Source organism: Modestobacter sp. SYSU DS0657, from assembly GCF_054050925.1.
On the sequence record NZ_JBJHAG010000005.1, the window covers coordinates 56,444 to 170,050 of the forward strand.

The following is a 113,607-nucleotide window of genomic DNA, read 5'->3' on the forward strand; positions in this document are numbered from 1 at the left end:
ATCGCCGAGACCAAGGCCCAGTACGGCGCCGGTGAGCTCTGGTTCTCCGGCTACTCGTCGGGTGCACAGGCCGCGACCCGGTTCGTCTTCCCGGCCCACCCGGGGCTGTGGTCCGGTGGCGGCGGGGTCATCGCGATCGGTGGCGGCGGCGCCCCGGCCGGGCGGGTGACCATCCCCGCGGACGTGAAGGGCAAGGTCGTCCTGCGCTGGGACACCGGCGCTCAGGACACCGGCGCGGGCGGCGGGTTCAACGCGCTCTCCGGGCCCTACGGAGCCCAGGCCGGCCAGCAGTGGTACTCGGCCCAGGGTCTCAACACCCGGCTGGTCGCCCCCGCCGGCGTCGGGCACAACAGGTCCGGGCAGTTCGGCACCATCGTGGCCGGCTTCCTCGACGAGGGCTGAGCCGGCAGCACGCCGGACGACGCAGGCCGCCGCGAGGAGCTCACGCTCCTCGCGGCGGCCTGCGCGCGTGGTGGGTGGGCTCAGCCGGTCCGGGACACCTGGCCGAGGCGCATCACCCGGTCGACGAGGTCCTGGGTCAGGTCGGCCCGGAGGTCGGCCGGCACCGGCAGGCCGCAGTCGGTGAACCAGTCCGGGGTCGCCTCGGGGTGGGGCCCGACGACGCCGACCGCGCCGGCGCCGAAGGGCGCGACCACGGCGGCGGGCAGCCCGTTCTCGTAGGTGGCCAGCACCTCGGCCTCTCCCCGGGCCGGGTCGAGGTCGAACCAGGCGCCGTCCTGGAAGAAGACCTCCCGGCGGCGGCCGTTCCAGATGACGGTGGTGACCGCGTCGTCGGTGTGCGTCGGCCACGCCCCCGGGGAGGAGATGTACTGGTCGGCGTCCCCGGGCAGCAGCCCGAAACCGGGTGTCTCCCCGGCCAGGTACCCACCCAGGCAGAAGCCCAGGTAGCGACCGCCGCCCGCGACGTAGTCGCGGACCGCCGGCGCCTGCTTGCGGAGCTTGCGCCAGGCCTTCTCCAGCTCGCCGCCGCCGGGCTGGGCGTAGAGCACGGCGGCGGCGAGCACCCCCGGCTCCAGGGCGAGACGCTCCTTGGGCCCGACGAAGCGGACGTCGAGGTCCCACCGGCTACGGGCCAGCGCGCCGGCCACCGCCTCCGGGCAGCCGGAGGTGGTGGCCGGCCCCCGGTAGACCAGCGCCAGCGGCCGGTCCTGTCCGCGACCGAACACGGTCAGCCGCCGGTCGTGGCGCCGCGCGATGCGGCCGAGCCCAGCGTCTTCCGGCGCACGGCGTCGGTCGCCCGCCAGACGAGGTCCTCGAGCGGCCCGCGCAGGTGGCTCCTGCGCCAGACCACGGCGAAGGCCACGAGCAGGAGGACCTGGATGACCAGGTTGCCCAGGCCGCGGGGGAACGGGGCCGCGACCAGCAGCAGGTGCAGGCTGTAGAGGGTCAGCGTCATGCTGCCGGCGGCGGCCAGCGGGCGCAGCAGCGGCTGCAGGCCCCGTCCGAGCAGCAGGCAGGCGCCCAGCACGGCCAGCGCCACCCCGATGGTGAAGAGCAGGTCCAGCGGGCTGCCGCTGTGCGGAGCCATCGCCGCCAGCCACCACGGGCTGTTGGTCGGCGTCGTCCCCGAGGGGCCCCAGATCAGCACGTCCTGGTAGTCCTCGAAGTGCATGGTCGCCAGGGCGTCCGCGCGGAGCGCGCGCCCCAGGCCGCCGACGGTGAGCAGCAGCATGGACAGCAGGCTGGACGCCAGGGCGAGCGCCAGGCCGAGCAGGGTGATCTGGCCGATGACCCGCCGCGAGGAGAGCACCGCTCGGCCCACCGCCATGCCCGCCAGCAGGTAGGCGAGCCAGACCAGGGCGGGGAACACCCCGGTGAGGGTCAACCGGGACAGCAGCCCCAGCGGGTCGGTGACCAGGTCGGTCAGCGTCGGGTTGACCTCGGTCACGGGTGCCATCCCGCTGCGGAGGGCATGGCTGGCCAGCGGCATCAAGACGGCCACCACCGCGGCCGCCACGACCAGGCCGCGGGTCGAGAGCTTGAGGAACGGGATGGCGAGGGCGAACAGCACGCCGTAGTAGGCGAGGATCACCGCGGCGTCGTCCGTGCCGACGACGTACCCGAACGCCAGGCCGATCGCCGCGATGATCACCGCTCTGGTCAGCAAGGACAGCACGCCGGCCCGCCAGGCCAGGCCGCGGAGGGTGCGGCGACCACCGGTGGAGAAGGCGATGCCGACACCGGCGAGCAAGGCGAACAGCGCCGAGGCCTTGCCGTTGGCCAGTGCCCACGCCAGCGACACGTCCCCGTCGTCGGTGGCCGGGTCGATCAGGTGCACCGACATCATGCCGATGAGGGCGACGCCTCGGGCGGCGTCGATGCCGACCAGGCGCGCCCGCGGGCGCCGCGGCGGCGCGGCGGTCTCCGTGCTGGGACTGCCCTCGGCCGGGGTGCCGGCGACGTCGCCGGCCGGCGCGGGTGCGCAGCTGTGCGGGAGCGCCGGTGCGGCCGGGGTCTCCGGTGGCAGGGGGGCCACGATGTTCTGGTGCTCGCTGGTCCGGGACACGCTCATGCCTCCCGGCTGGTCGACGCGGTGCTGAGCTGCCGGCTCTCCGTGGCGGGGTTGTCCACCGCGGCGGCGTCGGTGGACGGGGCGTCCCGCACCGGCAGCGTGCTGGCCGGCGCCCGGCCGACCTTCTGCGCCGGGATCCCGCTCCACGCGGTGCCGGGGGGCAGCACCTCGCCCTTCATGACCAGGGACAGGTCGGCGATCGTCGCGTCCGCCTCGACGACCGAGCCGTACAGCACCACGGACTTGTCCCCGACGCTGGCCCGGTCCCGGACGATGACGTGGTCCATCTTCATCACCCGGTCCTCGAACAGGTGGGTCTGCAGGGAGGCGTTCGTGCCCACGGAGACGTCGTCGCCCAGGGTCACCAGGTCGAACTCGGTGAGGTAGGTGGTGTCGATCAGCGTCCGGCGGCCGACCTTGGCTCCGTAGAGACGCAGCAACGGGCCCAGCAGAGGGGTGCCGGTGAGCCAGGTGAGCAGCGCCGGCACCGCGGCCGCCTCGTAGATCCCGGTGACGAACTCGGTGCGGCGCACGAAGCCGCTCCACAGCGGGCGGACCCGCGGCTTGTACCGGCCGACGACGACCCACTTGAGCAGGGCCACCGCCACCACGACCGCGAGGCTGGACAGCAGCGCGATCAGCGGCGCCCCGACCACGGTGACGAGCAGGCCCTGGTTCGCCGAGAGCACCGAGACGCCGTACAGGGTGCCGAACATCGCCAGCGCCAGGATCGAGCTGGGGAGCACGATCCGCAGGGACTCGATGGCGTAGCGAGCCCGCACGCGGCGGCGGCTGGGCGCGAACGTCTCCTCCTCGGTGTACTCCTCGTACAGCTCCCGACGCGGCAGGTTGATCGGCGGGGAGCCGAGCCACGAGGAGTCCGCCGGCACGCCCCCGGTCGGCGGCACGCTCCGCACGCCGATCAGCGAACCCTCGCCCAGGTGCGACCCCGAGGGGATGAACGCGGCGTTGCCCACGAAGGCGCGGGAGCCGACCTCGGTGGCCTGGAAGGCGACGTGCCCGTTGGCGTAGGTCGCGCTGCCCACGCTGGCCATGTCCGCGACGAAGCTGCCCTCGCCCAGGGTCAGGAGGTCGGGGTCGATGTTGGCGATGGTGGAGACCTCGGCGCCGCGGCCCACCTTGGTGCCCAGGGCCCGCAGCCAGATCGAGGTGTAGAGCGTCGCGTACATGCTGTTGTTCAGCATCAGGCTCATCTCGAGGAGCTTGTCGCCCAGCCACTTCTCCAGGCCCAGCTTGGAGCGCAGGTGGTGCACGCCCGGCGGGGTCTCGGTCAGGGCGAGTCGGCGGCACCCGAGGATCAGCGCGCAGGAGGCCGCCACGAAGACCGGGCCGGACAGCGCGGTGGCGAGGATGGCCGCGCCCAGCCCGAAGGTCAGCAGCACCCACCACACCAGGGCCACCACGGGGAGCAGCACGAAGAAGGGCAGCAGCTCCAGGAGCGTGATGCCGGCGACGAACCCGGTCCGCAGCTGGCGGGACCAGGCGCGCGGCGCAGCGGTGCAGCTGGTCATCACCTCGATCACCGGGTCGGGCGCCTCGGTCGAGGCCTGCGCCGGCGAGCCGGCCCAGGTCGCACCGGCGGGGACGACCTGCCCGGCGGGCAGCAGCGACTGCTCGCGCAGGACGCCGCCGTCCTCCACCGCGGAGCCCGCCTCCAGGAGGGACTGCGAGCCGAGCGTGGCGTGCGCACCGACGGAGACGACTCCGAGGGAGAGGACGCCGTCGGCGACCCGGTGTCCGTGCAGCTGGGTGCCGTAGCCGATGGTCGCGCCGGGGCCCACGTCCAGCATCGCCGGGAGGCTGATCTCCGACGTCCCGATGTGGCAGTCGTCGTCGATCCGCGCCCCGGCCAGGCGCAGGTAGGTGGCCGCCCACGGGGACCCGCTCAGGACGGTCAGCGGGGAGATCACCATCAGCTTCTGGATCGTCCAGACCCGCAGATGGGTCCAGCTCCACAGCGGGTGGTCACCGGGCTGCAGCCCACGGGACAGCAGCCGGGAGCCGACGACCGGGAGCACCCAGCGGACGACGAGGAAGAACGTCGGCAGGGCCAGCGCCAGCTGGACGACCAGGGTGGCCGACGGCTCGCCGCCGTTCAGCTCGTAGACCACGGCGGCGGGGAGGAGGAACAGCAGCACGATGCCGAAGAGGGTGGTCAGCTGCGCCGAGCCGAACGCGGTGATCCGGCGGTGGGAGGACTGCGTCGGGCGGCGCAGGTGCGGCTCGGCGACGGCGGCTCCGGACCGGGCGTCCTCCTCGAGGTGCGCGGCGAGGGACCGGACCGTCGGGTGCCGGTAGAGCTCCAGGATCGAGAGGCCGGCGCCCAGGTCGCTCGAGCGCATCGTCGAGACGATCCGCGCGGCGAGCAGCGAGTGGCCACCGAGGGCGTCGAAGAAGTCGGCCTCGACCGACACCGACCCGGACGGCAGCCCGAAGGCCTCCTCCCAGATCCCGGCCACCCAGGCCTCCACGGGGGAGTCCGGGGCCACGTGGGTGCCGGTGTCCCGCATCAGGCGCGGGCCCTGCGGCTCGGGCAGCGCCTTCCGGTCGGCCTTGCCGCTCGGCAGCATGGGGATCGTGGAGACGATGTCGAGGAAGGCCGGGACCATGTAGGGCGGCAGCTGCTGGAGGACCAGGTCGTGCAGCTCGGTGACGAGGCCCTCGGTGTCGTCCGCCGAGCGGGGGATCACGTAGGCGGCGAGCTCTCCGCCGCTCTCCGGGGCCGGCAGCAGCGTGACGACGGCCGCGGTGACCCGGTCGTGCTGCAGGAGCATCCCCTCGATCTCCTGGAGGTCGACGCGGTGCCCGCGGACCTTCACCTCGCTGTCGGCGCGGCCGAGGTACTCCAGCTCCCCGTCGGGGAGGAAACGCCCCAGGTCACCGGTGCGGTAGAGCCGCTCGCCGGGGAAGCCGTGCGGGTCGGGGAGGAAGCGGTCGGCCGTCAGGTCGGGGCGGTTGACGTACCCGAGGGCCACCCCGGGGCCGCCGACGCAGATCTCGCCGACCTCCCCGTTGGCCACCGGCCGGCGCTCGTCGTCCAGCAGGGTGACGCGGTAGGTCGGCAGGGGCCGCCCGATGGTCACCGGCTTGCCGGGGTACAGCTCGGCCATCGTGCAGGTGACCGTCGTCTCGGTCGGGCCGTAGGTGTTGAGGATGCGGCGGCCGGGGCCCCAGCGGTCGACGAGTTCCCGCGGGCAGGCCTCGCCGCCGACGTTCACCGTGCGGATGAGCGGGAGGGTGCGGTCCAGGGTCGCCAGCACGGTGGGGACGCAGTAGATCATCGTGATCTCGTGCTCGGCCAGGAAGTCGGCCAGTCCGCTGCCCACCCGGCGCCCGTCCGTGGGTCCGGCGACGAGGGTCGCCCCCACCGCCCAGGTCGGCCAGATCTCCTCGATGGAGAAGTCGAAGGCGATCGTCATGCCCTGGTAGACCCGGTCGGTCGGCTCCACGCCGTAGAGGTCCGGGACGATGCCGATGAAGTTGCAGATGCTCGACTGGGCGATCTCCACGCCCTTGGGCCGGCCGCTCGAGCCGGACGTGTAGATGATGTAGCAGACGGGGTCGCCGCCGGTGTCGAGCTCGGGCCGCCAGCTCGGCGCGCTCGCGAGGTCGCCCCCCAGTTCGTCCAGGTGCAGGGCCGGGCAGGGCAGCCCGGCGCAGGTCGCGGCGAAGGAGCTGGTGGTGACCACCAGGCCGAGCTCGGAGTCCTCGGCGATGTACTGGACCCGGTCCGCCGGGGCAGCCGGGTCGATCGGGACGAACGTCGCCTCGGTCTTCGTCACCGCGAGCAGGGTGACGTAGGTGTTGACCGAGCGGTCCAGCAGGATGCCGACGCGGACGCCGGCCCGGACGCCGAGGCTCAGCAGGTGGTTCGCCAGCCGGTTGGCCCGCTGGTCGAGGTCCGCATAGCTCAGCCGCTCACCCTCGCACTCCAGCGCGGTCGCCGAGGGGCGGTGGTCGCAGGTCCGCTCGAAGTACTGGGACAGCCGGGTCGTGTCCGGGGACTGCCGCCGGGGGGCCGTTCCCGCGACGTTGTCGGTGAAGCGGAAGCGCGAAGGTGCGGGATCGAGAGCTGGATCTCTCGGGATGGTGAAACCGGGGATGAAGTCCGGGCTGTCGCTGTCCGTCGTCATCGACTCGCTCTCACAGTTGACATGATTGAACCTTCGTCGACGCTAGGGAGTAACACAGTTGCCGACCAGAACTATGCGACGAAATCCGCGAACTCGGCGCGACCATGACTATTTGTGAGAGGTTGAATTCGGAGTGTCAGGCGATGTGGACCGAGAACTCCGTTGTGCGCGTCAATGTGTCATTGAACAATCGCGCAGGGTGAACAGCCGGCGATGGCGCTCACCGGCGCGACGCGGCGCGCACGGGCGACCGGTGACGAGGTCGGTGGACGGGGAGGCGTGGACGTGATGCTGCGACGTGCCCGCCGGCTGCTGGCCCGGCGACCGCTGGTCGTGGTGGCCAGCCCGGCCGAGGTGCTCGCCGGAGCCGACCTCCGGCTGCTCGACGACGCCGAGCGGGCGCGCAGCGGGGCGCTCCGGGACCCGGCGGACCGGGACGCCTACGTCGCCGCGCACCTGCTGGTGCGTCGTTGCGCAGCCGCGCTGACCGGACGGCCGGTGGCCGACCTGGCCGTGCGCCAGTGGTGCTCCGACTGCGGGACGCCGGGGCACGGCCGCCCCTCCCTCGTGGGCCTGCCCGACGTGCAGGTCAGCTGGGCCCACACCCGCGGTGCCGTGGTGGCGGCTGCTGCATGGCACCCGGTCGGGGTGGACGTCGAGGCACTGCCGCCGGGCGGTGCCGCGGCCGGACCGTTCCCCGGGCTCGCTGCGGCCGAACAGCGGCAGGTGCGTTCGGCGGCCGACCCGGCGCTGCTCGCCCTCCGGTTCTGGGTGCGCAAGGAGTGCCTGGTGAAGACCGGGCTGGCGTCGCTGACCGGGATGCACCGGCTCGACCTGTCCCGGGTGGCGGAGCGTCGGGAGCAGACCGGCTGGTCGGTCGTCCGCTACCGCGGCCTCCGCCTCGTCGACTGGTGCGATCCGGCGCGGGGTGCGGTGGTCTCGGTCGCGGGTGCGGGCACGCCGGACGTCCGGTCGTTCTCCGACATGGCCCCCGTGCACCTGCGATGCTGGACGGGCAGGGGCCGCGTCTCGGAGAACGCCGCCGCGTCATTGCTTTGAGTCATCGGACGCTGACAGAAATTGGTCAACATTCCGAGTGGCGGGGAAGGTGGTGACTTTTTCCTGCCATGCACCGAGTTGCCGTTCATGATCGCGAAGGGGCCTCGGCCGCGTCCGGCGCCGGCCTCGAGGACCGCGGGGAGACGATATCGGCCGCGGGCACCCGGTCACCGATCCAGAGGAAGTGTGTGTGCGCACCCGAATCGCGTTGTTGACCGTTCTGATCACCGCTTCGCTGCCCGCCGCCGTCGCGTCGGCAGAGCAGCCGGTCGAGGTCGACGCCCCGGTCACGGACGAAGCCGGCGTGCTCGGGGACGGCGCTGCCGCGGTGGAGGACGCACTGGCGGCGCTGCGTTCGGAGACGGGGATGGTGCTGTCCGCCGTCTTCGTGCCCACCTTCGACGGCGAGGACGACGACGCCGACTGGGCGGCGCTGACCGCAGCGGAGTCGGAGCTCGGTGACGAGGAGCTGCTGCTGGCCATCGCGACGGACGAGGCCGAGTACGAGTGGTGGATCGGGGACGAGTCGCCGGTGCAGCGCGGCGCGGTCGAGACCCTGATGAGCGAGGAGGTCGAGCCGGCCGTCGTGGACGGGGACTGGTCCGGCGCGGTGGTGGCCCTGGCCGACGGGCTGCAGTCGACCGACGTCGTCGACCCGGCCATGCCGTCGTGGTCGGGGGAGCGGACGGCGGTGGTCGTGGTCGCCCTGGGTGCCGTGCTGACCGCGCTCTACCTCGTCTCCCGGCGGAGCGACCCGGTCGGACGGGAGCCTGCCCCGGCGGAGCCCGACAGCCCGGTGCGGCTGAGCTGACCCCGGGGGTCCACGACGTGCCCCTGCACCAGCGGGCCCGGTGAGCCGGCTGTACCCGCCGATCGAGCCGTACGCGACCGGGATGCTCGACGTGGGCGACGGCCACTCGCTGTACTGGGAGGTCTGCGGCAACCCCGACGGCAAGCCCGCGGTCGTGCTGCACGGCGGCCCCGGTCAGGGCTGCACCCCGGGGATGCGGCGCCAGTTCGACCCGCGGCGCTACCGGGTGGTCCTGGTCGACCAGCGCAACGCCGGACGGAGCACCCCGTGGGCCGGGGAGCCCGAGGTCGACCTGTCGGCCAACACCACCCCGCACCTGGTCGCGGACCTGGAGCGGCTCCGGGAGCACCTGGGCATCGACCGCTGGCTGGTCAGCGGCGGCTCGTGGGGCGTCACCCTTGCGTTCGCCTACGCCGAGTCGTTCCCCGAGCGGGTCACCGAGCTGGTGCTGGCCGCGATCACCAACGGCGACCGGCGGGAGACCGACTGGATCACCCGGGACATGGGGCGGGTCTTCCCGCGGGAGTGGGAGCGGTTCCGGGACGGGGTGCCCGCCGCCGAGCGCGACGGCGACCTGGCCGCGGCCTACGGCCGGCTGCTGCACGACCCGGATCCGGCCGTGCGGGCGCGGGCCGCACTGGAGTGGTGCACCTGGGAGGACGTCCACGTGTCGCTCGCCCCGGACGCCGAGCCGTCGCTGTCGGTGGCCGAACCCGGTTTCCAGCTCGCCTTCGCCCGGCTGGTGACCCACTACTGGGGGAACGGCTGCTTCCTCGACGACGGCCAGTTGCTGCGCGACGCCGGGCGGCTGGCCGGTATCCCGGGCGTGCTGGTGCACGGCCGGTTCGACGTGAGCGGACCGCTGGACACCGCCTGGCGCATGCACTCCGCGTGGCCGGACAGCGAGCTGGTCGTCCTCGGCGACGCCGGACACGGGGGCGCCACCGTGCAGGAGGCCATGACCGCGGCGCTGGACCGGTTCGCCGACCGCCGCTGACCGCCCCGCCCTCAGGTCCCGGGGCCCTCGGACGGGTCGCGGGTGGCCCAGTCGTCGTAGACGACGTCGGAGCCGGGCAGCTCGGCGCGCAGCGCGGCGGCGAGCTCCTCGCCGCGTGCGGCGAACTCGGACCGGTGGCCGGGGTGGTCCCAGCCGTCCTCGTGGTGGAAGTGGGCGTCGAAGAACGCCGCCCACTCGCGGAGCCGGACCTGCAGCGCCGGGGAGAGGCCCAGCCGGTACCCGGGGGTCATGCCGGGGGTCCACAGCGGCCACTCGGCGGAGTAGTCGGGGAAGAGGCGGACCTGCGGGCCGCGCCCGCCCGCGCTCGACGGCGCGGTCACCGGGCCGGCGCCCGGTGCATCACCCAGGTGTGCGGTGCGCCGCCGGGTGGGTCGACCTCGCCGACGACGGCGAACCCCAGCCGCTCGTAGAGCCGGACGTTGCCCGCCGCCGAGGTCTCCAGCAGGGCGCTCGCCCCCGCTGCGTCGACCGCCTCGAGCCCGGCCTGCAGCAGGGCCGTGGCCAGGCCGCGCCCGCGGGCCGCGGGCCGGGTGCCGACGCAGGCCAGGAACCAGTGCTCGCCCGGTGGGTGCAGGGCGGTGCTGGCCTCCTCCGAGGCGGCGAGCACCGGGCCGCGGTCCCCGAGCAGCGCCCCCACCTGGTCGGCGACCAGCTGTGCCGTCGCCGCCGACGGGGCGGCGTCGGGCCGCACCCAGCACGCCGCGGCGAGCACCTGCCCGTCGTCCTCGGCCAGCCAGGTGCCGTGCGTCTCGACCCCGAGCAGCCCGGCTTCCAGCCGGTACAACCCGGTCAGCCGGTCGCGCAGCCCGTCGTCCCCGAGGGCCCAGCGCACCCAGGGGTAGTCGGTGAAGGCGTCGGCGAGGGCCTCGCCGATGGCGTGCGCGTCGGTCGCCCGCGCCGGGCGGACGGTGCTCAGCTGACGTACCGCCGGGCGGTCGATCTCCGCTGCGCGTCCTCGAGCGCGGCGAACCGCGCCTCGGCGTGCGGCGGCAGCACCCGCCGCTCGCGCACCAGCCACGGCAGCCCGCCGATCGCGGCGAGGAGCCCGCGGGCGGTCACCCGGTCCTTCGGCACGGTGCGCAGCAGGTGCAGCGTGCGGCGCAGCGCCGGCTTCAGCGGCCGGCGCAGCCACGTCGTCCAGAGGGTGTTGCGGATGCCGTCGGCCCGCCGCTTGTGCGGGTCGCGCGCGGTGCTGGCCTGGTGGTGGATGGTCAGCTCGGGCAGGTAGCAGAGCTCCCAGCCGCGGGCGGCGAGGTCGCCGGCCATCAGCTCCTCCTCACCACCCAGCCACAGCCGCTCGTTGAACCCGCCGACCTCGTCGAAGGCCTCGCGGCGGACCACGCTGGCGCCGGCGAGGAAGCTGCCCAGCGCAGGGCCGGGCAGCCAGTCGGCGCCGACGACGGGGGAGTCGCGCAGCTCGGCCACGATCGGGTCCTCGGTGCTGCCCGGCTCGACGAGGATCCGGGCGGTGACCACGGCCAGCCGGGGGTGGGCGTCGAAGGCGTCGGCGGCGGCCCGCAGCGAGCCCGGGTCCCACCAGGTGTCGTCGTCGCAGAAGGCGACGTAGGGGGTGTCGAGCCGGGCCACCCCCACGTTGCGGCCCACCGCGCCCAGGTTCTGCGGGCTGGCGATCAGCTCGGCCCAGGGGTGCTCCCGGCGGACCGCGTCGGCGGTGCCGTCGGACGACCCGTTGTCGACGACCACCACGTGCGGCTGCTCGGGCAGCGCGCGCAGCCGGGTCAACGCGAGCAGCAGCTCGTCGCGGCGGTTGTGCGTGATGACGACCACGGCCACCCGCGGGTCGACGTCGGTGCCGGTGGTGGCCGGTTCGGCCAGTTCGCTCGTCATGAGTGCTGCAGCTCCCGGACTCCGGACATCACGGTGGTGGGCAGGACGCGGCGCCGGCGCAGGGCGGCGGGCACCCGGGGGAGGGCACCGGCCAGACCCCGCAGGCCCGGCCGCCCGGCGCGCAGCGCGCGCAGCAGCTGACCGGCCAGGTCGCGCAGCGGGTAGCGCATCAGCGCCGTGAGCACCCGGCTGCGCCACAGGCCGGCCTGCCGGTCGGCCGCGGGCTCGCGGCGCGGTGACGGGTGGTGGTGCACGGTGACCCCGTCGACGTAGGCCAGGCCCCAGCCGGCCGCGGCCAGGTCCAGCGCGAGGCGTTCCTCCTCGCCGGGGAAGCGGACCACCGGGTCGAACCCGCCGGCCGTGGTGAACGCCTCGGTGCGGACCAGGGCCGCGCAGGCCACGAAGCCGAGCAGCGACGGGCCGGGCAGGTCCGGGTCGGTGCCCAGCGGGCTGGCCGCCATCACCTCGCAGACCGGGTCGAGGCGTTCCTCCGGTCCGACGAGGATCCGGGCGGCCAGCAAGCCGAGCCGGGGGTGGGCGCGCATGATCGCCACCGCGCGCGCCAGGTCGCCCGGCGCCCACCAGGAGTCGTCGTCGGTGAAGGCCACGAACGGGGTGCCGGCGCGCTCGACGCCGACGGTGCGGGCCAGGGCGCCGGCGTTGTCGGGCAGCGGCACGACCGTGACCTCGGGGTGGGCGGCCCGGACGGCTGCCACGGTGCCGTCGGTGGAGGCGTTGTCGACCAGGACGACCGGGGCCTCGTGCCGGGGCAGGCTGGCGAGCAGGTCGTCGCGCCGGTTGCGGCTGGCCACCACACAGGTCACCGCGGGTCGCGCGGGGTCGAGCTCGGTGATCACGTGCGCACCGTGCCCGGCGTCGGGGCCGGTCAACCCCGCCCCTCGATCACATCGGCCACCGGGCCGCAGAGGTGCGCGGGGTCGGCGAACAGGCCGCTGGCCGGGCCGGTGCCGGCGATCGCGTCGGCGGCCAGCACCACCGCTGCGGCGGTCCAGGTGGTGCGCTCGACCGGCCACCGCGCGTCGTCCGGGTAGACGAAGCCGGTCCAGTACGAGCCGTCGTCGGCCCGCAGGTGCTGCATCGCGGCCAGCTGCTCTGCGGCGTCGTCCGGTCGACCGCACGCGGCCAGCGCGAGGGCCAGCTCGCAGGTCTCGGCCCCGGTGACCCAGGGCCGGTCCGCGACGCACCGCACCCCGAGGCCGGGCACCACGAAGGTGTCCCACCCGGCGGCCAGGCGCTCGTGCGCGGCGCGGCCGGTGACCGCGCCGGCGAGCACCGGGTAGTACCAGTCCATCGACCACCGGGAGCGGTCGGCGAACACCTCGGGGCGGGCGCGGAGCGCCGCGCCCAGGCCGGTCGCGGCGAGGTCCCAGTCCGGCTGGGGCTGCCCGACCAGGTCGGCCAGCGCGATCCCGCAGCGCAGCGACTGGAAGAGGCTGGCGTTGCCGGTGAGCAGCGCCGTGTCGTCGGGTGTCCCGTCGGGTCGCAGGGCCCAGCCGATCGCCCCGGTGGGCATCTGCATCGCCGTCACCAGGTCCAGTGCCCGCCGGACGGCCGGCCACAGCCGGTCGACGAGGCCGTCGTCGCCGCAGCTCAGCCAGGAGTGCCAGACGCCGACGGCCAGGTAGCCGGCGTGGTTGCTCTCGGTCCCGGGGGCGACGACGACGCCGTCCCGGTACTCCGCGGCCCACGACCCGTCGGGCCGCTGCCGGGCGGCCAGCCACGCGTAGGCGGCTGCGGCACGCGTGTGTTCCCCGCCGACGTCCAGGGCCATCGCCGCCTCGACGGCGTCCCAGGCGTCCAGCTGCCCGCCGCGGAACCAGGGCAGCGCACCGTCACCCGACTGCTCGGCGGCGATCGCGGCGACCGTCGCCCGCAGCTGGTCGGCGCGCAGCACACCGGGCACCTCGGGGAGGTGGTCAGTCATCGGTGCCCCTCGCCGCCGGCTTCTCGGCGTAGACCACCAGGCTCTTGCCGAGGACCGGGTCCAGCAGCCGCTCGGCGGTGCGCGTCACCCACGGGCGGCGCACCAGGTCCCAGACCAGCAGCCGGTGGTAGGCCCGCGTGGCCCAGGTGTCCCGGTCGACGCCGACGGCGCACTTGAGCCACCAGTAGGGCGCGTGCAGGGCGTGCGCGTGGTGGGTGCGGGTCGGGCGCAGCCCGGCTGCGGCCAGCCGCTCCCAGAGCTGGTCGCCGCGGTAGATGCGGATGTGCCCGCCCTCGTTGGCGTGGTAGTCGTCCGACAGCGCCCAGCAGACCCGTTCCGGACCGTAGCGGGGCACGGTGACCGCCACCCGGCCGCCCGGCTTGAGCACCCGGGCGATCTCGGCGATGGCGGTCCGGTCGTCGGGGATGTGCTCGAGCACCTCCGAGGCGATGACCCGGTCGACGCTGGCGTCGGGGACCGGCAGGGCGCGGAGGTCGCCGCGCGCGACCTCGGCCGCGGCGCCGGCCGGGGCCTCACCGGCCGCCGCGATCGCCTGCAGCCAGGTGCGGGTGGTGGTGACCTCGGCGGCGCCCCAGTCGACGGCCAGCACCGAGGCGCCCCGGCGGTAGGCCTCGAAGGCGTGCCGGCCCTCGCCGCACCCCAGGTCGAGCACCCGCATGCCGGGGGTGACGCCGAGCAGGTCGTAGTCGACGGTCAGCACGCGGGAGCGCTCCCTGCCCGGGGCCCGTCCGGCGCGCGCCGGACGAGCACCTCCTCGTACCAGGCCGCGGTGCGCTCGGCGGTGCGGCGCCAGGTGTAGTTGGCCAGCACGCGGGCGCGGCCGGCCCGGCCCAGCTGGTCCTGCAGCGAGGGGTGGTCCAGCACGAGCTGCAGCGCGGCGGCGAGCCGGTCGACGTCGCCGGCGGGCACCTGCACGCCGGCGTGCGAACCGACCACCTCCGGCAGCGCCCCGGCGTCGGTGGTCACCAGCGGGGTCGCGCAGGCCATCGCCTCGACCGCGGGCAGCGAGAAGCCCTCGTACAGCGACGGCACGGCGACCACCGTGGCGGTCTGCAGCAGCCGCACCAGTTCCACCTGCGGAACCGGCCCGGTGACGCGCACCGCCTCCTGCAGCCCGAGCCGCGCCAGGGCGGCGGCCGCCGGGCCACCCGGGCGGACGCTGCCCACCACGACCAGGCGCACCTCCCGCTCGGTGCGCAGCTTGGCAACCGCCTCCAGCAGCGGCACCAGCCCCTTCAGCGGCACGTCGGCGCTCGCGGTGACCAGCACGGTGGCCGGGTCGCGCGGGGCGGTGCCGGGGTGGAACACCTCCGGGTCGATGCCGACCGGGATGACCTCGACGGCGCGGGCGGGCACCCCCATGTGCCGTTCGATGTCGGCCCGGCTGTTCTCCGAGACGGTGGTGATCCCGTCCAGCCGTCGGGCCACCCGCGCCTGCATGCCGGTGAAGGCGTACCAGCGGCGCAGGGTCAGCTGCCGGCGCAGCCCGGGGGCGGCGGCCAGTTCCAGGTCCCGGTCGATCGCGACCGGGTGGTGCACCGTGGCGACGGTCGGGAGCCCGATGCGGCGCAGGCCGAGCAGCCCCCACCCCAGCGACTGGTTGTCGTGCACCAGGTCGAACTCGCCGGCGCGCCGGCGGAGCAGGCGCGCTGCCCGCAGGCTGAAGGTGAGCGGTTCGGGAAAGCCGGCGGTGCACATCGTCGCCCACTCCAGGACGTCGACCAGGTCGCGGAACTCGCCGGGCCGGGGCGTGCGGAAGGGGTCGGGCTCGCGGTAGAGGTCGAGGCTCGGCACCTCGGTCAGCGGCACGCCGTCGGCCAGCTCCGGGTACGGCTGGCCGCTGAGCACCTCGACCCGGTGGCCGAGCTCGCGCAGCTCGTGCGACAGGGCCCGGACGTAGACGCCCTGCCCGCCGCCGTGCGGCTTGCTCCGGTAGGACAGCAGTGCGACGCGCAACGACCGTCCCATGCCCGGACTCTAACCAGCGGCGCAGGTCCGCCCCGCGCACGGCCGGGAGGGTGCGGAACGCCCGGTCGCCCGCCGGTCGGCGGCCTGGCAGGGTGCGGGCATGCTGCGTCACGTCGTGCTCTTCACCTGGACCCCGGAGACCTCCCCGGAGGTGCGTGCCGCCGCCGTGGCCGCGCTGCGCCGGCTGCCGGCGGAGGTCGGGGGCATGACCTCCTTCGCGGTGGGGCCCGATGCCCATCTGGTCGACGGCAACGCCGACGTGGCGCTGGTGGCGGACTTCCCCGACGTGCAGGCCTTCCGCGCCTACGCCGACGACCCGCGGCACCTGGCCGTGCTGACCGAGCACGTGCGCCCGCACCTGGCGAGCAGGACGGCGGTCCAGTACGAGGTCTGAGCGCGAGGAGCGCCCCGGGGCGGCACCGCGGCGCGGGCGCGGGGCCACCGCGGGGGCGGTGTCGGGCACGGGCAGGGACAGGGGCACGGGCAGGGACAGGGGCACGGACACGGGCAGCAGCCTGGCCGGTCGGGGAGGTCCTCGGCCGGTCGTCGTCCACAGCTGACGGCGCCGTCCACAACCTGGCCCGGACCGGTGATCGACGGCCGCCGCACGGCGAGCCTCGTCGCCATGACCGCATCCGAACGCCCTGCGCCGGTCCGCCTCAGCGGCCCCGGCGACGTCGCCGCCGCCCTCCCGCACCTGGTCGGCTTCCACCCGGTCGAGTCGCTGGTCGTCCTGAGCCTGCGGGACCGGGGGACGGTGGTGGGCCTCACCGCGCGGGTGGACCTGCCGTCCCCGGCAGACCGCGACCAGGTGGTGCGCGGACTGGTCGGCAGGGTGCTCACCGACGAACCGTCGGCGGTCGTCGTCGTGGTGGTGACCGACCAGGACGACGACCCAGACCCCCAGCTGCCGCAGCGGGAGCTGCTGCACCGGACCGTGCTGGAGTTCGACGCGGCCGGGGTGGCCATCCGGGACGCGCTGCTCGTGCGCGGCGGCCGTTGGTGGTCCTACGACTGCGCCGACCCGTGCTGCGCCCCGGGCGCCGGGAGCCCGGTCCCAACGGCCACCAGTCAGCTGGCCCTCGCGGCGACGCTCGAGGGCCAGGTGGTGGAGGCCGACCGGGCGGCCCTGGTCCGGCGGGTCGCCCCGGTCGGCTTCCTGGCGGCCGAGGGGATGGCCCGCGCCTGCGACGAGGTCGGCCAGGTCATGGCCCGGCGGCTGCTGGGCACCGCCTGGGAGGAGGTGACCGAGGAGTCCTGGGAGCTGCTGCGGGCCGCCGTCGACCGCTGCGGACCGGGCTCGACCGCCGCGCTGACCGACGCCGAGGCCGCCCGGCTGGCCTGGGGGCTGCGCGACGTCGACGTCCGGGATCGGGCGATGGGGCTGTGCGCCGGGCCGTCGGCGGCGGGTGCCGAGCAGGTGTTCACCGAGCTGACCCGGCGGGCGCCGGCCCCGCTGGACGCGGCGCCGGCCACCCTGCTCGCGGTCACCGCGTGGGCCCGGGGCAGCGGGGCGCTGGCCAACGTGTCCCTGGACCGGGCGCTGGCCAGCGAACCGGGCTACACCCTCGCGGTCCTGCTGCGGCGGGCGCTGGACGCGTGCCTGCCGCCGGCGGCGATCCGCGAGCTGGTCCGCGAGGCCGCCGACCCGCCCGTCGTGCCCCGGCTCCGACCGACGGCGCCGGACTGGTGGCCCTGGTGAGAGGTCACAGCAGGGCGGGCCGCTCCCACTCCTGGCCCAGCACGTGCTCGGCCAGGAACGCGAGCACCGTCTCGTACCAGACCGTCGCGTTGCCGGGGGTGAGCACCCAGTGGTTCTCGTCGGGGAAGTAGAGGAACTTCGACGGCACCCCGCGCTTCTGCAGGTCGTACCAGAGTCGCAGCCCCTCGCCGATCGGCACCCGGTAGTCCTTGTCGCCGTGGATGACCAGCATCGGCGTGCGGATCGCGTCGGCGTAGCGGTGCGGCGAGTTCTGCTCGTACCGCCGGGGCTCGGTCAGCGGGTCACCGAACTCCCGCTCCCAGTAGTAGGCCGAGTCCGTCGTCCCGGCGAACTGGTCCAAGTGCCACAGGCTCGCATGGGTCACGATCGCGGCGAACCGGTCGGTCTGGGTGGCGATCCAGTTGGCCATGTAGCCACCGAAGGAGCCGCCCATCGCCGCGGTGCGGGTCGCGTCGATCTCCGGCAGCGCCTCGGCGGCGTCCACCGCGGCCATCAGGTCGGTGTACGGGGCGCCGCCCCACTCGCCCCAGCCCCGGCGGACGAAGTCCTGCCCGAAGCCCTGCGACAGCGCCGGGTTGGGCAGCAGGACGGCGTAGCCGCGGGCGGCCAGCAGCCACGGTGTCCACCGCCAGGACCAGCCGTTCCAGCTCATCAGCGGGCCGCCGTGCACCCACAGCACCAGCGGTGCCGGCTGCCGGGCGCTCGCGCCGTCGGGCAGCACCAGCCAGGACTGCACCCGGGTGCCGTCGGCAGCGGTGGCGTCGAGCTCGCGGAGCGTGCCGGGGAGGAAGTCGACGGTGCCCGGGTTGGGCAGCGGGGTGGGCTGCTGGCCGGTCGCGACCGGGTCCAGCCGCACCGGCACCGGTGGGGAGTCGTAGGCCGAGCGCAGGGCGTACAGCGCGCTGCCGTCGCGGGCCACCTGCAGGTCGCTGTAGGCGCCGTCGCCGGTCAGCCGCACCGGGGCGTCGCCGTCCAGCGCGACCCGGAAGACCGCGTGCCGCCCGTCCTCGTCGGCGAGGAAGTACACCGCGGTGCCGTCGGCGGCGAACTGCGGCGCGCTGGGCCAGCGGTCGAAGCCGGCGGTGAGGTCGCGGGAGTCGGCGGTGACCGGGTCGACCAGCAGCAGCGTGTAGTCCGGCGGCTCGCTGAACGTGGAGGCCGACTCCCGCACGCACACCAGCCGGGTGGAGTCCGGGGAGAAGCGGGGGGAGTGGACGTCGGCCCGCGGCTCGTCGACCAGCACCCGGGTCTGCCCGGTGGCCACCTCGGTGAGCACCAGCCGGGAGCGGCGGCCGGCCGGCCCGTCGGGCACGTCCTCGCCGCGGGCGACGAACCGGCCGTCAGGGGAGACGGCGACGTCGTCGCCCGCGCCCAGCGGAGCGCCCGCCTCGGGGGTCAGGTCCCGCCACTCCGCGGGCTCGGGACGGGCGCCGGCAGCCGGGTCGGCGGGCAGCCGCCCGAGCCAGTACAGGTGCGGGACGGCGGGGCCGAGGTCGTGGTCCCAGAAGCGCACCGGGTAGCTCTCGTGCAGCACCGCGGTCACGCCGGCGTCCGCGCGCTCCTTCCGCCGCTGCTCGTCGTCGGCGGCGTCCGCCGCGTCCGGCGTGGTCGAGGCGAGGACCGCCACCTCGCCGGTGTCGGCGGCGACCAGCACGCCGCTGATGCCGGCGGCACGCTGCAGGACCAGCCGCGCCTCACCGCCGTCGGCCGGCAGGCACCACAGCGACGGCTTCGGCTCACCGGCGTCCTTGTCGGCGTCGGGGTCGGGGCGGGCGGAGGTGAACAGCAGGTCGCCCGCGGGGGTGAACACCGGCGCGGACTCAGCGACCGGCCCCCGGGTCAGGCGCCGCGCGGAGCGGCGCCCGGCCGGGTCGACCTCCCACAGGGCCGACTGCCAGGCGGTGCCCGCCGGGTTCAGCGTCGCGACCGCCGTGACCAGCCGGGTGCCGTCGGGGGAGAGGGCCAGGCCGCCGAGGCGTGGCAGCGCCATGAAGTCGGCGAGCCGGTGGAACGGGGTGGCCTGCGGCTGTTCGCCGGAGGGAGCTGCGGAGTCGCTCACCGGTGCCTTCTCTCTGTGCGTCCGGGCGGGTCACCGCCGAGCCTAGTGAGGAGATCGTGAGCCCGGCGAAGGAGTTGTCGGCCCGGCGGCCGGGCGCCGGAACGACGCGAGCCGCGGCCCCGGTGGGGGTCGCGGCTCGCGGGAGCTGCCGGTCGTGCCGTCAGCCGACGCCGGCGGTCGCCTCGGCGGCCTCGACCGGGGTGAGGTCGTCGTCGACGGCGCTGACGAAGACGTGCTGGGCGACCCCGGGCTGCAGCGGCACCCCGTCGACGAGGACGGCGCCGTTGGACAGCGACGCGGTCACCGTCGAACCGGGGCGGACGCCCTGGTCGGCCAGCGACCGGAGGAGCTGGGCGTCCTCCTGGAGCTGCTCGCTGATCCGGCGGACCACCACCTGGCGCCCTTCGGGAGTGGCCGTGGTGGAGAGCAGGGTGAGCGCGTCGAGCACCGCGGAGGTGTCGCCGCCGAGGGCGTCGAGGCCCGGGATGGGGTTGCCGAACGGGGAGACCGTCGGGTTGTCGAGCAGGGTGAGGATCTTGCGTTCCACCGCCTCGCTCATCACGTGCTCCCAGCGGCAGGCCTCCTCGTGGACGTCGGCGTAGTCCAGGCCGATGACGTCCACCAGCAGGCACTCGGCCAGCCGGTGCTTGCGCATGACGGCGGTCGCCAGCTCGCGCCCCTCGTCGGACAGCTGCAGGTGGCGGTCACCCTGCACGGTCAGCAGCCCGTCGCGCTCCATGCGGGCCACGGTCTGGCTCACGGTGGGGCCGCTCTGGTGCAGGCGCTCGGCGATGCGGGCCCGGAGAGGGGTGATCCCCTCTTCCTCGAGCTCGAAGATGGTCCGGAGGTACATCTCCGTGGTGTCGATGAGGTCGTTCACGTCCACTCCTCCGTCAGGTGCCGAGGATTCTACGAGGCGCCGGCCACCCGGCGGGCTCCGACGACCCGACGACCCGACGACCCGACGACCCGACGACCCGACGACCCGACGCCGGCGGCGGCGCGGGGTGGCCGGCGCCCGGTAGCGTCCGGGCACGGCAGAGCCGGCTGCTCACCGGGGGGCAGCGGCGGCCCGGCACCGCCGTGGCCTGCCGAGGACGAGGACCAGCGAGGGAGGGCCCGTGAGCGACTCCGTCGCGGTGGTCTGGGACGACGCGCTGCTCGGCTACACCATGGGCGGCGACCACCCGATGCACCCGCTGCGCCTGGAGCTGACCATCGAGCTGGCGCAGTCGCTCGGCGTGCTGGACCGGCCCGGGCTGGAGGTGCTGCGGCCCACCCCGGCCGACGAGGACCTGCTCCGGCTGGTGCACGACCAGGGCTACCTGGACGCGGTGCGGTGGGCCCCCGACGACCCGGCCGCCGCCGGGCACGGCCTCGGCACCCCGGACAACCCGGTCTTCGCGGGCATGTACGACGCGGCCGCGCTGATCACCGGTGGCAGCGTGCTCGCCGCCCAGCAGGTGCACTCCGGCAAGGCCCAGCACGCGGTCAACATCTCCGGCGGGCTGCACCACGCCATGCGCGACACGGCCTCCGGGTTCTGCGTGTTCAACGACGCGGCCGTGGCGATCGCCTGGCTGCTGCGCCAGGGCTACGAGCGGATCGCCTACGTCGACCTGGACGTCCACCACGGGGACGGCGTGCAGGCCGCCTTCTACGACGACCCGCGGGTGCTCACGGTCAGCGTCCACCAGACCCCGCTCACCCTGTTCCCGGGCACCGGCTACCCGGAGGAGACCGGTGACCCGCAGCGGGCGCTGGGCAGCGCGGTCAACCTGGCGCTGCCCAACGGCACCGACGACGCCGGCTGGCTGCGCGCGTTCCACGCGGTGGTGCCCAGCGTGGTGCGGGCCTTCGCCCCGCAGATCCTGGTCACCCAGTGCGGCTGCGACGCCCACCACGAGGACCCGCTGGCCGACCTGGGGCTCACCGTCGACGGTCAGCGCGCCTCCTACCGGGCGGTGCACGACCTGGCCCACGAGGTCTGCGACGGCCGGTGGATCGCCCTGGGCGGTGGCGGCTACGGACTGGTCCGCTGCGTGCCGCGCGCCTGGACCCACCTGATCGCCGAGGCCAGCGGTGACCGGCTGGCCCCGTCCACGGAGATCCCGCAGGCGTGGCGCGACGACGTCCGCCGCCGTGGACTGCGGGTCGAGCCGCCGGAGTCGATGACCGAGGGCGGCTACGTGGGCTTCCCCCGGTGGGACCCGTTCACCGAGAACCGGGTCGACCGGGCCATCCTGCGCACCCGCACGGCCGCCTTCCCCTACTTCGGACTCGACCCGGACGATCCTCGTGACTGACGCGACCAGCACCCCGGCCGGACCACCCGCCCCCGCGCCCCCGCCGCCGCACTGGGAGGCCGACGTCGTCGCCGCCGACGGCGGCACCGTGCACCTGCGCCCGATCACACCCGACGACGCCGACGGCATCGTCGGGCTGATGGACCGCAGCAGCGAGCAAACCCGCTACTACCGGTTCTTCGGCCCGGTGCGGCGCCTGTCGGACAAGGACCTGCACCGGTTCACCCACGTCGACCACGTCGACCGGGTGGCCTTCGTCGTCCTGCTCGGCGACGAGCTGATCGGGGTGGGCCGCTACGACCGGCTACCGGGCACCGCCGACGCCGAGGTCGCCTTCCTCATCGAGGACGCGCACCAGCGCCGCGGCCTGGGGTCGGTGCTGCTGGAGCACCTGGCCGCGGCCGCCCGTGAGCGGGGGATCAGCCGCTTCGTCGCCGAGGTGCTCAGCCAGAACAGCGCGATGGTCCGGGTGTTCCAGGACGCCGGTTACTCGGCCCAGCGGTCCTACGAGGACGGCGTCGTGCACCTGACCTTCCCCATCGCACCCACCGAGCAGTCGCTGGCGGTGGCGCACGAGCGGGAGCAGCGCAGCGAGTCGCGGTCCATCGGCCGGCTGCTGACCCCCGGCTCGGTGGCGGTGGTCGGCGCGAGCAACGACCCGAGCAAGGTGGGGTCGGCGGTGCTGCACAACCTGCTGGAGTACGGGTTCGCCGGGCCGATCTACCCGGTCAACCCCGCGGTGCGGCACGTGCGCGGCGTGCCGGCGCACGCGGACATCGAGTCGATCCCCGACGACGTCGACCTGGCCGTGCTGGCCGTGCCCGCCGAAGAGGTCGCGGGCGTCGTGGAGGCCTGCCGTCGCAAGCGGGTCAAGGGGCTGGTGGTCATCTCCGGCGGGTTCGGCGAGACCGGGCCGGAGGGCCGGGCCGCGGAGCGTGCGCTGGTGGCCTCGGCCCGGGCGTCGGGCATGCGCGTGGTCGGCCCCAACTGCCTGGGCGTCGTCAACACCGACCCGGCGGTCCGGCTGAACGCCAGCCTCGCGCCGCAGGTCCCCGGGCGCGGCCGGGTCGGGTTCTTCGCCCAGTCCGGTGCGCTGGGCGTGGCGCTGCTGGAACGGGCGCGGGGACGCGGCATCGGGCTGTCCAGCTTCGTCTCCGCGGGCAACCGCGCCGACGTCAGCGGCAACGACCTGCTGCAGTACTGGGCCACCGACCCGGCCACCGAGGTGGTGCTGCTGCACCTGGAGAGCTTCGGCAACCCGCGCAAGTTCGCCCGGCTGGCCCGCAGCGTCGGCCGCACCAAGCCCGTCGTCGCGGTCAAGAGCGGCCGGCACGTGAAGATGACCGCCGGGCTGGCCGGCACCAGCGTCGCGGTGCCCGAGCAGTCGGTCGCGGCGCTGTTCGCCTCGGCGGGCGTCATCCGGGTCGACACCCTGGCCCAGCTGTTCGACGTCGGCACCCTGCTGGCCCACCAGCCGCTGCCGGCCGGTGACCGGGTGGCGATCGTCGGCAACTCGACCGCGATGGGCGTGCTGGTCGCCGACGCCGTCCTGGACCGGGGCCTGCAGCTGGCCCACGACCGGCCGGTCGACATCGGCACCCAGGGGGGCCCGGAGGACTTCCGGGCCGCCCTGCAGGCCGCGGTCGACGACGACGCGGTCGACGCGGTCGTGGCGGTGTTCCTCCCGCCGCTGCTCAGCGGGGAGCAGACCTTCGGCCGGGTGCTGCGCGAGGTCTCCGAGGGGGCGGCGAAGCCGGTGGTCGCCAACTACCTGTCCACCGACGGCATCCCCGACGAGCTGGCGGTGCGCGACGAGCACGGCATGCCGGCCCGGGGGTCGGTGCCGTCCTTCTCCACTCCGGAGCGGGCGGTGATCGCGCTGGCCAAGGTCAGCGAGTACGCCCGCTGGCGGCGACGGCCGATCGGCGTCGTCCCGGACCTGGACGGGATCGACGAGGAGGCCGGCCGCTCGGCGGTGCTCGGCGCGCTGACCGGCACGCCCGCCGGCCGCGACCTCACCGACGAGGAGACGATGGCCCTGCTGCGGGCCTACGGCATCCCGCTGCTGGGCACCCGCCGGGTGGAGGACGCCGATGCGGCGGTCGCCGCCGCGGAGCAGATCGGCTACCCGGTGGTGCTGAAGTCGACGGCGCCGTGGCTGCGCGACCGCCGCGACCTGGGTGGGATGCGGTTCGACCTGGCCGACGCCGAGGACGTGCGCGCCGCGTTCGCCGCCATCCCGGCCGGCGATCCGGTGATCGTGCAGGAGCAGGCGGCGCCGGGGGTGGGCACGGTCGTCGAGGTGGTCGACGACCCGTCCTTCGGTGCGCTGGTCAGCTTCGGCCTCGGTGGGGTGGCGACCGACCTGCTGGGCGACCGCGCCTACCGGACGCTGCCGCTGACCGACCTGGACGCCCACGAGCTGGTCCGCGAGCCCCGGGCGTGGCCGCTGCTCGACGGCTACCGGGGCAGCGCACCGGTGGACACATCCGCCCTGGAGGAGCTGCTGCTGCGGGTGGCCCGGCTGGCCGACGACCTGCCGGAGGTGCTCGGGCTGACCCTGGAGCCGGTGATCGTCGGACCGGCCGACGCCTGGCACGGTGGCCGCTCGCTGGTGGTGGCCGGTGCGGCGGTCCGGGTGGGGCCGCCCACCGCCCGCATCGACCAGGGCCCCCGGAGGATGTTCCGCCCCGCCGGGTCCTGAGACGCGAACGAGCCGGTCACCCGACGAAGGGTGACCGGCTCGTCGATGCTCCAGCCGGGCAGCGGCTCGGCGCCACAGCGGCACGGAACCTGGCCGCGGTGACGGCCGGAAGGCCGTCAGCCGAGGTAGTCCCGGAGGGCGTCGGCGCGCTGCGGGTCGCGCAGCTTGGTCATCGTCTCGCGCTCGATCTGGCGCACCCGCTCGCGGGAGAGCCCGAACCGCTTGCCGATCTGCTCCAGCGTGCGCGGCTGCTCGCCGTCCAGACCGAAGCGCATGATCACGACGTCGCGCTCGCGCTCCTCCAGGGTCTCCAGGACGTTGCGCACGTCGCCCTTCATCATCTGGAAGGCGACGGCGTCCTCGGCGACCGCGGCGTCGGCGTCCTCGATGAAGTCGCCGAGACGTGACTCCTCGTCGGCGCCGACGGTCTGGTCGAGGCTGACCAGGTCGCGGGAGTACTCGAGCAGCTCGGTGATCCGCTCGGGGGTCATGTCGAGCTCGAGACCCAGCTCCTCGGGGGTGGGCTCCCGTTCCAGCTCCTGGTGGATCCGGCGCCGGGTGCGCACGACCTTGTTCACCTGCTCGGCCAGGTGCACGGGGAGCCGGATGGTGCGGCCGGAGTCGGCCATGGCGCGGGTGATGGCCTGACGGATCCACCACGTCGCGTAGGTGGAGAACTTGAAGCCCTTGGTGTAGTCGAACTTCTCGACCGCGCGGATCAGGCCGACGTTGCCCTCCTGGATGAGGTCCAGGAACGTCATGCCGTGACCGGTGTAGCGCTTGGCCACCGAGACGACCAGCCGGAGGTTGGCCTCCAGCAGGTGCGCCTTGGCCGCCTTGCCGTCCGCGGCGAGCAGCTTGTAGTCGCGGGTCAGCGCGGGGGTGAGCTTCTTCTCGCCCAGCAGCCGGTCGGCGTAGAGGCCGGCCTCGATCCGCTTGGCCAGCTCGACCTCCTGCTCGGCGGTCAGCAGCGCGGTCTTGCCGATGGTGTTGAGGTAGACGCGCACCAGGTCCGTCGACACCAGGCCACTGGTGTCCGGGGCACGGCGCGGCGAGCGCACCTCGAGGGTGTCGGTGGTGGAGGACTGCAGCAGCGTCACGATGAGTCTTCGTCCTTGCTTCGGTGTCCGGATGCACCGCGGCCGTCGTCGGCTCGCTGCACATCCCGGCGTGGTCGGTCAGAGCGTCGGCCCGGTGGCGCCCGGGGTGGCTCTCCGCCCGTGATGTCCGTTGTGGTACGTCGTGTGCAACGGACCGGACCGGAAGGGTGTTCCAACCCCGGACAACTCACAGGCAACGGCCAGGTGTGACTGACAGCACTCTTCCCCGTACCCGGTGCTGACCGGATCAGACCTCCAGTTGCAAGGTCATCGGGCCCTCGTTGATCGAGGCCACCTGCATCCGCGCGCCGAAGCGCCCGGTCGCCACCACCGTCCCCCGGCGGCGCAGCTCGGCGACGACCTCCGTCACCAGCGGTTCGGCGACCTCGCCGGGCGCCGCGTCCTGCCAGGAGGGACGGCGGCCCTTGCGGGTGTCGGCGTAGAGGGTGAACTGGCTGACCACCAGCACCGGCAGGCCCAGGTCGCCCACGGACCGGGCGCCGTCGTCGGTGGGGAAGACCCGCAGTTCGTGCAGCTTCCTGCCGAGCGCCCGGGCCCGGTCGGCGTCGTCGTCGCGGCCGGCACCGACCAGGGCCAGCAGCCCGGCACCGATCTCCCCGACGACCTCGCCGTCCACCGTGACCGACGCCGAGCTCACCCTCGTCACCACCGCACGCACCGGACCATCCTGACGGCGGGCCGGTGCCGGCCGGTGGGGTGGCGCCCCGCGGGCGTCCTGTCGATCCGCGGGTGGAGGGCGATGACCGCGTCGATTCCTGCCTGCAGGGGCGCTGGCGGGGCGTCGATGGCAACGTTGACGACGACGTCGTCATGCCTCACCCCGATGGTGGAACTGGATGAACCTGTAGATGCCCGCTGCCGACGGTCCTGACATGGTCGCCACGTCCCCCCTGACCGACCCCCCGGTCCACGACCCGTTGACGACCACCGTGTTCGAGTCCCTGTTCGTCCACGGCGTCGACGGCGCCCTGCTGGCGACGCCGGACGGGCGCATCCAGCGGGCCAACGCGCGCGCCTGCGAGCTGCTGGGCTGGACCGAGGAGGAGCTCACCGTCATCGGTCGGGACGGCATCGCCGACCGCCGGGACCGCCGCTGGACGGCGGCGGTGGAGGCCCAGACCCGCGAGGGCTTCTTCCGAGGCGTGCTCCGGGTGCGGCGCAGTGACGGTTCGACCTTCCCGGCCGAGCTCACCAGTGCCGAGTTCTTCGACGGTTCGGGTCGGCGGGACTACGTCACCTTCCGGGATTTGACTGCGGAGGAGGCCGAGGCCGCCCGGACGGCGGAGACCAGGCGGGCCGCGGCGGAGGTGGTCGACAGCCTGGAGTCCATCAGCGACATGTACGTGGGCGTGGACGTCGACTGGCGGGTGACCTACATCAACGCGCAGGCGGAGGCCCGCCTGGGGGTGCGCCGTGCCGACGTCCTCGGTGGAGATCTGTGGCAGACGTTCCCCGCGCTGGACGGCACCGTTTTCGAGGACGCCTACCGGCGGGTGATGAGCACCGGTCGGCCCGAGACGTTGGAGGACTTCTACGGTGGGGCGCAGCTGTGGACGGAGGTCCGCGTCTACCCGTTGCGCCGGGGCGGCATCGGCATCTACTTCCGCGACGTCGCCGAACGGAAGGCGCTGGAGGCCGAGCGGGAACAGCTGCTGGCCGCCGAGCGGAGGTCCCGGCAGGCCGCGGAGCAGGCGCAGCTGGACCTGGCCCACCGTGCCACGCACGACGAGCTCACCGGGCTGCTCAACCGCTTCGGGCTGCTCCGGCAGGTGCAGGAGGTCCTCCTCGGCCGGCCGGACGCCGGGCTCACCGTGATGTTCATCGATCTCGACCGGTTCAAGCTGATCAACGACAGCCTCGGGCACGGCAGCGGGGACCAGCTGCTGGCCGTGATCGCCGGCCGCCTGTCCGCCGTTGCGCGGCCGGGGGACCTGGTGGCGCGCTTCGGCGGCGACGAGTTCATCCTGGCGCTGTTCGACACCCCGCGGACCGCGGTCGACGCGCTGGCCCAGCAGGTCGTCACCGTCGTCCGTGCGCCGGTCGACGTCCGGGCACGGCTGCTGGTCACCACGAGCATCGGGCTGGCGTCCTCGGCCGGGGCCGCCGACCTCGGCACCCTCCTGCGGGAGGCCGATGCGGCGCTGTACCGGGCCAAGGACGCCGGCCGGGACCGGGCGGCGTGGTTCGACGAGGAGATGCACCGCGCGTCCGTGCACCGCGTCGAGGTAGAGCGCGACCTACGGCGCGCCCTGGAGTCCGACGAGCTGTACCTGGACTACCAGCCGGCGTTCGACCTGCGCGAGGACTCGATCAGCCACGTCGAGGCGCTGGTCCGGTGGCGCCACCCCGAACGGGGCGTCGTGTCGCCCGAGGAGTTCATCCCCGTCGCCGAGGACGCCGGGCTCATCCACCGCCTGGGTGAGCGCGTGATCGCCCAGGCGGTGGAGCAGGCGGCGGCCTGGGCGCACGTCCCCGGCGTGCGGGTCTGGGTGAACGTCTCCGCGCAGCAGCTCGCCGACCCGGGGCTGCCGGAGCTGCTCACGGCGCACCTGGACCGCGTCGGCCTCGCCCCCGACCGACTGGGCATCGAGGTCACCGAGTCCTCGCTGGCCGACAGCTCACGCCTGACCTGCACGCTGGCGGAGGTCCGCGCACTGGGGGTGGCGATCGCCATCGACGACTTCGGCACCGGCTACAGCTCCCTGGCCCGGCTCGCCAGCTTCCCCGCCGACGTCATCAAGATCGACCGGTCCTTCGTGGCCGACCTGGGCAGCCCCCGAGGCCATGCCGTCCTGGCCGGCATCGTCACCCTCGCCCACGCCATCGGCGCCCACGTCATCGCCGAGGGGGTCGAGACGCTTCCCCAGCTCACGGTGCTCCGCGAGCTCGACGTCGACTCCGCGTGCGGGTACCTGCTCGCCCGACCGGGCGACCCCCGGCACGTGCCGCTCCCGGTCCGGCAGGGCGACGACAACCCCTGAGCGACGGGACGGCGACCGACGGGAGCTGCTGACGCGGCGCCGTGTCCCGTGGGTGAGGTCGTGTCCCGTGGGTGAGGCAGGATCTCCCGCGTGCCCACCCTGACCATCGCCCAGGACCCGGCGGCCGACGAACTCCTCGGCCGTGACCCGCTGGCCCTGCTGCTGGGCATGCTGTTCGACCAGCAGATGCGTCGGCGAAGCAGTGACCGACCGCGAAGTGGCTCCTGAGCGGTGAGCGGTGCCGGTGACCGGCCTGATCGTGCACCGGTCACGACTGGGTGCGGCATCGTGACCGGTGGGTCTTCGGCCAGAGGGCGTAGGGCAGGGGCCAGGCCAGCGCCCAGATGATCACCCCGGCGGTCAGGCCGTTGATCCAGCCGGTCAGGTGCGAGGTGCGGGCCGGGTCGTCGACGGCGAGGATCGCCAGGCCGAGCAGGCCGCAGGTCACCGTCCACCCGGCGAGTGCCCGGACCCACAGCTGCCACTCGTAGCGGGCCCGTGCCTGCCCGTACTTCGGCGGGCGGACGGGTGGCGGGCCACCGGCGAACCGGTGGGCGAAGCGCTGATCGGCCCAGCGCAGGGTGACCGGCCCGAAGGCCACGGAGAAGCCGATGTAGACGGCGGCGAGCCCGTGCGCGGCGGCGGCTGTGCTGCCCGAGCGGAGGTCGAGGACGGAGGCGATGAGCAGGACCAGGTCGAGCACCGGGGCGCCGGCCAGCAGGACAGCGCTGGTGCGGCGCAGGCGCAGGAGGTAGCGGGCGATCAGGCCGGCCCCGAGCAGGCACCAGAAGCCGACCTCGCAGGCCACGATGAGTGCGATCAGGAACCCGTTCACCGGAAGGACTCCGCTCCGACCGCCGTCCCGGCGTCGGCGGAGCCCACGTCGGCGGAGCCCACGTCGGCGGAGCCCACGTCGGCGGAGCCCATGTCGACGGGGCGTGGCGCACGGTGCATCAGCCAGGTCCGTGGACCACCGTCGGGCAGGTCGACGACGTCGGTCACCGTGAAGCCGAGGCGCTGGTAGAAGCGCACGTTGCGCGGCGCGCTGGTCTCCAGGTGCACCGGCAGCCCGGATCGATCGGCGCGGGTGAGCCCCGGTCCGAGGGCGGCCGCCCCCAGGCCCCGCCCCTGGTAGCTCCTTCCCACGCCGACGCTGGCCAGCTGCAGGTGTTCGCCGTCGGGCCGGTACGGGGCGAGCACGGCGTCGGCGACGGCGGCCGTGGCCGCGCGGTCACCGGCGAGGTCGGCGACCGCCGGCCCGATCTCGTGCCACGCCTGGTCGGGGACGGCGGTGCCGGGCAGCCAGACGGCGACCGCCGCTGGGACGTCTTCGGTGCAGCCCAGGTCGACGTGTCCGTAGGGCAGGGCGACGGCGGTGAGGTACAGCTGCTGCAGTGCGGTCAGCTGCCGGTCGTGGTCGTCGGCGGCGACGGTCCAGCGGGTCCAGGGGTAGTCGGCGAAGGCGTCGGCGAGGAGCGCGGCCGCGCCCGGGAGGTCGCCGGCCGTGGCCGGGCGCAGGTGCAGCGTCATCGGTCCTCCGGCTGGGGGCGGGCTGACGTGAGATGGCGGTAGGCGGCGGGCGTCCAGGCGGCGAGCACCTTCGGCCGCAAGGTGGCGCCGAGGCGGCGGTAGAAGCGCTGGGCCTCGATGTTTTCGACCTCCATGCCCCAGCGGATGAGCAGCTGGTCGGGCGCGGCGAGTGCGGCGAGGGCAGCCATGAGCTGGCGACCGACGCCGCCGTCGCAGTGGCCGGGGCGGACATAGAGGTCGTCGAGGTCGAGCACGTCGCCGCCGGTCCACAGGTGCATCCGGCGAAGGGTGGAGACGTAGCCGACGGCCTGTCCGGCCCGCTCGGCGAGCAGCACGATGACCTCCGGGCGGTCGAGCAGCCGGCGCCACTGCTCCACATCGACGTGCACGTGTGCGCTCTGGTCCTCGTGGGCGGCGATCTCGCCGACCATCGCGGCGACGACGGCGGCGTCGGCGGGTGCGGCCCGCCGGATCGCGACGGGCGGGGTCGACACGGCGAGGGCGCTGCTGCCGGCCGCGGGCAGATGGGTCATGGTCGGCTCCTGCAGGGTGGCGTGGACTCGGGCTGGGGTGGAGGTCGGACGGTCGCAGCGGGGAGGTGCCGGTGCCTGGCCCGGGTGCAGCTGGGCCCGGTACCGGGCGATCACCGGGCGGCGATGGCGGTGAGCACGTCGAGCCGGGCGGCCCGGCGGGCGGGTAGCAGACCGGCGGCCAGGCCGGCGAGCACCGTCACGGCGGCGACGGCGAGCAGCCGGACCACGGGGACCTCCATGACGAACGGGCCGTCCCCGGACAACCCGGCCAGGGTGGCCGCGGCCAGACCGAGACCGAGACCGATCCCCACGACCGCGGCGACGGCGGCGATCAGCGCCGCCTCGGCGCGGACCATCGACGACAGCTGCGCGCGCGTCATGCCGACCGCCCGCAGCAGCCCGATCTCGCGGGTCCGTTCGACGATGGAAAGCGCCAGGGTGTTGGTGATGCCCAGCAGCGCGATGCAGACGGCGAAAGCGAGCAGCACGGTGATCAGGCCGAGCACCTGGTCGACGGCGGCGGCGCGACCGGCCGCGGCCTCGGCCTGGTCGAGCACCTCGGCGTTGGGGAAGTCGGCGACCGCTGTGCGCAGCGCCGTCCGCGCGTGGTCCGGGTCGGTGCCGTCGGCGAGGGCGACGTAGACGGTGGCGTCGACGTTCTCGCTGAAGTGGGCGGCGTAGGTGTCCAGGGAGATGACGTAGCTGGTGGACAGCGCGCGGGCGGAGTCGTCGGCCATCAGCCCGACCACCCGCAGCCGCTGGTCACCGTCGCGCGGGAGGGTCAGCGCGAGAGTGTCGCCGACGGACAGGCCGCGCTCGGCAGCAACGCCGTCGGCGAGCACTATGCCGCCGTCGGTGAGGGCGGCCAGGTCGCCGGCGGTCATGTCGATGTCGGCGACACGGGGCAGGGTGGCCGGGTCGACCGCGGTGAGCGCGCTGGTCGTGCCGGCGTCGAGCCAGTGGCCGTAGCGGACCGCGGAGACGGTGGCGACCTCGGGCAGGGCGGCGACGCGGGCGGCGATCTGCGGGGACAGTCCGCCGAGCATCTCGTCGCGGCTGCTCTGCACCAGCAGGTCGGCGGTGATCGCCTCACCGGTGGTCGCTCCGATGGCCTTCACCGAGCTGCCGAGCACCGTGACGAAGCCGATCAGCGCCAGGCTCAGCGCCAGGGCCATCGCGGTGGCTGCGGTACGCCGCGGGTTGCGCACCACGGACTCCCGGGCCAGCTGGCCGGGCACGCCGAGGCCGGTGAGCGGCCGGCCGACCGCGCGCGCGAGCCGCGGCGTCAGCACGGGGCCCAGCACGATCAGGCCGAACAGCAGCAGCACCGCGCCCAGCGCGACGCCGGCGATGTCGCGCAGCAGCGCGGCGGCAAGCAGTCCCGCCAGGCCGAGCGCGGAGGCCGCCCAGCCGGCGATCAGCCGGCCGCGTCGGGGGGCCGTCGGCACCGGGGCGGAGCTACGCATGGCCTCCACCGGCGCGGTGCGGGCAGCCCGTCGGGCCGGACCCAGCACTGCCAGCAGCGTGATCACCGTGCCGGCGGCCAGCCCGACGACGATCGTGCGGGCGGTGACCGTCAGCGGGCCGTCGGGCAGCGCCAACCCGACGCCGGAGGCCAACCCCCGGAGGGCGTAGGCGGCGCCGACTCCGGCGGCGGTGCCGCCCGCGGCGCCGGTGACGCCGACCAGCAGCGCCTCACCGAGCACGGAGACGAACACCTGCCGGCCGGTGGCTCCGGCGGCACGCAGCAGCGCCAGCTCCCCGGCGCGCTGGGTGAGCACGATGCCGAAGGTGTTGGCGGTCAGGAACCCGCCGACGACGAGACCGGCGGCGGCCAGCGCCAGCAGCACGATGCGCAGGTAGTCGATGCTCTCCTTGGCGGCGTCGGCGCTGGCGGCGGCGGCGTCCTGGGCGTTGGCCACGGCGTAGTCCTCGCCGAGGGCGGCGGCCAGATCGCCGCGCAGATCGGTCACGGCGACGTCGTCGGCGGCGAGCACGTCGAGCGAGGTGACTCCGGCGCTGAGGTCGAGCAGCGCCTGCGCGGTGGGCAGGTCGACCAGCGCCACCGTGCTGTTGGCCAGGCCGTCGCCGTCTCCGACGCCGGTCAGGCCGACCACGCGCAGCTGCCGGCTGGCGGTCGCCGACACGGTGACGGTGTCGCCGAGAGCGATGCCGTGCTCGGCGGCGGTCGCCGAGTCGAGCACCACCTCCCCGTCACCGGCCGGGGCGCGGCCGGCCCGCAGGCTGTAGGCGGTGAACGGGGCCTCGGCCCAGGAGGCGAGGATGGTCGGCCCCGCCAGTCCCACGGACTGCCCGTCGACCTGCAGCTGCCCTGGACCCGAGACCACCGCCCGGACCCGGTCGACACCGGGGGTGGCAGCGATGCGGTCGGCGAGGCCGACCGGTAGCGGGTCGCGCTGCACCTCGACCCCCATCGCGGCGTCGAAGGCGGCCGCACCCCGGACGGTGAGGTCGACGCCGGCGGCGGTGGCGCGGAACTGCTCGTCGAGCAGCCGACTGCTGGTGTCGGTGAGCACGAGGCTGCCGGCGGCGAACGCGACACCGAGCGCGACGGCCAGCCAGGTCAGCGCGAGCCGGGACCGGTGCGCGAGCGCGTTGGCGGAAGCCAGACGGAACATCTCGGCTCACACCCCCGCTCGCGTGTCGAGGCCGGCCATGCGGGCGAGCACCGTCTCGGCGGTGGGGTCGGGCAGCTCGTCGACGATGCGGCCGTCGGCGAGGAAGACGACGCGGTCGGCGGAGGCGGCCGCGACCGGATCGTGGGTGACCATGACGATCGTCTGGCCCAGCGTGCGGGTGGCGTTGCGCAGGAAGGACAGCAGCGCGGCGCCGGCGCGGGAGTCGAGGTTGCCGGTCGGCTCGTCGGCGAAGACCAGCTCTGGGCGGGCGATCAGCGCCCGGCCGACGGCGACACGCTGCTGCTGCCCCCCGGACAGCTGCGCCGGGCGGTGGTCGAGCCGGTCACCCAAGCGCAGCATCGCCACCAGCTCCTCCTGCCACGCCGGGTCGGGGCGCTTGCCGGCGAGCGTGAGCGGCAAGCTGATGTTCTCGGCGGCGGTCAGCGCCGGGATGAGGTTGAACGCCTGGAAGACGAAGCCGATCCGCTCGCGACGCAGCAGGGTGCGGTCGCGCTCGGACAGCGTGGTCAGGTCGGTGTCGCCGAGGAGGACCCGGCCGGAGTCGACGGCGTCGAGGCCGGCGAGGGCGTGCACGAGGGTCGACTTGCCCGACCCGGAGGGACCCATGACGGCGGTGAACTCACCGGCGGGGATCGCGACCGAGGCGCCGTCCAGGGCTCGGACGGTGGCATCGCCGCGGCCGTAGGTCTTGACCAGGTCGATGGCGCAGGCGGCGATCGGCGGCTCGTCTTCCGTCGTCGCGGCGGCCGGGACGGCGGAGGAGCGGGTCATGGTCTCTCCTGCAGAGGCGGGCCGAGGGTGCGGTGGGAGAAGAGGGCGGGCGGGCATGGCGTCTCCTGGGGGCGTGTGAGGCGGGTGGTCAGCGGGTGCGGCGCGCAGGGAGCGGGCCCCGGCCGCCCGCGCGAGCCGGTGGGTGCGGGCGTCGCGGAGCAGTTCGGCCTGGCGGGCGTGGAAGAGCTCCTCGGGGAGCAGGTTCACGGCGGGTGTCCCTTCGTGCGGGCGGTGCAGGGAGTGGGGGAGCGCCGGCGGCGGGAGCATCGCGGGCTTCCGCCGCCGGGCGGTCAGGGCAGGACGCGGTAGCCGGCCGCCTCGATCGCGGCGGCGATGTCGGCGCGGTCCACCGGCCGGGTGGCGGTGACGGTGGCCATGCCGCTGGACAGGTCGACGGTGACGGTCTCGACGCCGTCGACGGCGGCGACCTGCTCGGTGACCGCCTGGCGGCAGTGCGCGCAGGTCATCCCGGTCACGCGGAAGGTGGTAGCGCCGATGAAGGTGCGCGGGGTGCCGGACAGCATGGGGAGCTCCTGGTGCGTGCGGCGTCGGTCGGGAGGAGCCTCGGCGCCGGGTGGGTGCCTCTCACCGGGGAAATCGCCGGTATCTGTACTGGGATCGGCCGGGTCAATGCCCGTGCCCGTGCCCGTGCCCGTGCCCGTGCCCGTGGCCGGCGGTGCCGGCCGGGGGCTTGCCGCCGGGAACGGCGAGTGCGGTGAGCACGAACAGCGCGGCGAGGACGGCGGCGGTGACGGCGAACGCCCGGCCGTAGCCGTCGATGAGCCCGGCGGAGGTGGCGAGGTTGCCGGCGACGGCGGTGAGCGCGGCGACGCCGAGGGCGGCGCCGATCTCGTGGCCGGTCATCATCAGCCCCGAGGCCAGCCCGGAGCGCTCGGCGGGCACGTCGCTCATCGCGGCGACGGCGATGGCCACGAACATCGGGCCGACGCCGGCACCGACGAGCAGGAAGCCGGGCAGCACGTGCGCGGCGTAGGAGGTGCCGCCGGCGCTCGTGGCCAGCAGCAGCACGCCGGCGGCCAGCACGACCAACCCGCCGAGGATGAGGGTGCGGGCGCCGAGGTGGCCGATGACCTTCGACGCGGCGGCGGCGGCGAGGGTGATCGCGGCGGCCAGCGGCAGGAACTGCAAGCCGGCCACGACCGGCGTCGAGCCCACGATGGCCTGCAGGTACAGCGAGGTCAGGAAGATCGCGCCGACCACCACACCGGTGACACCGGCCATCACCGCCGAGGCCGAGACCAGCGACCGCATCCGCCAGGTGGCCGGCGGGATGAGCGGATCGGCGGCGCGCCGCTCGAGCCGGGCGAACGTCGTGAGCAGGGCGGCGGCGGCGGCCAGCGCGAGCCAGGTGCGCGGCGCGGCCCAGCCGGCCGAGCGGGTGGCCTCGATGCCGAACACCAGGGCCAGCAGCCCGCCGACCAGGGTGAGCGCACCGGGCACGTCGAGGTGGCGCAGCGCACCGGTCCTCGAGTTGCCGCGGGTCACGGTGCGCAGGGTGCCGAGCACGACGGCGATGCCGATCGGCACGTTGATGAAGAAGACCGCCCGCCAGCCCAGCGCGCTGGTCAGCGCCCCGCCGAAGAGCACGCCGGCGGCGATGCCGAGGCTGCCGACGGTGCCCCACACCGCGAGCGCGGTCTGCCGCTGCTTTCCGGCGTAGGCGGTCATGATGATCGACAAGGCGGCCGGGGTGAGCAGCGCCGCACCGGCACCCTGCGCCGCCCGGGCTCCGATGAGCGTGAGCGGGGTCTGCGCCAGGCCGCTGACCAGCGACGCGGCGGTGAACAGGGCGATACCGGCCAGGGCCGCGCGGCGCCGGTCGAGCAGGTCGGCGATCCGGCCGCCGAGCAGCAGCAGCCCGCCCGACAGCAGCACGTAGGCGCTGATCGTCCACTGGTAGTCCGCGGCCGACAGGCGCAGGGACTCGCTGATGGACGGCAGGGCGACGTTCACCACCGACACGTCCAGGATGACCATGAACTGGGCGGCGATCATCAGCGCGAACACCGTCCACGGCCGGCGCGGCTCGTCCGCGGCAGGTGCCGCGTGGCCGTGGCCGCAGGCGTGCGGGTGCTGGTGAGCGGGCGCCGCCGGTTCGATGGTGGGGTGGGCCGACATGGCTCCTCCTCGGAATGGGGCTGCGGGTCTGGCTGCCACGCTCGCCGCCGTCGAGGGCCCTCACGCCGGGAAAACCACCGGGATCACGATCACGGGACCTGTCCGCTGCGGTCGGTACGGTCCCGTTCGTGCTGGCCGGACGGGATGCCGAACGCGCGGCGATCGCTGCGCTGCTCGGCGCCGCCCGCGCCGGGGCCGGCGGATCCCTGGTGATCCGCGGCGTGGCCGGGTCGGGCAAGTCGACGCTGCTGGCCGACGCGGTCAGCGCCGCGGCCGGCATGCGTGTGCTGCGCACGTCGGGGGTGGAGTCGGAGTCGCCGCTGGCGTTCGCCGCGTTGCAGCGGCTGCTGTGGCCGCTGCGCGCCCGCCTGGACGCGCTCCCGGCGCGGCAGGCCGCCGCGCTGGGCGCGGCGCTGGGCGAGGCCGACGGCGAGGGCGATCGGTTCCTGGCGTTCCTGGGGACGCTGAGCCTGCTCGCCGACGCCGCCGAGGAGGCCCCGGTGCTGGTCGTGGTCGACGATGCGCACTGGCTCGATGACGCCTCGGCCGCGGCGCTGCTGTTCGTCGCTCGCCGGCTGCAGGCCGAGCGCGTCGCGCTGCTGTTCGCCGCCCGCGAGGGCGAGGCCTACGGCTTCGAGGCGCCCGACCTGCCCACCGCCGTGCTCGGTGGCGTGAGCGGTGCCGACGCCGAGGAACTGCTGACCGCCCAGGGCAACGGTGAGGTCGACCCGGCGGTGCGCGACCGGCTGGTGGCCGCGACCGGTGGCAACCCGCTCGCGCTCGGTGAGCTCGCCGCCGCGCTGACCGGTGACCAGCTGGCCGGGCGGGCGCCGCTGCCGACCCCGCTTCCGTTGACCGGCGGGGTCGAGCGCGGGTTCCTCGACCGGGTCCGTCGCCTGAGCGCGCCGGCCCAGCGGCTGCTGCTCCTGGTCGCAGCCGACGACACGGGCCGGCTGACCGTGGTCCGCGACGCCGCCTCGCGTCTCGACATCGCCGACGCCGCCCTGGACGAGGCAGAGGGGATCGGGCTGCTCCGCGTCGACGGCGACACCCTGGCGCTGTACCACCCGCTGGTCCGCTCGGCGGTGTACCGGGCGGCCACCAGCGCGCAGCGCCGCGCTGCCCACCGAGCGTTGGCCGACGTCCTCGGCGCCGACCCCGACAGGCGCGCCTGGCACCTGGCCGCGGCGGCCGATCGGCCCGACGAGACGGTGGTCGGCGCGCTCGACGGCGTCGCCGAGCGCGCCGCCGCCCGCGGAGGACACGAGGCCGCCTCCGCCGCCTGGGCCCGCGCCGCCGAACTGACCGTCGACAGCGCCGCCCGCGGCCGGCGGCTGTTCTCCGCTGCCTCTTCGGCCTGGCTCGGCGCCCATCCGTCGCACGCCGCCGGGCTGGCGGCCGCCGCCGCGGCCGACCTCACCGACCCGGTGCAGCGCGCACGGCTGCTGCTGCTGCAGGGCCAGATCGAGTGGAACACCCACTCCCTCGACGACGGCTACGACCTCGTCCTGGAGGCCGCCACCCTCGCCGCCACAGCCGACGAGGCGACCGCGCGGCCGCTGGCGATGCTCGCTGCGGCGCTGTCGGCGTTCGGGGCGCGCTCCCCGCGCCCGGTCGACCCCGCCACGCTGGTCGGCCAACCTCCCGCCGACGCACCGGCCACCGGCCGGGCTGCCTGGGAGCTGCTGCAGGGGTTCGCCGCCGTCGGCCGGCGGGACTGGGCGCACGCCGCGGCCGCGTTCCGGCGCGCGTTCGACCTGACCGACGCCGAGGCGCTCGACGGCGACCACGTGCTGCAGCCCAACCTCGGCATCGCCGCCTGGCTCATCGACGACGACGAGCGCAGCCTGCGGCTGCACGCCGAGCAGCTGACCGCCGCCCGCCGCGCCGGCGCGCTCAACATGGTCGAGCACGCCCTCACCCGCGGGTTCCCCGCGCAGCTGGCGACCGGGGCGTGGACGAGAGCCGCCGCAGCCGCCGCCGAGGCGCTGCCGCTGACCGCGAGCACCGGCTCCACTGGGCTGACCGCCCTGCCCACCGCGCAGCTGGCGGTGATCGCGGCCCTGCGCGGGGACGATGCCGCCAACCGCCACCTCGCCGACGTTGCCGCGGTCCGCGCGGCGCACCCGGTCGGCATCACCGACAGCCTCGTCACCGACCTGGCGCACTGGGCGCAGGCGCTGCGCGGCGCCGACCGGCCCGCGCCCGCGCTGCACCACCTGGAGCAGCTGCAGAACCCGATGCTGCGCCGCATGGCCGCCCTGGACGTCTTCGACATCGCCGTCCGCGCCGGCCGGACCGACGTCGTGCGCAGGTGGCTGGCCGAGGTCGAGCAGTTCGCCGCGGCCACCGGCATCGCCTCGGCGGTCGCCGTCACCGAGCACGGCCGCGCGCTGCTCGCCGACGGCCCGGACGCCGAGAAGCACTTCCTGGACGGCCTCGATGCGCACGCCGCCTCGCCGCGGCTGCCCGACCGGGCCCGCACCCAGCTTGCCTTCGGTGAGCACCTGCGGCGCACCCGACGGCGGGTCGACGCCCGCGAGCACCTGCGGGCCGCGCTCACCGTCTTCGAGGAGCTCGGCGCCGCGCCCTACGCCGAACGGGCCGCCCAGGAGTTGCGCGCCTCCGGGGAGACCGCCCGCCGCCGCGACGTCACCACCACCACCGAACTGACCGCGCAGGAGCGCCAGGTCGCCGCACTCGTCCGGCAGGGCCTGTCGAATCGGGACGTCGCGGCGCGGCTGTTCGTGTCCCCCCGCACCGTCGACTTCCACCTGCGCAACGTGTTCAGCAAGCTCGGCGTGGCCTCCCGGGCGGAGCTCACCGCTCTTCCGGTCGACTAGCCGCAGGGCTCGGGCCTGCTCCGTCGCCGTGCCGGCGCCCGGAACCGACCTGGCGGTTCTCCCCGGGTGCCCGGACCGGCCGGCGCGACGTGCCCGGCCGGCACGTTCCCGGCCTGCCCGGGCAGACCTGCCGCGGCTCCGCCCGGCTCGCCTCCTCGGCGCTCACGCCGGGCGCTGGCCGCCCGGCTCATCGCGGTCGCCGCCGGGCCGCAGCAGCCCACCGGCCCGGCCCCGGCAATCCCGGCGGTTCTCCCGGCGTGACGCCGGCGGTCCGTTCCTAGCGTCGGCCTCAGCTCACCGAGCCACTGATCCGCGACCGACCGCGCACCTGAGGAGCCCTGGATGGCCCACCACCCCACCCCTGCTGCACGTCCCGCGCGGACCGGCCTGCTCGCCGGGCTGCTCGCCGCCGCGGCCGGTGAGATCGCCGCTTCCGCCACGCGCCGTGGCCGCTCACCGTCCTCCGGTCTGGCCCGCGGCCTGGTCGACGCCGCCCCCGCGATGCTCGTCGACGGCGGCGTCGGCCTCGTCGGCCGGGCCGACAAACCCGGCCTGGCCGTGCTCGCGGCCGGTGCCAGCGGCCTCGCCGCCACCGTTGGCGGCACCGTGGCCGGCCGCCGCCCGCTGCTCGGTGCCGCCCTGGCCGTTGCTCCGCACGCCGTCGGCGGCTACCTGGCCCTGCGCCGCGGCGACGCCTCGACGCGGGACACCGCCGCCGCCACGGCCGCCGGCATGCTCACCGCCGCGGCCGCGGTCGCCCCGCTGCCGGTACCGCCGCCGGCCGTGCTGGCCGCCGCCATGGCGGGTACGGGCGCGGTCGTGGCCGCCGACCGGCGGGCGCGTCGTCGGGGCGCCGCCGCGCTGCGCGACCAGGTGGCACTGCCCGCACCCGTCCGGCCGCTGCCGCCCGTGTCTGCCGCCGACGCCGCCCGGTGTCCGGGCGTCGCCCCGCTGCTGGCCGAGCCCGGTGAGCTGGTCGTCATCGACGTCACCGTCCCCGAGCCGCGCACCGACCTGGAGACCTGGCGACTCGAGGTGGACGGCGAGGCGGAACGGCCGCTGTCGCTCACCTTGCCCGAGGTGCTCGCGCTGCCGTTGGAGGAGCGGGACCTGCTGATGATCTGCGTGCACAACCCGGTCGGCGGCGACCGGATGGGCTGCGCCCGCTGGACCGGTGTCGGCCTGGCCGACCTGCTCGAGCGGGCCGGCGTCACTGACGACGACGGCTGGTTGGTCGCCGAGGCCGTCGACGGCTACACCAACGTGCTCCCGCTCGACGCGGCCCGCCGGCACGGCTTCCTCGCCGTCGGCATGGCCGGCCAACCGCTGCCCCGCGAGCACGGCGGTCCCGCCCGGCTGCTCGTCTCCGGCCGGCACGGGCAGGACGGCAACATCAAGTGGCTGCGGCGGCTGACCGTCACCGCGACACCTCCACCGTCCTACTGGGGCTCGCGCGGCTGGACCGACGGCACCTACCCGGTGCACCCGTCCTCCCGCATCGACGCCCCCGGCCGGCACGCCCACGTCCAGGGAGGCGAGGCCACGATCCGCGGCTACGCCTGGGCACCGCCCGTCGGCGTCGACCGCGTGCAGCTGCAGACCGACGGCGGCCCGTGGACCGACGCCACCCTCGGCGTCGACCTCGGCCCGGACGCCTGGCGGCCGTGGACAGCCCGATGGGCGGCCACGCCCGGTACGCACCGGCTGCGCGTCCGGTGCCGCACGACCACCGGCCAGTGGCAGGAGGGGACGACCACGACACCTTTCCCGCACGGCGTGCGCGGCCTCCACGCCATCACCGTCCACGTCGGCGGCAGTCCCGGCGGTCCGGCGCTGCGCCGGCTGGTCGGCCCGGGCGTCACCCGTGCGAGCTGGGCGGTGCGGAGTGTCGCCGCGTGGCGTCATCGAGAGCCCAGCGGTCCAGCCGCGACCCGGCCCGCCGACCCGGCCACCTGACCTCACGCATCGCCCCCCACCCGCACCATTCACTCCGACCGTTCTGCGCCGTTCGCAGGAGAGGTGTTCCGATCAGCGCTCTTCCCTGACCTCACAGGAGATCGTCATCGAGACGTTCCCCCCTTGTCCGGAGGTGATTGCGGCGGGACCGCTCTAGGGCACCATCTCCGACGTGACCACCGTTCGCATCGCCCAGGACGACGCCGCCGACGACCTGCTCGGACGCGACCCGCTCGCGCTCCTCCTCGGGATGCTCCTGGACCAGCAGTTCCCGATGGAGCGCGCGTTCGCCGGCCCCCGCCTGCTGGCCGACCGGCTCGGGGTGGAGACCCTCGACGCCGCGGCGATCGCCACCGCCGACCCGGAGCACCTGGCGCAGGTGTTCCAGGGGCCGCCCGCGGTGCACCGGTACCCGGGCTCCATGGCGGCTCGCGCCCAGGCGCTGTGCCAACTGCTGGTCGACCGCTACGACGGCCGGGCCGAGCGGCTGTGGGCCGACGCCCCGGACGGCGCGACGCTGCTCCGGCGGGTCGGGGAGCTGCCGGGCTTCGGCGCCCAGAAGGCGAAGATCTTCGTCGCGCTCCTCGGCAAGCAGTACGGCGTCACGCCGCCGGGCTGGCGGGAGGCGGCGGGGGAGTACGGCGCGGAGGGTTCGCGCCGCTCGGTCGCCGACATCACCGACCCGGCCTCGCTGGCCGAGGTGCGCGCCCACAAGCAGTCGGTGAAGCAGGCCGCCAAGGAGGCGAAGGTCGCCCGGGGCTGACCGGCCGGGCTCGTGCTTAGCCACCTGCATGGCGAGCGATCGGGTGGCACGATGGGCGGGTGAGGAGCCGGGGGCTCCGGGGGCCGGTCGTTCCATCCAGCGCGACCCACAGCCGACCACCGCCGCCCTTCCCCCGGCCCGGTCCAGGAAGGGCGTCCGTGGCCTCCAGCCAGCCGACCAGCCGACAGCAGCGCAGTGAGCCGCTGCTCATCACCGAGGCTGCCCCCAGCCTCTCCGAACAGCACGACGCCCGCGTGCGGCGCTACCTCATCACGATGGGCATCCGCTGCCTCAGCGTGATCGCCGCAGCGGTCAGCTACCAGTACTCGCTGTGGCTGATGATCGGTTTCGCGGTCCTCGGCACGATCCTGCCGTGGATCGCGGTGGTCATGGCCAACGACCGCCCGCCGAAGAAGAAGCTCGACCCGAACCGCTACCGGCCCTCCCCGCCGGACCGGATCCTGGAGTCCGGCAGCAGCAAGGCTCGCGTCATCGACATGTGAGCCGGCGGGCTCCGGGCCGGGCCACCACCACGGCGACCCGGCCTTCGGGCGTCGCCCGGCCACGTGCCCGACGGCAGCACCCCGGCGGCGGGGGCGTCGTCCACCTCTGGGGGAGAGGACGGACGGAGTTCCGGTGGAGGCGTTGGGCGGCCTGTCATCATGGTGGCGCCCCGTGACGGCCGGATCCCGGCCCGAACCCGAGAACTGAGGGAGCAGCCCATGAGCAGCGCCGACATCCTCGAGCGCCCGGACGTCCGCGACGCCGACACCGGCAACGCCAACGAGGTCTTCCACTACGTGAAGAAGAACCAGATCGCCGAGAGCGCGGTCATGGGCACCATGGTCGAGGCGCTGTGCGGTGAGGTCTTCCCGGTGACCAAGAGCCCGAAGCCGGGCAGCCCGGTCTGCCCGGCCTGCCAGGAGGTCTACAACCAGCTGAAGAAGTGAAGGACCCCGTCCTCCTCACCCCTCGCAAGCTCGGGGTGGGCCTCTGGACGGGGCGGGCCCGGGGGCCGTTCCATCGAGGACGGGCCGGGCGCGGGGCCGATCAGCGCAGGCCGAGCTTGTGGGCCTCCAGCTCGATCTTGGCGGCACGACGGCGCTGCCGGCGGTCCTCGTGGCGCTTGCGCGGTGCCGGCCAGCGGGACTCGACCGTGGCGTTGAGCTCGGCGCCCAGCAGCATGGAGAAGCCCAGCAGGAAGCAGTACAGCAGCGCCGCGATCGGCGCCGCCAGTGCCCCGTAGGGCAGTGCCGTGGTGAGGATGTCGGCCACGTAGCCGCGGAGCACCACCGCCGCGGCGATGAAGAAGCCGACGGCGAACAGCCCGCCGGGCAGGTGCCGGTGCCAGGGGATCCGCCGGGGCAGGATCACGTGGTAGAAGCTCGTGAGCGCCAGGACCAGCCCGATCACCACGACCGGCCAGTACACGGCGTCGACGAGCAGCGTGGCGGTGTCCTGCCAGTCGGTCGGCAGCAGGGCCACCAGGGTCCCGCGCCCGAGCACCAGCAGCGGCAGTGTCAGCACGGCGATGACCAGGCCGATGACGAACAGCCACAGGGCCATGAGGCGGGTCCGGATGGGGCCCCGGACGTCCCGCTGGTCGTAGGCGATGACGATCGTGTTCATGAACGTCGCCGTGGCGGAGGAGCCGGCCCACAGCGAGACCAGGAAACCCAGGCTCACGATGTCCAGCCGCCCCGAGTTGAGGATGTCGTTGAGCGTCGGCTGGACCAGGTCGGCCACGACACCCTCGGTGAGCGCCTCCGCGGACGCGGCGACCAGCTCGGCCTCGATCTGCTCGACCGCGTCGGTGCCGATCCACGAGCTCAGGTAGCCCAGCGACCCGAGCAGCCCGATGAGCAGCGGGGGGACCGACAGGATCTGCCAGAACGCGGCCTCGGCGGACAGCCCGAGGATGCGGTCCTGCCAGGCCTTGGCCAGCGTCCGACCCAGCACGTGCAGCGGCACCCGGATCGGGGCCGGCCAGCCGGCCACGCGGGTGCGCCGGACGCGGGTGGCACCCGCGGGCACCGGGTCCACCAGGTCCCGGTCCGGGGTCGGCTGCTCCACGGAGGAGCGCGGAACAGCGGCGGCCACCCGCTCAGTGTGCACGCCTGCCCGTCGGCGCGTGACCGGTCCACCGGGCCGGCCGCCCGCCGCGCGAGGAGGAGGCGTCAGCCGCCCGGCGTCGCCGTCGGCGTGCCGGGAGCGGCCGTCTCGCCCCCTGTGGTCTCGCCCTCTGCCGTCTCGCCGGCTGCCGGCTCGGCCGGCGGCGGGACGCACCGGATGACCGCCTCGGCGGCGTAGCGGGTCTCGAAGGCCTCCCGCCGGAGCTCGGCGCCGGTGTTCAGGTCCTGGAACACCCGGGTCACGGTGATGTCGAAGCCGGTCGAGCCGGACTGCGGGGTGCAGTTGCCGTCATCGATCTTCTCCTGCACGGCCGGGGCCCGGAGGTTGCGGCGTTCGCTGCTGATCGACTCGATGTCGTAGCGCTTGGTGCCCCAGAAGGTCACCGTGATCGACCCGGGCACCCACTCGGTCTGCACGTAGATGCCGGCGTCGGTGTCGTTGCGCCACTTGAGGTCGATCTGCCCCTCGTACACCGTCGCCTCCCGGCCGGCGGGGTAGCGGCTGATGTAGAAGCTGTGCGGCTTGTGGTAGACGTCCTCGAGGCCGGCGAAGAAGACGGCGTTGAACATCGTGGTGGCGAACTGGCTGATCCCGCCACCGACCGCCTGGGAGATCTCGCCGCCGCTGATCACCGCGGCCGGCACGTACCCCTGCGCCGTGCCGCGAGGGCCCGTGTAGCCGTTCAGGCTGAACGTCTCCCCGGGGCGCACCAGCGCGCCGTCCACCTCGGCGGCGACCACGCGGATGTTCGTGCCGCTGGCCGCGTTGGTGAAGTTCGTGGTGAAGGAGCTGACCTCTTCCGTGATGCCCAGCGCCTCCGCCTGCTCGGTGGTGAAGGCGGCCGGCACGGGGCCGAGGACGGCGGTGACCTCGCGGGGAGCCGGCTGGGCGAGCACCGGCATCAACTGCTCGGCCAGGTCGGCGGGGTTGATGCCCTCCCCGTCGACCGACGGGACGACGGCGATCGAGCCACCGGACACCTCGAAGCGGGCGTCCTGCGCGGGGGAGCCGAAGACGGCGAACTGGTCGCCCATCTGTGCCTGCAGCACGTCGGGGTCGATGGCGACGTCGAGGGTTCCGTCCTCCTGCGGGGTGAAGGTCAGCGATGCGGCGATCGCCGGCACCGTGACCTCCGCGGAGTCGGCACCGTCGGCGCCCACGACCCGCACCGGAGCCGACAGGGCGGGGGTGACCGTCTCCTCCAGCACCCGCTGGGCCTCGCTGACGGGCACCGTCGCCGGGTCGACGTCGACGGGCAGCTCGATGACCTGGCTCGGATCGCCTCCGCTGGCCAGGGCATCGGTGATCGCCTCGGCGGCGCCCTCGCGGTCCAGGCGGCGTCCGTCCTCGGCCTGGACCACCCGGGGTTCGGTGCCCTCGATGGCCACGGTCGCCTCGATCGGGGGCTGGTCGACGGTGGCGGCCAGCTGGTCGACCTGTGCGGTGAGCGCGGTCTCGTCACCGGTGAGCACCGGGGTGACGGTGCGGTCGGCGAACAGCGAGGACAGCCGTGTCCAGGGGTTGAGCGGCTGGTCGTCGGCGGCGTCCACGGTGGCCGGCACGTCGAGGGTGATCCCGGCGGCCGGGGGGTGCACGACGCCCTCGACGTCATCGGCGCGCACCGGGTGGTCGGCGGCGACGCGGGGTGCCAGCTCGTCCTCCAGCCGCATCGAGGCAGCCGCCGGGGTCAGCCCACCGAGATCCACGCCGCCGACCACGGTGTTCCGGGGCACGTCGCCCGAGGAGGCTGCGAGGTCGATGCCGTAGGCCGCGCCGAGCACGACGACCGCTGCCGCCGGGGCCAGCACGGCGGTCCGTCGCCACCACGGGCGGCCGGGGCCGGCGTCGTCGGCGGGCGGGCCGTCGGGGCCGTCGCTGTCGGGGCCATCGGGGCCATCGTCGTGCCCGGCCGTGGGGGCCGCGGCGGCGGTGGTACCGCCGTCGTCCCGTCCCGGGCCGGCCGGCAGCAGCGCCGTGGACTCCTCGGGGGTGGGGTCGGCGTCGGGGTGGGACGGGCCGGTGCCGTCGGCCGGGCCGGGGTCGTCACCGGCGGCGGTGGCTTCCGGGGCGGTGGCTTCCGGGGCGGGCGGCTCGGCGGCGGGCGGCTCGACGGCGGGGACCTCGACCGGCCGGGTGGCCGACCAGGAGGCGGTCTCGTCGATCGGCGGCGCCGCCACGACCTCGTCCGGTGCTGCAGCGCGGTCCGGTGCTGCGCCGGCGTCGGGGCCGGCGGGCTCCGTGGTCCCGGAGGCCTCCGTGTGCCTCGTGGGCCTCGTGGGCTCGGCGGCCTCCGGAGCGCGGGGCGGGGAGACGGCGGACGGTGGCGGGGTGGGGCGGCCGCTGCTCACCGTGCCGTCCGGGTGCAGTCGCACCGTGTCGCTGTCTCGGGCGGGGTCCTGCGGCATGACACGTACTCCTGCTCGATCGGGACGGCCGGGCCGTCCCGGGGACGACGAAGCCGCCGGCCCCCCGTCCGCGCGAGGCGGGGGCGGGGAGTCGGCGGCTTCGTCGAGTGAGGGCTTCATCGCTGGCGCGACGATAGAGGCCCTCCTCAGTTGCTGAGGCGCGCCTCGCCGTCGGTGTCGATGATGTCGACGGCGATGTCGCGGAGCTTGCTGTCGTACTCACGGGCGTGGTGCCCGCAGAACACGAGGTCGCTGCCGTTGCCGAGGACCACGCGCACCTTGGCCAGAGCCCCACAGCGGTCGCAGTGGAAGGGAACGACGAGGTCGTCGGTCGGCGGGGTCGTCGTCAGCGTCTGGGTCATCTGGCTCATCACTCGCTCTCTACCGCACGGACCCGCGGCTGCGGATCGGCCTCCTGCACAGCGCCAGGATGGCCCCTCGTGTTCCCGATCCACACTCCGATGTGCACGGACTCGCCGAATGAGATGAGTACGTGACCGACGGGGTGCGGTGGTGCTGGTGATCGGGTCAGCAGGGGACGTCACTGGTTTCGGAACTCGGTCCGGGTGGTTCACGTGCTGGTCGTGCTGCGCCGGCTCAGGCCGACGGTGGGTCCGCTGCTGTTCTGATGGGGCCCACGCTACGCCGTCTACCCGGTCCGTGCCGCCGTACACCGAGCCGTCACCCGTCAGAGGCGCTGGGATCGCCCGCGAGGCGCACACCGGAGCGGCCAGGCGGGTGTCCACCCGGTGTCCGGCTAGGGTCGTGCGCGTGGCGCTGTCCGACGAGGCGGATCCGATGGCCGGCATGGTCGAGGCCGGGCTCGGCGGCCGGGCCGAGGGCGTGACCGAGGTGGTCACCGGGGGCCTGCGGCCGCAGGCGCTGCTGCTGGCGTTCTTCGCCGAGCACGTCCTGGACCGGGGTGTGCTGGTGGCGACCGGGAGCCTGCTGGAGGTGCTGGAACGGGCCGGGGTGTCCGAGCACGCGACGCGCTCGACGCTGAGCCGGATGGCCCGCGGTGACCTGCTCACCCGGGTGCGGCGTGGGCGGCAGGTCTACCTGGGGCTGACCCGTCGCTCCCAGGAGGTGCTGCGCGACGGCGGCCGGCGGGTGTGGCACTCCGGCGTGGTGAACGAGAACTGGGACGGCACGTGGGTGCTGCTCGGCTTCTCGCTGCCCGAGTCCTGGCAGCGCCAGCGGCACGAGTTGCGCTCGCAGCTGGCGTGGGCCGGGTTCGCCCCGCTGCAGGGCGGGCTCTGGGTGGCGCCGTCCGGGGTCGACCTGACGGCCGTGGGCCAGGACCCGGCGGTCGCCCCGCTCATCCGGGTCTTCGCCGCCAGTGCGCTGCCACCGACCGACGTCGACGCCATGGTGCGCGACGCCTGGGACCTGACGGCGATCGCGGGCCGGTACACCGGCTTCCTCGAGCGCTGGGAGCTCCCGGAGCACCGGCCGCGGCTGCCCGGGCTGGCCCTGCAGCTCACCCTCGACGCGGACTGGCTGCAGGTGATCCGCCGGGACCCGCGGCTGCCGGCCCGGCACCTGCCGCCGGGTTGGCCGGCGGCCCGGGCGCAGCAGGTGTTCCGGTCGCTGCACGCGGAGTTCGACGCGGAGGCTCGTTCGGTCGCCGACGCCGTCCTGGACACGATCCCCGAGGAGGAGGGCGGCGCCTGAGGCCGCCGTCCCCGGGCCGGGACGCAGCAGGGCCCCCGAGCGGATCGCCCGGGGGCCCTGCACGGCCAGTCATTGCCGGCCACTCTTGATGGCCCCTCTCCAGGGGCCCGCGCCGAGCTTGCGAGGCGTGGGGTGGAGAGGGGTCCTTCCTCAGTCCAGGTAGTCGCGCAGCACCTGCGACCGGCTCGGGTGCCGGAGCTTCGACATCGTCTTGGACTCGATCTGCCGGATCCGCTCGCGGGTGACCCCGTAGACCTGGCCGATCTCGTCGAGGGTGCGCGGCTGGCCGTCGGTGAGACCGAAGCGCAGCCGGACCACGCCGGCCTCCCGCTCCGACAGGGTCTGCAGCACGCTGGTCAGCTGGTCCTGCATGAGGGTGAAGCTGACCGCGTCGACCGCGACGACCGCCTCGGAGTCCTCGATGAAGTCACCGAGCTGGCTGTCGCCCTCGTCGCCGATGGTCTGGTCGAGGCTGATCGGCTCCCGGGCGTACTGCTGGATCTCCAGCACCTTGTCCGGGGTGATGTCCATCTCCTTGGCCAGCTCCTCCGGGGTGGGCTCGCGGCCCAGGTCCTGGAGCAGCTCGCGCTGGATGCGGCCGAGCTTGTTGATGACCTCGACCATGTGCACCGGGATGCGGATGGTGCGGGCCTGGTCGGCCATGGCCCGGGTGATGGCCTGGCGGATCCACCAGGTGGCGTAGGTGGAGAACTTGTAGCCCTTGGTGTAGTCGAACTTCTCCACCGCGCGGATCAGGCCCAGGTTCCCCTCCTGGATCAGGTCCAGGAAGGCCATGCCGCGGCCGGTGTAGCGCTTGGCGAGGGAGACCACCAGGCGGAGGTTGGCCTCCAGCAGGTGGTTCTTGGCGCGCTCGCCGTCGCGGACGATCCAGTTGAGGTCGCGGCGCATCTGCGGGGAGAGCTTCTGGCCCTCCTCCTCGACCTGGCGCAGCCGCTCGGCGCCGTAGAGCCCGGCCTCGATCCGCTTGGCGAGGTCGACCTCCTCCTCGGCGGTGAGCAGGGCGACCTTGCCGATCTGCTTGAGGTAGGCGCGGACGGAGTCGGCCGACGCGGTGAGCTCGGCGTCCTTGCGCGCCTGGCGCAGCGCCTCGGACTCCTCCTCGTCGTCCCACTCGAAGTCGGGGCCGCCCTCGGCCTCCTTCTCCTCGGGCTCGGCGACCGCGACACCGTCCTTGCCGGTGACGACGGTCTCGTCGAGCTTGAGGCCCTCCGCGCCGGCGTCGACGACGGCGACGGCCGCGCCGTCGGACGCGACGGCCGTCAGCACGGTGCCCTCACCGCTGCCGGGGGAGGGGGTGATGGTCGGCTTGCGCGCCGGGGCCTTCTTCGCCGTGGTCGTGCCGGCGGCCTTCTTGGCCGGGGCCTTCTTCGCGGCGGCCACGGTGGCGGTGGACTGCGACGTGGCGCTGGAGCGCGCGGCGACCGTCCTCGGGCGGCTCACGGCGGCTGCTTCCGGACCCTGCTGATCGGCGGGCACTCAGGTTCCTTCCCGTACTGCGGTGCGTTCCTCGAGGACCGTGTGGCCCGCGGGCAGCGGCCCCGACGCCGGCCCGGCGGCAGGCCCCGACGGTGGATCGCCCGGTGTTTGGCCGGGTGATCGACAGGGGATGACCTGCTGGCTGGGGCAGCGGCGGTGATGGGGCTCTTCCATTGTAGCGACGCCCCGGCGCCGGTCCACTGGTTCGCACCGGGAAGAGGCGCCGCCACCTGCGCCGTCCCCCCGCCGGGGGAGGCGTCCGGCCCCGGCGGGGTCACCCCCGGCGTCCGGCCGGCCTCACTGCCCGATGTGCTCCTCCGCGGCGAGCGCCGCGCCCACGATGCCGGCGTCGTTCAGCAGCTGGGCGGGTACCACCCGGGTGCGGGTGGAGAGCAGCGGGACCCACTTGTCGGACTTCTTGCTGACCCCGCCGCCGACGATGATCAGGTCGGGCCAGAGGCTGAGCTCCAGGACGTCCAGGTACCGGTCCACGCGCTGGGCCCACTCCGGGTAGCTCAGCCCCTCCCGTTCGCGGGCGGAGGCGGAGGCGCGCTTCTCGCCGTCCTCGCCGTCGACCTCGATGTGCCCGAACTCGGTGTTGGGCACCAGCCGCCCGTCGATGAAGAGCGCGCTGCCGATGCCGGTGCCGAAGGTGAGCATGAGCACCAGGCCGCGCTCGCCCCGGCCCGCGCCGTAGGCCATCTCGGCGATCCCGGCGGCGTCGGCGTCGTTGAGCGTCTGCACGGTGCCGGGGATCTGGGCCTCGAGCTCCGCGGCCAGGTTCGTGCCGATCCAGCTCTTGTCCATGTTCGCGGCGGTGTAGGCCTCGCCGTGCTTCATCACCCCGGGGTAGGTGACGCCGATGCGCCCCTCCCAGTCGAAGCGACCGACGATCTCGCCGACGACCTCGCAGACGGCCCCGGGCAGCGACGGCTGCGGCGTCGGGATCCGCACCCGCTCACCGACCAGCTCGCCCTTGTCCAGGTCGACCACGCAACCCTTGATGCCGCTGCCACCGATGTCCACTCCGAAGCCCTGCACGGGGGGAGGCTAACGACCGCCCGGGGTGACGGCACAGGGGTCGGGCACGCGGGTCGGGCAGGATCCCTCTCCGTGATGACCTCCGGCACCAGCGCGTCCCCGTCCGGCACCAGCGCGTCCGCCTCCGGCGCCGGCGCGCCCGACCTCCGCACCGAGCTGCTCGAGCTGGCCCGCGCCACGGCCGAGGAGGCCGCAGCCCTGGTCGGGGCCGGCCGGAGCACCGCGGCCGACCAGGTGGACACCAAGTCCAGCCCGGTCGACGTCGTCACCGCCGTGGACACCGCCAGCGAGGCGCTGATCGTCCGGCGGCTCACCGAGGCCCGGCCCGACGACGGCGTGCTCGGGGAGGAGGGGGCGGCCCGCGAGGGCACCAGCGGAGTCCGGTGGGTGGTCGACCCGATCGACGGCACCGTGAACTTCCTCTACGGGCTGCCGGCCTACGCCGTCTCCATCGCCGCCGAGGTCGACGGGCGGACCGAGGTGGGGGTGGTGCTCAACGTGTCCACCGGGGAGCTGTTCACCGCGGTGCGCGGGCGGGGTGCGTGGTTGACCGCCCCGGGTGCCGCCGCCATCCAGCTGCACGGCAGCCGGCCGGCCTCGCTGGACCGCGCACTGGTGGCAACCGGGTTCGGTTACCGCGTCGAGCAGCGGCGCGCCCAGGGCGCCGTCGTGGCCGAGCTGCTGCCCGAGGTGCGGGACATCCGCCGGGTCGGCTGCGCCTCGCTGGACCTGTGCGCGGCAGCCGCCGGGCGGGTCGACGCCTACTACGAGCTGGACCTCAAGCCGTGGGATCACGCTGCCGGGGCGCTGGTGGCGGCGGAGGCGGGCCTGGTGGTCACCGGGACCGGCGGGCGGCCGTTCGCCGAGCCGATGGCGGTGGCGGCGGCCCCGCAGGTCGCCGGGGCGCTGGTGGAGCTGCTGGAACGGCTGCACGCGGGGCGCTGACGAAGGGGCCCCCGTGCCCCACCGCGAGTTCGCGGCGGGGGCACGAGGGCCTGACCGGACGGGCGTCCGGACGTGCGGCGGGACGGTGCCGCCGGGCGTCAGCAGGTGGGGTCGGCGTCGGCTGCGGGGGCCAGGGCCGCCGTGACCTGCTCGGGGCTGGCGAGCCCGTTGAAGTCCGGGCCGAGCACCACGTCGACCCGGGCGTCGGCCCGGGTGTCGGGGCGGTCGGTCACGCCCGGTACGTGAACCTCCACGAACCTGGCGGCCTCCCGGCCGCGGGAGCCGAACCGCAGCTCACCGACCCCGGTGACCTCTGCGCCGCTGGCGTCGTTGGCGACCTCGTCGACGACGAAGCCACGGGCGGCGAGCGCGGCGGACACCTCACCGGCCAGCCCGCCCCGGTCGGTGGCGTTGAGCACCCGCAGCGTCACCGTGGCGGGGTCGAGGGACGGCGGGGCCTCCTCGGCCTGGCTGCAGGCGGCCGCCTCGGCCTGGTCCCGGGCCCGCTCGTCCCCGAGCACGTTCCACCAGACGCCGAGCGCGGCGAGGGCGAGCACCAGCAGGAAGACGAGCGCCGGCAGGGGCCTGCGCCCCCGGGTGCCGGGGGGACGCTGCGTGCTGTCACTTCCCGGCTCGCTCACGGCCCGTGACTCTAGTGGCGCGTGGGATCGTCAGAGCGCACCGTCGGCCAGCGCGGCGCGTCCCCGCTCCACGCAGGGGCCGATCTTGTCCGCGAAGCCCGTGGTGTCCTTGCCGGCCATCGCGCCGGCGCGGGAGCGCGCCACCACGCCGGCGACGATCGCGGCGAACTTGAACCAGGCGAAGCCGACGTACCAGGACAGGTCGGTCAGATCGGCGCCGGCGCGGGCGGCGTACCGCTGGGCCAGCTCCCGGCGGGTGGGGAACCCGGGCAGGGTCGTCACCGGCGAGATGGTCAACCCCGTGTCCTCCCCGGCCTGCGGCCAGTAGACGAAGAGCATGCCCAGGTCGGTGAGCGGGTCGCCCAGGGTCGACATCTCCCAGTCCAGCACCGCCCGCACCCGGCCCGGCTCGGCCGGGTCGAGCAGGCAGTTGTCCAGCCGGTAGTCGCCGTGGGTGATGCCCGCTCGTCGGCTCGTCGGCACGCGGGCGGCCAGTTCGGCGGCGAGGGCATCCAGGGCCGGGCGGTCGGTGTCCCGGGTGGCCTCCCACTGCGTGGTCCAGCGGCGCACCTGCCGCTGCAGGAACCCCTCCGGCCGGCCGAAGTCGGCCAGGCCCACGGCGGCCGGGTCGACCGCGTGCAGGTCGGCCAGCACGTCGACCAGGCCGTCGGCCACCGCCCGGCGCCGGTCGGGCTCGTCGGCGTAGCCGGGCGGCAGGTCCGTGGCCACGTGCACGCCGACCACCCGCTCCATCACGTAGAACGGCGCACCCAGGACGGCGGGGTCGGTCTCCAGGTGGACGGTCCGGGGCACCGGCACCGGGGTGCCGGCCAGCGCGGAGATCACCCGGTGCTCCCGCGCCATGTCGTGCGCGGTCGCCAGGACGGCGCCCGTGGGCGGCCGGCGCAGCACGAGTGCGTCGTCGGCCGAGCCGCCCTCGGGGGTGATGACGTACGTGAGGTTGGACATGCCCGCGGTGATCAGTTCCACCCGCACCGAACGCCACGCGTCGTCCCCGAGCACCCGGGCCAGATGAGGCCCGAGGACGGTCGGATCGACACCCACCGGAGTCGCCATCGGCGCAGGGTAGCCTCTGGCGCTCCCCGTGCTGGGCGGCCGCCCAGCGGTCGTTCCGCGCGCCCGATGTGTCGCCCTCGCCCGGGCGGGCACAAACCGGGGCCGGACCACGTTGGGGGGCCTGCCGGAGTGCGGGCGTCCCACCCCGTGGGCCCCGGCCGGCGACCGACACCCGGCCGCTCCGGCGACCGGGACCACCGGCCGGTGGCGCCCCGGCGCCGCCGGCGACGAACGGGCAGCACGCCCGCGATGAACAGAAAGAAGGGGCACCCCATGGCCACCGACTACGACGCCCCCCGCCGCAACGAGGCCGACGAGCTCGGGGAGGACTCCCTCGAGGAGCTCAAGGCCCGCCGCGCGGAGGCGCAGTCGTCCTCGGTCGACGTCGACGAGACCGACTTCAACGAGAACCTCGAGCTCCCCGGTGCCGACCTCTCCAACGAGGAGCTCACGGTCCGGGTGCTGCCCAAGCAGGAGGACGAGTTCACCTGCTCCCGCTGCTTCCTCGTGCAGCACCGCAGCCGGCTGGTCTCCAGCCGCGGCGACCAGCTGTTCTGCCGCGACTGCTCCTGAAGAAGGACCCCCGTGCCCCCCGCCACTCGCGAGCTCGCGGCGGGACCCCGCACGGGGGCCGTTCCAGCACGTCACCGGCCCCCCGCCGCTCGCGAGCTCGCGGCGGGACCCTGCACGGGGGCCGTTCCAGCACGTCACCGGCCCCCCGCCGCTCGCGAGCTCGCGGCGGGACCCTGCGCGGGGGCCGTTCCAGCACGTCACCGGCCCCGCCGCCACTCGTACGCTCGGGGCGGGGCCCGGCAGCGGGGCCGTTCCAGCACCTCACCTGGGGGACGACGATGAGCGAGTCCGGTCACCGGAACGGCGCGCCGCGGGACGTCCCGCCGGCGCGCCCCGTCGGCGCCACCGAGGAGCCGCTGGTCGGCGAGGTCGTCGGCCCCGGGCTCGGAGCGGCGGCCCGGGCGCTGGCCGACGCCGTCGCCGGACTGCTGGGCCGGGAGGCGGCCCCGGCCTCCTCCCCGGGGCAGGACCGGGCCGGTGCGGGCGCCGCGGGCCGGGTGCTGTCGGAGGTGGCCGCGGCCATCGCCGGCGCCGCCCGATCGGCCCGGGGCGGGGACGACCGCGCTGCCGGCAGCGGCCGGTCGCGCGGGGCCACGGCTCCGGGCGGGCTGCTGGGCGACCTGCTCGACGCCGCCGCCCCCCGGTTGCCGATCCGGGACCGGGCGCGGCTGCGCGCCGCCCACCCCGGCGCCACCGACGAGGAGATCGCCGAGGCGCTGGTCGCCCGGGCGGCCCGCCTGACCGGGGCCGTCGGCGCGGCCACGGGTGGGCTGGCGGCGGCCCAGTGGTTCGCCCCGCCGACGATGCTCGCCGTGCCGCTGGAGCTCGGCGCGCAGACGGCGCTCACCGCCGCCGTCGAGGTTGTCCTCGTCGGCGAGCTGCACGAGCTCGCCGGGCGGCCGGCCGCCGGTGACGCCCGGCGGCGCGCCTCCGCCTACCTGGCCAGCTGGAGCACCCAGCGCGCCGTCGGCACCACCACCTCCGGCGGGCTGTTCGGGACGATCGGCTCGGCCGGGGCAGCGGCGCTGCGCCGCCAGCTCACCCGTCGGCTGGCCCGCAGCACCAGGTCCCTGGCGCCGTTGCTGGTCGGCGCCACCCTCGCTGCGCGGGGCAACCGGAAGGCGACCACCGTGCTGGCCGAGCGGGTGCGCGCGGACCTGCGGACGCCGCTGCCCCCGCCCCGGTCCTGAGCCGCGCCACGCGGCTAGCCTCGCGGCGTGTCCGCACTCCCTCCCGGCCGTCCGGCCCCGGCCGACGACGCCGTCGACGTCCCGGTGCTGCTCACCTCCGCCGGTGCGGTGGCGCCGGCCTACGCCCTCCCCGGTGACGCGGGCGCCGACCTCTGCCTGGCCGAGGACGTCGAGCTCGCCCCGCACCAGCGGGCGCTCGTCGGCACCGGGGTGGCGGTGGCCATCCCGGCCGGGTACGCCGGGTTCGTGCACCCGCGCTCCGGACTCGCCCACCGGCTGGGCCTGAGCCTGGTCAACGCCCCGGGCACGATCGACGCCGGGTACCGCGGCGAGATCAAGGTGAACCTCGTGAACCTCGATCCCGGCGCCACGCTCCGGCTCTCCCGCGGTGACCGGGTCGCCCAGCTGGTCGTGCAGCCGGTGGTGCGGGCCAGGTTCGTGCCGGTGACCGAGCTGCCGGGCAGCGAGCGCGGCAGCGGCGGCCACGGCTCCACCGGCGGCGCCACGGCACTGGTCGCAGACGACACGGCGCTGGCCGCAGACCCCACGGAAGGACGGCCCTGACATGCCCATCGGACGACGGCGCAACCGGATCGACCGGACCCTGCGCGAGCGCGGTGTCCCGCCGGAGCCGCAGGTCCGCGAACGGGTCGAGCTGGAGACCTCCGGTCCGTGGGACGTCGCCGACGCCCCGGACGACGGGATGCCGCGCATCGACCTCGGGTCGTTGCGCCTGCCGGCGCTGCCCGGCATGGAGCTGCGGGTGGAGGTCAACCAGCAGCAGCAGGTGGTCGCTGCCACCCTGCGGGCGGGGGAGTCGCTGCTGCAGGTCTCGGCGTTCGCCGCGCCGCGGGCGGGCGGTCTGTGGGACGAGGTCCGCGCGGAGCTGGCCCGCGGCGCCAGCGGCCAGGGTGGGCGGCTGGCGGAGTCCGAGGGGCCGTTCGGTGCGGAGCTGACCGGCACGGTGGTGGCCACCGCGGCGGCGCAGCCCGGTCAGCCCGCCCCGCCCAGGCCGGAGCGGCGGGCGGCCCGGTTCCTGGGCGTCGACGGCCCGCGGTGGTTCCTGCGCGGGCTGCTGAGCGGGCCGGCCGCGGCGCCGGACGGCGACGCGACCGCCCTGGAGGGCGCGTTCCGGGAGATCGTGGTGGTCCGCGGCAGCCAGCCGATGCCGGTGCGCGACCCGCTGCCCCTCACCCTGCCGCCGCAGGCGGCCGAGCAGCTGGCCCGCCAGCAGCAGCCGGGCCGCCCGGCGGCACCGCCGACCGGCCGTCCGGCGGCACCGCCGGCCGGTACCGCCGGGTGACCGCACCGGCGGTGCACCGCTACGGGCCGGCCACCGACCAGTTCCTCGAGCTCACCCTGCCGGCCGGCGATGCCCCCGCACCGGTCGCGGTGGTCGTGCACGGCGGCTTCTGGCGTGCCCCCTACGGCATCGAGCTGGCCCGCCCGCTGGCCGCCGACCTGGCCGGGCGCGGCTGGGCGGCCGTCGCGGTCGAGTACCGCCGGGTGGGTGCCGGTGGTGGCTGGCCGGCCACCCTCGCCGACGTCGCGGCGGCCGTGGACGCGCTGGCGGAGCTGCCCGGCCGGGGGCGCCTCGACCTCGGTGACGTGACGGTGGTCGGCCACTCGGCGGGCGGCCACCTGGCCGCCTGGCTGGCCGGGCGCGGGTCGCTGCCGCCAGGCGCGCCCGGCGCCGCCCCCCGGGTGCGGGTGACCACCGCGGTGCTGCAGGCCGGCGTGCTCGACCTCGCCGCCGCCGCCGCGGCCGGCCTCGGGAACGGCGCGGCCCAGGAGCTCCTCGGCGGCGGCCCGGGCGACGTCCCCGACCGGTACGCGCTGGCCGATCCGATGCGGCTGCCGCCCACCGGTGCCGCGACGCTGTGCGTGCACGGCACCGAGGACACCTCGGTCCCGCTGGAGCACAGCGAGCGGTACGCCGCGGCGGCCCGGCGTGCCGGTGACCGGGTCGACGTCGACCTCGTGCCCGGTGACCACATGGCGCTCATCGACGTCGCCGGTGAGCCCTGGCGACGCACCGTCGAGTGGCTCAGCACACGCCGGACAGCCGCCCGGTGCGGCACTACCCTGGACCCGTGACCGAGACCAGGGCCGGGGCACCGGCCGCCCAGCCGGGAGCGCGGGGCTGGCTGTCCCGCACCCTGCAGAAGCTCACCGCCGACGACCACGAGGTCGACGCCCGGGCCCTGCAGTCCGACGTCGCCTCCGCCGGCTGCGAGCCGCTCAGCCACTGCCGCAAGGGTGAGGTGGTCACCGTCACCGGTCGGCTGAAGTCGGTCGTCTACACCCCGCGGGAGACGGTGCCCACCCTGGAGGCCGAGTTGTTCGACGGCTCCGGGTCGGTCACCCTCGTCTGGCTCGGCCGGCGGCGGATCCCCGGGATCGAGCCCGGCCGGCGACTGACCGCCCGGGGCCGCTTCGCGGCGTTCGACGGGCGGCGGGTCATCTACAACCCCTGGTACGAGCTGAGCGCCGGGTGACCCGCCCGTCGGGGGCCGGCCGGTCCGACGACGAGGCGTTCACCTTCGACCGGCACCTGGTGCTCGATCAGCTCGGCGGGTGGCGCGGCATGGTCGACGCCTCGCTGCCGACCGTCGCCTTCGTCGTCGCCAACGCCATCGGCGGCCTGCGGGTCGGCATCTGGACGGCGGTCGTCGCTGCGCTGGTGGTGTTCCTGCTGCGGTTGGTCCGGCGGCAGACCGTCCAGCAGGCGATCAGCGGCCTGTTCGCCGTCGCCGTCGCCGTCGCCATCGCCTGGCGCACCGGGGAGGCCCGCGACTTCTTCGTCCTCGGCATCGTGCGCAACGTCGGGATCGGCGTCGTGCTGCTGGGCTCCCTGGCGTTCCGCCGTCCCTTGGTGGGCGTGGTCGCCGAGTGGCTGGCGCCCAGCCACCTCGGGGCGATGGCGGCCCACCGGTTGCCCTCGCTGCGCGACCGGCTCCCCGGGCGCCACACCCCGGTGCCCGCGGTCGACGTCGACGCCGCCGCCGAGGCGGTCGTCCAGGCGCGGCAGCCGGACGCCGCTCCGGAGGTGCACTGGCGCGACGACCCGCGGATGCTGCGGGCCTACTCCTGGCTGACCGTGCTGTGGGGCGGGGTCTTCCTGCTGCGCGCCGCGGTCCAGGGCCTCTTCTACTGGCAGGACGAGGTGGGCTGGCTGGGCACCTCGTCGGTGGTGCTGGGCCTGCCGGTGACCGCCGTCCAGCTGGTCGTCACGCTGTGGGTGGTGGCCCGTCTGCACCGCCACCGCGCTCCGCGGTCGACTCCCGACCAGGAGCAGCGCCCCGCTTGACGGCCACCCTCAGGGGCCCGCGCCGAGCTCGCGAGGCGTGGGGTCAGGCCTCGTCCAGCGGCTCGGCCCGAGCCTGCGAGGGATGAGGACGGGGTCCTTCCCTCTTCGATCAACAGCTGCCGTCGGGGCAGAGGATCCGCTGGAGCTCCTCCTCGATGTCGCCGTGGGTGACGAACAGCAGCTCGTCGCCCGCCTCCAGCGGCTCGTCGGGGGCCGGGGTGATCACCCGGTCACCGCGCAGGATCGTGGTCAGCACGGTCTCCCGGGGCAGCGGCACCTCACGCAGCGGCCGGCCCACCCAGGGGGTGTCCTCGGCCAGCGTGATCTCCACCAGGTTCGCCGCCCCCTTGCGGAAGCTCATCAGCCGGACGACGTCGCCGACGGTGACCGCCTCCTCGACCAGGGCGGCGAGCACCCGCGGGGTGGAGACGGCGACGTCGACGCCCCAGGCCTCGGTGTAGAGCCACTCGTTGCGCGGGTCCTTGACCCGGGCGACGACGCGGTTGACCGCGAACTCGGTCTTGGCCAGCAGGGAGACGACCAGGTTGGCCTTGTCGTCACCGGTGGCGGCGATGACCACGTCGCAGGTGGCGAGCTGGGCCTCCTCCAGCGAGGAGACCTCGCAGGCGTCGGCCTGCACCCACTCGGCGCCCGGCACGGCCTTGGGCTTGACCCGCGAGCCGTTGCGCTCGATGAGCATCACGCTGTGCCCGTTGCCGAGCAGCTCGGTGGCGATGGAGCGGCCGACGGCCCCGGCCCCCACGATGGCGACGCGCATCAGCGCTGCCCTCCTGCGGCCGGTGCCTGGTTCATCGCGTCGTGCACGCGGTCGGTGATGTCGTCGGTGGCAGCGACGACCAGGTGGTCGCCGGTCTGCAGCACGGTGGCCGGGGTGGGGAGCTGGGCCTCGCCGAACCGGAGCAGCCAGGCGGCGCGGGCGCCGGAGGCGGCCTCCAGCTCGGTGAGCCGCCGGCCCACCCAGCTGTCGGTGACGGTGACCCGCATGAGCAGCACCTGTCCGGTGGGCTCGCGCCAGATCTCGGTGACCTTGACCGAGAGCAGCTCGCGCATGAGCCGGTTCACCGTCCACGGGACGGTGGCCACGCTCGGGATGCCCATCCGCTCGTAGACCTCCGCGCGCTTGGAGTCGTAGATGCGCGCCACGACGTGCTCGACGCCGAAGGTCTCCCGGGCCACCCGGGCGCTGATGATGTTGGAGTTGTCGCCGCTGCTGACCGCGGCGAAGGCGCCGGCGGAGTCGATGCCGGCGTCGAGCAGCGTCTGCCGGTCGAAGCCGAGCCCGGTCACCTGCCGGCCACCGAACTCCGGGCCGAGCCGGCGGAACGCCTCCGGGTCCTGGTCGATGACCGCGACGCTGTGCCCGATCGTCTCCAGGCGCCGGGCGATCGCCGACCCGACGCGGCCGCAGCCCATCACGACCACGTGCACTGTCCCACCCCGCCTGATCGACATCTCGTGCCCGAGCGCACCGTGCCCGGGCTCCAGCGGGCGAAGCTACACCCGCAGGAGCGCCGGGGTGGGTGCGCAGGGCCGCTGCCGACGCGCCGGGGGCCCGTGTGAGTGAGGTCGCCCCGTCGTGGCGCTCAGCGGCGCGGTGCGTCCGTACCATCGCCGCCGTGCCATCCCTGTCCGACCTCGGACAACTCCCGAAGCGACTCGTCCTGGGCCGACCGTTGCGCAGCGACCGGGTCGGTGAGTCGCTGCTGCCCAAGCACCTGGCGCTGCCCATCTTCGCCAGCGACCCGCTCTCCTCCGTGGCCTACGCCACCCAGGAGATCCTGATCGTGCTCACGCTGGCCGGCACGGCCTTCCTGTTCCTGGCCCCGTGGCTGGCCGTGGTGGTGGTGCTCCTGCTCACCGTGGTCGTGCTGTCCTACCGGCAGGTGGTGCGCGCCTACCCCTCCGGTGGCGGCGACTACGAGGTCGCGATGAGGAACCACGGCCAGTTCGCCGGGCTCACCGTGGCCAGCGCGCTGCTCACCGACTACGTGCTCACCGTGGCGGTGTCGGTGACGGCGGGCACCGACAACATCATCTCGGCGTTCCCGACGCTGAACGAGCACCGGGTGCTCATCGCCGTCGGCCTGGTGGCGTTGCTGGCCGCGGCCAACCTGCGCGGGCTGCGCGAGTCGGGGCGGACGTTCGCCGTCCCGACGTACCTGTTCGTCGCCGGGATCATGGTCATGATCGTCACCGGGCTGATCCGGGACTTCATGACCGACTCCCCGGTGGTCGCCGAGAGCGCCGGCTGGTCGATCACCCCGGAGCCCGGCTACGAGAACCTGGCCGGGCTGGCGCTCGTCTTCTTCGCGCTGCGTGCCTTCGCCTCCGGGTGCACCGCGCTGACCGGTGTGGAGGCGATCGCCAACGGGGTGCCGGCCTTCCGACCGCCCAAGGGCAAGAACGCCGCCACCACGCTGGCCCTGATGGGCGGCATCGCGGCGACGATGTTCGCCGGGGTGACGGCCCTGGCCCTGCTCGCCGACGTCAAGTACGCCGAGCACACCTGCGACCTGGTCGGCTTCCCGGGCGACTGCGAGACCGACCCGCAGCGCACCGTCATCGCCCAGCTCGCCGCGGCGACGTTCGGCGGGGACACGTCGGTCGGCTTCTTCTACATCCAGGCGGCCACCGCGATGGTGCTGATCCTGGCGGCCAACACCGCGTTCAACGGGTTCCCGCTGCTGGGTTCGGTGCTCGCCCAGGACCGGTTCATGCCCCGCCAGCTGCACACCCGCGGGGACAAGTTGGTCTACAGCAACGGCATCCTGCTGCTGGCCGGTTTCGCGGCGCTGCTCATCGTCGGGTTCGACGCCGACCCCAACCGGCTGATCCAGATGTACATCGTGGGCGTCTTCACCAGCTTCAGCATCGGGCAGTGGGGGATGGTGCGGCACTGGAACCGGGAGCTGCGGGGCACCGAGGACCGCCAGGAGCGGGCCCGGATGCGCCGCTCCCAGCTGATCAACACCATCGGCGGGTCGCTGACCTCGGTCGTGCTGGTGATCATCGTGATCACGAAGTTCACCCACGGGGCGTGGCTGGTCATCCTGGTGATGCCGTTCATCTTCCTGCTGATGCGGGCGATCAACCGGCACTACTCGAACGTCTCCCGGCAGCTGGTGCCCGACACCGACGCCCGCACGCTGCCGAGCAGGGTGCACGCGGTGGTGCTCGTCTCCAAGGTGCACAAGCCCACGCTGCGGGCGCTGGCGTTCGCCCGGGCCACCCGCCCGGACGTGCTGACCGCGCTCACCGTCAACGTCGACGACGCCGAGACGCGGGCACTGCAGGCCGACTGGGACCGCTACGACATCCCCGTCCCCCTCACCGTGCTGGAGTCGCCCTACCGGGAGATCACCCGGCCGGTCGTCGACTTCGTCAAGGACATCCGCCGCGCCAGCCCGCGGGAGCTGGTGGTGGTGTTCGTCCCCCAGTACGTCGTCGGCCACTGGTGGGAGAACGTGCTGCACAACCAGAGCGCGCTGCGGCTGCGCACCCGGCTGCAGTTCCAGCCCGGCGTGATGATCACCAGCGTGCCGTGGCAGCTGGAGAGCTCGGTCGACCGCGAGCGTGAGCCCGCTGCGGGCGCCGGCCCGGCGCCCGGGGACCTGCGCCGCGGGCTGACCGACGAGAGCGAGCCCACTCCTTATGGCTGAGCGCCGCCGACGGCCTCCGGCCCGGACGCAGCGCCAGGCGCCGGACTCGTCCGGTGGATGGACGGGCCGCCGCTTCGAGGTGACCGTGGGCCCGGTCGCGCACGGCGGGCACTGCGTTGCCCGGCACGAGGGCCGGGTGGTGTTCGTCCGGCACACGCTGCCCGGCGAGCGGGTCGTCGTCGAGGTCACCGAGGACCGGCAGAAGGGCTTCTGCCGTGCCGACGCCGTCGAGGTGATCGAGGCCGCGGCCGACCGGGTCGAGCGGCCCTGCCCGTACAGCGGGCCGGGGCGCTGCGGCGGGTGCGACTGGCAGCACGTCAGCCACGAGGGCCAGCTCCGGCTGAAGTCCGACGTCGTCCGGGAGCAGCTGTCCCGGCTGGCCGGGCTGGACGTCGACGTGGCCGTCGAGCCGCTGCCCGGAGGGCCGCTGCGCTGGCGGTCGCGGGCCCGGTTCGCCGTCGACCGCACCGGGTCGCCCGGGTTGCGTCGGCACCGCTCGCACGACGTCGTCCCGCTCGACGACTGCCCGATCACCGCCGAGCCCGCCGCGCAGGCGGTGCTGTCCCGCCGCTGGCTGGACGCCGGCGCCGTGGACGTCGCGCTGGACTCGGCCGGGGTGGTGACGACCACGACGCTGGACCGCCGCGGCCGGCCGCTGGAGACCCAGGTGCTGCGCCCGGGCGCCGACGTCCCGGAGGAGCCGGCCGGCCGCGCGCAGCGCACCGCCGGCGGACGGGACTGGGAGGTCGAGGGCACCGGCTTCTGGCAGGTGCACCCGGCCGCCGCCGACGCCCTGGCCGGCGCCGTCCGGGAGTTCGCCGCGGCGCAGCCGGAGGAGACGGTGCTGGACCTCTACGCCGGCGCCGGTCTCTTCGGTGGCGCGCTGGCGCCCGCGGTGGGGGAGCGCGGGCGGGTGGTGTGCGTGGAGTCCGACGAGGCCGCCTGCGCCGCCGCCGACGCCAACCTGGCCGATCTGCCCCAGGCCGAGGTCTGGCAGGGCGACGTCGACGCCGCCGGGCTGACCGAGCTGCTGGGCGACCTGGGGCGTCCCGACGTCGTCGTGCTGGACCCGCCGCGGGCGGGTGCCGGACCGGAGGTGAGCCGGGTGATCGCCGCGGCGTCCCCGCGCGCGGTCGTCTACGTGGCCTGCGACCCGGCCTCGCTGGCGCGGGACGTCGCCGCGTTCGGCCGGGCCGGGTACCGGCTGGCGGACGTGCGCGCCTTCGACGCCTTCCCGATGACCGCCCACGTGGAGTGCGTCGCGCTGCTGGTTCCCGCGGGTTGAGCAACGAGAGCTGCGATCTCGGGCTCCGCGGTCGGCGGGAGGGCCCCAGGTCGCAGGTCTCGTCCGCCGCCGTCCCGGGAGGTGCCGCACGGATGGGGGCGGTGCCGTTCCGGGAGGGCTCGGCGCCTGCGTCAGCGGGGCCGCAGCTCGCGCAGCAGTAGCTCGGCCATGAGGGCGTGCCCCGTGTCGGTCTGGTGGAGCCGGTCGGGGCTGAGCAGGCTGAGCGGGTCGTCGCCGGGGACACCGAGCCGGCGGTAGGACTCCGACAGGTCGATGAAGACCGAGTCCTCCTCCCGTTCGGCGAGGTCGCGGAGGACCTCCCCGTACGCCGCCCACGGGTGGCGCGCTGACCGGGCCGGGGCGTCGACCGGCTGGTAGGAGTGCACCAGGACGTGGACGCACGGGCCGGGGGAGAGTTCCCGCAGGGTGCCCAGCGACTGCGCCATGGCGCTGCGGTAGGCGTCCGGGGTGACGTTGGTCCGGAAGTCGTTGGCGCCGATCATGTGCACGACCGCGGCTGGCCGGAGGCCGGCGACGCGCTCGATCTTGGGTGGGCGGAGGTAGTCGGAGCTGCGGGTGCCTCCTTCGCCGGCGTTGTACACGTGCACGCCTGCGGCGGCCGACGGGACACCGAAGTCCGCCGACGGCGAGGTCTGCACCGGCCACTCGACGCCGGTGCCGCTGGGGTGGGCGACCTGGAGAGCGTCGGCGATGAGGGTCACGAAGCGGTGCGCGGCGTCGCTGGCCGACGCTCCCGCAGTCGTGGACGACCCAGCGAAGACCAGCCGGCACGGCGTCGTCCGGCGCTGCCGCAATGCGGTCCACAGGATCTCGAGGGGCGGCTGCGGCTCCTCGGCCGGCGTCGCCACGACCGGTGTCTCCGCGGGCTGCGGTGAGGTGGACCGCCGGATCGCCGGTGCCTGCGACGTGCGGCCGGTGGCGGCGGAGAGACCGGCGGCCGCGGCTGCAGCCCCCGCGCCCAGGCCCACGGCCGAGGCGAGCACTTCCCGCCGGGTCAGGCGCGGTTGCCGGCGGCTCATCGAGCGGGGCGGGGTGGGCGGTGGTCGATCGTCCTCGGGCGGCGCATCGGGGCGAACGGCTCCTGGGAGTGGGGCAGGAGCTGGACGGACGGCGGCCAGCTACGGCGACGTGCAGGGGTCGGCTCGTCGCAGAGTCTAGAGCCGCCCGCCGGGACCCGGGGCGACCTGCGGTCCGGTGCGACGGCGCGTCTCGCCGGCCGGCCGGGCGTCGGCGGCGGGTGCCCGCGAGGTCACGCTTCGAACACACGTGCGATCCGGTGTCGGGCTGCGGTCCGGTCGGCCGCACACTGGTCCGGTGAGCGACGCACTGCCACCGGGGTGGCCGGACGAGGTCGCGCCGCCGGGCGCCCCTGACTGGGAGCGGACCGCCGTCGCCTGGCTCTACGACCTGGTGCCGCCGGACTACCGCGCCCACGAGGTGCTGCGCCGGTACCCGGTGCTGCTCGCCCGCTTCGCCGCCGACCACGTCGCCGCCGGCCTGGAGGCCGCCCGCGCCGGCTGGCGGACGGTGCGGGTGGAGCTGGCCGACCAGTTGCCGCCCGACGCCATGGAGGCGGCGATGACCGCCTACGAGCGGGAGGGCGCCCGGCTGGGCCGCGCGGCCCGGGGCGTCGAGGTGGTCGCCGGGGCGCTGCGCGGCGAACGCTGGGTGCCCCGGCTGTAGATCCGCTGCTCGCCGGGCAGGTCGCCGGTTCGCGGCTACAGTTGGGATCCCACCGGCAGTGCCCTCCCGGGCGCCGTCGTCGTCGAGAGGACCCTGCCCCGTCGTGTCGTTGCTCAGCTCGCTGACCGGGCCCGCCGACCTCCGGGCGTTGCGACCGGACCAGCTGCCGGTCCTGGCCGCCGAGATCCGCGACGCGCTGGTCGCCAGCGTGGCGAAGACCGGCGGGCACCTCGGCCCCAACCTGGGCGCGGTCGAGCTGACCATCGCGCTGCACCGGGTCTTCGACTCCCCGCGCGAGCCGATCGTCTTCGACACCGGGCACCAGGCCTACGTGCACAAGCTGCTCACCGGGCGGCTCGACGGCTTCGCCCAGCTGCGCCAGCGCGGCGGCCTGTCCGGCTACCCGAGCCGGGCCGAGAGCGAGCACGACTGGGTGGAGAACAGCCACGCCTCCACCTCGCTGTCCTACGCCGACGGGCTGGCCAAGGCCTTCGCCGTCCGCGGCGACGTGCGGCCGGTGGCCGCGGTCATCGGCGACGGCGCGCTGACCGGCGGCATGGCCTGGGAGGCGCTGAACAACATCGCCGCCGCCCAGGACCGCCCGGTGGTCATCGTGGTCAACGACAACGGCCGCTCCTACTCGCCGACCATCGGCGGCGTCGCCGACGCGCTGGCCAGCCTGCGGCTGCGACCGGGCTACGAGGAGGCGCTGGCCGCCGTCCGGCAGGCGCTGCACAAGGCGCCGGTGGTGGGCACGAAGCTCTACGACGCGCTGCACGCGATCAAGAAGGGCCTCAAGGACGTCCTGTCCCCGCAGGGCATGTTCGAGGACCTCGGCATGAAGTACGTCGGCCCGGTCGACGGCCACGACGTCGAGATGATGGAGCACGCGCTGCGCCGGGCCCGCTCCTTCGGGGGGCCGGTCATCGTGCACGCGGTCACCACCAAGGGGTTCGGCTACCCGCCGGCGGAGACCGACACCGTCGACGCCTGGCACTCCACCGGGGTCTTCGAGCCCGACAGCGGGCTCTCGTCGGCGGCCAAGGGGCCGGAGTGGACCGACGTCTTCGCCGACGAGCTGGTGCGCATCGGCACCGAGCGTTCCGACGTCGTCGCGATCACCGCCGCGATGCTGCACCCGACCGGGCTGGCGCCGTTCGCCGAGCGGTTCCCCGAGCGCACCTACGACGTCGGCATCGCCGAGCAGCACGCGCTGACCTCGGCCGCCGGGCTGGCGATGGCCGGGCTGCACCCGGTCGTCGCCGTGTACTCGACCTTCCTCAACCGGGCGTTCGACCAGCTGCTGATGGACGTCGCGCTGCACCGGCAGCCGGTCACCGTGGTGCTCGACCGGGCCGGGGTCACCGGATCCGACGGCGCCTCGCACAACGGCATGTGGGACATGTCGATCCTCTCCGTCGTCCCCGGCCTGCGCCTGGCCGCGCCGCGTGACGAGCCGACGCTGCGCGAGGCGCTGCGGGAGTCGATGGAGGTCGCCGACGCGCCCACCGTCGTCCGCTTCCCCAAGGGCGCCCTGCCGGTCGAGGTGCCCGCGCTCGAGCGCCGCGGTCCCGTCGACGTGCTGCGCCGGGCGGCGACGCCGGAGGTGCTGCTGGTCGCCGTCGGCTCGCTGGTGCCGATGTGCCTCGCGGTCGCCGAGCGCGCCGCCGACCACGGCATCGACGTGACGGTCGTCGACCCGCGGTGGGTGCTGCCGGTCGCCGACGAGCTGGTCTCCCTCGCCGGTGAGCACCGGCTGGTCGTCACCGTCGAGGACGGCGGCCGCGCCGGCGGCGTGGGGACGACGCTCAGCCAGGCGCTGCAGGACCGCGACTGTGACGTGCCGGTGCGCACCCTGGGCCTGCCGCAGCGCTTCTTCGACCACGGCAGCCGCGGTCAGGTGCTGGCCGACGCCGGGCTGACCGAGCAGGACGTCGCCCGCCGGATCGTCGAGTGGGCGGCCCGGGTCGCCGACCGGAGCGCCGGGGAGAACCGGGTGGCCGACGTCGAGGGCCAGCAGCAGTGACCGAGCCCAGCGGCGAGTGGGTGATCGCCGAGATCCAGGTCGCGCCCTCACCGCCGGGCACCGCGGACGACCCGCACGCGCACGTCGAGGCGGCGATCGGCGCGATCGCCGGGTCGGGGCTCCGGTACGAGGTCGGTGCGCTGGGCACCACGCTGGAGGGCCCGGCGGACGTCGTCTGGGACACCCTCCGCGCCGCCCACGAGGCGATGATGCTGGCCGGCGCCGACGGCGGGCTGTCGCACGTCAAGATCGCCTCCGTGCAGCGCACGATGGAGTCGCTGACCCACAAGTTCCGCTGACGGCGGCACCTCGCCCGGTGGCCGGCCCGCTGACCGGCCGGGCGCGGCGCCGTCAGGCGGTGCGCAGCGCGCGGAGCATCTCGCGCAGCGGCGGCCACGCCTGAGCGGTGGCGGCCAGGGGATCCGGACTTGCGGCGACCCACAGCGCGGCCTCGTTCATCGCGCCGGACAGCAGGGCCGCGATCGCCGGCACCGGGTGGTCGCCGAGCTGTCCGGCTGCCTGCAGGGCGGACAGCGCCTCCATGAGCAGGCGGCCGGAGTGGGCGCTGTCCTCGGCCCGCCACTCCTGCCAGCCGAGGACGGCGGGTGCGTCGATGAGCATCACTCGCCGGGCCGCAGGGGCCGCGCTGGCGGTGAGGAAGGCCCGGCACCCGGCCTCCAGCGCCGCCCAGGGGTCACGCTCAGCCTCAGCGGCAGCGGCCACCGCGGCGGCGACGTCGGCCTGGACGCGGGCGAGAACCGCGCGGAAGAGCGCCGCCTTGCCGGCGTAGTGGTGGTAGACCGCACCGCGGGTCACCCCGGCCTCGGCTGCCACCGCCTCCAGGCCCACCCCGGCGTAGCCGTGCCGGGTGAACAGCTCACCGGCGACCGCGAGGACCCGGGCCGCGGTCGCCTCGCTCTCCGCATGGCTGCGTCGGGGCATGACCCTCCTTGATACGTGCAGTGTGTACGTATAGCGTCCTCGATACCATCACACTGTATGTATCGGAGGACCTCGTGTTGACCAGCGCCTACCCCGTGCTGATGAGCGCCGATGTGGGATCTGCCGCCCGCTTCTACGTCGAGCACCTCGGCTTCGAGCCCACCTTCGAGTCCGATTGGTACGTCAGCCTCCGTCGTCAGACCTGGGAGCTCGGCCTGGTGGCGGCGGACCACCCGACCGTCCCGGAGACGCACCGCGGTGCCGTCGCGAGCGGCCTGCTGCTCAACCTGGAGGTGGACGACGTGGACGCGGAGTTCGCGCGCCTGACCGCCGGCGGGGGAGTCGCAGTGGCGCTGGCGCTGCGTTCGGAGCCCTTCGGGCAGCGGCACTTCATCGTGGCGGCGCCCGACGGCGTGCTGGTGGACGTCATCACGCCGATCCCGCCGTCCGCCGAGTTCGCGTCGCAGTTCCGCTGAGCCGGGCCGCCGTCCTGGCTCACCGTGCGTGCTCCTGGCTCACGGTGGGGGCTGAGCCAGGAGCACGCACGATCAGGTCACCTGATCCGGGGCGGGGTCAGGCGGGCAGGGAGGCGACGCCGCGGGGCAGGAACCGGGAGCCGGTGACGGCCTCCGACACCCCGGCGCGGTCGAGGTACGCGGAGATCCCGCCGAGCCAGAACGGCCAGCCGGCGCCCAGCAGCATCGCCAGGTCGATGTCCTGCACCGCCTGGACGACGCCCTCGTCGAGCATCAGCCGGATCTCCTCGGCCAGCGCCCGCTCGGCCCGCTCCCGCAGCTGCTCCTCGGTGAGCGGGGAGTCGCCGGCGTCGATCCCGGCGAGCTCCGGATCGATCACACCCGGCGCGGAGAAGACCGAGGTCTTGCCCAGCTCGACCATCCGCCGCAGCCCCGCGCCCACGCCGAACCGGTCGGGGAACGCCTCGTGCATCCGCTCGGCCACGTGCAGCGCCACCGGCGGGCCGACCAGCGACAGCAGCTCGAAGGGGGTCATCGGCAGGCCCAGCGGCTCCAGCGCCCGCTCCGCGACGTCGACCGGCGTGCCGGCGTCGACCGCAGCGGTGACCTCGCCGAGGAAGCGGGTCAGCAAGCGGTTGACCACGAACGCCGGGGCGTCGGCGACCAGCACGCAGGACTTCTTCAGCTGCTTGCCGACGGCGAACGCGGTGGCCAGCGTGGCGTCGTCGGTGCGCTCGGCGCGGACGACCTCCAGCAGCGGCAGGACGGCGACCGGGTTGAAGAAGTGCAGCCCCACCACGCGCTCGGGGTGCTGCAGCTGTGCCGCCATCTCGGTCACCGACAGCGCCGAGGTGTTGGTGGCCAGCACGCACTCGGGCGTCACCACGGCCTCCACCTCGGCGAAGACCTGCTGCTTGACCGACAGCTCCTCGAACACCGCCTCGATCACCAGGTCGGCGTCGGCGAAGGCGGCCTTGTCCAGCGAGCCGGTGACCAGGCCGGTGAGCCGGTTGAGCGCGTCGGGGGAGAGCCGGCCGCGCTCGGCCAGCTTCCGCAGCTCGGCGTGCACGTACCCCACGCCCTTGTCGACGCGCGCCTGGTCGACGTCGGTGAGCACGACCGGCACCTCCAGCCGGCGCACGAACAGCAGCGCCAGCTGCGAGGCCATCAGCCCCGCGCCCACGACGCCGACCTTGGTGACCTTCCGGGCCAGGCCCTTGTCCGGGGCCCCGGCCGGCCGCTTGGCCCGCCGGTTGACCAGGTCGAAGGAGTAGAGCCCGGCGCGCAGCTCGTCGCTCATCAACAGGTCGGTGAGCGCGTCGTCCTCGGCCGCGGTGCCGGCGGTGAAGCCGGCATCCCCGGCCCGGGCCAGGTCGAGCAGCTCGACCGCGCGCAGCGCGCCGGGGGAGGCGTTGCGGGTGCGTGCCGCGACGACGCCGCGGGCCCGGGCGATGGCGGGGTCCCAGGCCGACCGGTCGACCTCGGGACGGCGCACCTCGACGTCCCCCCTGACCACGCCGGCGGCCCACTCCAGCGAGCGCTCGAGGAAGTCGGCCGGCTCGAACACCGCGTCGGCGATGCCGAGAGCCGCCGCCTTCGGGCCGGGCGTCATCTTGTTCTGGGCGAGGGCGTTCTCCACGATCACCGTGACCGCGGCGTCGATGCCGGTCAGCTGGGGCAGCAGCTGGGTGCCGCCCCAGCCGGGCACCAGGCCGAGGAACACCTCGGGGAAGGCGACGACGGCGGTCGTGGCGATCGTCCGATGGTGGCAGTGCAGCGCCAGTTCCAGGCCGCCGCCGAGCGCCGCGCCGTTGACGAAGGCGAACGTCGGGATCGCCGAGTTCTCGAGCCGGCGGAACACCCGGTGACCGGTCTCGGCGATCTCCCGGGCCTGCTCGGGCGAGGTGATCCCCGGGACGCCGGAGAGGTCAGCGCCGACGGCGAAGACGAACGGCTTGCCGGTGACCGCGATCGCCGCCGGGGCGGGGGAGTGCGCGGCGATCTCGTCCAGCGCGGCGTCCAGCGAGGCCAGCCCACCGGGGCCGAACGTCGACGGACGGGTGTGGTCGTGCCCGTTGTCCAGCGTGATGAGCGCGAGCTCGCCGGCCAGCCCGGGGACGGCGACGTACCGCACCAGCGACCGCGTGACGACCTCTGCCGGGGCGCTCATGCCGCTGCTCCGTTCCAGTTCGGGTTCTCCCAGATGACGCTGCCGCCCATGCCGATGCCGATGCACATGGCGGTGAGGCCGTAGCGGACGTCGGGCCGCTCGGCGAACTGCCGGGACAGCTGGGTCATCAGCCGCACCCCGGAGGAGGCCAGCGGGTGGCCCACGGCGATCGCGCCGCCCCAGGGGTTGACCCGCTCGTCGTCGTCGGCGATGCCGAAGTGGTCCAGGAACGCCAGCACCTGGACGGCGAAGGCCTCGTTGAGCTCGAACAGGCCGATGTCGTCGATGGTCAGCCCGGCGCGCGCCAGCGCCTTCTCCGTGGCGGGGACCGGGCCGACGCCCATGACCTCGGGCTCGACCCCGGCGAAGGCGTACCCGACCAGCCGCATGCCGACGTGCAGGCCCAGCTCCTGCGCCACCTCCTCGGCGGCGAGCAGGCACCCGGTGGCGCCGTCGTTCAGCCCGGCGGCGTTGCCGGCGGTGACGTGCCCGTGCGGGCGGAACGGCGTCCTCAGCGTCGCCAGGCCCTCGACCGTGGTGCCCGGCCGCGGTGGCTCGTCGACCGTGGCCAGCCCCCAGCCGGCCTCGGCGGAGCGAGTGGCCACCGGCACCAGCTCGGGGCCGATCCGGCCCGCGGTCACGGCCGCGGCGTACTTCTGCTGGCTGGCGACGGCGAAGGCGTCGGCCCGCTCCCTGGTCAGGTGGGGGTACCGGTCGTGCAGGTTCTCCGCGGTCGAGCCCATCACCAGCGCGGAGCCGTCGACGATCTTCTCGCTGACGAACCGCGGGTTCGGGTCGACGCCCTCGCCCATCGGGTGGTGGCCCATGTGCTCGACGCCGCCGGCGATCGCGACGTCGTAGGCCCCGAAGGCGATCCCGGACGCCGTGGTGGTCACCGCGGTCATCGCGCCGGCGCACATCCGGTCGATCGCGTAGCCGGGGACCGTCGCCGGCAGCCCGGCGAGCAGCGCGGCGGTGCGGCCGATGGTCAGCCCCTGGTCGCCGATCTGGGTGGTGGCGGCGATCGCCACCTCGTCGACCCGCTCGGCCGGCAGGGTCGGGTTGCGGCGCATGAGCTCGCGGATGCAGCGCACGACCAGGTCGTCGGCGCGCGTCTCGGCGTAGATGCCCGTCGGGCCGGCCTTGCCGAAGGGCGTGCGCACGCCGTCGACGAAGACGACCTCACGCAGCGAGCGTCGTCGTTGCTGGGGGATGGACACGCAGACCTCCGCGTCGAGTCCGGTCACCGGATCGGGTGGTGAACCGGCCGGAGAGCAAGTTACCGGCTGGTAACCAAGAGGGCGACCCCCACCCCACCTGGGGTGACGGACCGTTGCAGTTCTCGATCACGGTCCGGCAACGGTCCTCCGGTGTGCTTGCCACCACATGTGATGAAGCGCACGATCCCCCACGGCACTTTCCGGAACCCCGACGAAAAAGGCAGGAACCTTCATGGCGCGACGGCGCACCCTGATGACTGCTCTGGCAGCGGCCCTCGTGTTCCCCCTCGCCGCCTGCGGTGGCGGCGACGACGGTGGCAGCGCCGGTGGTGGCGGCGGCAACGGTGGCGGCCAGGCCGAGGGCAAGGTCGGCGTCATCCTCCCCGACACCGAGTCCTCGCCCCGCTGGGAGTCCTTCGACCGCCCGCTGCTGGAGCAGGCGTTCGAGGAGGCCGGCATCGAGGCCGACATCCAGAACGCCCAGGGCGATGCCCAGCAGATGCAGACGATCGCCAACCAGATGATCACCAGCGGCGTGACCGTGCTCGCGATCGTCAACCTGGACAACGCCTCCGGCGCCCAGATCCAGGACCAGGCCGCCCAGCAGGGCGTGGCGACGATCGACTACGACCGGCTCACCCTGGGTGGCTCGGCGGAGTACTACGTCTCCTTCGACAACACCGAGGTCGGCCGGCTGCAGGGCCAGGGCCTGGCCGACTGCCTCGGGCCGGAGCCGGCGAACATCGCCTTCCTCAACGGCTCGCCCGACGACAGCAACGCCACGCTGTTCGCCAACGGCGCGCACGAGGTGCTCGACGAGATGAGCCAGTACACCCAGGTCGCCGAGCAGGCCGTGCCCGGCTGGGAGCCCGACGAGGCGCTGACGCGCTTCGAGCAGATGTACACCCAGCAGGGTGGCGACATCCAGGGCGTGCTGGCCGCCAACGACACCCTCGCCAACGCCGTCATCCAGGTGCTGGCGCGGAACAACCAGGCCGGAGAGGTGCCGGTCACCGGGCAGGACGCCTCGGTCGAGGGCCTGCAGAACATCCTGGCCAACCGCCAGTGCATGACGGTCTACAAGCCGGCCGCCGAGGAGGCCAACGCGCTGGCCGAGCTGGCCATCGCGCTGATCAACGGCGAGGACGACCCGTCGATCGTCAACGGCGAGTCCGAGGACCCCGAGGGTGACCGCACGGTGCCGTCGGTCCTGCTGGACCCGGTCTCGATCACCCGCGAGAACGTCAGCCGGGTCGTCGAGGACGGCCAGGTCAGCGCCGAGGACCTGTGCACCGGCGAGTACGCCGCCGCCTGCACCGAGCTCGGCATCCAGTAGGCCCATCCGCCTCGGGGGGGCCCCCCCCCGCCGCCCGGGCCCCCCCCCCCCGCGGAGGGCGCCCCGCAGCCGTGTTCCCAGGGAGGACCACGCATGTCCGTTCCGACGTCCGAGGACGGCTCCCCGATCCTCGAACTGCGCGGGGTGACCAAGAGCTTCGGCGCCAACCAGGTCCTCCACGGGGTCGACCTGAAGGTGTTCCCCGGTCAGGTCACCGCGCTGGTCGGCGACAACGGCGCCGGCAAGAGCACGTTGATCAAGTCCATCGCCGGCATCCACCCGATCGACAGCGGGGAGTTCTGGTTCGACGGCGAGCAGGTGCAGATCGCCGGCCCGCGGGACGCCGCGCACCTGGGCATCGAGGTCGTCTACCAGGACCTCGCACTGGCCGACAACCTCGACGTCGTGCAGAACATGTTCCTCGGCCGCGAGCGGAAGAAGGGGATCGTGCTGGACGAGGCGTCGATGGAGCAGGCGGCGAAGGACACCCTGACCACGCTCTCGGTGCGCACCCTGAAGTCGGTCCGCCAGCTGGTCTCCAGCCTCTCCGGCGGCCAGCGGCAGACCGTGGCGATCGCCAAGGCGGTGCTGTGGGAGTCGAAGGTCGTCATCCTCGACGAGCCGACCGCCGCGCTCGGTGTCGCGCAGACCCGGCAGGTGCTCGACCTGGTGCGGCGGCTGGCCGACACCGGTCACGCCGTCCTGTTCATCACCCACAACATGGTCGACGTCTTCGAGGTCGCCGACCGCGTCGCCGCCCTGTACCTGGGCCGGATGGCGGCCGACGTCCCGATCGACCGGGTCGACCGGACGCAGGTCATCGAGCTCATCACGTCGGGGCGGTCCGGCGACCTGGGCCTGGACCAGTCCGTCTTCGAGGGGGCCTGACATGGCGAGTGACACCACCGTCCCGACCAGCGACGTCGAGCCCGGCGCGTCGGCGCCGTCCGGCTTCGAGGCCGACCGCGCCCAGGACACCGTGGGCGGCGTCGTCCGCGGGTACGTCGACCGGCTCCGCGGCGGCGACCTCGGGGCGATGCCCGCGGTGCTCGGCATCGTCGTGCTCACCCTGCTGTTCTTCGCGCTGCGGCCCGAGACGTTCCTGACCCCGCTGAACATCACCAACCTGCTGGTCCAGGCCGCGCCGATCACCCTGCTGGCGATGGGGCTGGTCTGGGTGCTGCTGCTGGGGGACATCGACCTGTCCGCCGGTGTGGTCAGCGGGGTGGCGGCCGCCGTGCTCGCCCAGCTGCTGGCCGAGGTCGGGGTGCCCTGGTACGTCGCGGTGCTGGGGGCGCTGGTCACTGGCGCGGTGATCGGCATGTTCACCGGCACCCTGGTGGCGATGATCGGCATCCCGTCCTTCGTCGTGACGCTGGCGCTGTTCCTCGCCTTCCAGGGCGTCACGCTGCGCATCATCGGTCAGGGCGGCACCGTGCCGATCCGGGACGACGTGATCCGGGCGCTGACCAACAGCTACATCCCGGTGGGGATCGGCTGGCTGCTGGCCGCCGCGGTGATCGTGCTCTACGCGGCGCTCACGCTGAACCGCTGGCGGGTGCAGCGCAGCAAGGGGCTGGCCAGCCAGCCGCTGGCCATCGTGCTGGCCCGGATCGCGCTGATCGCCGTCGTCGTCGTGGTGCTCACCTGGATCCTCAACGCCGACCGAGCGCTGTCGGCCGCGATCGACCTCCAGGGCATCCCGTACGCCATCCCGGTCGTGGTGATCCTGCTGCTGGCGCTGACCTTCCTGCTGGGCCGGACCACCTTCGGTCGGCACGTCTACGCGGTCGGCGGCAACAAGGAGGCCGCCCGCCGGGCGGGCATCAACGTCGTCCGGATCCGGATCATGGTGTTCGTGCTGTCGTCGTCCATGGCCGCGGTGAGCGGCCTGGTCGCGGCGGCCCGGCTGAGCTCGGTGACGCCGGGCTCCGGTGGCGGCAACACCCTGCTGTACGCGGTGGGTGCGGCGGTCATCGGTGGCACCAGCCTCTTCGGTGGCCGGGGCCGGGTGCGCGACGCGGTGCTCGGTGGCCTGGTGATCGCCATCATCGACAACGGTCTCGGGTTGCTGGGCGTGTCGGCGTACCTGAACTACATCATCACCGGCGGCGTCCTCCTGCTCGCCGCCTCCGTGGACGCCCTGGCCCGCCGCCGCGCGGCCGCCGGGCGAAGTTAGCGCTCCACCGCACCACTGAGCAACGCCGCACGAAGGGCGGCCCCGGGAAGCCGGGGCCGCCCTTCGGCGTCCCCGGTCACGGCGGGGGACCCCATCGGACGGGACCGTCCGCTAGCTTCCCGGTACCGGGACAGGCTGTGGCGATGCGAGCCAGGGTGGTGCCGTGGTCGGCCCTGCTCATCCCGCTGGTCAACGCCGCGCTCGCGGTCACCGGGGCGCTCCCGGTGCGCACCGCGGTCGTCGTCGCCGTCGTCCTGGAGCTGCTCCTGGCCGGTGTGTTCGTCGCCGAGGCGGCGCTGTTCCGCCGGGCGTACCGCCGGGCCCGGGAGGCCGGCGGCAGCCGCGGGACCGCGGTGCTGGCCGGTGGGGAGGCAGCGCTGCCCCGCCCCGTCTACTGGCTGGTCCGCTCCGAGCTCGGTGTCGGCCGGGCGCTGCTCTGGGCGGTGCGTCGGCGCACCGTGGTCCGGCCGGGGGAGCAGCCGTTCCCCTACAGCTCGCGGATCGGGGTGATGCTCGGGACGGTCATCGGGATCACCCGGTGGAGATCGGCGTCGTGCACCCGTTGCTGCCCTGGCCGACCGTGCGGGTGGTCCTGGCGCTCGGACTGTGGGGCCTGGTCTGGCTGATCGGGTTCGCGCTGTCGCTGCGGCAGAGCCCGCACACCCTGGGCGCCGACGTGCTGACCCTGCGGTTCGGGCAGCTCCGGACGGCGCGGGTGCGGCTCGCCGACGTCTCCGCCGCCCGGGTCGCCGTCACCGAGGGGGTGAAGCGCACCCTGGAGGTCAGCCCGGAGCAGTCCGCCCTGAGCGTGATGGGGGAGACCAGCGTGCGGCTGACCCTGCGGCCCGGCGCCACCGTCGACCTGGAGGCGCGCAGGTGCCGGCCGAGCGGGGGCTGTTCTTCGCCGACGACCCCCGCGGCCTGGTCCGGGAGGTGCGGAGCAGGCTGGCCGACCCCGTGCCGGACTGACCTCAGCCGGCGGTGATCGCGTCGGTGAGCAGGTCGCGGGTCAGTTCCACCTGCCACTCGCGGGCACCGCCGGCGCGCAGCGCGGCGGCGACCGCGTCGGGGTCGGCCGGCGGCGGCGACCACATCAGCCGCCGGACCAGGTCGGGGGAGAGGAGGTTCTCCACCGGCACCGACCACTGCTCGGAGACCTGGGCGAGCCCGGCCCGCGCGGCCTTCAGCCGGGCGGCGGCAGCGGGGTCGCGGTCGGCCCAGCGGTTCACCGGCGGCGGCCCCTCGCCGGGGCGGCTGTGCAGCGGCAGCTGGTCCTCCGGCAGCTCGCGCCCCCGGGTCAGCGCGCCGAACCAGGTGCCCACCAGCTTGCGGTTGGCCCGGCCGCGGAACACCGGCAGCTCCAGCAGCGCGCCCTCGCTCTTCGGGTCGGCCTGCACCGCGGAGACCATCGCCGCGTCGGGCAGCACCCGCCCGGGGGCGACGTCGCGGCGGCGGGCCAGGTCGTCGCGGGCCTGCCACAGCGACCGGAGCATCCCCAGCTGCCGCCGGCTGCGCAGGCCGTGCATGCCCGACGTGCGCCGCCACGGATCGGCCTTCGGCGCGGGCGGGCCGGCGGCGAGGATCGCCTCGAACTCCTGCCGGGCCCACTCGGTCTTGCCCTGCTCCTCGAGGAGCGCGGCCAGCGCGTCGCGCAGGTCGACCAGCACCTCGACGTCCAGCGCGGCGTAGACCAGCCAGTCGTCCGGCAGCGGGCGGGTGCTCCAGTCGGCTGCCGAGTGCCCCTTCTCCAGCCGGAACCCGAGCAGCGACTCGACCACGGCGCCCAGCCCCACGCGGGGCAGGCCGGCCAGCCGTGCGGCGAGCTCGGTGTCGAACAGCCGGGCCGGGACCAGCCCGATCTCGGCCAGCGACGGGAGGTCCTGGTTGGCGGCGTGCAGCACCCACTCGGCGTCGGCGATCGCGGCCTGCAGCACCGAGAGGTCGGGCAGCGGGACCGGGTCGATCAGGCCGGTGCCGGCGCCCTCGCGGCGCAGCTGCACCAGGTACGCGCGCTGGCCGTAGCGGTAGCCCGACGCCCGCTCGGCGTCGACGGCGACCGGGCCGGTGCCCGCGGCGAGCGCGTCGGCGTAGGAGACCAGCGCGGTCGAGGTCTCGACGACCGGGGGCAGCCCGTCCCGCGGGGCGAGCAGCGGGATCGCGGGCGGGCCCTCGTCGACGGTGGGCCCGGTGGGCCCGGTGGGCCCGGTGGGCTGGGTGGACGCGGTGGGCGCCTCGGCGCCCGGGTCGGTGCTCAGTTGATGACCCCCGAACGGATGCCGAGCGCCACCATGTGCGCCCGGTCGCCGGTGCCCAGCTTGCGCGCGATGCGCGCCAGGTGGCTCTTCACGGTCAGTGCGGACAGGTCCACCTTCTCGCCGATCTCCTTGTTCGTGTGCCCGTCGGCCACCAGCCGCAGGATGTCCCGCTCGCGCGGGGAGAGCTCGGCGACGGACTCCTCGACGCCGCTCCGGGTGAGGCCCTGGGCGAGGCTGCTGGCGATCCCCGGGTCGGCGTACACCTCGCCGGACAGCGCGGCGCGCAGCCCGTCGGTGAGCACGGCCAGCGGGCTGGTCTTCAGCACGTACCCCTGGACGCCGGCCAGGAAGGCGGTGCGCACCACCGCCGGCTCGGTGACGGCGGTCAGCACCACGGTCACCGGCCAGCCCTCGGTGCGCAGGGTGGGGAGCAGCTCCAGCCCCCGGCCGGGGTCACCGCCGCGCCCGGCGTTCTCCGGCCCGGTCTCGGGCAGGTCGACCTCCAGCACGCACAGTGCGCGCGGGCCGGAGACGTGCGCCCGCACCCGTGCCTCCTCGAGCGAGGCGGCCTCCTCGACCTCCCGGGCACCGAGCGCCCGCAGCCGCCCGGCCAGCGCCTCCCGCAGCAAGGGGGAGGGGTCGACGACGAGCGCGCCGGCGTGCGGACCGAAGAGGGCGCCGTCGGGCCATGCCGCACCTGCCCCCATCGACCCTCCCCCCGCGGCCCGGCCGGAGGCGGCCCGGCCGCCGCAGCGACCAGCCCGGTCCTCGGTCCGGCGTGTCCGGTCACTCGGCGGCACAACCGTTACGCCGAGTGGAGTACACCGGAGAGTCTAGGCGTGGTCGTCGTCGGCCCGCCCGTTCGCACCGAGCAGGTGGATCCCCGGCGGGGGCAACCCGGCGGCGTTGCCGAGCACCTCCAGCCAGGCGGCGAGGTGGCGGTCCAGGTCGGTGTCCTCGGCCGTCCACGAGGCGCGGATCTCCACCTCGACGGAGTGCTCCGGTGCGGCGATCGAACCGAACCGGGTGGAGGCGGTGCGGGTGACGGTGCCGCCCACCGAGTGGTGCCGGGCGCCGGACTCGGCCAGCGCGTCGGTCAGCCAGCTCCAGGCGACCTCGGAGAACATCGCGTCGTCGACCAGGTGCTCGTCGGTGAGCGCCGAGACGAAGCCGACGCAGCGGGTGGTGCCGGCCCAGGCCTCGTGGCCCTCGGGGTCGAACAGCACGATGAACCGGCCGCTGGCCAGGTCGTCGTCCGGGTCGTCGGGCGAGGCCACCCGGGCACCGATCGCGGAGGCGAACGGAGCCAGCCGCTGCGGCGCCGGGATGTGCTCCAGCTCCACCTCCGGGCGGGGGTGGACGGTGGCCAGGGCAGCGAGCGCGGCCACGAACTCCGGCGGGCGCGCAGCGGCCTCCCCGGGCTGCCGCCCCTGCTCGGCGCGCGTGCGCTGCTGAACCACGCCCGCAGGGTAGGTCGCGGACGACGGTCCGCGAGCGCCCGACGCGCGGCGCGACCCACCCGTGACCTCACCGGCCGGCTCCCGGAGGCCCAGGAGCGGTCCCCGCCGCGTCTGGGAGGATCGGCAGCCGTGGGCATCCCAGCGGCACCGGCCGCCGACTCCGATCTGGTCCGGGCGGCGCGGGGGCTGCCGGTCTCGCGCACCCCGGTGTGGTTCATGCGGCAGGCGGGCCGTTCGCTGCCCGAGTACCGCGCGCTGCGGGCGGGCACCGCGATGCTGGCCGCCTGCCAGGACCCCGACCTGGTCACCGAGATCACCCTGCAGCCGGTGCGCCGGCACGGTGTCGACGCGGCGATCCTCTTCTCCGACATCGTCCTGCCGCTCGTCGTGGCCGGGGTGGACATCGAGATCAAGCCCGGGATCGGGCCGGTGGTGGCGCAGCCGATCCGCAGCGTCGCCGACGTCGACGCGCTGCCGGCGCTCGAGCCCGAGCGGCTGGAGTTCCTCGCCACCGCGGTCCGCCGGCTGGTCGCCGAGCTGGGCAGCACCCCGCTGATCGGCTTCGCCGGCGCGCCGTTCACGCTGGCCACCTACCTGATCGAGGGCGGCCCCTCCAAGGAGCACGCCCGCACGAAGGCGTTCATGTACGCCGAGCCCGCCGCGTGGCAGCGCCTGCTGGAGCGGCTCGCGGTGAGCGCGGCGACCTTCCTGCGGGTGCAGGTCGACAACGGCGCCAGCGCCGTCCAGCTGTTCGACTCCTGGGCCGGGGTGCTGTCCGCCGTCGACTACGGCACCCGCGTGCTGCCGCACTCGCGCGCGGTGTTCGACGGGCTGGGTGACCGGGACGTGCCCAAGGTCCACTTCGGCGTCGGCACCGGAGAGCTGCTCCCGCTGATCGGCGACGCCGGTGCGGACGTCGTCGGCGTCGACTGGCGGGTGCCGCTGGACGAGGCCGCCCGGCGGGTCGGACCCGGCTACTCGCTCCAGGGCAACCTCGACCCCGCGGTGCTGCTGGCCGATCGGGAGACCCTGGAGCGCGAGGTGCGCCGGGTCGTCGAGCAGGGCCGCGCGGCCCGCGGGCACATCTTCAACCTGGGCCACGGCGTGCTCCCGGAGACCGATCCCGACGCGCTGACCCGGGTGGTCGAGCTCGTGCACGAGCTCACCGCGCGATGACCCCGTCCCGCCCCGCCGCCCCGGCGCCCCGCCGCCTGGTCGTCGTCGGCGGCGGGCTCACCGGCCTCGCCGCGGCCTGGGAGTGGCGGCAGGCGCACCCCGGCGACGAGATCGTGGTGCTCGAGGCCGACGGGCGGCTGGGCGGGAAGCTGGACCGGGTCGAGCTCGCCGGCCAGTGGTACGACACCGGCCCCGAGGCGATGCTCGCCCGCGTGCCGGAGGCGGTCGAGCTGGTCCGGGCGCTCGGCCTGGGCGACCAGCTCGTCGAGCCGCAGACCACCCAGGCGTCGATCGTGCTGCCCGAGGGGCGCTTCGGCCTGCCGGCGGGCACCGTGCAGGGGGTGCCCACCTCCGCCGACGGGCTGGCCGGCGTGCTGACCCCGGCCGGGGTGGCGCGGGTGGCCGCGGAGGCCGACCTGCCGCCGCTGCACCTCGACGGCGACGTCGCGGTGGGCCGGCTGCTGCGCGAACGGCTCGGCGACGAGGTCGTCGACCGGCTGGTCGAGCCGCTGCTCGGCGGGGTCTACGCCGGCCGGCCCGACGAGCTCTCCCTCGACGCCACGATGCCCGGCCTGGCCGCCCACCTCCGGCGATCCACCTCCGTGCTCGGCGCGGCCACCGCCGCCCGGGACGCCGGTGCCCGCAGCCGCGGCGACGTCGACGGCCCGGTCTTCGTGACCGTGGCGCGCGGGATCGGCTCGCTCCCCGCCACCCTCGTCGCGGCCAGCGGCGCCGACGTCCGGCTCGGCACGCGGGCCGAGCGGCTGCGGCGCCGCGCCGGGGGCTTCGAGCTCGAGCTGGCCGGCGGTGCGGTGCTCACCGCCGACGCCGTCGTGCTGGCCACCCCGGCCGGGCCGACCGCCGCGCTGCTCGCCGACGTCGCACCCGACGCGGTGGAGCCGCTGCGCGGCATCCCCTACGCGTCGATGGCCGTGGTGGCGATGGCCTTCCCGGCGCAGGACGTGCCGGCCGGGTCCGGGCTGCTGGTGCCGCCGGTGACCGGCCGGCTGGTCAAGGGCGTCACCGTCTCCTCCGCGAAGTGGCCGCACCTCTCCGACGGCGGCGTCCTGCGGGTCCGCTCGTCGGTCGGGCGGTTCGGCGCCGACGCCGACCTGCAGCGCGACGACGCCGAGCTGACCGCCGCGGTGGTCGCCGACGTCGCCGAGCTGCTGGAGCTGGCCCGGCCCGAGCCGGTCGACACCCACCTGGTGCGCTGGGCCGACGGTCTGCCGCAGTACCTGGTCGGGCACCCCGGCCGGGTCGCCGCGATCCGGTCGGCGGTCGCCGCGGTGCCCGGGCTCGCCGTCGCCGGTGCCGCGTACGAGGGCGTGGGTGTGCCGGCCTGCATCCGCGACGCCCGCCGCGCGGTCTCCGCCATCGCCTGAACCGCCGGAGGCCGGCTCCCCACGTGGGGAACCGGCCTCCGGCGTGCGGCGGGGTCGCCCGGACCCAGCGGCTGTGCGGCTCAGTCCTGGGCGGCCTCGGCCTGCCACATCCACCAGTGCTTCTCGAGCGCACCGGTGATCTCGATCATCAGGTCCTGGCTCACCTCGTCGCCCTCGGTCGCCTCGATCCGCTCGCGCATCCGCGAGACGACGACCTCGAACACCTCGACGAAGTAGCGGATGGCGTCGTCGGCGTGGATCCAGGCCACCGGAGGCTGGGGGAGCGCGGTGGCGCGCAGCGCCTCGGTGCGGCCGTCGGGCAGCACGCCGATCGCGGCGGCCCGCTCGGCGGCGGTGTCCTGGTACTCGCGGGCGGTGGCGACGACGTCGTCCAGCTGCAGGTGGATGCTGCGGAAGTTGCGGCCCACCAGCGTCCAGTGCACCTGCTTGGCGACCAGGCTCAGGTCGATCAGATCGACGACGGCGCCCTGCAGCGCCTCGCCGGTGACCTTCTGCACGTCCTCGGGCAACGGGCTCTTGATGACGGCCATCTGTCCTCCTCGAATCGGGCTGACGGTGCAGCCAGTACAAGATCCAACTGGTCGCTACCCTTCCCGTCCGCCGGGGGAAACCACCCGTGTCGGGCTTCACCACTCCGACCGACCGAGGTCCCTGACCGGCCCGGTCGGGGCGGGGCGACAATGGAGCGCATGAGCGAGCAGCAGAGCGACCGAGCTCCGGAGCACCGCAGCGTCGGCAAGCGGGCCAACGAGCTGAACCAGCTGATCCGCTACACCATGTGGTCGGTCTTCAAGCTCGCCCGCCCGCTCGGCGACGACCCGCGCACCGCCCTCGCCGACGAGGTCACCGGGCTGTTCGAGGAGCTCGCCGGCAAGGACGTCGTCGTGCGCGGCGTCTACGACGTCGCCGGCCTGCGCGCCGACGCCGACGTCATGGTCTGGTGGCACGCCGAGACCCCGGAGGCGCTGCAGGAGGCCTACACCCGGCTGCGCCGCACCGCGCTCGGGCGCCACCTGGAGCCGGTCTGGTCGCAGCTGGCGCTGCACCGGCCGGCGGAGTTCAACCGCAGTCACGTCCCGGCGTTCCTCGCCGAGGAGGAACCGCGCCGCTACGTGTGCGTCTACCCCTTCGTCCGGTCCTACGAGTGGTACCTGCTGCCCGAGGACGAGCGGCGGGACATGCTCAAGGAGCACGGCATGCAGGCCCGCCCCTACCCGGACGTGCGGGCCAACACCGTCTCCTCCTTCGGGCTCGGGGACTACGAGTGGATGCTCGCCTTCGAGGCCGACGAACTGCACCGCATCGTCGACCTGATGCGTGACCTCCGGGCCAGCCGCGCCCGCCGGCACGTGCGCGAGGAGGTGCCGTTCTACACCGGCACCCGCAAGGCGGTCGCGGAGCTCATCGCCGACCTGCCCTGAAGAAGGACCCCGTCCTCCTCACCCCGCGCAGGCTCGGGGCGAGCCTCTGGACGGGGCCGGCGACGCCGGATCGATGCGGGCTCAGCGGCCCAGGCCGGCGTCGCGGGCGCGGACGATCGCCTCGGCCCGGTCGGCCACCTGGAGCTTGCTGAGCACGTTGGAGACGTTGTTGCGCACCGTCTTCGGCGAGAGGTACAGAGCCGCCGCGATCTGGGCGTTGGACCGGCCGGCGGCGACCAGGTCCAGCACCTCGCGCTCCCGCGCGGTGAGCTGCGGGAAGGCCGCGGCCGGGCCGGCCGGGCCGGCGGTGAAGAACTCGGCGATCCGCCGGGCCAGGGCGGCACCGAACACCGCGCCACCCGCCGCCACCGTGGTGATGGCCCGGACCACCTCCTCCTGGTCGGCGCCCTTGAGCAGGTAGCCGCGGGCGCCGGCCCGGACGGCGGCGAACACGGTGCCGTCGTCCTCGCTCATCGTGAGCACGACGACGCCGACCGACGGCTGCTCCGCGGTGACCCGCCGGGTGGCCTCGATCCCGTCCAGCCCGGGCATCTGCACGTCCATGACCACCACGTCCGGCTGCTCCTGGCGGGCCAGGGTCACCGCCTGCGCGCCGTCGGCCGCCGTGCCCACCACGGCGATGCCCGGCACGGACGAGAGCAGCGCGGCCAGCCCCTCCCGGTAGACCGGGTGGTCGTCGGCGACCACCACCCGCAGCGACTCGTCGTCGACGACCGGATCAGCCACCAGCACACCCTCCCGCCACGGGCAGGAACGCCCGTACCCGCGTCCCGCCCTCCGCCGGGCACCCGACGGTTCCCCAGCCACCCAGTTCCGCGGCCCGCTCGCGCAGCGACGCCAGCCCCACCCCGGCCGGGGCGTCGGGGCCGATCCCACGGCCGTCGTCGGTCACGGTGACCACCAGCGCGCCATCGACCCGGTCCAGCTCGACACGGCAGTGGTCGGCGTGGGCGTGCCGGGCCACGTTCGCCAGCGCCTCCGACGCGATCCGGTAGGCAGCCACCTCGACCGCCGCGGGCAGCTGGTCGACCTCCCGGCCGGCGGTCACCGCGACGGCCACGCGCGGGGCGAGGAGGCGCTCTGCCTGCTGCCGGACCGCGCCGGCGAGGCCCAGGTCGTCGAGGGCGGGCGGGCGCAGGTCGTGCACCAGCCGGCGCACGTCGGCGAGGGCGGCGGCCACCTCCTCGCGCGCCTGCCGGAGCACCCGGTCGGCCTCCTCCGGCCGGGTGGCCGCCAGGTTGCGGGCGGTGTCGATGCGCAGCACCACGGCGCCCAGGCTGGGGCCGAGTCCGTCGTGCAGGTCCCGCCGCAGCCGGCGGCGCTCCTCCTCCCGCGCGGTGACCAGCTCCTCCCGGCTGGCCTGCAGCTCGGCGGCCAGGGCGCTGGCTCGGGCGGCCGCGGCGGCCTGCCGGACGACGTCGGCCAGCAGGCGCTCGTCCCGCCCGAGCAGGGAGGCGTGCAGGCCGGCGCGGGGGAGGAGGAGGTGGCCCACCTCCTGGCCGCGGAAGGCGATCGGCAGCGACTGCACCTCGGCCGGCCGGCTGCCGTGCTCGGCGACCAGCTGGTCGCCCTCGGCGTGGTCGACCACCACACCGACGTAGGGGGAGCGGAAGGCCTCTGCCACCGTCCGGGCGACGGTCAGCAGTTGCTCGCCGGCATCGGTGGACCGCTCCAGCTGCTCGGCGAGGCCGGAGACCACCCGGTAGGGGTCCTCCCGGTCACCGAGCACCCAGCGACGCACGGCCCGCCACAGCTGCGCCCGCAGGGGCACGTAGAGGGCGGTCACCAGCAGCAGCGCCAGCAGCGCCACGTCGCGCTGCTCCAACCGGTCGCCGAGCAGCGCCCCGGTGGACGCGACCACGGCCAGGTCCAGCAGGACGACGGCGACCGCGAGCCCGCCGTAGACCAGCGTCCTGCCGAGCAGCCGGTCGATGTCGACGGCCCGTGGTCGCAGGATGCCGATCGTGACCGCGAGCCCGGTGAGCCCCACCGCCAGGGACAGGCCCAGGGACGCGGCATCGCCCGGCGTCAGCAGCGTCGCGAGCATCACCAGCAGGTCGACGACGCCGGCCCACACCAACCACCGCATCTGCCGGCGGCGCTCCCCGTCGGCCCGCCGGTGGCGGGCCAGCACGACCAGCAGCGGCACGACGACACCCAGCAGTGCGGCCGGGAAGGCCAGCTGCAGCAGGGGCAGCACCAGCTCGGCCGGCAGTGGCAGGCTGGTCGGGTCGACGTCGATGCGGCGGTACACCGGCGGCAGCGACGTGCCCGCGCGGGCGTCGGCGATCTCCGCCGGCACCACGAGCAGCAGCAGCGGCAGCAGCGACGTCAGCGCCAGGCTGGCCACCGACAGCACCCGCCAGCCACCGCGGGGGAGCCGCCCGTCGGGGTAGAGGAGCAGCAGCAGGGGCAGGCCCAGCAGCAGCGACGCGCCCAGTCGCTGGACCACCCAGAAGGCGGTCGTGGCGAGGGGGGGCACCGGCTCGTGCCACAGGGCCCAGGTCAGCCAGGAGCCGGCCAGTCCGTCGACCGCCCACAGCAGTGCGGTGGCGGCGAGCACCCAGGAGAGCGGGTTCCGGTGTGCCCGGCGCAGCAGCACGTGGGCGGGAACGGCCAGGAGCGCGCCCGGGAGCCCGACCAGCCAGCCGAGCCCGTTCTCCGTCGCGGCCCGGGCCTCCGGCGGGGTGACGAGGTCCAGCACGACCGCGCCGGCCATGGCCAGCAGGCAGATCGCCGGGACCACCCACGCGACGACCTGCACCCACGTCGGCTCGGTCCGCGGGTGCACCGCCGCGGCGCCCGGCTCGGCCGCCCGCGCCTCGGCGGCCGATGCCGGGGCTTCGGCGTCCGTGGCGGTCTGGCTGTGCACCCGCGGATCATCGCCGGTCCGGTGTCCCGACGGGGAGAGGCAGGCGTCCCGGTCGGTCCGGGACGCGGGACGGGACCGGGAACGGGGCGCTGCGCTCTGGGCGCCCGGGACGCCGTCCCGCGACGGTTCCTCCCGTCGCGGTGCACCGGGCACCGCCCAGACCGGAGGACCTCCGATGTCGCTGAGCACCACCCCCGCCCCTGCCCGCACCGACCTGCCCGGCGTCGACCGAACGACCACGCCGCCGCCGTCGACGCCGTCCTCCCGGATGGTCCGAAGGGGCGGGGCAGCGGTCGCGGTCGGGTCCGCGGTCTGGGCCGGGGGGATCCTGGCCTTCGGGCTCACCCCCGTCGACGGCTGGCAGGGGATCACCTACGACCTGTCGTCGCTGGCGTTCCAACTGGGGCTGGTCGCCCTGGTGACCGTCCAGCTGCGCACCGGCGCCATCGGCACCGGCCGCCTGGCCCGCGGCCTGCTGCACGCCGAGCACGTTCTGCTCGTGCTGGCGATCGCGTCCACGGTGACCTGGATGGTCACCTCGGAGACCCAGCGCGAGACGACCTGGTTCCTGCTGCTGGACTCGTGCTGGCCGTTGTCGATGATCGGCATGTTCGCCATCGGCATCCGGATCGCCATCGCCGGCCGGTGGCGGGGGGCGGCGCGGTTCTGGCCGCTCGGGGCGGAGAGCTGGGCGCCGGTGGTCATCCCGGTCAGCGCCGTGCTGCCCGACGCGGCGGGCCCGGTGGCGGCCGCGCACCTGTTCCTGGGGTACGCCGCCCTGGGCGTCGTCCTGGCCCGCCGGCCGGAGCTGACCGGAGCCCGCGACTGACCCGGCCCCGACGCGACAGCACCCCCGCCCGTGTTCCCGGGTGGGGGTGCTGTTCGCGTGGTGAGGAGGGCTCAGTCTCCGGCGGGGGCGAGCCGGATGCTGACCGAGTTGATGCAGTACCGGTCGCCGGTGGGGGTCTGCGGGGCGTCGGCGAAGAGGTGACCGAGGTGGCTGTGGCAGCTGCCGCAGAGCACCTCGGTGCGCACCATGCCGTAGCTGGTGTCCTCGCGGAGGACGACGTTGTCGGTGGCGGCGGGCTCGTAGAAGGACGGCCAGCCGCAGTGCGAGTCGAACTTGGCCCCGGAGGTGAACAGTTCGGCGCCGCAGGCCCGGCAGGAGTAGGTGCCGACGGTCTTGGTGTCGACGTACTCACCGGTGTACGGCCGCTCGGTGCCGGCCTGGCGCAGGACGGCGTACTCCTCCGGCGACAGCTGGGCGCGCCACTCCTCGTCGCTCTTGACGACCCGGGGCTGCGCGGCGGGCGTGGTCGGCTGGGAGGCGGATGTGGTCATGGCTCCACGGTACGGCGGCTGCGCCACCGGCCACCCCGCCGAGTGACCCGGGTGCCCCCGAACCGGCCGGGACGGCGGACACTGGTCCGGTGACCGCACCCGATCCCCAGCAGCCCCTCCCCGACGTGTGGTTCACCCGCGACCTGCCGGTGCTGCGGGCGATCGTGCGGCTGCTCGACGAACCACCGCACGGCAGCGCCCCGTACCTGGGCGCGGTGGTGCCGGCCAGCGGGCTGCCCAAGCCGCAGGTCGTGTCTGCGGCCAACGCCCTGGTGGCGGCCGGCTACGTCGTGGCGCTGACCAACCACGCCGGCGACGTCGTCCGGTTCACCTCCGCCTCGGCCGAGGCGCGCCGGCTGGCCGGTCTGTGGCCGACGCCGCAGGGGGAGTGGGAGCGCCTGCTGGAGCAGCTGGAGGTGCGGGCGGCCAACGCGCTCAGCGACGTCGAGCGCGACCGGTGGCGCGCGTTCGCCGACGCTGCCGCAGCGGTGGGCCCGCACGACGGCGCGCTGCTGATGTCGGCCCTGATCGGCGGCTACGTCCCGCGCGCCCGCTGAGCCGCCGCGCGCACCGGAGGCCGGAACGAAGAACAGCGCCCCCACCCGGAGTACCGGATGGGGGCGCTGCAGGTCTTCCTGGGGCCGCGATCAGCCCAGCTCTGAGGAGATCAGAGCGGGTTGACGTTCGCCGCCTGCGGGCCCTTCTGGCCCTGCTCGACGTCGAACGAGATGCGCTGGCCCTCGTCGAGCGAGCGGTACCCGCTGGACTGGATGGCCGAGTAGTGGACGAAGACGTCCGGGCCGCCCCCGTCAGGGGTGGCGAAGCCGAACCCCTTCTCGGCGTTGAACCACTTCACTGTTCCTTCGGGCATTGCTCGCTCCTAGCTGCGGTGGTGCATCGGGGTCCTGCCAGTGCGCAGGGCCTTCCCGACAGACAGAACCCTAGCGGCTCCGGCGCCTCCGTGGGGGATCAGGGACAGATCTTGCCCCGAGACGGTGGTCAGAGCAGCCGGCCGTCGTCCTCGGGGAAGGCGTGCGCGGTACCGCCGGTGGGGGCGTAGGCGTTGACCGGGGACCGCGGTGCCGCCTCCTCCGGGCGGTCGCCGGGCGACCAGGGCAGGGCCGGTCCGGCGGCGGGCAGCGCCCAGCGTGCCGGCCGCCACGACTGCACCCCGATGGGCGCCTGCTCGGCGGCCCACAGCTCCTGGGCGAGCCGGGCCTGCTCCTCGCGGTAGGCGCGGACCCAGCGGCGCCAGCGGTGTCCGAGCAGGTCCAGGGCGACCAGCACGGCCACGAGCACGGCGACGACGAGCATCGCGTCGGTGACCGCGGCCGCGACGTCCAGCGGGGTCAACTCCGGCCAGCCGACGCTCTCCAGCTGGTACCCGATGATCTCGATGACGACGTACAGCACGCCGTACACCAAGAACGGGACCCTCATGACCTGCTCCCTGCCGTCGGAACTGACCCGGACGTCAACGGCAGCTCCGGTGCCCCCCGGGAGCGCCCGGCCCACCTTGCGGGCCGCGTCCCACCCGATCGGGTGAGGGCGCGCCCTCGTCCGTGGTCAGCGGTCGAGCAGCACCGCGAGCCGACGGGTCACCCGGTGGGGGAGCCTCGGGGAGGGCGGTGGCGGGTGCTCGGCGGCGATCACCCCGCTGAGCGCGTCCAGCGCGGCGTCGAGCAGCTGCCCCTGGGTGGGGACGGTGACCGGCTCGGGGTCCGGAGGGTCCGCGGGGACCAGCAGCTCCGCGAGGTCACCGACCACGTGGTGGCCGGCTGCGGCGAGCTCGGCGACCATGGTGGCCGACCTCGCCGCGACCCAGCCGTGGTGCTCGGCCGGGAGCCGGATCGCCGGGCCCGGGCGCGCCGCCAGCACGTCCGGTGCCAGGCGCCGGTTGACCCGCTCGGCGTACACCGGCCAGGGCACGCGTCCGCCGAGCCGGCTGTTGAGCAGGCGGAGCAGCTCGGCCTCCACCGCGCCCAGTGAGGTGTTCGCGGCCCGGGCGTGAGGTGGGGTCGCGACGTCGGCCGGGACGCCCAGGACGGCGGCGAAGCGGTGCCACAGCTCGTCACGTCCGGCGCCGCGCGGAGGCACCACCACCACGTGCACGCGATCCGAGGGCAGGGCGGAGGCCCAGCGTCGCAGCACCTCCGGGACGTCCTGGCGGTGCCAGAAGACGTCGCCGTACCAGGCCCGGGTGCCGGACCGGTGGTCGGCGGCGGCGAGGAAGTCGGCGAAGGTCGCCGTGTGCTGGTTCTTCAGGTCCTCCTGCCACACGGCCGGGAGCTGGCGGGCGAGGTCGCGGGCGGTCACCACGACGTGCACCTCCGCGGGCGCGAGGTCGGCCAGTGCACGAGCGGCCACCTCCGGGGTGGCGTCGCCGAACAGCTCGTGGCTGAGCACGGCGGTTCCCGGGGTGCGCCGCACCCGGCGGACGAGCCGTTCCCACGCGCCGTGGACGGCGGGGTCGGGCCAGTCGTTGAACGTGGTCCCGGTGAGGTCCTGGTAGGCGAGGAAGTGCGCATCGGGACTCCAGCCAGGGCAGCTGACGCCGCACCGGGTGAGCGCCGGTCGGTTGTCCCACAGCAGCTGCTGCAGGTAGGTGGTGCCGCTCTTGGGCGTGCCGATGTGGAGGAGGACGCGGTCGGCCACGGGCTACCGCGTCGGGTGGTCGGCGTTCGTCACGCCCGCAGGCTCGCCGCGCGAGCTGGGGCGCAGCTGTGTCCGACCGAGGTGTCCGCGATGAGCCTGTCGGGGAGGCCGTTCAGGGCCGGCGGTACAGCTCGGTGAGCAGCTCGACGGCGGCCGGTGTCGCCGGGTGCGGCTCGTCGCGCCACCAGGCCAGCCGGACGGCGACGGGCTCGGCGTCCCGGATGGGGCGGTAGACGACGCCGGGGCGCTGGTACTGCGCCGCGGTGCCCTCGGTGGTGACGCCGACGGCCCGCCCGGTGGCGATGACGGTGAGCCAGTCGTCGACGTCGTGGGTGTGCTCGACCCGGGGCCGGGCGTCCTCCGGCCACAGCTCGGGAGTGGTGGTGCCGGTCCGCCGGTCGACCAGCAGCAGCCGGGTGCTCAGCTCGGCCAGGCGCAGCGACCGGCGGCGGGCCCACGGGTCGTCGGCGGCGAGGGCGCACATCCGTCGCTCCAGGCCGACCAGGGCGGCGCCGAACCGCCGTTCGTCCAGCGCGACCCGGACCACGGCGAGGTCGCAGGCCCCCTCGGCGAGCCCGGCGGTGGGGGAGTTGGTGCGCACCAGCTGGAGCGCGGTGTCCGGGTGCTCGGCGCCCCACCGGCGCTGGAAGTCCAGCGTGTGCCGGCCCATCGCCGACCAGGCGTGGCCGATCCGCACCCGGCCGCCGTCACCGCCGGCCACGCGGCGGAGCTCGGCGGCGTCGGCGAGCAGCCGGCGGGCGCGGGGGAGCACCCGCTGCCCGGCCGCGGTCAGCCCGACCTCGCGGGCCGTGCGGCGCAGCAGCCGGGTGCCCAGGGCTCGTTCCAGCGAGGCCAGGGTGCGGGAGACGGCCGCCTGGGAGACGCCGAGCTCCAGCGCGGCGTCGGTGAAGCTGCCGGCGTCCACGATCGCCACCAGGCAGCGCAGCTGACGCAGCTCGACGTTCATGCGTTCAGCGTATGCACCTCGCGGCAGATGCATTTTGCGCATGCGTGCCCCGGTCGCATGCTGCGCCCATGACGAGAGCGGGAACGGTGCTCGGCGGGCCAGGGGCGGGCGAGCTGCGTGGACGGGCGCTGCCCGCGGGCACCGGCGCGGGCCTGCTGCTGATGGCCGGCAGCGCCCTGGCCAACCAGCTCGGTGCCGCGGTCGGTGCGCTGGCCTTCCCGGTGGTGGGGGCGGTCGGCGTGGTCGCCGTCCGGCAGTGGGTGGCCGGGCTGGCGCTCACCGCGCTGGCCCGGCCCCGGCCGTGGACGTTCACCGCCGCCCAGTGGCGGCCGGTGCTGCTGCTGGCCGTCGCCTTCGGGGCGATGAACCTGTCGCTGTACTCGGCGATCGACCGGATCGGGCTGGGCCTGGCGGTCACCCTGGAGTTCCTCGGGCCGCTGGCCGTCGCCCTGGTCACCGCTCGCGGCCGTGCGCCGCAGCTGTGCGCGCTGGGCGCGGCGGCCGGCGTGCTCGTCCTGACCCGCCCGCAGCCGACCACGGACTACGTCGGCATCGGCCTGGGGCTGCTGGCCGCGGCCTGCTGGGCGGCGTACATCCTGGTCAACCGGGTGCTGGGTGCCCGGGTGCCGGGCGGGGCCGGCCCGGCGACCGCCGCCGCGGTGTCCGCTCTGGCGTTCGTGCCGATCGGGGTGGTCGCCCTGGCGCAGCACCCGCCGACCCCGGTCGCGCTGGGCTGCGCGGTCACCGCCGGGCTGCTGGCCTCGGCGGTGCCGCTCGTCGTCGACGTGGCTGCGCTGCGCCGGGTGCCGACCAGCGCCTACGGCCTGTTCATGAGCGTCCACCCGGTGCTCGCCGCGCTGGTCGGGCTGGTCGTGCTGGGTGAGGCGCTGCGCTGGGATGCCTGGCTGGGCATCGCCACGATCGTCGGCGCCAACGCCGGCGCCCGGCTGGCTGCCGGGCGGCGCGCGGTCAGCTCAGCTGCGCGGCGACCATCGGGGTCAGCGTCAGGTGCGGGTTGTTCCGCTCCAGCACCCCCAGTGCCCACTTGTTCGTGAACAACGCCAGCAGCTCGCCGTCGGCGCGCTGCATGACCTCGACGTCGCGGGCCTTGGCCAGCTCGGGGGCGGACGCGGCGTCGGTGATCCGGGCGATCTGGTAGGGCAGCGGTTCCAGGGAGATGCGGGCGCCGAACTCGTGCTCCATCCGGTGCGCGGCCACCTCGAACTGCATCGGTCCGACGACGGCGAACACCGGGGCGCCGTCACCGCGGCGCTCGGAAACCAGCACCTGCACCACGCCCTCGCCGCCGAGGGTGTCGATGCCCTTGCGGAACTGCTTGTACTTGCTGGTGTCGGCGGCCCGGACCACCGCGAAGTGCTCCGGGGCGAAGGTGGTCACCGGCGGGTAGCTGACCGGGTGGTCGGCGTAGAGGGTGTCGCCGATGCCCAGCGCGGCGGCGTTGACCAGCCCGACGACGTCACCGGGGTAGGCGGTCTCGATCGTCTCCCGCTCGCGGCCGAGGACCTGCTGGGCGTACTTGGTGGCGAACGGGCGGCCGGTGCGGGCGTTGGTGACCACCATGCCGCGCTCGAACACCCCGGAGCAGACCCGGATGTAGGCCAGCCGGTCGCGGTGGCCGGTGTCCATGCCGGCCTGCACCTTGAAGACGAAGCCGCTGAAGGGTGCGTCGACCGGGTGCGGCTTGCCCTCGGCGTCGGGCCGGTCGGCCGGTGCCGGGGCCATCGTCACCAGCACGTCGAGGAGCTGGCCGACGCCGAAGTTGGAGACCGCGGAGGCGAAGAGCACCGGGGTGGTGGCGTGGGCCAGGAACAGCTCCTGGTCGTGAACCTGGCCGGTCTCGGCCAGCAGCTCGGACTCCTCGACCGCGGTCGCCCAGGCGTCGCCCTCGCGGGCCAGCGCCTCGTCGGCGGGGAACACCTGCTCGGGGGCGATGGTGGCGCCGCCTGCGGTGCGGGTGAAGTGCCGGTAGCTGCCGTCGCGGCGGTCCAGCACGCCGCGGAAGTCCCCGGCGATCCCCACCGGCCAGGTCAGCGGGGTGGGGGTGAGCCCGGTGCGGTCGGCGATCTCGTCCATCAGGGCGAGGGCGTCCATGCCGGGGCGGTCCCACTTGTTGACCACGGTGATCACCGGGATGCCGCGGTGCTTGCAGACCGCGAACAGCTTCATCGTCTGCGCCTCGAGGCCCTTGGCGGCGTCGATGAGCATCACCGCGGCGTCGACGGCGGTGAGCACCCGGTAGGTGTCCTCGGAGAAGTCGGCGTGGCCGGGGGTGTCCAGGAGGTTGATGACCGCCTTCTCCCCGCCGGCCGGGCCGTACTCGAACTGCAGGGCCGCGGAGGTGATGGAGATGCCGCGGTCGCGCTCCATGTCCATCCAGTCCGACACCGTGCCCCGCCGGCCGGCCTTGCCGTGCACCGCGCCGGCCTGGCCGATCACCCGGGCGTGCAGCGCCAGCGCCTCGGTCAGCGTCGACTTCCCGGCGTCCGGGTGGCTGATCACCGCGAACGTCCGCCGCCGCTTCGCCTGCTCGAGGACCGCCTGCTCCAGCACTGCCTGCTCACTCACGCTGCACTCCTCCTCACCGGGCATGCGTCGGCCAGGGAGGACGTGCGCCGGTGCCCTCGATGGTAGGCCGTGCGGACCGGCGGATCAGCGGGCCTGGTCGCTCCGGGTGTCGGCCGGTGCCGGCAGCCGCAGCCAGCCGGTCGACGGGGTGACGACGGCGGAGACGGGCTGGTCGTGCGGTTCGGCGGGCAGGTGGTCGACGAGTTCGTCGTCGAACACCAGGGCCACCAGCAACGCGTCGGGCCGGGCGTGCTGGAGCGCGCGGTCGTAGTACCCGCCACCGCGGCCGAGCCGGACCCCCGCCCGTGACACCGCGAGGGCGGGGACGACGACGACGTCGGCGGCCGCGAGCTGGGCCGGACCGAACCGGGGGCCCACCGGCTCGGACAGCCCGAACCGCCCCACGACGAGCTGCTCGGTGCGCACCGCCCACTGCAGCTCGTGACCGACGGCGGGGACGACGGGCAGCAGCACCCGGGCGTCGAGCTGGCCCAGGGCGGCCGGGAGCAGCGGAGCCCCCGGCTCGACCGGTTCGGGGGCGTAGGCGGCGATCGTGCGGGCCCCCGTCAGCCCCTGCAGCAGGGCACCGGTGATCGCGGCGGCGGCCGCGGCCCGCTCCTCGGCGGGGCGGGCCGCGCGGCGGGCCAGCAGGCCTCGCCGGTAGGCGGCCTTGGCCCGCGCCTCGTCCTGGTGGGCTCCGCCCGAGGCGGCCGCCCACCCACTCGCCGCGGACATCAGCGGGCGATGCGCTCGCGGACGGCCGCCTCGACGGCGTCGGCCCGGCGGAGCAGGTCGTCGACGCGGTCCAGGGACGCGCCGAGGTCGGCCCGGGCAGCCTCGTCGGAGATGCCCCGGAGGTTCACCTCGACCGCCAGCCGGGCCGTGGTGGCCGCCGCGCGGGCGGCGGCGGTGGCGGCGGCGACGTCGCTGACGACGTTCGGGTTGGCGATGGGCAGCAGCCGTTCGGCCAGGGGGAGGAGGGTGACGGCCGCCTCGATGACGTCCCGCGGCGGCTGGGCCGCCTGCAGCTGGGCCGTGCGGACGGCCTCACGCCGGGACTCCTGCTCCTCCGGGGTGTCCTTCGGCAGCCGGTAGGCCTCGGTGACCGCGGTGAACGCCGTCTCGTCGGCCGCTGCGGCGGCCAGGCAGGTGGCGCGGACGGCGTCGGCCTCCGCGATCACCGCCGAGACGAGGTCGCGGTGCTCGGCGTACTCGTCACCGCTGGTGAAACGACCGACCATGGCGACGAGCGAGGCCGACAGCGCCGCCTCGATCGCCGCGGTGGCGCCGGCACCCGGGGCGGGCAGGCGGGCAGCCAGCTGGCCCAGGAAGTCGCCCAGCGGCTGGACGTCGACCTCGGGAGCGTCCGCCTGCGTCGTCATGCGGTCACTGTGCCAGCCACCCGTCCCGCCAGCGACTCGTCGGACGGCGTCGTCGGGACCATCGCCGGCCCTCAGGCGCTGGGTGCCTTCTTCGCGCGGCTGGGCTGCACCCGCATCGGCTCGCCGGGCATCTTCGGGTAGTCCGGCGGATAGGGCAGCTCGCCCAGCCCGAGGTCGCGCTCCTGCTTGTCCGCCAGCTCGACCAGCGGCGTGAGGTCGAAGGCGTGGTCGGCCAGCCCGGCGTGCTTGTCGCCGACCGCGGCGAACCGCTCCGGCATGGTCAGCACGTCGAAGTCGAACGGGGAGACGTCGGGCAGCTCGTCCCAGTCGACCGGGGCGGAGACCGGCGCGTGCGGCTTGGGCCGGATGGAGTACGCGGACGCGATCGTGCGGTCCCGGGCCATCTGGTTGTAGTCGATGAAGATCTTCTCGCCGCGCTCCTCCTTCCACCAGTTCATCGTCACGCGGTCGGGGATGCGCCGTTCCAGCTCGCGGCCGAACGCGATCACCGCGCGGCGCACCTCGGGGAAGGTCCAGCGCGGCTGGATCGGCACGTAGACGTGCACGCCGCGGCCGCCGGAGGTCTTCGGCCAGCCCTCCATGCCGAACTCGTGCAGCAGCTCGCGCACGTGCGGGGCGACCCACACGGCGTCGCCGAAGTCGGTGCCCGGCTGGGGGTCCAGGTCGATGCGGATCTGGTCGGGGGACTCGACGTCGCCCTTGCTCACCGGCCAGGGGTGGAAGGTGAGCGTGCCGAGGTTGGCGCACCAGGCGACGACGGCGACCGAGTCGGGTGCGATCTCGTCGGCGGTCCGCCCGCTGGGGAACGTGATGTGCGCGGTCTGGACCCAGTCGGGGGCGTTCTTGGGCACCCGCTTCTGGTAGAACGCGTCGCCGGTGTTGTCGGCCCGGGTGGAGATCCGGGCGCCCTCGAAGACGCCGCCGGGCCAGCGCTCCAGCGTCGTCGGCCGGTCGCGCAGCGCGAAGAGGATGCCCTCACCGACGGAGACGAAGTACCGGACGACGTCGATCTTGCGGATGCCCTTGTCGGCGAAGTAGGGCTTCTCCGGGTTGCTCACCCGCACCTCGTGCCCGTCGACCTCCAGCACCACGGCGTCCTTGCTGCTGGCCATCGGGCTCCGTCCGGTCACCTGGGCTGGGTCGTCCTCCGGCTGGTCAGCTTCGGGCCCGACGGCCAGCAGCGCAAGATCAGGGGGCGCAGGTGATCCCCTCGGGCGGCGCGACCAGGTCGATCAGGTAGGCGTTCACCGCCTGGGTCACGCACTCGGTCTTGGGGTAGGCGGTGTGCCCGCTGCCCTCCCAGGTCAGCAGCACGCTGTTGGCCAGCTCCGCGGCCATGTCCGCCGCGCCCTGCGGTGGGGTCACCGGGTCGCCCTGGGTGCCGATGACCATGATCGGCGCGCTGCCCTCGGCGTCGCGCTCGGGCAGCGGGGTGGTCGGGGCGTCCCAGGCCGAGCAGGTGTAGAGCCCCAGGGCCGCGTCGGCCCCGAAGAGCGGGTACCGGCCGTTCCAGTCGGCGGCCAGCGCCGCGACCTGGTCGGTGGTGAACTGCTCCTGCCCGTCGGCGCAGCTGATCGCCAGGTTGGCGTCGACGACGTTGCTGTAGCTGCCGTCGTCGCTGCGGCCGGTGTAGGTGTCGGCGAGGGTCAGGATGCCGGCGGCGTCGCCGTCGCGGGCGGCGGCCAGCGACTGGGCCAGCTGCGGCCAGGCGCTGGGCTGGTACAGCGCCGAGCGCACCCCGTTGAGCACCAGGCCGGCAGTGGCCTGGCGGGTCTCGCCCTCGCGGGAGCTGGGGATCGGGGCCGCGGCCGCCTGATCGAGGATGCCGTTGAGCGCCGCCCGCGGGTCGTCGCCCAGCGGGCAGCCGCTGATCAGGCCCGTGCAGTTGCCGGCGAACGCGTCGAAGGCGGCCTCGAAGCCGGCGGCCTGCGCCTCGGCCCGCTCCTGGGCGGTGGCGGTCGGGTCGACCGCGCCGTCGAGCGCCAGGGCACGCACCCGCTCGGGGAACAGCTCGGCGTAGGTCGAGCCCAGCGTCGTGCCGTAGGAGTAGCCGAGGAAGGTCAGCTGCTCGTCGCCGAGCGACTCGCGCACCAGGTCCAGGTCCCGGGCGGTGTCGACGGTGTTGAACGCGCCCAGCGCCTCGCCGTACTCCTCCTCGCAGCTCGCTGCGACGTCCTCGACCAGGTCGAAGGTGGTGGCGAGGGAGTCGGCGTCCAGCGCGCGCGGGTTGCTCGCGAACAGCGCGTCCTTCTGCTCGTCGGAGATGCACTCGACCGGCCGGGAGAACCCGACCCCGCGCGGGTCGACGCCCACGACGTCGAACCGGGCCAGCACCTCCGGCGGGAGCGTCAGCGCCGCCTGGATCGCCGCGTCGCCGGCCGAGAAGCCCGGGCCGCCGGGGTTGACCACCAGCGAGCCGATCTTGTCGGTCTGCCCGGCGGCGGTGGCACGCAGCAGGAACAGCTCCAGGTCGCCGCCCTCGAGGTCGTCGTAGTCGGCCGGCACGGGGGTGGTGCCGCACTCGAAGAGCAGCTCGCGCTCCGAGCCGGGGCGCCCGGCGATGATCTGGTCGATGTCGGCGTCGCAGTCGGTCCACTCGATCGGCTGCGCCTCCGGCTCGGCGGGGCCGGTGGGGGAGCTGCTGGCCTGCCCGGCGTCGTCACCGGAGGAGGTGCAGCCGCTCAGCGCCACGGCGGCGGCGAGGAGGGCCCCTCCCAGGGCGGCGAGCGGTCGGCGGTGCGCGTCCATGATCGTCAAGCGTAGGAGGCGATCGCGGTGGTGGCCGCCGCAACCACCGTGGCGTATCCCTCAGCCGCCCGGCTGCTCGGGTCCAGCCGCCCGGCTGCTCGGGTCGAGCCGGCTCGGCTGCTGGGCTTCAGCCGGCCCGGTTGCCCGGGCTCGGGTGCTCCGGCTCAGCCGCCGAGGACCTCGCCCAGGTCGTACCGCACCGGCACCTCGAGCTGGTCGTAGGTGCACGAGCGGGCGTCCCGGTCGGTGCGCCACCGCTGGAACTGGCCGGTGTGCCGCAGCCGGCTGCCCTCCAGCTGGTCGTACCTGATCTCCACCACGAGCTCCGGGCGCAGCGGCACCCAGGAGAGGTCCTTGCCGGCGTTCCAGCGGCTGGTCGCCCCGGGCATCCGGCGCTCGGCGTCCTCGCCCGGCCCTGCTGCCGACGTGGACGCGTTGGCCCAGTCCTGCCACGGGTGGCCGTCGAGCGCCTGGGCGCGGTAGGGGGCGAGCTCCTCGACCAGTTCGGCGCGGCGCTTCATGGTGAAGGAGGCGGCGACGCCGATGTGCTGCAGGGTGCCGGCGTCGTCGTAGAGGCCGAGCAGCAGCGACCCGACGACCGGGCCGCTCTTGTGCCAGCGGAAACCGGCGACCACGCAGTCGGCAGTGCGCACGTGCTTGACCTTGGTCATCACCCGCTGGTCGGGGGAGTAGGGCCGGTCGCCGCGCTTGGCGATGACGCCGTCCAGACCGGCGCCCTCGAACTCGCGGAACCACCGCTGCCCGGTCTCCGCGTCCTGGGTGATCGTGCTGACGAACACCGGTGCCTCGGCGGTGGCCAGCGCCTCCCGCAGCCGCGCCTGCCGCTGCGCGAACGGGGCCTCCATCAGCGACTCGTCGCCGAGGGCGAGCAGGTCGAAGGCGACGAAGGACGCCGGGGTCTCGGCGGCCAGCTTGGTGACCCGGGAGGCGGCCGGGTGGATCCGCTGGAGCAGGGACTCGAAGTCGAGCCGGTCGCCCCGCGGGACGACGATCTCGCCGTCGACCACGCACCGCTCGGGCAGCTGCGCCTTCGCCGCCGCGACGACGTCGGGGAAGTAGCGGGTCAGCGGGCGCTCGTTGCGGCTGCCCAGCTCGACCTCGTCACCGTCCCGGAAGACGATGCAGCGGAACCCGTCCCACTTCGGCTCGTAGAACCAGCCCTCGCCGGTGGGCAGCGCGGCCGCGGGCTTGGCGAGCATCGGCTTGACCGGGGGCAGCACGGGCAGGTCCATGCCGGCCAGTCAAGCAGCCCGGAGCGGTCGGCGAGCGGACCGAACCCGGCGTGCTCCGAGCTCGTCCAGCGGGGCGGTGGGTCGGCCGCCCGCGGGACAGCAGCGCACACGTCGACGCCCTCCCGGGACGACACCGGCCACCCCGCTGAGTCGCCGTCGAGCCGGCGATGACCTCCCGTCCCTGACGGCGGAGCAGCTGGCCGCGCGCGCCACGTCGACATGGCGCCACGTCGACATGGCGCCACGTCGACATGGCGCCACGTCGACATGGCGCCACGTCGACATGGCGTGGTGGCGACATGGCGCGGTGGCGACATGGCGGCACCGACCTGCGGCTCAGAAGGGCGGCGGTTCGTCGGCCGGTTGCGATCGCGGTGGCGGCTGAAGGACCCCCGTGCCCCCGGCCACTGGCGAGCTCGCGTCGTCGGGACCCTGCACGGGGGCCGAATCGGGTGGTCGCGCGCCGGGTGGCTCGGGTTCCCTTGGTCGGAGGCCGGGTGGTCGGGTGGTGCGGGTGACCCCGCTCGGGGTGGTGACGGTGAGGGTGCCGTCGGGGGTCATGGCGAAGTGCCAGCCGGGGGCGAAGGTCTTGAGCCGGTGGTGGCTGCGGCACAGGCAGCAGAGGTTGGTGCAGTCGGTGGCGCCGCCGCAGGCGTGGGGGACGACGTGGTCGAGGTCGGCCCAGCCCACGCGTTGGCCGCAGCCGGGGAACCGGCAGCGGCGGTCGCGGGTGGTCACGAAGGAACGCTGGCGGGGCGTGGGCTCGTAGCGCTCGGTGGGTGGCGGCGGCCCGAGCACCGGACAGCTGCACGGCCCGCTGCCGTCGCCGTCGCGTTCGTCGTTGTCGCGTTCACCGCCGGTGCTGTTGTCGGGGTGGTCGGGGCAGCCGCGCTTCGCGAGCCGGGCGAGTTCGGCCGGCGTCACGGTGGCGAGCAGTTCGCCGCCGTCGAGGCCGGTGATCGCGTAGCTGAGCGTGCCGCCGTCGGGTGCGGTGAGGCCGAGGGCGCCGACCCGGGCCAGGAGGTCGCGCAGGTGGGCGGCGGTGATCGGCAACCCGTTCACCTCACCCGGGGTGACCCCGCCCTCCAGCGCCTCCAAGGCGGCGGTGATCGTCAGGTTCGCGGCCACCAGCGGCAGGCCGTGGTCGGCGGGGCGGAGGATCAGCGCCGCGGCCACGAGGGTGCGCAGCTGACCGATGGGCCGGGGGTCCCCGTCGGCCTCGAGCATCCGGGCCAGCTGGTCGAACAGGTCGTGGGCCTGGGCGGCCTGACCGGCGGGCAGGTCCACCGCCAGTACCGCCCGCCCATCCGAGGCGGACGGGTACACGTGCACGTCAGCGCTCTTCTCCGCCTCGGCCCGCGCCTCTTCCGCGGCGTCGGCGTCCAGTTGCAGCACAAGTTCGGTGGCACGCTTCTTCATCGCCGACACCGACAAGTCGGCCGCCTCGTGGAGCAGCGCCTCCTCTACCCGCCCCGCCACCTCGGCGGGAGTGGACTTCAGCGCGTCGGCGAGCTGCTGCGCCCGCCGCTCGTCCAGCTCCCCGGCCCGCAGCGCGGCGAAGGTGGCCGGGAGCTTGTCCCGCCACACCAGCGCCCGGGTGAGTCGGATCGCCGCCGTCCCCCGCCCCACGTTGAGCACCGTGGCCAGCTCGGCGGTGAAGAACTCGCTGATCTCACCCTCGCCCGGCTGCGCCGTCCAGCCCGCCCGGCGGGCACCCGGGTGGTCCGGTGCCGGATCCGCCGACCCGGGACGATCAGCGGCCAAGGCCAGGATCAGCTCCGCCTCGTGCGCGGTGTCCTGCGCGCGGCGCCGCTGCACCCGCTGCAGCTCCTCGGCCAGCTCCTCGTCGGTCAGCCAGGCAGCGGGCAGCCGGGAGGGCTCGACGGGGTGCTCGAGAGTCCAGTCCACCACCAGCCCCTCGACCACGCTCGAACCACGCCTCCGCGACATGACCCGAACATACGTTCGAGGTGCGACAGTTCCGGCAGGTCGGTCAAGCGGTGGTCGCACCGTGGCGCCGCCGTCCGACCGTTGATCCGCACCAGGATGGGGCTCGGCGGACGCAGGGTCGCGCCACCTGCGGCGGCTGGCCGCGAGATCAGCGCAGCGCGTAGCGGCTGAAGAGGACGCCGTCCTCGGTGAGCGCCTGGAGTAGCTCGGCCCGCAGCGGGGTGGCGAGCGCGGCGGGCACGAGCCCGGGCCCGCCGCCGACCAGCAGCGGGGAGATCGACAGGTCCAGCTCGTCGACCACGTCCGCGGTCAGCGCCGCCTGCACCAGCGCCGGCCCGCCCTCGCAGACCAGCTGCTCCAGCCCCCGTGCGACCAGGGCGTCCAGCGCTGCGGGCAGGTCGACGTCGTCGTCACCGCAGACGAGCACCTCGACCCCGGCAGCGGACAGCGCCTCCCGCCGCCCACGGTCGGCCGCCGCGCAGGTGACCAGCACGGTGGGCACGACGGCATCGGTCACCAGCTGGTCGTCCGGCCGCAGCGATGCCCGCCGCGACACGACCACCACCGGCATCACCGCCTCGCGCCCCAGGGACGTGCGCAGCCGGCCGACGGCGGAGTCCGGGAGCACCGGGTGGTACCCCTCGGCCGCCGCCGTCCCGGCCCCGACGAGCACGGCGTCGGACAGTGCCCGCAGGGTGCGGAACACCCGGCGGTCGCCGTCGGAGCCCAGCGGTCCGCTGCGCCCGTCGACGCTGATCGCGCCGTCCAGCGAGGCGATGAAGTCGACCCGCAGGTGCCGGCCCGGCGCGACCCGGTAGGCGTCGGCCAGGCCGGCGGGGTCGCGGGGGAGCTCGTGCACCGTCAGCGGGTGCTGAGCACGGCCGCGCTCTCGGCGGGCACGGTCACGGTGGCACCGTCCAGCCCCGGCGCCTCGCCGGTGCTGAACAGCACGTCACCGGCCGCCGCGTCCAGCTCGATCCGCCGCTGCTCACCCGACAGGTTGGCCACCACGCGCAGCGACCCGCGCTCGACGACCACCCAGCGCTCGTCGTCGTCCCAGGTGACGCCCGTCGTGGACAGGTCGGGGTCGAGCAGCTCGGGGTGCTGCTTGCGCAGCGCCAGCAGCGTCTTGTGGGTGGCCAGCAGGGTGGCGTGCGGCTCCTGCGCCAGCTCGGACCAGTCGAGCTTGGACCGGGTGAAGGTCTCCGGGTCCTGCGGGTCGGGGACGACGGCGGCGTCCCACCCGTGCGCGGCGAACTCACCGATCCGGCCCTCGGCGGTCGCCTTGCCCAGCTCCGGCTCGGGGTGGCTGGTGAAGAACTGCCACGGCGTCGAGGCGCCCCACTCCTCACCCATGAACAGCATCGGCGTGAACGGGCTGGTCAGCACCAGGGTGGCGCCGACGGCGAGCAGGCCGGGGGAGAGGGAGGCCGAGATCCGGTCACCGACGGCGCGGTTGCCGATCTGGTCGTGGTCCTGCAGGTACCCGAGGAACTTCCAGCCCGGCAGCTGGGTGGTGTCGACCGGCCGGCCGTGGTGGCGGCGGCGGAAGCTGGACCAGTCGCCGGCGTGGAAGTAGGCGCCGGTGAGCACCCGGGCCAGGCCCTCGAGGCCGGCGTCGGCGAAGTCGGCGTAGTAGCCCTGCGCCTCACCGGTCAGCTGGGTGTGCAGCGAGTGGTGGAAGTCGTCGCTCCACTGCGCGTCGATGCCGGTGCCGCCGGCCACCCGGGGGGTGACCAGCCGGGGGTCGTTGAGGTCGCTCTCGGCGATCAGCGTCAGCGGGCGGCCGAGCGCGACCGACAGCTTCTCGGTCTCGATCGCCATCTCCTCCAGCACGTGGGTGGCGCGCTCGTCGACCAGCGCGTGCACGGCGTCCAGCCGGAGCCCGTCGACGTGCATGTCGCGCAGCCACATCTGCACGTTGTCGAGGATGTAACGGCGCACCTCGTCGGAGTCGGGGCCGGACAGGTTGACCGAGTTGCCCCAGGTGTTCGCCCCGCCCTCGCTGAAGATCGGCATGAACTCGGGCAGGTAGTTCCCCGACGGGCCGAGGTGGTTGTAGACGACGTCCTGGATCACGCCCAGGCCGCGCTGGTGGCAGGCGTCGACGAACCGCTGGTAGGCGGCCGGGCCGCCGTAGGTCTCCTGCACGGCGTACCAGGCGACGCCGTCGTAACCCCAGTTGTGGGTGCCGTTGAAGGCGTTGACCGGCAGCACCTCGACGAAGTCGACGCCGAGGTCGACCAGGTGGCCGAGCCGGTCGATCGCGGCGTCCAGCGTCCCCTCGGGGGTGAACGTGCCGACGTGCATCTCGTAGACGACGCCCCCGGCGAGCGGCCGGCCGGTCCAGGCGGCGTCGCCCCACGAGTACGTGGCGGGGTCGAAGCGGCGGGACAGCCCGTGCACGCCGTCGGGCTGGCGGCGGGAGCGCGGGTCGGGGCGGGGCGTCTCGTTGTCGTCAAGCAGGAAGCCGTAGTCGCTCTCGGGCTCCGCGGGCACGGTGGCCCGCCACCAGCCCTCGTCGTCGCGCTGCATGTCGTGCACCTGGCCGTCGACCTGCAGGCGCACCCGCTCGGGCAGCGGGGCCCAGACGGAGAACTCGACGGGCTCGGGCATGCGGGGGCCTCCTGGACGGCGGGACGGGGGTGGCTGCCCGATCATGCCCGCCCGGCGGCCGGTCAACCGTGCCGCGCGACACCCGCCGGAGCCGGGTGGCCGGGGCCAGTGCCCCGACCACCCGGCCGGTCGATCAGACGGACAGGACCTGGCCGACGTAGATCAGGTGCGGGTTGCTGACGACGCCGCGGTTCTGGTCGAACAGCTGCTGCCAGCTGGTGCCGTGCGCGGCCGCGATCGTCCCGAGCGTGTCGCCCGGCGCGACCGTGTAGCTGCCGCCGGTCGCCGCGGGAGCGGGAGCGGGCGCGGGGGCCGGGGCGGGGGCCGGTGCCGGAGCGGCGGCGACGGGCGTCGTCCCCTCCGTCAGGTGCCGCCCGCAGACCGGCCACGCGCCGACGCCCTGGCCGTCGAGCACCCGCTCGGCGACGGTGATCTGCTGCGCCGGGGACGCCAGGTCGGCGCGCGGCGCGAACTCCAGGCCGCCGTAGCCCTCCCAGGTGGGCTGGAAGAACTGCAGGCCGCCGTAGTAACCGTTGCCGGTGTTGATGCTCCAGTCGCCGCCGGACTCGCACTGGGCGACACCGCTCCAGTCGTGCTGCGGCGCGGCGGACGCCGGGGCGGCGAAGGCGCCGACCGCCAGGGCGGCGGCACCGGTGGTGAGGGCGCCGCGGCGGACCAGTCGGCGGGTACGGGTGGATTCGGGCATGGGGATCCTCCGATCGCCGCCTGCGAGGTGAGCTGTCGGGTTCGGGCGATCGGTGCCCGGCCGCGCGCACGGGCCGGCGCCCCGGCTCGGGAGCCGGGCGTCGGACGTGCGGAACGGCTTCACCCCGAGGCGCGCGCACGGTCGCGCGGTCGCGCCGGAGATGGGTCCCCCGCCCCCGTCCTGGGGTTCGGTTGAGGTCACCGGCGGACGGGGCTGGGCGGTCCGGTGCCGTGCCCGGCCGGGAACGCCCGGGCACTCGACCGACGCTAGGTGCCTGTCGGCTGTCCCGCAGGCTCATCGGCGACAGGCCAGGCCCTGCTCACCGCGCGTCGACGACCGTGCACGGACGGTTGAGATCCGGTACGTGGAGGTTCATGGTCGCTCGCTCGGACACGCCGCCGCGCCCCCCCGCCCCGGTGCCGGGGCCCGCCGCGAGTGCGCGAGCGGTGGGGGCGAGGGGGCCCGTCGTCAGTCGCGGACCAGCAGGGCCACCGGCAGCCGGGAGAGCAGCTGCTCGACCCCGACGCCGCCGGCGTCGGAGACCAGGCGGGCGCCGGTGAACAGGTCGCGCCACGCACCGGTGGGCAGCGCCAGCCCGGTGTCGCCCCAGCCGGACTCGGCCAGGCGCACCGGCCGGCGGGTCGCCACGGTCACCGCACCACCGCGGTCGAAGGCGACGGCGTGGTCGGCCGCGGCCCCGGTCACCTGCACCGGGGTGTACCCGGCGAAGGCGTCCGGGTGCTCCCGCCGGTGGCGCAGGGTGCGGGAGACGACCAGCAGCTTCGCGGCGCCCTCCTCGTCGACCGGCGGCACCCACCCCTCGTCGAGCCGGGTCAGCAGCCGGCGCCGCAGGTCGTAGTCGACCGGACGGCGGTTGTCCGGGTCGACCAGGGAGAAGTCCCAGAGCTCGGTGCCCTGGTACACGTCCGGGAGGCCGGGGACGGTCAGCTGCAGCAGCTTCTGCGACAGCGAGTTCGACCAGCCGAACGGCGCGATCCGGGCCACGAACCGCTCGATCTCCGCGTGCGTGGTCGCGTCGTCGAACGCGGCGTCGACCAGCGCGTGCAGCTGGTCCTCGAACTCCTGCACCGGGTTGGTCCAGGTGGTCGAGGTGCCGGCCTCGCGCGCCGCCTTCTCCACGTAGCCGTGCGCCCGTTCGCGGGAGAGCGGCCAGGCGCCGACCAGGTTCTGCCACACCAGGTGCGCCAGCGACCGGTCGGCCAGCGGGTGCCGGCCCAGCCAGCCGCGCACCAGGCCGGCCCACTCGGTCGGGATCTCGGCCAGCACCGCCAGCCGGGCGCGGACGTCCTCGCTGCGCTTGGTGTCGTGCGTGGACAGCGTGGTCATCGACGCCGGCTTGACCTGCTGCCGGTGCTGCTGCGCCGCGTGGAACTCCGCGACCGAGCTGCCGAACCGCGCCGGGTCGCCACCCACCTCGTTGAGCGCCACGAACCGCGCCCACCGGTAGTAGGCGCTGTCCTCCACGCCCTTGGCCATGACCGGACCGGAGGTCTGCTCGAAGCGGGTGGCCAGCTCGGTGCCGGCCGACCCGAGCAGCGGGTGCAGCGCGTCGACGGCGGCGGCCAGGTCGGGCCGCCGCAGCTTGACCGCGGCGACCGTCTCGTCCAGGTGCTCCCGGCCGTCGGGCAGGTAGCTGCGGTACACCGGGAAGGAGGCCAGCAGCTCGGCCAGCCCTTCCGTCACCTGCTCGGGCGGCATGCCCGGCAGGTCGCCGACGATCCGCTGGAGCCGGGCCACCTCCGAGCCGAGCATCCCGTCGGTGACCTCGCGCTTGCAGTCGTGCACGAGCTGCGCGTAGTCGACCCGGTGCCCGGCCAGCTCGGTGTCCAGCGCGGTGAACGCGGGCTCGCCGGCCGGGTCGACCAGCACCCCGTCCACCTCGGTGAGCGCGTCGTAGCCCGTCGTCCCGGCCGTCCTCCAGCTGCCCGGCAGCTCCTCACCGGGTTCGAGGATCTTCTCCACCACGGTCCACCGGTCACCGGTCGCCGCGGCCAGGGAGTCCAGGTAGCCCTTGGGGTCGGCGAGGCCGTCGGGGTGGTCGATCCGCAGCGCGTCGACCGATCCGTCCTCCACCAGCTCCACGATCAGCGCGTGGGTGGCCCGGAAGACCTCCGGGTCCTCCACCCGCAGCCCGGCGAGGGTGTTGATCGCGAAGAACCGCCGGTAGTTGAGCTGGTCGTCGGCGCGGCGCCAGTCGACCAGCTCGTAGTGCTGCCGGTCGTGCACCGCGGCCGGGTCGTCCCCGGCCCGACCCGTGCCCGGCGCCACCGGGAAGCGGTTGTCGTAGTAGTGCAGCTCCAGCTCGCCGTCGACCTCGACCAGCTGCAGCTGCGTCACGTCGTCCGCACTGCCCAGCACCGGGATGCGCACCCGTCCGCCGCCGAAGTCCCAGTCGACGTCGAAGGCGTCGGCGTGCGCGGACCCCCGCCCGTGCTTCAGCAGGTCCCACCACCAGCCGGACTCGTGCGCGTCGGAGACGCCCATGTGGTTGGGCACGAGGTCCAGCACCAGCCCGAGGCCGTGCTCGTGCAGGCGGGCCACGAACCGGTCCAGGCCCTCGCGGCCGCCGCGTGGCTCGTCGACGTGCGCGTGGTCGGTGGTGTCGTAGCCGTGCGTGCTGCCCGCCGCCGACCGCAGCAGCGGGGACGAGTAGGCGTGGCTCACCCCGAGGTCGGCCAGGTAGCCGGCCACCGACGCCGCGTCGTCCAGCGTGAAGTCGGCGGTCACCTGCAGCCGGTAGGTGCTCGAGGGCACGTCCCGGCGCTCGCCGGTGGACGGCGACGTCACGACGCGGCCGCCTGCAGCACGACCGTCGACCGCGGCCGCAGGGTGACCTTCCCGCCGGCCTTCACCGCGACCGGCTCGACCTCGCCCAGCTCGGCGGTGTCGACGACGAGCGTCCACTCCTCCGCGTAGTCGACGCCGGGCAGGGTGAACTCGATCGCCTCGTGCGAGGCGTTGAACGCCAGGTAGAAGTGGTCGTCGCTGACGTACTCGCCGCGGTCGTCCATCTCCCGGATGCCGTGGCCGTTGAGGTACATCGCCAGCGACTTGGCGGAGCCGTCGGACCAGTCGGCGTCGTCCATCGGCTCGCCGTCGGCCCCCAGCCAGGCGATGTCCTGCTGCGGGTCGGTCTCCTCCCACGGCACCGGGCGCCCGTGGAAGAACCGCCGACGGCGGAACGTGGGGTGGTCGGTGCGCAGCCGGGTGACCAGCTTGGTGAACTCCAGCAGCCCCTCGTCGACGTTCTCCCAGTCGATCCAGGTCAGCTCGGAGTCCTGGCAGTAGCCGTTGTTGTTGCCGCGCTGGGTGCGCCCCAGCTCGTCGCCGTGCAGCAGCATCGGCACGCCCTGGCTGAGCATGAGCGTGGCGATGAAGTTGCGGCGCTGGCGGGCCCGCAGCTCGAGCACCTCGGGGTCCTTCGTCGGGCCCTCGACGCCGCAGTTCCAGCTGCGGTTGTGGCTCTCGCCGTCGTTGTTGCCCTCGCCGTTGGCCTCGTTGTGCTTCTCGTTGTACGAGACCAGGTCGTTCAGGGTGAACCCGTCGTGGGCGGTGACGAAGTTGATGCTCGCCACCGGCCGGCGGCCGGCGTGCTGGTAGAGGTCGGCCGAGCCGGAGATGCGGCTGGCGAACTCGCCGAGGGTGCCCTCCTCGCCGCGCCAGTAGTCACGCACGCTGTCGCGGTACTTGCCGTTCCACTCGGTCCACAGCGCCGGGAAGTTGCCGACCTGGTAGCCGCCGTCCCCGACGTCCCAGGGCTCGGCGATCAGCTTCACCTGGCTGACGATCGGGTCCTGGTGCACCAGGTCGAAGAAGGCGGACAGCCGGTCGACCTCGTGGAACTGGCGGGCCAGGGTGGAGGCCAGGTCGAAGCGGAAGCCGTCGACGTGCATCTCGGTGACCCAGTAGCGCAGCGAGTCCATGATCAGCTGCAGCGACTGCGGGTCGCGGACGTTGAGCGAGTTCCCGGTGCCGGTGGTGTCCATGTAGTACTGCTCGTCGCCCTCGACCAGCCGGTAGTAGGCCCGGTTGTCGATGCCCTTGAACGACAGCGTCGGGCCCAGGTGGTTGCCCTCGGCGGTGTGGTTGTAGACCACGTCGAGGATGACCTCGATGCCCGCCTCGTGCAGGGCGCGGACCATGCCCTTGAACTCCTGCACCTGCTGCCCGTCGGTCGACTGGGCGTACTCGTTGTGCGGGGCGAAGAAGCCGATCGTGTTGTAGCCCCAGTAGTTGCGCAGGCCCTTCTGCAACAGGGTGTCGTCCTGCACGAACTGGTGCACCGGCATCAGCTCGATGGCGGTGACCCCGAGGTCGGTCAGGTGCTCGATGACCGCCGGGTGGGCGATGCCGGCGTAGGTGCCGCGCAGCTCCTCCGGCACCCGCGGGTGGGTCATCGTCAGCCCCTTGACGTGGGCCTCGTAGATGACGGTCTTCTGGTACGGGGTCTTCGGCGGCCGGTCGGTGCCCCAGTCGAAGAACGGGCTGACGACGACGGACTTCGGCATGTGCGCGGCGGAGTCCTCGTCGTTCCGCTCACCGGACTCGAAGTGGTAGCCGAAGACCGACTCGTCCCAGTCGATCTGCCCGTCGATCGCCTTGGCGTAGGGGTCGAGCAGCAGCTTGTTCGGATTGCAGCGCAGGCCCTGCGCCGGGTCGTTGGGGCCGTACACCCGGTAGCCGTAGCGCTGCCCGGGCTGGATCCCCGGGAGGAAGGCGTGCCAGACGAACGCGTCGCGCTCGGGGAGCCGGACGCGCTCCTCGTTGCCCTGGTCGTCGAACAGGCAGAGCTCGACCTTCTCGGCGACCTCGCTGTAGAGGGCGAAGTTCGTGCCGGTGCCGTCGTACGTCGCACCGAGCGGGTAGTCGGAACCGGGCCACACCTGGGTGGTCATGGGAGAGCTCGTCCTCCTGGCTGAGGCCCCCCGGGACGGGGGCTGGCGTCACACCCCCGGTCCGCGACCGGGCCAGGGGTTCGCCGTCGGATGCCCGGAAAGGACCCCGATCACACCTGTCGCCTCCACCACTCTGCGGGTGGGCGGGACACGTCGTCGCGGTCTTCCGGGCAGGTCGCCCCGCAGTGTGCCAACTCCGGCACCGGATGACGATCATGGTCGGGCCGTAGGCCCGGACGGTCGCCGCGGATCGTTCTGTCGCACCCCCGTCGTACCGTCGACGCCGTGCGCACATCCACCGAGCTGCGGCCCACCCAGGGCCGGTTCCGGGTCGTCAGCGAGTTCGAGCCCTCGGGCGACCAGCCGGCGGCGATCAAGGCCCTGGCCGAGCGGGTGAACGCGGGGGAGACGGACACGGTCCTGCTCGGCGCCACCGGCACCGGCAAGTCGGCCACCACTGCCTGGCTGATCGAGCAGGTGCAGCGCCCCACGCTGGTGATGGCGCCCAACAAGACCCTCGCGGCGCAGCTGGCCAACGAGTTCCGCGAGCTGCTGCCCGACGCGGCGGTGGAGTACTTCGTCTCGTACTACGACTACTACCAGCCCGAGGCGTACGTCCCGCAGACCGACACCTACATCGAGAAGGACTCCTCGATCAACGAGGAGGTGGAGCGGCTGCGCCACTCGGCGACGAACAGCCTGCTCACCCGTCGCGACGTCATCGTCGTCTCCACCGTCTCCTGCATCTACGGCCTCGGGACGCCGGAGGAGTACGTCGACCGGGCGCTGAAGATCAAGGTGGGGGAGGACCGCGACCGCGACGAGCTGCTGCGCACGCTGGTCACCGAGCAGTACACGCGCAACGACCTGGCCTTCACCCGGGGCACGTTCCGGGTGCGCGGCGACACGATCGAGGTCTTCCCGGTCTACGAGGAGCTCGCGGTCCGGATCGAGATGTTCGGCGACGAGGTCGAGCGGCTCTACTACCTGCACCCGCTCACCGGCGAGGTGGTCCGCGAGGTCGACGAGCTGTTCGTCTTCCCGGCCACCCACTACGTCGCCGGCCCGGAGCGGATGGAGCGGGCGATCGCCACCATCGAGGCCGAGCTCGAGCAGCGGCTGGCCGAGCTCGACCGGCAGGGGAAGCTGCTGGAGTCCCAGCGGCTGCGCATGCGCACCACCTACGACATCGAGATGATGCGCCAGGTCGGCTTCTGCTCCGGCATCGAGAACTACTCGCGGCACATCGACGGGCGCGCTCCCGGCAGCGCCGGCGCCTGCCTCATCGACTACTTCCCCGACGACTTCCTGCTGGTCATCGACGAGTCGCACGTGACGGTGCCGCAGATCGGCGGCATGTACGAGGGCGACATGAGCCGCAAGCGCACCCTGGTCGAGCACGGCTTCCGGCTGCCCTCGGCGATGGACAACCGGCCGCTGAAGTGGGAGGAGTTCACCGACCGCATCCACCAGACCGTCTACCTCTCCGCGACACCGGGGAACTACGAGCTGGGCCGGGTGCAGGGCGACGTCGTCGAGCAGGTCATCCGGCCGACCGGCCTGGTCGACCCGGAGGTCGTGGTCAAGCCGACCAAGGGCCAGATCGACGACCTGGTGCACGAGATCCGGGTCAGGGTCGAGCGGGACGAACGCATCCTCGTCACCACGCTGACCAAGAAGATGTCCGAGGACCTCACCGACTACCTGCTCGAGCTGGGCATCAAGGTTCGGTACCTGCACTCCGAGGTCGACACCCTGCGCCGCGTCGAGCTGCTGCGCGAGCTGCGGCAGGGTGAGTACGACGTGCTGGTCGGCATCAACCTGCTGCGCGAGGGGCTCGACCTGCCCGAGGTGTCCCTGGTGGCGATCCTCGACGCCGACAAGGAGGGCTTCCTCCGGTCCGGCACCTCGCTGATCCAGACGATCGGCCGGGCGGCGCGCAACGTCTCCGGGCAGGTGCACATGTACGCCGACAAGATCACCCCGTCGATGGCGCAGGCGATCGACGAGACCAACCGGCGCCGCGAGAAGCAGATCGCCTACAACACCGAGCACGGCATCGACCCGCAGCCGCTGCGCAAGAAGATCGTCGACATCCTCGACGGCATCTACAAGGCGGCGGAGGAGGCCGAGGAGTCGACCGAGCTGCTGGGCGGTTCGGGGCGGCAGCAGTCCCGTGGCAAGGCGCCGGTGCCCGGGCTGTCGTCGAAGGGCAAGGCCGGTTCCACCAAGGGCAAGGCCGGCTCGATCGACGTGCAGGGTCTCCCGCGCAACGAGCTCGCCGACATGATCACCCAGATGAACGACCAGATGCTCGCCGCCGCCCGGGAGCTGCAGTTCGAGGTCGCCGCGCGGCTGCGCGACGAGCTGACCGAGCTGAAGAAGGAACTGCGCCAGCTCGACGCCGCACACGCCTGAAGAAGGACCCCCTCGCCCCCCCGAGAAGGACCTCGTCCCCCTCATCCCTCGCAAGCTCGGGCGAGCCTCCGGACGAGGCCGTCCGAGGCTCGCGGCGGGCCCCTGCGAGGAGGCCGGGTGGGGCGGGAACTCCCCGGGCGGTTCGCGCGTTGGGCGGCAGCGGACCCCCACTGCGGGCGCTCGAGTAGCGGCGCGGCTGCTGCCGGTGGTGACATGGTCCGACGTGGAGGGGAGTATCCCTGCGCGGCAGTGGTCGTCAGCACGGGTCGCCCCGACCCCGGCCCTGTCGGTCGGCCCGGGTCCGGGACGGCGGGAGAGACCTCCGGTACTGACAGCTGCCAGTGAACCGGAGGAATCCGTTGGACGTCCCACTCTGGGTCTGGGCGATCACCGTCGCCGCCATCATCGGGATGCTGGTGTTCGACTTCGTCGGACACGTCCGCACCCCGCACGCCCCCACGCTGAAGGAGTCGGCCACCTGGTCGGCGGTCTACGTCGGCATCGCGCTGGTCTTCGGACTGCTGGTGCTCTGGTTCGCCGGCGGCACGTACGGCGGTGAGTACTTCGCCGGCTGGGTCACCGAGAAGAGCCTCTCGGTCGACAACCTCTTCGTCTTCGTGCTGATCATGGCCAGCTTCGCCGTGCCCCGGGAGCTGCAGCAGAAGGTGCTGCTCTTCGGCATCGCCTTCGCGCTCGTGCTGCGGACGGTGTTCATCTTCGTCGGCGCCGCCGCCATCGAGAACTTCAGCTTCGTCTTCTACATCTTCGGCGGCTTCCTCATCTGGACGGCGATCGCGCAGGCGCGCAGCGGCGGGCACGACGAGGACGAGGAGTTCAAGGAGAACGCCGTCCTGCGGCTGACCCGCAAGGTGCTGCCGACGACGCAGGAGTACCACTCCGACCGGCTCACCGCGAAGATCGACGGCAAGCGCCACATCACCCCGCTGGCCATCGCGCTGATCGCCATCGGCAGCGCCGACATCCTCTTCGCCGTCGACTCGATCCCGGCGATCTTCGGTCTCACCCAGGAGACCTACCTGGTCTTCACCGCCAACGCCTTCGCCCTGCTCGGCCTGCGGCAGCTGTTCTTCCTGCTCGACGGCCTGCTCGACAAGCTGGTGTACCTCGCCTACGGCCTGGCGGTCATCCTCGGGTTCATCGGCATCAAGCTGGTCATCCACGCGCTGCACGAGAACGAGCTGCCGTTCATCAACGGTGGTGAGCACGTCACCGCGATCCCGGAGATCCCGACCTGGCTGTCGCTGGTCGTCATCCTGGTCACCCTGGTGGTGACCACCGTGGCCAGCCTGCGCAAGAACAAGAAGGACGAGGCCCGGCGGGCCCAGCGCACCGGCGCGGGCGACCCCGGCGCCGACCGGACCGGGCGGAACATCGGTGCCCCGGGCGACCCCGAGCGTGCTTCCGAAGACGGCCTGCCGGAGCCCCGGCAGGCGGCGGTCACCAAGTCCGACCGACCCGACCGGGGCTGAACGACCCGCCCGCCGGTGTCCCTGGGGCACCGGCGGGCGGGCGCACCACGAACCCCCGCCACGTCCTGGCAGGTGGTTGGTGCAACTGACTTGTAGAGTGCCGGTACGTGGAGCTCCCCGTCTGGTTCGAGATCTCGACGTTCGTGGGGCTCACCGTCCTGCTGCTCGCCGACCTCGCGATCGTCGCCCGTCGTCCGCACGAGCCCTCCGTGAAGGAGGCGACCGCCTGGGTCACCTTCTACGTGGGGTTGGCGCTGTTGTTCGGGCTGCTGCTGCTCGCTGTCACCGACGGGGCGTTCGCCACCGAGTTCTACGCGGGCTGGCTGACCGAGTACTCGCTCTCGGTCGACAACCTCTTCGTCTTCGTGATCATCATGGCCCGCTTCCAGGTGCCCCGGAAGCTGCAGCAAGAGGTCCTGATGGTCGGGATCATCATCGCGCTGGTGCTGCGCGGGATCTTCATCCTGGCCGGTGCCGCCCTGATCGAGCAGTTCATCTGGGTCTTCTACCTCTTCGGCGCCTTCCTGGTCTGGACCGCCGTCAACCTGGTCCGGCACCGCGACGAGGACGAGGACTACGAGGAGAACGCGCTCATCCGCCGCATGCGGCGGGTGCTCCCGATGACCGCCGAGTACCACGGCAGCAAGGTCCGGGTCGAGCGCGACGGCACGAAGCTCTGGACCCCGATGATCGTGGTGTTCCTGGCGCTGGGCACCACCGACCTGCTGTTCGCGCTGGACAGCATCCCGGCGATCTTCGGCCTCACCCGGGAGGCGTTCATCGTCTTCACCGCGAACGTCTTCGCGTTGATGGGGCTACGCCAGCTGTACTTCCTGCTCGGCGGCCTGCTCAAGCGCCTGGTCTACCTGTCCCTCGGGCTGGCGGTCATCCTGGCCTTCATCGGGGTGAAGCTGGTCCTCGAGGCGCTGCACGAGAACCAGTACCCGTTCGCCGGGGAACGTGCCCCGCTGGAGGCGGTGCCCACCGTGCCCACCTG

General features: G+C 74.5%; 101 protein-coding genes (2 of these 101 only partly in view). 44 read left to right on the forward strand and 57 right to left on the reverse strand.

The annotated features are described in order from the left end of the window. Nucleotides 1–402 carry the 3' portion of a hypothetical protein gene (locus ACI79A_RS05215; RefSeq protein ID WP_457080654.1) on the forward strand. Its footprint begins 318 nt before the window's first position, so only the last 402 of its 720 coding nucleotides appear in the window; the start codon falls outside the window, past its left edge; the stop codon is at nt 400–402. A gap of 80 nt (nt 403–482) precedes the next feature. Here ACI79A_RS05215 and ACI79A_RS05220 read toward each other — a convergent pair whose 3' ends face one another. The 3 genes from ACI79A_RS05220 to ACI79A_RS05230 are packed head-to-tail and all read right to left on the reverse strand — an operon-like array spanning nt 483 to nt 6,687. Next, nucleotides 483–1,187: a BPL-N domain-containing protein gene (locus ACI79A_RS05220; protein WP_457080656.1), complete on the reverse strand. Its 705-nt coding sequence runs from the start codon at nt 1,185–1,187 to the stop codon at nt 483–485. A gap of 2 nt (nt 1,188–1,189) precedes the next feature. Continuing rightward, complete coding sequence (locus tag ACI79A_RS05225) at nt 1,190–2,533, reverse strand: heparan-alpha-glucosaminide N-acetyltransferase domain-containing protein (protein ID WP_457080658.1); 1,344 nt, start codon at nt 2,531–2,533, stop codon at nt 1,190–1,192. After that, nucleotides 2,530–6,687 (reverse strand): Pls/PosA family non-ribosomal peptide synthetase, encoded by a 4,158-nt coding sequence (locus tag ACI79A_RS05230; RefSeq protein ID WP_457080660.1) that lies wholly within the window; start codon nt 6,685–6,687, stop codon nt 2,530–2,532. The genes ACI79A_RS05225 and ACI79A_RS05230 overlap by 4 nt, the downstream gene beginning before the upstream one ends. A 285-nt stretch (nt 6,688–6,972) precedes the next feature. Here ACI79A_RS05230 and ACI79A_RS05235 point away from each other — a divergent pair, with 285 nt between their 5' ends. From ACI79A_RS05235 to pip, 3 genes are all read left to right on the forward strand, one after another. Continuing rightward, a complete protein-coding gene (locus tag ACI79A_RS05235) occupies nt 6,973–7,746 on the forward strand; it encodes a 4'-phosphopantetheinyl transferase family protein (RefSeq protein WP_457080662.1) in 774 nt (257 codons plus the stop codon). Between the two features lie 211 nt (nt 7,747–7,957). Beyond that, nucleotides 7,958–8,557, forward strand: a complete 600-nt coding sequence (locus tag ACI79A_RS05240) for a TPM domain-containing protein (protein ID WP_457080664.1) — start codon at nt 7,958–7,960, stop codon at nt 8,555–8,557. A 40-nt stretch (nt 8,558–8,597) separates the two neighbouring features. Then, nucleotides 8,598–9,554 (forward strand): prolyl aminopeptidase, encoded by a 957-nt coding sequence (pip, locus tag ACI79A_RS05245; protein WP_457080666.1) that lies wholly within the window; start codon nt 8,598–8,600, stop codon nt 9,552–9,554. A gap of 11 nt (nt 9,555–9,565) precedes the next feature. Here pip and ACI79A_RS05250 read toward each other — a convergent pair whose 3' ends face one another. From ACI79A_RS05250 to ACI79A_RS05280, 7 genes are all read right to left on the reverse strand, one after another. Continuing rightward, on the reverse strand, nt 9,566–9,895 hold the full coding sequence (locus ACI79A_RS05250; protein WP_457080668.1) for a hypothetical protein: 330 nt from the start codon (nt 9,893–9,895) through the stop codon (nt 9,566–9,568). Then, nucleotides 9,892–10,407 (reverse strand): GNAT family N-acetyltransferase, encoded by a 516-nt coding sequence (locus tag ACI79A_RS05255; protein ID WP_457080670.1) that lies wholly within the window; start codon nt 10,405–10,407, stop codon nt 9,892–9,894. The genes ACI79A_RS05250 and ACI79A_RS05255 overlap by 4 nt, the downstream gene beginning before the upstream one ends. A gap of 80 nt (nt 10,408–10,487) precedes the next feature. After that, a complete protein-coding gene (locus ACI79A_RS05260) occupies nt 10,488–11,423 on the reverse strand; it encodes a glycosyltransferase family 2 protein (protein WP_457080672.1) in 936 nt (311 codons plus the stop codon). Continuing rightward, entirely contained in the window at nt 11,420–12,280 is an 861-nt protein-coding gene (locus tag ACI79A_RS05265; RefSeq protein WP_457080674.1) for a glycosyltransferase family 2 protein, read from the reverse strand. The genes ACI79A_RS05260 and ACI79A_RS05265 overlap by 4 nt, the downstream gene beginning before the upstream one ends. 29 nt (nt 12,281–12,309) lie before the next feature. Then, nucleotides 12,310–13,368, reverse strand: coding sequence for a prenyltransferase (locus ACI79A_RS05270; protein ID WP_457080676.1), 1,059 nt, complete (start codon nt 13,366–13,368; stop codon nt 12,310–12,312). Further along, nucleotides 13,361–14,089 (reverse strand): methyltransferase domain-containing protein, encoded by a 729-nt coding sequence (locus tag ACI79A_RS05275; RefSeq protein ID WP_457080678.1) that lies wholly within the window; start codon nt 14,087–14,089, stop codon nt 13,361–13,363. The genes ACI79A_RS05270 and ACI79A_RS05275 overlap by 8 nt, the downstream gene beginning before the upstream one ends. Next, nucleotides 14,083–15,357 carry a glycosyltransferase family 4 protein gene (locus tag ACI79A_RS05280; protein ID WP_457080680.1) on the reverse strand — a complete coding sequence of 425 codons (1,275 nt, stop codon included), beginning with the start codon at nt 15,355–15,357 and terminating at the stop codon, nt 14,083–14,085. The genes ACI79A_RS05275 and ACI79A_RS05280 overlap by 7 nt, the downstream gene beginning before the upstream one ends. A 100-nt stretch (nt 15,358–15,457) precedes the next feature. On the opposite strand from ACI79A_RS05280, the gene ACI79A_RS05285 reads away from it, so the two are divergent. Further along, on the forward strand, nt 15,458–15,751 hold the full coding sequence (locus tag ACI79A_RS05285; RefSeq protein WP_457080682.1) for a Dabb family protein: 294 nt from the start codon (nt 15,458–15,460) through the stop codon (nt 15,749–15,751). 231 nt (nt 15,752–15,982) lie between these two features. Further along, nucleotides 15,983–17,059: a DUF4192 domain-containing protein gene (locus tag ACI79A_RS05290; RefSeq protein WP_457080684.1), complete on the forward strand. Its 1,077-nt coding sequence runs from the start codon at nt 15,983–15,985 to the stop codon at nt 17,057–17,059. Nucleotides 17,060–17,063: 4 nt separating this feature from the next. On the opposite strand, the gene ACI79A_RS05295 is transcribed toward ACI79A_RS05290, so the two are convergent. Together ACI79A_RS05295 and ACI79A_RS05300 are read right to left on the reverse strand one after the other, a co-directional pair. Beyond that, nucleotides 17,064–19,139, reverse strand: coding sequence for a S9 family peptidase (locus ACI79A_RS05295; protein ID WP_457080686.1), 2,076 nt, complete (start codon nt 19,137–19,139; stop codon nt 17,064–17,066). Nucleotides 19,140–19,299: 160 nt separating this feature from the next. Continuing rightward, complete coding sequence (locus ACI79A_RS05300) at nt 19,300–20,019, reverse strand: metal-dependent transcriptional regulator (protein ID WP_457080688.1); 720 nt, start codon at nt 20,017–20,019, stop codon at nt 19,300–19,302. 241 nt (nt 20,020–20,260) lie between these two features. On the opposite strand from ACI79A_RS05300, the gene ACI79A_RS05305 reads away from it, so the two are divergent. Together ACI79A_RS05305 and ACI79A_RS05310 are read left to right on the forward strand one after the other, a co-directional pair. Further along, a complete protein-coding gene (locus tag ACI79A_RS05305) occupies nt 20,261–21,445 on the forward strand; it encodes an acetoin utilization protein AcuC (RefSeq protein ID WP_457080690.1) in 1,185 nt (394 codons plus the stop codon). Then, nucleotides 21,438–24,149, forward strand: coding sequence for a bifunctional acetate--CoA ligase family protein/GNAT family N-acetyltransferase (locus ACI79A_RS05310; protein WP_457080692.1), 2,712 nt, complete (start codon nt 21,438–21,440; stop codon nt 24,147–24,149). Before ACI79A_RS05305 ends, ACI79A_RS05310 begins: the two co-directional genes overlap by 8 nt. 116 nt (nt 24,150–24,265) lie before the next feature. On the opposite strand, the gene sigB is transcribed toward ACI79A_RS05310, so the two are convergent. Next, nucleotides 24,266–25,249 carry an RNA polymerase sigma factor SigB gene (sigB, locus tag ACI79A_RS05315; RefSeq protein ID WP_457080694.1) on the reverse strand — a complete coding sequence of 328 codons (984 nt, stop codon included), beginning with the start codon at nt 25,247–25,249 and terminating at the stop codon, nt 24,266–24,268. 247 nt (nt 25,250–25,496) lie between these two features. Continuing rightward, a complete protein-coding gene (dtd, locus tag ACI79A_RS05320; RefSeq protein ID WP_457080696.1) occupies nt 25,497–25,928 on the reverse strand; it encodes a D-aminoacyl-tRNA deacylase in 432 nt (143 codons plus the stop codon). 214 nt (nt 25,929–26,142) lie between these two features. Here dtd and ACI79A_RS05325 point away from each other — a divergent pair, with 214 nt between their 5' ends. Next, complete coding sequence (locus ACI79A_RS05325; protein ID WP_457080698.1) at nt 26,143–28,251, forward strand: putative bifunctional diguanylate cyclase/phosphodiesterase; 2,109 nt, start codon at nt 26,143–26,145, stop codon at nt 28,249–28,251. A 90-nt stretch (nt 28,252–28,341) separates the two neighbouring features. Next, nucleotides 28,342–28,479 (forward strand): hypothetical protein, encoded by a 138-nt coding sequence (locus ACI79A_RS05330; RefSeq protein ID WP_457080702.1) that lies wholly within the window; start codon nt 28,342–28,344, stop codon nt 28,477–28,479. Nucleotides 28,480–28,519: 40 nt separating this feature from the next. On the opposite strand, the gene ACI79A_RS05335 is transcribed toward ACI79A_RS05330, so the two are convergent. The 7 genes from ACI79A_RS05335 to ACI79A_RS05365 form a co-directional block, all read right to left on the reverse strand. Continuing rightward, on the reverse strand, nt 28,520–29,086 hold the full coding sequence (locus tag ACI79A_RS05335; protein ID WP_457080704.1) for a hypothetical protein: 567 nt from the start codon (nt 29,084–29,086) through the stop codon (nt 28,520–28,522). Next, a complete protein-coding gene (locus tag ACI79A_RS05340; protein WP_457080706.1) occupies nt 29,083–29,781 on the reverse strand; it encodes a GNAT family N-acetyltransferase in 699 nt (232 codons plus the stop codon). Before ACI79A_RS05340 ends, ACI79A_RS05335 begins: the two co-directional genes overlap by 4 nt. Further along, nucleotides 29,778–30,314, reverse strand: coding sequence for an N-acetyltransferase family protein (locus ACI79A_RS05345; protein ID WP_457080708.1), 537 nt, complete (start codon nt 30,312–30,314; stop codon nt 29,778–29,780). Before ACI79A_RS05345 ends, ACI79A_RS05340 begins: the two co-directional genes overlap by 4 nt. A gap of 110 nt (nt 30,315–30,424) precedes the next feature. Next, nucleotides 30,425–32,953, reverse strand: coding sequence for an FtsX-like permease family protein (locus ACI79A_RS05350; protein ID WP_457080710.1), 2,529 nt, complete (start codon nt 32,951–32,953; stop codon nt 30,425–30,427). A 6-nt stretch (nt 32,954–32,959) separates the two neighbouring features. Beyond that, nucleotides 32,960–33,745: an ABC transporter ATP-binding protein gene (locus ACI79A_RS05355; RefSeq protein WP_457080713.1), complete on the reverse strand. Its 786-nt coding sequence runs from the start codon at nt 33,743–33,745 to the stop codon at nt 32,960–32,962. A gap of 290 nt (nt 33,746–34,035) precedes the next feature. Then, entirely contained in the window at nt 34,036–34,269 is a 234-nt protein-coding gene (locus ACI79A_RS05360) for a heavy-metal-associated domain-containing protein (protein ID WP_457080715.1), read from the reverse strand. 103 nt (nt 34,270–34,372) lie between these two features. Beyond that, complete coding sequence (locus ACI79A_RS05365) at nt 34,373–35,884, reverse strand: MFS transporter (protein WP_457080717.1); 1,512 nt, start codon at nt 35,882–35,884, stop codon at nt 34,373–34,375. A 128-nt stretch (nt 35,885–36,012) separates the two neighbouring features. Here ACI79A_RS05365 and ACI79A_RS05370 point away from each other — a divergent pair, with 128 nt between their 5' ends. From ACI79A_RS05370 to ACI79A_RS05390, 5 genes are all read left to right on the forward strand, one after another. Continuing rightward, complete coding sequence (locus ACI79A_RS05370; protein ID WP_457080719.1) at nt 36,013–38,727, forward strand: AAA family ATPase; 2,715 nt, start codon at nt 36,013–36,015, stop codon at nt 38,725–38,727. Nucleotides 38,728–39,069: 342 nt separating this feature from the next. Further along, complete coding sequence (locus ACI79A_RS05375) at nt 39,070–40,683, forward strand: molybdopterin-dependent oxidoreductase (protein WP_457080721.1); 1,614 nt, start codon at nt 39,070–39,072, stop codon at nt 40,681–40,683. 172 nt (nt 40,684–40,855) lie between these two features. Further along, a complete protein-coding gene (locus ACI79A_RS05380) occupies nt 40,856–41,446 on the forward strand; it encodes an HhH-GPD-type base excision DNA repair protein (protein WP_457080723.1) in 591 nt (196 codons plus the stop codon). A gap of 158 nt (nt 41,447–41,604) precedes the next feature. Further along, nucleotides 41,605–41,949: a DUF3099 domain-containing protein gene (locus ACI79A_RS05385; RefSeq protein WP_457080725.1), complete on the forward strand. Its 345-nt coding sequence runs from the start codon at nt 41,605–41,607 to the stop codon at nt 41,947–41,949. A gap of 219 nt (nt 41,950–42,168) precedes the next feature. Further along, nucleotides 42,169–42,396: a DUF3039 domain-containing protein gene (locus ACI79A_RS05390; RefSeq protein WP_457075486.1), complete on the forward strand. Its 228-nt coding sequence runs from the start codon at nt 42,169–42,171 to the stop codon at nt 42,394–42,396. A gap of 100 nt (nt 42,397–42,496) precedes the next feature. Here ACI79A_RS05390 and ACI79A_RS05395 read toward each other — a convergent pair whose 3' ends face one another. The 3 genes from ACI79A_RS05395 to ACI79A_RS05405 all read right to left on the reverse strand — a co-directional run bounded on the left by ACI79A_RS05395 (nt 42,497) and on the right by ACI79A_RS05405 (nt 46,355). Then, the gene (locus ACI79A_RS05395) at nt 42,497–43,546 is read right to left on the reverse strand and encodes a YihY/virulence factor BrkB family protein (RefSeq protein ID WP_457080728.1); all 1,050 of its coding nucleotides are present in this window, start codon (nt 43,544–43,546) and stop codon (nt 42,497–42,499) included. Nucleotides 43,547–43,623: 77 nt separating this feature from the next. Continuing rightward, nucleotides 43,624–45,756 (reverse strand): VanW family protein, encoded by a 2,133-nt coding sequence (locus ACI79A_RS05400; RefSeq protein WP_457080730.1) that lies wholly within the window; start codon nt 45,754–45,756, stop codon nt 43,624–43,626. Between the two features lie 374 nt (nt 45,757–46,130). Then, a complete protein-coding gene (locus tag ACI79A_RS05405) occupies nt 46,131–46,355 on the reverse strand; it encodes a DUF7455 domain-containing protein (RefSeq protein ID WP_457080732.1) in 225 nt (74 codons plus the stop codon). Between the two features lie 400 nt (nt 46,356–46,755). On the opposite strand from ACI79A_RS05405, the gene ACI79A_RS05410 reads away from it, so the two are divergent. Then, a complete protein-coding gene (locus tag ACI79A_RS05410; RefSeq protein WP_457080734.1) occupies nt 46,756–47,658 on the forward strand; it encodes a PaaX family transcriptional regulator in 903 nt (300 codons plus the stop codon). 150 nt (nt 47,659–47,808) lie between these two features. Here ACI79A_RS05410 and ACI79A_RS05415 read toward each other — a convergent pair whose 3' ends face one another. Then, a complete protein-coding gene (locus ACI79A_RS05415) occupies nt 47,809–49,119 on the reverse strand; it encodes an RNA polymerase sigma factor (protein WP_457080736.1) in 1,311 nt (436 codons plus the stop codon). A gap of 333 nt (nt 49,120–49,452) precedes the next feature. Next, nucleotides 49,453–50,196, reverse strand: coding sequence for a polyphosphate--glucose phosphotransferase (gene ppgK, locus ACI79A_RS05420; protein ID WP_457080738.1), 744 nt, complete (start codon nt 50,194–50,196; stop codon nt 49,453–49,455). A 75-nt stretch (nt 50,197–50,271) separates the two neighbouring features. Here ppgK and ACI79A_RS05425 point away from each other — a divergent pair, with 75 nt between their 5' ends. After that, the gene (locus ACI79A_RS05425; RefSeq protein WP_457080740.1) at nt 50,272–51,141 is read left to right on the forward strand and encodes an inositol monophosphatase family protein; all 870 of its coding nucleotides are present in this window, start codon (nt 50,272–50,274) and stop codon (nt 51,139–51,141) included. A 98-nt stretch (nt 51,142–51,239) separates the two neighbouring features. On the opposite strand, the gene ACI79A_RS05430 is transcribed toward ACI79A_RS05425, so the two are convergent. Continuing rightward, the gene (locus ACI79A_RS05430) at nt 51,240–51,782 is read right to left on the reverse strand and encodes a LytR C-terminal domain-containing protein (RefSeq protein WP_457080742.1); all 543 of its coding nucleotides are present in this window, start codon (nt 51,780–51,782) and stop codon (nt 51,240–51,242) included. Nucleotides 51,783–51,812: 30 nt separating this feature from the next. After that, nucleotides 51,813–52,859, reverse strand: a complete 1,047-nt coding sequence (locus ACI79A_RS05435; RefSeq protein ID WP_457080745.1) for a phosphotransferase family protein — start codon at nt 52,857–52,859, stop codon at nt 51,813–51,815. 273 nt (nt 52,860–53,132) lie between these two features. Between ACI79A_RS05435 and ACI79A_RS05440 the strand changes: the two genes are divergently transcribed. From ACI79A_RS05440 to ACI79A_RS05470, 7 genes are all read left to right on the forward strand, one after another. Further along, nucleotides 53,133–53,432: a DUF4193 domain-containing protein gene (locus ACI79A_RS05440; protein ID WP_457080747.1), complete on the forward strand. Its 300-nt coding sequence runs from the start codon at nt 53,133–53,135 to the stop codon at nt 53,430–53,432. Nucleotides 53,433–53,710: 278 nt separating this feature from the next. Continuing rightward, nucleotides 53,711–54,622 (forward strand): hypothetical protein, encoded by a 912-nt coding sequence (locus tag ACI79A_RS05445; RefSeq protein WP_457080749.1) that lies wholly within the window; start codon nt 53,711–53,713, stop codon nt 54,620–54,622. Nucleotides 54,623–54,649: 27 nt separating this feature from the next. Further along, nucleotides 54,650–55,186: a dUTP diphosphatase gene (dut, locus tag ACI79A_RS05450; protein WP_457080751.1), complete on the forward strand. Its 537-nt coding sequence runs from the start codon at nt 54,650–54,652 to the stop codon at nt 55,184–55,186. Between the two features lies 1 nt (nt 55,187). After that, nucleotides 55,188–55,925 (forward strand): DUF3710 domain-containing protein, encoded by a 738-nt coding sequence (locus ACI79A_RS05455; protein WP_457080753.1) that lies wholly within the window; start codon nt 55,188–55,190, stop codon nt 55,923–55,925. Beyond that, nucleotides 55,922–56,719, forward strand: coding sequence for an alpha/beta hydrolase family protein (locus ACI79A_RS05460; RefSeq protein ID WP_457080755.1), 798 nt, complete (start codon nt 55,922–55,924; stop codon nt 56,717–56,719). Before ACI79A_RS05455 ends, ACI79A_RS05460 begins: the two co-directional genes overlap by 4 nt. Beyond that, complete coding sequence (locus ACI79A_RS05465) at nt 56,716–57,120, forward strand: OB-fold nucleic acid binding domain-containing protein (protein ID WP_457080757.1); 405 nt, start codon at nt 56,716–56,718, stop codon at nt 57,118–57,120. Before ACI79A_RS05460 ends, ACI79A_RS05465 begins: the two co-directional genes overlap by 4 nt. Further along, nucleotides 57,117–57,932, forward strand: a complete 816-nt coding sequence (locus ACI79A_RS05470) for a DUF3159 domain-containing protein (protein WP_457080759.1) — start codon at nt 57,117–57,119, stop codon at nt 57,930–57,932. The genes ACI79A_RS05465 and ACI79A_RS05470 overlap by 4 nt, the downstream gene beginning before the upstream one ends. Before the next feature lie 109 nt (nt 57,933–58,041). On the opposite strand, the gene ACI79A_RS05475 is transcribed toward ACI79A_RS05470, so the two are convergent. Beyond that, a complete protein-coding gene (locus tag ACI79A_RS05475) occupies nt 58,042–58,710 on the reverse strand; it encodes a potassium channel family protein (protein WP_457080761.1) in 669 nt (222 codons plus the stop codon). After that, on the reverse strand, nt 58,710–59,381 hold the full coding sequence (locus ACI79A_RS05480; RefSeq protein WP_457080763.1) for a potassium channel family protein: 672 nt from the start codon (nt 59,379–59,381) through the stop codon (nt 58,710–58,712). The genes ACI79A_RS05475 and ACI79A_RS05480 overlap by 1 nt, the downstream gene beginning before the upstream one ends. A 188-nt stretch (nt 59,382–59,569) precedes the next feature. Here ACI79A_RS05480 and ACI79A_RS05485 point away from each other — a divergent pair, with 188 nt between their 5' ends. Beyond that, a complete protein-coding gene (locus ACI79A_RS05485) occupies nt 59,570–61,612 on the forward strand; it encodes an APC family permease (protein WP_457080766.1) in 2,043 nt (680 codons plus the stop codon). Then, complete coding sequence (locus ACI79A_RS05490) at nt 61,605–62,897, forward strand: class I SAM-dependent RNA methyltransferase (protein WP_457080768.1); 1,293 nt, start codon at nt 61,605–61,607, stop codon at nt 62,895–62,897. Before ACI79A_RS05485 ends, ACI79A_RS05490 begins: the two co-directional genes overlap by 8 nt. Before the next feature lie 131 nt (nt 62,898–63,028). Here the strand turns inward: ACI79A_RS05490 and ACI79A_RS05495 are convergent, their stop codons facing one another. After that, complete coding sequence (locus ACI79A_RS05495; RefSeq protein WP_457080770.1) at nt 63,029–63,937, reverse strand: SGNH/GDSL hydrolase family protein; 909 nt, start codon at nt 63,935–63,937, stop codon at nt 63,029–63,031. Nucleotides 63,938–64,232: 295 nt separating this feature from the next. On the opposite strand from ACI79A_RS05495, the gene ACI79A_RS05500 reads away from it, so the two are divergent. From ACI79A_RS05500 to ACI79A_RS05510, 3 genes are all read left to right on the forward strand, one after another. Then, nucleotides 64,233–64,601: a hypothetical protein gene (locus tag ACI79A_RS05500; protein ID WP_457080772.1), complete on the forward strand. Its 369-nt coding sequence runs from the start codon at nt 64,233–64,235 to the stop codon at nt 64,599–64,601. A 103-nt stretch (nt 64,602–64,704) separates the two neighbouring features. After that, entirely contained in the window at nt 64,705–66,627 is a 1,923-nt protein-coding gene (gene dxs, locus ACI79A_RS05505) for a 1-deoxy-D-xylulose-5-phosphate synthase (protein ID WP_457080774.1), read from the forward strand. Beyond that, nucleotides 66,624–66,926 (forward strand): thiamine-binding protein, encoded by a 303-nt coding sequence (locus tag ACI79A_RS05510; protein ID WP_457080776.1) that lies wholly within the window; start codon nt 66,624–66,626, stop codon nt 66,924–66,926. Before dxs ends, ACI79A_RS05510 begins: the two co-directional genes overlap by 4 nt. 52 nt (nt 66,927–66,978) lie before the next feature. Here ACI79A_RS05510 and ACI79A_RS05515 read toward each other — a convergent pair whose 3' ends face one another. After that, a complete protein-coding gene (locus tag ACI79A_RS05515; RefSeq protein WP_457080778.1) occupies nt 66,979–67,569 on the reverse strand; it encodes a TetR/AcrR family transcriptional regulator in 591 nt (196 codons plus the stop codon). 101 nt (nt 67,570–67,670) lie between these two features. Between ACI79A_RS05515 and ACI79A_RS05520 the strand changes: the two genes are divergently transcribed. Continuing rightward, nucleotides 67,671–68,045: a VOC family protein gene (locus tag ACI79A_RS05520; protein WP_457080780.1), complete on the forward strand. Its 375-nt coding sequence runs from the start codon at nt 67,671–67,673 to the stop codon at nt 68,043–68,045. Between the two features lie 97 nt (nt 68,046–68,142). Here ACI79A_RS05520 and ACI79A_RS05525 read toward each other — a convergent pair whose 3' ends face one another. Beyond that, the gene (locus ACI79A_RS05525) at nt 68,143–70,215 is read right to left on the reverse strand and encodes a 3-hydroxyacyl-CoA dehydrogenase NAD-binding domain-containing protein (RefSeq protein ID WP_457080783.1); all 2,073 of its coding nucleotides are present in this window, start codon (nt 70,213–70,215) and stop codon (nt 68,143–68,145) included. Then, entirely contained in the window at nt 70,212–71,462 is a 1,251-nt protein-coding gene (locus tag ACI79A_RS05530) for a thiolase family protein (protein WP_457080785.1), read from the reverse strand. Before ACI79A_RS05530 ends, ACI79A_RS05525 begins: the two co-directional genes overlap by 4 nt. Before the next feature lie 226 nt (nt 71,463–71,688). Here ACI79A_RS05530 and ACI79A_RS05535 point away from each other — a divergent pair, with 226 nt between their 5' ends. The 5 genes from ACI79A_RS05535 (at nt 71,689) to ACI79A_RS05555 (ending at nt 75,935) form a co-directional block, all read left to right on the forward strand. Further along, nucleotides 71,689–72,771, forward strand: coding sequence for a sugar ABC transporter substrate-binding protein (locus tag ACI79A_RS05535; RefSeq protein ID WP_457080787.1), 1,083 nt, complete (start codon nt 71,689–71,691; stop codon nt 72,769–72,771). A gap of 93 nt (nt 72,772–72,864) precedes the next feature. After that, nucleotides 72,865–73,659, forward strand: a complete 795-nt coding sequence (locus tag ACI79A_RS05540) for an ATP-binding cassette domain-containing protein (protein WP_457080789.1) — start codon at nt 72,865–72,867, stop codon at nt 73,657–73,659. A 1-nt stretch (nt 73,660) separates the two neighbouring features. After that, entirely contained in the window at nt 73,661–74,950 is a 1,290-nt protein-coding gene (locus ACI79A_RS05545; RefSeq protein WP_457080791.1) for a sugar ABC transporter permease, read from the forward strand. Between the two features lie 143 nt (nt 74,951–75,093). Next, nucleotides 75,094–75,576, forward strand: coding sequence for a hypothetical protein (locus ACI79A_RS05550; RefSeq protein WP_457080794.1), 483 nt, complete (start codon nt 75,094–75,096; stop codon nt 75,574–75,576). Further along, the gene (locus ACI79A_RS05555; RefSeq protein ID WP_457080796.1) at nt 75,531–75,935 is read left to right on the forward strand and encodes a hypothetical protein; all 405 of its coding nucleotides are present in this window, start codon (nt 75,531–75,533) and stop codon (nt 75,933–75,935) included. The genes ACI79A_RS05550 and ACI79A_RS05555 overlap by 46 nt, the downstream gene beginning before the upstream one ends. Here ACI79A_RS05555 and ACI79A_RS05560 read toward each other — a convergent pair. From ACI79A_RS05560 to ACI79A_RS05570, 3 genes are all read right to left on the reverse strand, one after another. Then, the gene (locus ACI79A_RS05560) at nt 75,922–77,205 is read right to left on the reverse strand and encodes an HRDC domain-containing protein (RefSeq protein ID WP_457080874.1); all 1,284 of its coding nucleotides are present in this window, start codon (nt 77,203–77,205) and stop codon (nt 75,922–75,924) included. The two genes, ACI79A_RS05555 and ACI79A_RS05560, sit on opposite strands and share 14 nt — an antisense overlap. Then, nucleotides 77,202–77,912 (reverse strand): LuxR C-terminal-related transcriptional regulator, encoded by a 711-nt coding sequence (locus ACI79A_RS05565; protein ID WP_457080798.1) that lies wholly within the window; start codon nt 77,910–77,912, stop codon nt 77,202–77,204. Before ACI79A_RS05565 ends, ACI79A_RS05560 begins: the two co-directional genes overlap by 4 nt. Nucleotides 77,913–78,038: 126 nt before the next feature. Further along, nucleotides 78,039–78,665 (reverse strand): DUF3000 domain-containing protein, encoded by a 627-nt coding sequence (locus ACI79A_RS05570; RefSeq protein ID WP_457080800.1) that lies wholly within the window; start codon nt 78,663–78,665, stop codon nt 78,039–78,041. Between the two features lie 129 nt (nt 78,666–78,794). Between ACI79A_RS05570 and hemE the strand changes: the two genes are divergently transcribed. Both hemE and hemG read left to right on the forward strand, forming a co-directional pair. Further along, on the forward strand, nt 78,795–79,841 hold the full coding sequence (gene hemE / locus ACI79A_RS05575; RefSeq protein WP_457080802.1) for a uroporphyrinogen decarboxylase: 1,047 nt from the start codon (nt 78,795–78,797) through the stop codon (nt 79,839–79,841). Beyond that, entirely contained in the window at nt 79,838–81,226 is a 1,389-nt protein-coding gene (gene hemG / locus ACI79A_RS05580; RefSeq protein WP_457080804.1) for a protoporphyrinogen oxidase, read from the forward strand. Before hemE ends, hemG begins: the two co-directional genes overlap by 4 nt. 80 nt (nt 81,227–81,306) lie before the next feature. On the opposite strand, the gene ACI79A_RS05585 is transcribed toward hemG, so the two are convergent. After that, a complete protein-coding gene (locus ACI79A_RS05585) occupies nt 81,307–81,777 on the reverse strand; it encodes a Dps family protein (protein ID WP_457080806.1) in 471 nt (156 codons plus the stop codon). 159 nt (nt 81,778–81,936) lie between these two features. Between ACI79A_RS05585 and hemQ the strand changes: the two genes are divergently transcribed. Then, complete coding sequence (gene hemQ / locus ACI79A_RS05590) at nt 81,937–82,668, forward strand: hydrogen peroxide-dependent heme synthase (protein ID WP_457080808.1); 732 nt, start codon at nt 81,937–81,939, stop codon at nt 82,666–82,668. A gap of 81 nt (nt 82,669–82,749) precedes the next feature. Here the strand turns inward: hemQ and ACI79A_RS05595 are convergent, their stop codons facing one another. Both ACI79A_RS05595 and ACI79A_RS05600 read right to left on the reverse strand, forming a co-directional pair. After that, complete coding sequence (locus ACI79A_RS05595) at nt 82,750–83,415, reverse strand: response regulator (protein ID WP_457080810.1); 666 nt, start codon at nt 83,413–83,415, stop codon at nt 82,750–82,752. Further along, entirely contained in the window at nt 83,408–85,561 is a 2,154-nt protein-coding gene (locus ACI79A_RS05600; RefSeq protein WP_457080812.1) for a histidine kinase, read from the reverse strand. Before ACI79A_RS05600 ends, ACI79A_RS05595 begins: the two co-directional genes overlap by 8 nt. 175 nt (nt 85,562–85,736) lie before the next feature. On the opposite strand from ACI79A_RS05600, the gene ACI79A_RS05605 reads away from it, so the two are divergent. After that, a complete protein-coding gene (locus ACI79A_RS05605; protein WP_457080814.1) occupies nt 85,737–86,390 on the forward strand; it encodes a hypothetical protein in 654 nt (217 codons plus the stop codon). A gap of 71 nt (nt 86,391–86,461) precedes the next feature. On the opposite strand, the gene msrB is transcribed toward ACI79A_RS05605, so the two are convergent. After that, nucleotides 86,462–86,902 carry a peptide-methionine (R)-S-oxide reductase MsrB gene (gene msrB, locus ACI79A_RS05610; RefSeq protein WP_457080816.1) on the reverse strand — a complete coding sequence of 147 codons (441 nt, stop codon included), beginning with the start codon at nt 86,900–86,902 and terminating at the stop codon, nt 86,462–86,464. Between the two features lie 89 nt (nt 86,903–86,991). Between msrB and ACI79A_RS05615 the strand changes: the two genes are divergently transcribed. Next, nucleotides 86,992–87,459, forward strand: coding sequence for a hypothetical protein (locus ACI79A_RS05615; protein ID WP_457080818.1), 468 nt, complete (start codon nt 86,992–86,994; stop codon nt 87,457–87,459). Between the two features lie 110 nt (nt 87,460–87,569). On the opposite strand, the gene ACI79A_RS05620 is transcribed toward ACI79A_RS05615, so the two are convergent. The 4 genes from ACI79A_RS05620 to ACI79A_RS05635 all read right to left on the reverse strand — a co-directional run bounded on the left by ACI79A_RS05620 (nt 87,570) and on the right by ACI79A_RS05635 (nt 90,524). Beyond that, nucleotides 87,570–87,773, reverse strand: a complete 204-nt coding sequence (locus ACI79A_RS05620; protein ID WP_153356009.1) for a cold-shock protein — start codon at nt 87,771–87,773, stop codon at nt 87,570–87,572. 128 nt (nt 87,774–87,901) lie between these two features. Further along, a complete protein-coding gene (locus ACI79A_RS05625) occupies nt 87,902–88,342 on the reverse strand; it encodes a hypothetical protein (RefSeq protein ID WP_457080820.1) in 441 nt (146 codons plus the stop codon). A gap of 126 nt (nt 88,343–88,468) precedes the next feature. Continuing rightward, nucleotides 88,469–89,557, reverse strand: coding sequence for a hypothetical protein (locus tag ACI79A_RS05630; protein ID WP_457080822.1), 1,089 nt, complete (start codon nt 89,555–89,557; stop codon nt 88,469–88,471). A 112-nt stretch (nt 89,558–89,669) separates the two neighbouring features. Next, the gene (locus ACI79A_RS05635; RefSeq protein WP_457080824.1) at nt 89,670–90,524 is read right to left on the reverse strand and encodes a LysR family transcriptional regulator; all 855 of its coding nucleotides are present in this window, start codon (nt 90,522–90,524) and stop codon (nt 89,670–89,672) included. Between the two features lie 68 nt (nt 90,525–90,592). Between ACI79A_RS05635 and ACI79A_RS05640 the strand changes: the two genes are divergently transcribed. Continuing rightward, entirely contained in the window at nt 90,593–91,579 is a 987-nt protein-coding gene (locus tag ACI79A_RS05640) for an EamA family transporter (RefSeq protein WP_457080826.1), read from the forward strand. Here ACI79A_RS05640 and ACI79A_RS05645 read toward each other — a convergent pair. From ACI79A_RS05645 to glgX, 12 genes are all read right to left on the reverse strand, one after another. Then, nucleotides 91,494–93,110, reverse strand: a complete 1,617-nt coding sequence (locus ACI79A_RS05645) for a peptide chain release factor 3 (RefSeq protein ID WP_457080828.1) — start codon at nt 93,108–93,110, stop codon at nt 91,494–91,496. The two genes, ACI79A_RS05640 and ACI79A_RS05645, sit on opposite strands and share 86 nt — an antisense overlap. Nucleotides 93,111–93,194: 84 nt before the next feature. Next, entirely contained in the window at nt 93,195–93,845 is a 651-nt protein-coding gene (locus ACI79A_RS05650; protein ID WP_457080830.1) for a 5-formyltetrahydrofolate cyclo-ligase, read from the reverse strand. Further along, complete coding sequence (locus ACI79A_RS05655) at nt 93,845–94,492, reverse strand: cyclodeaminase/cyclohydrolase family protein (protein WP_457080832.1); 648 nt, start codon at nt 94,490–94,492, stop codon at nt 93,845–93,847. The genes ACI79A_RS05650 and ACI79A_RS05655 overlap by 1 nt, the downstream gene beginning before the upstream one ends. Before the next feature lie 71 nt (nt 94,493–94,563). After that, the gene (locus tag ACI79A_RS05660; RefSeq protein ID WP_457080834.1) at nt 94,564–95,625 is read right to left on the reverse strand and encodes a DNA polymerase domain-containing protein; all 1,062 of its coding nucleotides are present in this window, start codon (nt 95,623–95,625) and stop codon (nt 94,564–94,566) included. 76 nt (nt 95,626–95,701) lie between these two features. Beyond that, a complete protein-coding gene (locus ACI79A_RS05665) occupies nt 95,702–97,261 on the reverse strand; it encodes an alpha/beta hydrolase (RefSeq protein ID WP_457080836.1) in 1,560 nt (519 codons plus the stop codon). A 164-nt stretch (nt 97,262–97,425) separates the two neighbouring features. After that, complete coding sequence (locus tag ACI79A_RS05670; protein WP_457080839.1) at nt 97,426–98,514, reverse strand: ATP-dependent DNA ligase; 1,089 nt, start codon at nt 98,512–98,514, stop codon at nt 97,426–97,428. A gap of 336 nt (nt 98,515–98,850) precedes the next feature. After that, the gene (locus tag ACI79A_RS05675) at nt 98,851–100,464 is read right to left on the reverse strand and encodes a DUF222 domain-containing protein (protein WP_457080841.1); all 1,614 of its coding nucleotides are present in this window, start codon (nt 100,462–100,464) and stop codon (nt 98,851–98,853) included. A gap of 148 nt (nt 100,465–100,612) precedes the next feature. Further along, nucleotides 100,613–101,323: a dihydrofolate reductase family protein gene (locus tag ACI79A_RS05680; protein WP_457080843.1), complete on the reverse strand. Its 711-nt coding sequence runs from the start codon at nt 101,321–101,323 to the stop codon at nt 100,613–100,615. 2 nt (nt 101,324–101,325) lie between these two features. Then, on the reverse strand, nt 101,326–103,080 hold the full coding sequence (gene treZ / locus ACI79A_RS05685; protein WP_457080845.1) for a malto-oligosyltrehalose trehalohydrolase: 1,755 nt from the start codon (nt 103,078–103,080) through the stop codon (nt 101,326–101,328). Nucleotides 103,081–103,213: 133 nt separating this feature from the next. Continuing rightward, nucleotides 103,214–103,786 carry a transglycosylase family protein gene (locus tag ACI79A_RS05690; RefSeq protein ID WP_457080847.1) on the reverse strand — a complete coding sequence of 191 codons (573 nt, stop codon included), beginning with the start codon at nt 103,784–103,786 and terminating at the stop codon, nt 103,214–103,216. 468 nt (nt 103,787–104,254) lie between these two features. Next, entirely contained in the window at nt 104,255–106,594 is a 2,340-nt protein-coding gene (gene treY, locus ACI79A_RS05695) for a malto-oligosyltrehalose synthase (protein WP_457080849.1), read from the reverse strand. Continuing rightward, nucleotides 106,591–108,702: a glycogen debranching protein GlgX gene (gene glgX / locus ACI79A_RS05700; RefSeq protein WP_457080852.1), complete on the reverse strand. Its 2,112-nt coding sequence runs from the start codon at nt 108,700–108,702 to the stop codon at nt 106,591–106,593. The genes treY and glgX overlap by 4 nt, the downstream gene beginning before the upstream one ends. A gap of 285 nt (nt 108,703–108,987) precedes the next feature. Here glgX and uvrB point away from each other — a divergent pair, with 285 nt between their 5' ends. From uvrB to ACI79A_RS05715, 3 genes are all read left to right on the forward strand, one after another. Continuing rightward, on the forward strand, nt 108,988–111,120 hold the full coding sequence (uvrB, locus tag ACI79A_RS05705; RefSeq protein ID WP_457080854.1) for an excinuclease ABC subunit UvrB: 2,133 nt from the start codon (nt 108,988–108,990) through the stop codon (nt 111,118–111,120). Between the two features lie 359 nt (nt 111,121–111,479). Further along, entirely contained in the window at nt 111,480–112,610 is a 1,131-nt protein-coding gene (locus tag ACI79A_RS05710; protein WP_457080856.1) for a TerC family protein, read from the forward strand. Nucleotides 112,611–112,717: 107 nt separating this feature from the next. Next, nucleotides 112,718–113,607, forward strand: the 5' portion of a protein-coding gene (locus ACI79A_RS05715; protein WP_457080858.1) for a TerC family protein. The gene runs 202 nt beyond the window's last position; only the first 890 of its 1,092 coding nucleotides appear in the window; the start codon lies at nt 112,718–112,720; its stop codon lies beyond the right edge, outside the window.

Excerpts from the sequence above, each read along its gene's own strand:
- ACI79A_RS05225 (WP_457080658.1), bottom strand. The coding sequence starts at position 2,533 with ATGAGCGTGTCCCGGACCAGCGAGCACCAGAACATCGTGGCCCCCCTG.
- ACI79A_RS05230 (WP_457080660.1), bottom strand. The coding sequence starts at position 6,687 with ATGACGACGGACAGCGACAGCCCGGACTTCATCCCCGGTTTCACCATC.
- ACI79A_RS05260 (WP_457080672.1), bottom strand. The coding sequence starts at position 11,423 with ATGACGAGCGAACTGGCCGAACCGGCCACCACCGGCACCGACGTCGAC.
- ACI79A_RS05270 (WP_457080676.1), bottom strand. The coding sequence starts at position 13,368 with ATGACTGACCACCTCCCCGAGGTGCCCGGTGTGCTGCGCGCCGACCAG.
- ACI79A_RS05280 (WP_457080680.1), bottom strand. The coding sequence starts at position 15,357 with ATGGGACGGTCGTTGCGCGTCGCACTGCTGTCCTACCGGAGCAAGCCG.
- ACI79A_RS05285 (WP_457080682.1), top strand. The coding sequence starts at position 15,458 with ATGCTGCGTCACGTCGTGCTCTTCACCTGGACCCCGGAGACCTCCCCG.
- ACI79A_RS05290 (WP_457080684.1), top strand. The coding sequence starts at position 15,983 with ATGACCGCATCCGAACGCCCTGCGCCGGTCCGCCTCAGCGGCCCCGGC.
- ACI79A_RS05325 (WP_457080698.1), top strand. The coding sequence starts at position 26,143 with ATGGTCGCCACGTCCCCCCTGACCGACCCCCCGGTCCACGACCCGTTG.
- ACI79A_RS05340 (WP_457080706.1), bottom strand. The coding sequence starts at position 29,781 with ATGACGCTGCACCTGCGCCCGGCCACGGCCGGCGACCTCCCGGGCGCG.
- ACI79A_RS05345 (WP_457080708.1), bottom strand. The coding sequence starts at position 30,314 with ATGACCCATCTGCCCGCGGCCGGCAGCAGCGCCCTCGCCGTGTCGACC.
- ACI79A_RS05350 (WP_457080710.1), bottom strand. The coding sequence starts at position 32,953 with ATGTTCCGTCTGGCTTCCGCCAACGCGCTCGCGCACCGGTCCCGGCTC.
- ACI79A_RS05355 (WP_457080713.1), bottom strand. The coding sequence starts at position 33,745 with ATGACCCGCTCCTCCGCCGTCCCGGCCGCCGCGACGACGGAAGACGAG.
- ACI79A_RS05360 (WP_457080715.1), bottom strand. The coding sequence starts at position 34,269 with ATGCTGTCCGGCACCCCGCGCACCTTCATCGGCGCTACCACCTTCCGC.
- ACI79A_RS05365 (WP_457080717.1), bottom strand. The coding sequence starts at position 35,884 with ATGTCGGCCCACCCCACCATCGAACCGGCGGCGCCCGCTCACCAGCAC.
- ACI79A_RS05375 (WP_457080721.1), top strand. The coding sequence starts at position 39,070 with ATGGCCCACCACCCCACCCCTGCTGCACGTCCCGCGCGGACCGGCCTG.
- ACI79A_RS05390 (WP_457075486.1), top strand. The coding sequence starts at position 42,169 with ATGAGCAGCGCCGACATCCTCGAGCGCCCGGACGTCCGCGACGCCGAC.
- ACI79A_RS05405 (WP_457080732.1), bottom strand. The coding sequence starts at position 46,355 with ATGAGCCAGATGACCCAGACGCTGACGACGACCCCGCCGACCGACGAC.
- ACI79A_RS05425 (WP_457080740.1), top strand. The coding sequence starts at position 50,272 with ATGACCTCCGGCACCAGCGCGTCCCCGTCCGGCACCAGCGCGTCCGCC.
- ACI79A_RS05435 (WP_457080745.1), bottom strand. The coding sequence starts at position 52,859 with ATGGCGACTCCGGTGGGTGTCGATCCGACCGTCCTCGGGCCTCATCTG.
- ACI79A_RS05440 (WP_457080747.1), top strand. The coding sequence starts at position 53,133 with ATGGCCACCGACTACGACGCCCCCCGCCGCAACGAGGCCGACGAGCTC.
- ACI79A_RS05445 (WP_457080749.1), top strand. The coding sequence starts at position 53,711 with ATGAGCGAGTCCGGTCACCGGAACGGCGCGCCGCGGGACGTCCCGCCG.
- ACI79A_RS05455 (WP_457080753.1), top strand. The coding sequence starts at position 55,188 with ATGCCCATCGGACGACGGCGCAACCGGATCGACCGGACCCTGCGCGAG.
- ACI79A_RS05475 (WP_457080761.1), bottom strand. The coding sequence starts at position 58,710 with ATGCGCGTCGCCATCGTGGGGGCCGGGGCCGTCGGCCGCTCCATCGCC.
- ACI79A_RS05490 (WP_457080768.1), top strand. The coding sequence starts at position 61,605 with ATGGCTGAGCGCCGCCGACGGCCTCCGGCCCGGACGCAGCGCCAGGCG.
- ACI79A_RS05495 (WP_457080770.1), bottom strand. The coding sequence starts at position 63,937 with ATGAGCCGCCGGCAACCGCGCCTGACCCGGCGGGAAGTGCTCGCCTCG.
- ACI79A_RS05515 (WP_457080778.1), bottom strand. The coding sequence starts at position 67,569 with ATGCCCCGACGCAGCCATGCGGAGAGCGAGGCGACCGCGGCCCGGGTC.
- ACI79A_RS05520 (WP_457080780.1), top strand. The coding sequence starts at position 67,671 with ATGAGCGCCGATGTGGGATCTGCCGCCCGCTTCTACGTCGAGCACCTC.
- ACI79A_RS05525 (WP_457080783.1), bottom strand. The coding sequence starts at position 70,215 with ATGAGCGCCCCGGCAGAGGTCGTCACGCGGTCGCTGGTGCGGTACGTC.
- ACI79A_RS05535 (WP_457080787.1), top strand. The coding sequence starts at position 71,689 with ATGACTGCTCTGGCAGCGGCCCTCGTGTTCCCCCTCGCCGCCTGCGGT.
- ACI79A_RS05540 (WP_457080789.1), top strand. The coding sequence starts at position 72,865 with ATGTCCGTTCCGACGTCCGAGGACGGCTCCCCGATCCTCGAACTGCGC.
- ACI79A_RS05545 (WP_457080791.1), top strand. The coding sequence starts at position 73,661 with ATGGCGAGTGACACCACCGTCCCGACCAGCGACGTCGAGCCCGGCGCG.
- ACI79A_RS05550 (WP_457080794.1), top strand. The coding sequence starts at position 75,094 with ATGCGAGCCAGGGTGGTGCCGTGGTCGGCCCTGCTCATCCCGCTGGTC.
- ACI79A_RS05565 (WP_457080798.1), bottom strand. The coding sequence starts at position 77,912 with ATGGGGGCAGGTGCGGCATGGCCCGACGGCGCCCTCTTCGGTCCGCAC.
- hemG (WP_457080804.1), top strand. The coding sequence starts at position 79,838 with ATGACCCCGTCCCGCCCCGCCGCCCCGGCGCCCCGCCGCCTGGTCGTC.
- ACI79A_RS05585 (WP_457080806.1), bottom strand. The coding sequence starts at position 81,777 with ATGGCCGTCATCAAGAGCCCGTTGCCCGAGGACGTGCAGAAGGTCACC.
- hemQ (WP_457080808.1), top strand. The coding sequence starts at position 81,937 with ATGAGCGAGCAGCAGAGCGACCGAGCTCCGGAGCACCGCAGCGTCGGC.
- ACI79A_RS05605 (WP_457080814.1), top strand. The coding sequence starts at position 85,737 with ATGTCGCTGAGCACCACCCCCGCCCCTGCCCGCACCGACCTGCCCGGC.
- msrB (WP_457080816.1), bottom strand. The coding sequence starts at position 86,902 with ATGACCACATCCGCCTCCCAGCCGACCACGCCCGCCGCGCAGCCCCGG.
- ACI79A_RS05620 (WP_153356009.1), bottom strand. The coding sequence starts at position 87,773 with ATGCCCGAAGGAACAGTGAAGTGGTTCAACGCCGAGAAGGGGTTCGGC.
- ACI79A_RS05625 (WP_457080820.1), bottom strand. The coding sequence starts at position 88,342 with ATGAGGGTCCCGTTCTTGGTGTACGGCGTGCTGTACGTCGTCATCGAG.
- ACI79A_RS05635 (WP_457080824.1), bottom strand. The coding sequence starts at position 90,524 with ATGAACGTCGAGCTGCGTCAGCTGCGCTGCCTGGTGGCGATCGTGGAC.
- ACI79A_RS05640 (WP_457080826.1), top strand. The coding sequence starts at position 90,593 with ATGACGAGAGCGGGAACGGTGCTCGGCGGGCCAGGGGCGGGCGAGCTG.
- ACI79A_RS05650 (WP_457080830.1), bottom strand. The coding sequence starts at position 93,845 with ATGTCCGCGGCGAGTGGGTGGGCGGCCGCCTCGGGCGGAGCCCACCAG.
- ACI79A_RS05655 (WP_457080832.1), bottom strand. The coding sequence starts at position 94,492 with ATGACGACGCAGGCGGACGCTCCCGAGGTCGACGTCCAGCCGCTGGGC.
- ACI79A_RS05660 (WP_457080834.1), bottom strand. The coding sequence starts at position 95,625 with ATGGCCAGCAGCAAGGACGCCGTGGTGCTGGAGGTCGACGGGCACGAG.
- ACI79A_RS05665 (WP_457080836.1), bottom strand. The coding sequence starts at position 97,261 with ATGGACGCGCACCGCCGACCGCTCGCCGCCCTGGGAGGGGCCCTCCTC.
- ACI79A_RS05670 (WP_457080839.1), bottom strand. The coding sequence starts at position 98,514 with ATGGACCTGCCCGTGCTGCCCCCGGTCAAGCCGATGCTCGCCAAGCCC.
- ACI79A_RS05675 (WP_457080841.1), bottom strand. The coding sequence starts at position 100,464 with ATGTCGCGGAGGCGTGGTTCGAGCGTGGTCGAGGGGCTGGTGGTGGAC.
- treZ (WP_457080845.1), bottom strand. The coding sequence starts at position 103,080 with ATGCCCGAGCCCGTCGAGTTCTCCGTCTGGGCCCCGCTGCCCGAGCGG.
- ACI79A_RS05690 (WP_457080847.1), bottom strand. The coding sequence starts at position 103,786 with ATGCCCGAATCCACCCGTACCCGCCGACTGGTCCGCCGCGGCGCCCTC.
- glgX (WP_457080852.1), bottom strand. The coding sequence starts at position 108,702 with ATGACCACCCAGGTGTGGCCCGGTTCCGACTACCCGCTCGGTGCGACG.